This window comes from Thiomicrorhabdus sp. zzn3, from assembly GCF_029767755.1.
Lineage (GTDB): Bacteria > Pseudomonadota > Gammaproteobacteria > Thiomicrospirales > Thiomicrospiraceae > Thiomicrorhabdus.
On record NZ_JARUQS010000001.1, the window covers coordinates 230,024 to 345,366 of the forward strand.

The following is a 115,343-nucleotide window of genomic DNA, read 5'->3' on the forward strand; positions in this document are numbered from 1 at the left end:
ATTCAAATCGAATTCGTGCTCGGTTTTGGATCACAGGCGAGAAGCAAGGGTATGTCGGCATAGGCCGAATTGAACTGCTTGAGAAGATCAAACAGTTCGGTTCGATCAATAAGGCGGCTAAAGAGATGGGGATGTCGTACAAAAGAGCTTGGAAGCTGATTGAAGAGTTGAATCGGATGTCTGATTCTCCGCTTGTCGTTAAGGCGCAAGGAGGGAAATCAGGGGGAGGAACCTTTCTTACGGAAGAGGGGGAGAGGTTGATCGAGCAATTCAGAAAGCTTGAACAAGAGTTGATTCAATTCCTCGAAAAGGCATCGAAAGAAATGGAGTGATGTTATGGTGCAAATGCACCAAAATATTAATAATGAAAAGTGTGGATTAAGTGGGTTAAATTTTTATTACATGGTTTTAAAATTCTATGTGTTTGAAAAATAAGTTTTTTATGGTTTTTGGCATTTAGAGTGTTTTATCAGGATCGAGGTTTATGAATGAATCAAACTGGAGATAAACACATGAAAAAATCATTCCAACTAAAATCACTTGTTCTTTCTATGGCAGTTGCTGGTGCAGCTTCACTGGCTGTCGTTCCAGCAACTTCACAAGCAGGTGTTTCTGCAAACATCGGTGCGGTTTCTAACTATATTTTCCGTGGTGTTGAGCAAACTGAATCTGCTTCTGCTTCTGCTGGACTAGACTACGAAAACGATTCAGGTTTTTACTTGGGTACTTGGGTTGCTGATGTTGAAACTGGATTGGAATATGATCTTTACGGTGGATGGAGCGGTTCAATCGGTGAAGTTTCACTAGGTTTGGGGGCGACTACTTTCCGTTACACTGATACGGCATTTGATTACCCATATAACGAAGTAAACGCTTCTTTAGGGTATGGCATGTTTACTATCGGTTACGATAAGGGGGTTTATGAAGATCCAGCCGGTGACATCGATTACGACCACAAATATATCGGTGTTGAGTATGGTAGCTTCGGTGTTACTGTAGGTATGCTAGATGGCGACCTGGATGCTGATGATGATGCATTGACTTATGTAGATGTGGGTTACTCAACTGAGTTGTCTGCTGGTCTAGAAGGTTCTGTAACTTATACTTATGTATCACCTGAAGATTCTGATCTAGACTCTGATACATTCTTGGTATTCGGTGTATCTAAGTCTTTTGACATTATGTAAGATTCTTTGATAGTTAGTTAAATCCTTTTAAGGCCCATTTTTATGGGCCTTTTTTTATGGATGTTGTTGATTATTCTTAGGTATGTCATAAAACTGAAAAAAGTCATTAACAGTTGTTGACATATCGCTTAAAGAACTTATAATACGCCACATCTTTTTGGCTACATAGCTCAGCTGGTCAGAGCACATCACTCATAATGATGGGGTCCCAGGTTCAAATCCCGGTGTAGCCACCATATTCCTAGAAAGCTAGACAGAAATGTCTGGCTTTTTTCGTTTCTAGGCCCTGTGTTTACTGGTTTGTAGAGATTATTAAGAATTAGTCTCGACAATCAGTTCTGGCAAGTTCTACTCATACGAATGAGTAGGGTTTGAGTAGATTCACTATTCCAGAATGAGTAGACACCATGCTAACAATATCCAAAATCCAACGTCTAAAAAGACCACCTAAACTTGAACGTCATCTTGATGCTGACGGACTTTATCTTGAACTATCACCTTCAGGTTCTAAAAACTGGCGTTACCGCTACAAAAACTTCAATGGCAGTTGGACAATGAAGTCTTTAGGATCGCACCCTGAAACCAGCCTTGAAAGAGCCAGAGAGCTCCGTGATGACTTCAAATCTATCAAGGATTATCAAGAGGTCACTTTCGAACAAGCGGCTCTAGAATGGCTTGATTTTAAAGGCTATTCGAGTGAAAAGAATAAGCAGATTGTTCTGCGGAGAATTGAGAATTATCTACTCCCTGAACTACAGGGAATGATCCTCAGTCATATCCGTCCAAGAGATATTCTTCCTGTGCTCAAACAGCTAGAGGCAAGAGGTTATCTGGATCTAGCAAGAAGAGTCCAGAATATCGCCAGTCAGATATTCAAGTATGGTGTTCAGAATCTCTACTGTGAGTCCAATCCAGCTCAACCCTTACAAGGTTGTACCAAGAAGCCCAAAGTTAAACACATGCCAGCGATAGTTGATGAGAAAGGTTTTGCTGAACTAATCAAAAGCATTGAACTTGCTGAACATCTGATGCCGAGTGTGAAACTATGCCTGCAAATCGCTCCATATGTTTTTCTAAGAAGTGAATCTATCCGAATGGCAAAGCCTGAACACATCGACTTGCAAAATAAACTATGGGTGATACCCAAAGACAAAATGGGGAGGGAGCATTGGATGCCGTTAACTAATCCCATGATTGAAATATTAGAGCAAGCCATTCAACTATCGGATGGGGACTATCTATTCAATGGAGCAAGACCGAGAAAACCTTTGAGTGAGAACACTTTGAATGTTGCTCTGAGATCTATTGGGGTAGATAAAGAAGTCCATGTGTTTCATGGTTTTCGTTCTAGTTTTTCTACTTTAGCTAGGGAGCAATTACGGCTTGCTGACGACCTCATAGAGCTACAACTGGGTCACATTGAAGGTAATAAGGTAAAGGCTGCTTACGATCGCTCTCAGAGGCTTGAAGAGCGTCGAGAGATTATGCAGGTCTGGTCGGATTATCTTGGCAAGTTAAGTAATGGCTAAAAAAGCAAAAGGATTGTTTCAGTTTCTAATAAATAGTTTGGTATAAAGGAGGCTTTGAAACAATTCTTTGGGGTGGATGTGTTTGAACTAGATGAGTTACCAAATGAACCTGTCGATATTGAAGAATTTACAGGGTTTACAGTAGATGTTCTTAACAAGTTAGGGGTATTTGTATCAAATGATACCCCCAAAGTTCTTAAGCAACTTTGTGGTGTGTTAAATTTATCTGTTACCAATCCACGAACAGACAACTTGACTAATAAAAATGTATGGGCTTTTCCTGCTCAAACAGGAGTAGGGAAGTCTGTAGCTTTAACAATTTATGCTGCGATGCTTGGTGGTTCTAAGATGGCCAGTTTAATAGTCGTGTCCAAAGTTGAGGAAGCTAAAAAGTATACAGAAACTATAAATTCTATTAGAAACAGTGAAACTTACGCTTGTTGTCATTACGCCGCAAAGAACAAAGCAGACCAACACCCATACTGGGTCGAACTTGAATTAGAACTAGAAAATTACCCCTGTGCCATCATTACACATAAGCGATATGAAGAACTTGGTTATCGAAATGAAAAAGCACTTGATCATATTCGCAAATACAGAGCATTTGATGGCAGCCTAAAAGATAGAGAGTTGATTGTTATTGATGAAAAGCTCTCTTTTTTCAGTAATACATGTTACGCTAGATGAGTTTAAACGGTTATTAGAATTTTTAGAAAATGCTTTATTGAACTCTCCTGAATCAAAAAAGTTATGTGAGCCAGAACAGTTAAGTCTTCAGTTGCGACAATTGTATGAGTATTTAAAAAGCATTGATTTTAGTACTGACAAGCCTGTCCGTTACATTGATGAATCAACGGTATTTTCTTTTATTGAAAACAAAGATCTCATACCAGAAATTAAATCCGATGTCGTTAAGGAAATCATTGTATCCCGCTTTAACGAAATTTGTGATGAAGTCTCAAAAGTCAGTGGTTTAGGATTTGATAGTTTGCTTACAAAGAGAATACAACAGCGTCTAAATAGAGCATTAAGTATTGCTGACAGGCTAATTAGAATCGCCATAAATCCTAAAGCAGATATGTTTCCAAACTATCAACCCTTTGTGTTCTATAAAACGAATCGGGATTCATATTTATTCAAAGTTAAAAATAGATACAGTGGACTTGGTACTTGTGTTGTCCTAGATGCAACAGCGAGCGTCAATGAGTTTTATAAACTAGCGGATAGAAGTAGTTTTTCCAGAATCGCATTAGTCGATGTGCCTCAAATTCGTCAATACAAAAACCTATCAATATATAAAGCTAAAGGTTTTGGTCAGTCTAGATATGCAATTTTTAATGATGAAGATGTTAGGGACAAAAATATAGAACAATACCTGTCTTTTGCAAAATCGCTACTGGGAAAAGATGACAAGCTTCTAATTATTGGTCATAAAGAGTTCATAGAACACATTGAGCAACACACAAATGATGTGAGGATGTTTTTCACCCATTGGGGAAATCATATTGGTCGTAATGATTGGAATAAATGTAATAAGGTTATGGTAGTGGGATGGAACTACCTTCAACCAATTGAGGATGTATCTAGAATTTACGGAACTGGTACAGGTAGTTTGGATTTGTTTGTTACCAAAGCTATAGATTCAGAAAGAGTTAAACAGTTTAGAATTACTCAGATTGTAGATGATATTGTTCAAGCAGTTATGAGATCTAGGGCAAGAGTCATTTCGACACCTGATTCTGATTGCCAGTCAGCCTCAATATATTTGTTCTATCCTGATAATGAAGAGGGTAGAGAAATTATCCAACTAGTTGAAGAGCAGTTTCCACAAGCTCAGGTGCAAGATTGGACTCCTCAAGGGATAACGCATACTAAAAAGAAATCTAAACCAGAACAAAACGCAGATCTAATTCTAGAAATTCTGGAATCTAAAATCGAATATAAAGAAGAGTCTGGTGAGGAGTTTTGTAGTTGGAAAGATGTTAGGGAAGAATCTGGGTTAAGGACATCTGATTTTAGCAAAGCAGTAAATAGCGAATACTTCGAGGATGGTTTAGCTGCGCTTGGTTGTCGAGTTGAAATGATTAACGGAAAAGATAAAAAGTTCACTTTTTGATTGTTTCATTTTTATCGGTGGCTTTTTATTTATATGGAGTTTTGAAACAATTTTTAAGTCTGTGATCAGGTGTGAATCCACTAGATGTGGGGGCAAGAAATTAAAAATTAATTTTTACTAAACAGAATATGTTTGATATTCAAACTATCCAACATAGTTAACTTTTTCAACTTTCTTGACGTACACAAACATACACTTAAATCCATATGTGAAATTTCATGATTTGGTATTAGTTAATTACTTGATAGTTTTTGTTTAAGTTGGAAGGTGTCCCCCCGACAAGAATTCTTTTACCTATCTTTATTACAGCGTTCAGACTATGCCCGTTCCGTTGCTAGGACTTAATGAAGCAGCGTAGCTGATTCGTTAAGGGCTTAGGCATAAGGATAAGGGTGAAGGCTGAATTTGCCTCGTCAGAGGTGAATAGCTATTATTTTAGTATTATTTTTAAGTTTTAAATAACGATAGCTTTACGCAATACGTTTTCGCTTCTTCGAAGCTCATCATCCCTCACACTTAGCCTTATATCCAGTTCTCTCATACATCACTTCGAGCTACGCTCTACGTTCTGTATTCGTTCCTGTCTGACGTCACGTGATCGTGATGACCATTTTCTTTATGGTGCTGTGAGGGCTGGTTGTCTAATTTTTAGAGCAAGTTTAAAGAGAGGCGTACTGATGTATATTGAATCAATGTAGAGAAATGGGCAAATTCTATCTAAGTAGATTATTTGATGCTGTGTTGAGTATTCCCTTTAGGTGTTACCCAAAAGGAATACCTTTAGTTGAGGCGTAAAAATAAACCAAAACTATATAAAATTTACTTCACGGAGTCGCTGAACAGCTACCTCAATGTTTGAAAAGTTAAATCTTTCTAATTTTTCTGGTGACCATTTTTTTATGCAGTTGTAGATATTATCGGTATTTGTAGTGTTTATTTTTTTTGAACAGGAATGGACAGTTGAAATTAACTCCATTCCAAGAGGACTTTCAAATCCAACGATTAGTTTTTCAATTCTTTCTATAGTGTCGAAATATTTTGAAGGTTCTTCGGTAGAGTCTAAAAACTCGCTAGCTTCTGCGAAACTGTGAGCTGGGACCTCAATACTTCGAGTTGAGCCTTGTTCTCTCTCTGCATCAAAACCTTCTATGTATTTTCTTGAATTCAGAGTGAAAAAATGAGATTTGAGTTCTTTTGAAAATGGGCCAAACTTTTCTTCAGAAAAACTTACTTTATAATCTATTCCTGTTTCTTGTAAAAAATAGACAATTTTCTGCATGGATAGATGAGTTATTCTGCCGCCAAAATTTTCTTGGACTTGACCGAATAGTCTTATGAGAACGGCTCTAGGAATGGTCCAAATATTATCTTGTCCTAGGTGTTCAGGCTCAAAATAGTCTTTAGGTTCGTAAATATTAATAGTTACACCTTCAAGCGAAGAAAGCTTTGCAGTTACAACTTTTTTTACATCAGACCACTCTAGTCCGCCGTTACCACATCCAATAGCAGGCATGCTAACTGACTTAATATTCTGTTGTGTTATTACTGAGATGAAATCATTTAGGCCTTGCTCAACATATTCAATTTTAGATTTAGCTCGCCAATGATCTTTTGTCGGAAAATTTATGATAAATTGAGGTTTATTTCCAGCAAATAAATCTTCAGTTTTATACTCATAGACAAACATTTTTCCTGGCACAATGTTTTTTTGTGAACACTGTTTTTTATACTCAGTATAGTTCTCAGGAAATAGATTTTTATATTGTAAAGCAATGCCTTTACCCATGACACCAACACAATTGACAGTGTTTACAATTGCTTCATCATGAGATTCAAATAGATTGCCTTTTTTAAATATTAAAGTCATAACTTAATCTCAATAATAACAGTCGGGTTCAACGTAAACGGGGATCTGCAAGCCGTAATTGGCAAGTTTTTGTCTTAATGTGGCGCCTATTGTATCGTTTTTAACGATAAAAAAGTCAATATGATTCATATCCACTCGGTCTGCTATTAAAAATTCAGCCCCCCTTACAGCTCTTCTATTTTGGTAAGGTGCAGAGTCTCTGTCATGAAAATATCTACATGCCCCATCGTAGCCCTCATTATGAATGGATGCTTTGTATGGATCTTCATTAAATAAGTTCCAGTTAATGTTAGCTTGCTGAACAGTGTCATAAGTTGCAAAAGCAAAGTTGTTACACGCAGAGTTGCTTACTTGGTACTGGTAACCATGCCGATATACATTTTCTAAGTTTAGACCAATAAATACTATGTCATTATTGGTTACACGACCCATATTGGTATTATTAGGGGCTATTAATGATAGATTGCCTTGACTTATGGTAAATGCCATAGGAGTCAATGGTGAGAAATAAAAAGGAACATAATCGTGCAAAGCTCGACCGTTTCCTAAAGTCATATTTCCACGAAATTGATTTATTTGAGCATAACTGACACTGTACTGAGGCTGGTTCATGTAATTTGGTGCGTATAAGAATCCATCAGCTAAAAATGTGTCTAAATTATTTATATGTGTCATTCTGAATATATGACTAGGGTTCATTAATAGTTTGCCGCTCAGTTATTTTTTAGTAAATTGACCTATATTTAGGTTTAGTCTAACGAATCATTAGATTTTTACCAAGTGGTAATTGCTGACAAACAATAAGCCGACGTTGTTTACTTTTAGGGTCAAAAAATTTTATTTTTTGAAATTGAGTTTGGCTAAATTACCTGACAGTCTTTGTTCAAGTTTTGAACTTTTCAGGAGAGAGGTTATGAGTGAGAAAGGAATTGGAATGGGATTTTTTAGTAGGTTGGTAGAATGACTACCGTTGTAGCTTATTTATCAATGCAGGGAACACAGTATTCGGCGGTGAACTTGATAAGTGATAGTCAAGTCAGTTGGAAGGATGAATATGGAAACGTAGTGAAGTATAAATCTTCACAGAAAGTCTTTTCGCTACACCGATCACCAGTGATGTTTGCATATTGTGGAAAATCACTTTTTGGTCTTAATGTGCTTTCTCAGCTGACAACGGCACTTGATTATTCGTCTGATTTTGTCAACGCCCAGAGTATTGAAGAGCAGTCGCAATCTGTGCTGAGTGCATTAAATCTTGCTGCACTTGAATATTCAAAATTATCTGATCTTGAATATACACAAATTATTCATGTTGCCCGATTTGGCGTAGATTTTTTCATGTGTGAATATTCATACAATCCTACCAATAAAAACTTTGAACATAATCTTATTAATGTCGAACCTAAAGAATATGATGATAAAAAGCTTGATAAGGTAATAGAAGTCTGGGGTTCTGGAAAAAAAAGCTTTGATAAGGTTTATCGAGAGATGGTAAAAATGAATGGCAACTTTTCTCGAGTCTATTTCCGCTCTCTAGTGCTCCAGTTGAAGCATCAAGAAGATACTTTCAGTGGAGGAGTGCCCCAGATGATGGTTTTGAACCGAGAAGGGTTGGCTTCTCCAGTAGGCATTCGTTATGGTTCCAAAACATATCTTGCAGGTGCTCCCTATCTTTTCGGAGTTCCGCAGGATAACATCGAGTTTAGAGATGAGTATTATGGGTTTGTTGATTTGCGTGGGAAACCTTTTTCGGGATCTAGAATCTATTCGTTTAAGGATTGGAAGCCCAAGTGATTAAAATGCTGTTGAATTAACATAATAACAAAGATGGTTTTTATCTTTTTATAGAGATTTGAAACAATTCTGATAGGTTTCATGAGTAGAAAAATGAGTAGGGTGTTATAATCTACTCATTCACAGAGTTTAGCTCAGATGATGGTGAAACTGTTGGTTAGAGCATGTACCGCTAACTCGAAGAGTTAGTGGTCTAATGGCACTCATAATGATGGGGTCCCAAGTTCGAATCTCGGTGTAGCCACCACTATTCAAAATTAAGCCGTCTTATGACGGCTTTTTTTATGCCTGAAATAACGATTTCACAGGCTTTTTAGCCTTTTTCTTGTCTAGTAAGTCTTATTTAATCTATTGACAGATCGGCAAAGGTGGCGGTGCTGAAATTTGATTTTTATTCAATACCGTCAAAAATCACTATCTCCCTTTTCAATAAAGTAGCCTGGCTTTGCCTTTGCCCTTAACCAATGTTCAGGTAAAGAACCCGTAAGCTCAGGAAAAGCCAGTCTTATAAGGTTGCAGATAGGATGGTCTTTGTATTCCTGTTTTCTATGGCTGGGTTAAAGTCATGGAGATGTGATTGAACTGCATATGCTTCTCATGAGGCTGTTAATGCCTTATTCAATTCTAGAAACTCCCTTGATTGCGTCTTTTTATGTTTCTTGCTGTTGTCTTGCCTGAAACTTCCCGAATGAGTATTTGCGCCTACAAACTACATACACTCAAACAGATCGTCTTTACGTAAAAGAAAGCAACGTTCTGATCGTTTTTATGGCGAATTTTAAAACGTATCAACCGTGTTATTCGAATATAAAAACGATTGGCAAATTAATTTTTTGTCAATTTTTTTAAAAAAATAAACGGTTTTGAGTGAAAAAACCTCCTGTATTTCACTTGGTTGAAGGGTGTGTATAACCCCCGTTTTTTCGGTGTTTCTAGCCGTTTTTGTCAACTCTAGTTGTTTCCATCCATAGAGAATCTTCAATAAATTCTATCGCGTCTTTCAATTAGTCAATATGCCGTTAACTTTTCTAATATTGCACTCGAATTCAATTCAACTCCAAAAACAAGGAGAGCATAAATATGGCAAGTAAAACGTTTGACGCTGGTGTACAGGATTACCAGCTGACTTATTGGACACCGGACTACACTCCGTTGGATACAGATCTTTTGGCTTGTTTCAAAGTAATACCTCAGGAAGGTGTGCCTCGTGAAGAAGCGGCAGCAGCGGTAGCGGCTGAATCATCAACCGGTACCTGGACCACCGTATGGACTGACTTGTTGACAGACATGGAGTTCTACAAAGGTCGTGCTTACAGAATCGAAGATGTACCTGGTGACAAGAATGCATTCTACGCGTTTATCGCTTACCCGCTGGATCTATTCGAAGAAGGGTCAGTGGTTAACGTTCTGACCTCTTTGGTCGGTAACGTATTCGGATTTAAAGCAGTGCGCTCACTGCGTCTGGAAGATATCCGTTTCCCAATTGCGTTTATCAAGACCTGTGGCGGGCCACCATCTGGGATTCAGGTTGAGCGTGACAAGTTGAACAAATACGGTCGCCCGATGCTGGGTTGTACGATCAAACCAAAACTGGGTCTTTCGGCTAAGAACTACGGACGTGCGGTTTACGAGTGTCTGCGCGGTGGTCTGGATTTGACCAAGGATGACGAGAACATCAACTCGCAGCCATTCCAGCGTTGGCAGAACCGTTTTGAGTTTGTTGCAGAAGCGGTGGATAAAGCGACTGCAGAAACGGGTGAGCGTAAGGGGCACTACCTAAACGTTACCGCAGGTACGGTTGAAGAGATGTTGAAGCGTGCTGAGTTCGCGAAAGAATTGGGTCAGCCAATCATCATGCATGACTTCCTGACTGCTGGTTTCACTGCAAACACCACGCTTGCAAACTGGTGTCGTGACAACGGCATGTTGCTGCACATTCACCGTGCGATGCACGCGGTAATCGACCGTAACCCGCAACACGGTATTCACTTCCGCGTATTGGCCAAGTGTCTGCGTTTATCTGGTGGTGACCACCTGCATACCGGAACGGTTGTTGGTAAGTTGGAAGGTGACCGCGCGTCTACGCTAGGTTTTGTTGACCAGCTTCGCGAATCTTTTGTTCCTGAAGACCGTTCACGTGGTGTGTTCTTTGATCAGGATTGGGGTTCAATGCCTGGTGTTATGGCGGTTGCTTCTGGTGGTATCCATGTATGGCACATGCCTGCGTTGGTAAACATCTTCGGTGACGATTCTGTTCTTCAGTTTGGTGGTGGTACCCAAGGTCACCCTGGCGGTAACGCAGCCGGTGCGGCAGCAAACCGTGTGGCTCTTGAAGCTTGTGTTAAGGCGCGTAACGAAGGTCGTGACCTGGAACGTGAAGGTGGAGACATCTTGCGTGATGCAGCACGTAACAGTAAAGAATTGGCAGTCGCTCTGGATACTTGGAAAGAGATCAAGTTCGAGTTCGATACCGTTGACAAATTGGATGTGGGCTAAGCCTCACTGAATTTGAAAGAATCCTAAAAAATTAAGGAGTTAAAAATGTCAATGCAAACAGATGATTATCGTACACAGTACACGCTGGAAACGTTTTCTTTCCTGCCTGAGTTAAATGCCGATGAAGTTTACGACCAGATCGTTTACATCATCAACCAAGGTTGGACGCCAGCGCTTGAGCATGAAGATCCGGCAAACGCGGCAGCTCACTACTGGGGAATGTGGAAGCTTCCAATGTTTGGTACTCGTGATCCAAATGAAGTTCTGGCAGAGTTGGATGCCTGTCGTCAAGCTTATCCGAATCACTTGATCCGTTTGATTGGGTATGACAACTACACCCAGTGTCAAGGGCACAACTTCGTGGTTTACCGTCCACGCGGAATGTAATTTCGCTAGGTAACTAAACGAATAACGAGTGATTAACGAGTCATAAAGACGAAATAGGAGGCTTTAGCATGAGTGCAAACAATGCTCAAAGCGGTCGAGCCGCAGCTATTGCGCGACGCAAAGCGCAGGTTAACGGAAAGAGTGCTCAGGCAGCTGCTACTGCGGTAGCGCCACGCCGATCTGCACCTGCTCCTGAACCTGTAGCGGCTGTTACTCCTGCGCCTACCCAGCCGTCTCGTCCTCGTCGTCAAGTATCCGCTGCAGCCGCCCCGGTGGCTTCGGCAGCAGGTCGCGAAGCGGCAAAGCGCAAGAGACAGGAGCAGAAGAGCGGTAAGAGTGCAGCAAGTGCGGCAAAGCCAATGCCTCACCCTAAGGCAAAAGCAAAGCAGAAGTCTGAGGAGCTGATTATCGAGCCTCGTCAGGCAAAAGCGGAAAAGCCGGTTAAGCGTCAAGATCGTCGTACTGCGATTAAACCCGAAGCGACAGTTCAGTCTAGTGGACGCCTTCAATCGAAGGCATACCGTCAGGCGCAAGCTAAGGGGAAAGTAGGGCAGGAAGCGTTTAAATCTAAAGGGGGCAGTCAGTCGGGTGCTAAAGCGAAATTGGCCAACCCGGATGCGACTACGCGAGAGATTGCAAAGCAGGTTCGTGCGGAAAGATGTTCTCGTGGAAAAACCTGCTCAACCGGCGCTTCACGCCCAACCCGTCAGCCCAGAAATGGCCAGACTGTCCCACCAAAAGTGGAAGAGTCGCAAACCCTAAGTGGACAGACCGTTTCCGGAACGCAGGTGGGCCAAGGCAAGAAGAAAATGACAGGTGCCGAAACCGGTGCATGTCAATTGGTCAGCGGCTCGGAGTACTTAGGTGCCGAAGAGTTCAAAGGTAATTGTGATATTCAACCTTCCGCAAAGCCGGCGAAGGTCACGCAAACACATACTGCCCGTGGGCAAAGTGTGAGCGGAACCGAAGTGGGGCGTGCTGAAAAAATGACAGGCAACGAAACCGGAACCTGTTCTGCGATTACGGGTACCGAGTATCTGCCAGCGGATCAGAGTCAGATGTATTGTGGGGCCACTCCTGCAAAAGCGAAGGCGACCGGTTTTTCGGTGATGTCTCAGCCGGCACAGCGTAGCGGCAACAAAATCACCGGAGGGGATAATCGTAGCGTTCAATCCACCACGATTAAGCCGAAAACGCCAGCGAAAGCGCCGCAAAAGGTGATGCCGTCGAAAACGGCTCAGGGAAACACTACGACAGGGACTCAGGTGGGTCGCCTGGAAGCGGTGACCGGAGCTGAAAAAGGGGCCTGTAAATCGGTCACCGGAACAGGTTATCAAGGGGTGGAAGAAGTGCAGGCGTGTGATATGCCTGTACCGGAAACGCCTCGTAAGGTAACGGCTTCGGGCACCGGTGGCGGTCAGACTATTACCGGAGATCGCAGTGGCGCCTATTACGGGATGACCGGTGCGGAAACGGGCGATTGTCAGGCTGTTACGGGAACCCCTTATACAGGAATGGAGCAGGCTCAATTCTGTTCGAGTGAACAGCAGTCCGAGATCAAGGCTCGCCAGCGCCAAGGTGTCAATCCTTCAATTTCAGGTGTACAGCCTGGCCCACAAGGATTGACCGGTGCGCAGAAAGGGGCTTGTGAACTGGTGACGGGAACGCATTACCAGGGGGGCGATCAGACCGCTATGGTGTGTGATTCAACCAATGCCGCGGCTCCGGGTGAATCCGATTTTCCAGTGATGATCGGGCAGGTACAGGCTGCACCAGTGATGACGGCTGAGCCCGCTGAGCAAACTGGGTCGAGAATTACCGGGGACGGTTGGGACAGAGGTTCCAAAGTGACCGGGACGGATGGTCCATGGGCGGCACAGCGTAATGCGTCGGTTCGTGGAACAACGAGACAGTCGCCTATGGGGGCTGCCCAGTTTACTCCCGGCGCGATGGCAGAAGTCCCGATGAGCCCGATTACAGGTTCATCAGGAAATACCGATACCGGCGCGAAAGTGACGTTATCCGGTGGCGCGAGAGCGTAATTAAGAAACTGAATATTGGGTGTTTTGTTTGATGAATCGTACAAAAGTAAATCATCGTCAAAAGTCATTGTTTTGGAAGCCGATTGCGCCAAACCCGCAGTGGCAGCAACAGAGTCCGACTGCTCATGGAGTTCGTGCTGAAACGGAAGGATTGGTTCAAAACGGTGGAAGCCAGAGGGTTGAAAACGCTTTGGCCATGACGGGCACCCATCCTTTGGTGAATGAAAGACAAAACCAATGGCTGCGTGAATACGAAGTGGACATCAAATCTCGTTTTGATGAAATTGAAACAACCTTGAAAGAGATTTTGTCGCAGCGCAGCCGGTCAGGTTTTGTCAGCTGGGCAAACCAGCAGCTGTTTGCAAAGTTGGGTGTGACCTTGGCGGAACAGGATTGGCAATCCGGGATTGATTCACAGTCTCAGAAAGCGTTTCAGGTTTTGTATGCGAAGACCCTCTTTGCACAATTTATGAGAATGTCGGAAGACTTCTTTATTAAGGATCCGCTTGCGGGTCAGAAAAAACAAGAAGCAGAACGCATGTTTAGAGAGTCCGGTTTTCATGCTGTAGGGATTGCACCTTGTGCAGATGGACGCCTGGCACACATTCTAAGTTATGTACTCCGCTTACCTTATGCCCTGGTAAGACGTAAGGCGCACGCAGGCGTCATGTTTGATGTTAGCGAGAGCGTTAGAAACTGGGTATTTATAGAACATACGAGGTTTCGTGAAGGGAAGCCGAATTCGGCGGATGAGCCGACACGTTATCTAAAGATTGCGGTGTATCACTTTTCAAAAGCCGATCCGACCCATCAGGGATGTGCGGCACATGGAAGTGATGACCAAAAAGCGGCAGAAGCGGCTTTACAGAAATTAAACGATTTTAGACAGGCGATTGAAAACCGGTTCGGTTGCGGATCGACGGTTCAAACGCTGTTGCTAGGTTTGAATACCGACGACGACAGTTTGAAGATTCATGTGCCGAATGCCCAAGGTGAGGTGAGCTTAGAGCGATTCGTTGAAACAGACCAGCTTTATCAGGCGACAATGAATCTCTCTGTTGGTGAGGCCAATGAGGCATTAGAAACAGCGATTCAAACCGCCAATATGAATGCGCGGGCAACTGCGCCTCAGCCGGAACTGGTTAAATTGATGGCATGGTTGATGGCTAACAATTTTTCGCAGATTGCCTATGTCAACCAGTATGAAAACGGCTGTTACAGCGATCTTGGCCATGCGGAGAGATTCATCGGAGTTGGAAACGGTTTTGAAGAAGTGCAATTGCGTAACCTGAGTTACTACAGCTTTCTCGATACCGTTGAAGAAGGGGTTAATGATGTGGATGTTGGCATCAAGATTTTCAAAGGCTTGAACGTCAAAAGAGGCCTGCCAATCCCGATCATTATCCGCTGCGATTATGACGGCCGCGTTCCTGGATCGAGAGACCGTGCACAATCCAAGGCACTGCGCATCGAGAAGGCCTTGCATAATCGTTACCAGGAGTTGGCAGTATCCGGTTTGTTGCAAACCATGCCGACTCTAAGAGATTTTACCGGCTGCCAGCCAGCCGAAAGGTTACCAGGCCTGTTGGAAATGCCCACTCAGCGCAGAACCGTACAGTAAGGAGGTGAAACGTGAAAATTTATAAAGTCGATAAGACCCTCGTTTCAACAAACCGTATTGCCATGATGGAGCACAAACCGCTGCTGGTGGTGCGCGAAAAGGATGGCGGCACCCCTCAAGTGGCGGTGGATCCGGTGGGCTGTAAACCAGGTGACTGGGTGATTTGTTGTGGTAGTTCGGCGGCGCGAGACGCAACCGGTGTAAAGGGTTATCCGAGTGATCTGACGATTGTTGGCATTATCGACAAATGGGAAGTACCTCAGGATGCAAATACTACAAGTTAAACAACAGTTGGTGTTGACAAGTCGCTTAGAGGGGTTGGGACACTTACCTTTAAAAGCCTTGACAACAGAAACAGGAGAGCTGTTTGTGGCGATGGACCCGATTGGAACCAAAACGGGAGACTGGGTTTTTACTATCGCCAATTCTGCAGCAAGAGATGCCGCAGGCGACAAACGATTATTAACGGATTTAACGGTTGGTGGGATTATTGATAACTGGCAACCAGAACAGAAGTAAGTTTTAAAAGTGAGCAACTCAAAGGAGAAAGTTATGAGTGATTACGGAATTGCGTTGGGTATGATCGAGACCCGTGGTTTGGTGCCAGCGATCGAAGCGGCGGATGCGATGACTAAAGCAGCCGAAGTTCGTTTGGTTAGCCGTGAGTTCGTAGGCGGCGGTTACGTTACTGTAATGGTGCGTGGTGAAACCGGTGCGGTAAACGCAGCGGTACGTGCCGGGGCAGACGCTTGTGAGCGTGTAGGTGACGGTTTGGTAGCGGCGCACATCATTGCCCGTCCACACAAAGAAGTGGAACCGGTATTAACCGTTGAGAAGAAATAAGCTTTAACAGTATTAATTGCGATTTTGCTAGAAGGAGAAAGTTATGAGTGATTACGGAATTGCGTTGGGTATGATCGAGACCCGTGGTTTGGTGCCAGCGATCGAAGCGGCGGATGCGATGACTAAAGCAGCCGAAGTTCGTTTGGTTAGCCGTGAGTTCGTAGGCGGCGGTTACGTTACTGTAATGGTGCGTGGTGAAACCGGTGCGGTAAACGCAGCGGTACGTGCCGGAGCAGACGCTTGTGAGCGTGTAGGTGACGGTTTGGTAGCGGCGCACATCATTGCCCGTCCACACAAAGAAGTGGAACCCGTTTTAACGATTGAACAGAAGTAATTTTCGTCTTAAGGAGAATGTCATGAGTACAGAATACGGAATTGCGTTGGGTATGATCGAGACCCGTGGTTTGGTGCCAGCGATTGAAGCGGCGGATGCGATGACTAAAGCAGCCGAAGTTCGTTTGGTTAGCCGTGAGTTCGTAGGCGGCGGTTACGTTACTGTAATGGTGCGTGGTGAAACCGGTGCGGTAAACGCAGCGGTACGTGCCGGAGCAGACGCTTGTGAGCGTGTAGGTGACGGTTTGGTAGCGGCGCACATCATTGCCCGTCCACACAAAGAAGTGGAACCGGTATTGACCATCGGCAATAACTCTGCAGGCCGAAGCTAATATTTTCTATTGAATCCGAGGGTTAAAAACTTTAACCCTCAATCGGGATTAGGAGGGAGGCATGCATTATTCGTCTAGAATGCCGGGCAGTGTAATGCCGGGTGCAGGCGCTTATCCAAGAGTACCCCAAGCACAAACATCTGTCGCCAACAGCCAGATTTTAGGGTATTTAGGTCGAGCCTTAAGCCTGGAGTTTTCTGCAGGCCAGCATTATCTCGCACAAGCTTCGCTGGCAAAATTTCGCCAAGAAACATCTTATGCCGAAGGTTTCATTACTTTGGCAAACGAAGAATTTCAGCACGCGAATTTAATTACAGATCGTATGGTCGCTCAGGGGGCTTTGCCCGCAGGAAGCGTATTGCGTCCTGCCAGTACGGCCAACAATATTGCAGAAGCTTTGAGAACTTGTGAAGAGCGCGAAATCGCTCTGATTCAACTGTATTCAGAAGCGGTTCAATATTGCGCCAATTTTGGTGCCCAGGAAGACCATGCACTGTTTAGTCGACTGTTGGAAGAAGAACAGTCTCAGCTAATGAGAGTGCAGGCTTGGTTGGATGATTATTTCCGACTGATGTCACAGGCGCATCAGCCCAATAGGAGCTTTGTATGAACAAGCGATGGAAACTGAAAGAGAAACCTGCAAGTATGGAAGCCCGTTTCGAGTTTGACGACTTTGAAACGTTGAGAGCCTTTTTGGATGAGATGGCAGAACAGGCGGAATCCTTGGATCATCACCCCAATATCAGCTTTGGTCGAAATCACGCCTCAGTGATTATCTATGCCAAAACCGAAGCCTTGGGTGAGACCGATTTTGCGCTCGCAACAGGGATTGATGACGGTTTCCAACGCGTGACCAATCATTCTCAAGGAGAAGTAGCATGACGACTTCACAGGATTCGAGTAAGGCAACGACGGCAAGCGCTAATAAGTCGCCTTCAACAACGCAAAAAAAATCGTCGACTCGAGCAGTGGCGACAGCCGCGAGTAGTACGAAAAAAACAACGGCCAATAAAGCAATTGAGCAGTCAGCAAACGGTTCTTCTAAAAAAGAAACGGGTGCATCCGAACATATTGCTGATCAGGTTAAAGCCTTTCCTAGCCGAAGAGTTTGGCCTGATTAGTCGTATTGCGCCTGCTGCAGGCGTTTAACCGGAAGTCTTAGCCGATTGGGCAGTGCCGGTTCTGCCCATTTTACCTTCCCTAAGCCTCTTTTCATTCTGTCAGAATGCAGTCTGTTTTTATGTATACGAATCCATTGACTAAAGTCTATAGCATGAAGAGAAAACTCCAATTTCTCAAAATGACACGAATTCCCTAACATGGTGATTAATGTATGAACGGATGTGTATGACTGCACAAAAGTCATTCGATCGTTTGAGATAGCAGGATGTACGATTTTTTAGGCGCACTCGACTGTTTGATTCGAGATTATGCAATGCGGCAACTGTTAAAGGGAGATGTGTCATGCAATGGTGTGAAGAAGAATATGAAACAGAAACGTGGAGTTTAAGCACACAAACGCCGCAAAATAAACGCGGAGAGGGTGCAAAGCTATCTCAGGTTGGCGTGGAGGCCGGCAACAAGCTGCTGCAGATTATTCCACCGGACGTTTTGGAACAAGACATGATTGAAATCATGCAGATTCACGGTGTCGAGGATTATACCCTCTACGATGCCAGGAAATCCGCTCACGGCGATTCTGCATTGGCTGGGAATAATATTATGTTTATGGCTGAGGTGGATAGAAGTACGCTGGTGCTTCTTCTGGATGAGCTGAATCAATATATTCAAAAAGGTCATGATCTGATGGTGTTTTCTTCCGATGTGGAAGTCATGACGCGTTGTAATTAAGAGTTAAATGATGATGTCTCCAATTATTTTGGCTACAGCCAATCCGCATAAAGTCGCTGAGCTTGCACCACTTCTGGCTCGGGCCGGCTTTGCTTGCAAGCCGCAAACCGATTTTTTTGCGGAAGAAGCGGTAGAGGACGGTTTAAGCTTTGTGGAAAACGCCATTAAGAAAGCGCGTTTCGCTAGTGAAAGAACAGGCCTGCCCGCTTTGGCGGATGATTCGGGACTAGAGGTTGAGGCTTTGGGAGGCTTGCCCGGCATTTACTCCGCCAGATACACGGGGTCAACGGAAAACAGTGATGAGCGCAACTTGTCAAAGTTGTTGGATGATATGACACTGCTGCCTTACCCGCAGAGAAAAGCGCGTTATTCCTGCGCAGTTGTTTATGTTAAGCATGCACAGGACCCGATGCCGTTGATAGGCGTGGGGCACTGGTATGGAGAGATTTTAATGAAACCACGCACCGGCTACGGAATTGGCTATGATGATGTTATGTGGATTCCGGCATTGCTCAAATCGGTGTCGGAAATTCCGCTGGAAATAAAAAACCAAATCAGTCATCGGGCTCAGGCGGTTCAATCCGTCGTTAATCAGCTTAGAGGGGAAGTGGCTCCATGATTGAATTGCGTACTTATGTGTTTCTGGACTCGCTGCAGCCGCAACTGGCGTCTTATATGGGCACGGCCTCTATGGGGTTTTTACCTGTGCCTGGCGACTCTTGTCTGTGGATAGAGGTGGCTCCGGGTATGGCCGTTCATCGTTTATCCGATGTGGCTTTAAAAGCGTCGAATGTTAGATTGGGGCAGCAAATCGTTGAGCGGGCATACGGTTCAATGGTGATTCACCACCGAGATCAGAGTGATGTGCTGGAGGCGGGGGAAAGTATTTTACGACATCTTAATACGCACGAATATGATCGCCAGCAATGCGTTGTGATGTGGAGTGAAATCATTCGCGGAGTCACGCCGGATCATGCCACGTTGATTAACCGGGATAATCGAAAAGGTTCAATGATTCTGCCGGGCCAAAGCATGTTTATTATGGAAACGGAACCGGCCGGCTATATCGTCTATGCGGCAAATGAAGCCGAGAAGGCCGCCAATGTCACCTTGGTGGAGGCGCGCGCTGTTGGGGCCTACGGTCGTTTATTGATGTGCGGTAAAGAGTCGGATATTAATGAAGCGGCCAGGGCGGCAAACGAAGCGCTGGAGCGTCTTACTTGTCGTCCATCAACATAATTTTGATATTTGTCAAATATTTGTATAGAAAGTGAATTATTCTGTACAAGTTGCAATTTAACTTAATGAATAAAGACTTTGTTATGAGTGATCAACCAATTCAACAACCAAAAAATTTTTTGATACGCCATGCCTCGTTGCGGCAGATTCAGGTGTTTGAATCGGTTGCACGTAATCTTAGCTTTACTAAAGCCGCTGAAGAACTTCACTTAACTCAGCCAACAGTGTCTTCACAGGTTAAAAGTTTAGCCGAAGCGATAGGGATTCCCCTGTATGAGCAGGTCGGCAGAAAAATTTATCTCACTGAAGTGGGTGAGGAAGTGGCCTGTAGCTGTCGAGATGTCATCAACCATTTCTCAAACTTGGAAATGAAACTGGATGATTATCGCGGCATGACTCGCGGGCGTCTTCGGGTCGCGGTTATGACCACGGCGAAATATTTTATGCCTTTGGCATTAGGAAAGTTTTCCAAAAAATATCCCGATATCGATTTGGATTTGACGATTTCCAACCGGAATACGTTGCTCAAGAGGATTGCCCGAAATCTCGATGACATTTATATTTTGGGGCAGGTTCCTCCCAGTGATTTGGATCTTGAGGTGATTCCTTTTGCCCCGAATCCGTTGGTTATTATCGCCAATAGTCATCATGAATTGGTCGGTAAAAAAGTCACCCTTAAGCGGTTGTCCAAAGAACCTTTTATTATGCGAGAAGAGGGTTCGGGGATACGCTCGGCAGTCGAGAAGGTGTTTGCCGATAAAGACTTGAAAGTGAATGAGCGATTGACTTTAAAAAGCAATGAAGCCATCAAACACTGTGTGGCCGGCGATCTCGGGGTTGCCTGCGTGTCCAAGCATGCGCTGTATTTAGAAAAAGAACAGGGCCCGATTGTCGAGCTCGATGTAGAAGGCTTTCCTATTCACAAACAGTGGAATATTGTTTATCCAAGAGGTAAAGAGCTTTCGATCATTGCTCAAGAGTTTCTGGAATTTTTGAAGAAGTCGGGCGAAGAGTTTATTGAGCTCTAGAGCGACTTGCAGGCTCGGAATTTTTGCAGGGCTGGGTCGGTACAATCGCCATCCAACCGCCCTGCTTAAGTAGGCTTATCTTCGTATTTGGCCATTTTCTCGTGCGTCAAATTTAGTACGTCATTTCTCATTGATCAACAATCGCCAATGCTTAGTATTTCTCTGCTTGGAAAAAGGTGGCTTTGCAAAATAGCCCCTTTCGAAACGTGAGAACCCATGGTGTTTATACGCCGTCTTGTTTGCCTTTGATCTCCTGCGTTTCCTTTTTGCGCGTCGCGCTTCAGGCGGTTTTGTCTCCTTTGAGTCAACTATTCTCTTTAGTCTATAGGTCGCATTTGATTTACCAATTTTTCTTTCGCATCGCTATCTCCTAAGATTTAAAACACATTCAAATCGTCGAATCTTGTCAAGCAACAACGGCGTGCTGGCATTCGATAGGTGGTTAAGGAGTTTTCTATGAATATGCAATGGATTGGCGCTTCAATGATGTTGTTAATACCGACACTCTTTTTTATTGGGGCCTTGGCCAACGAAAGGCGAGCAAACTGGAAGCTGGCGACCCTGATCAGTTTAGCGGGGCTGGCTCTGACACTGTTCCTGGCACTGTCGGTTCTCTTGGGCTGGATTAACTTATCGGAGTCCGGTCAATGGGTTGGAGCTTCAGGAATGAGTTTGGTGATGTTGGGGTTGGTAAGCTTTATCGCTTTCGTCAATATTCGATATTCCAGTGCCTATATGGCAGGAAACATAGAGGAAGAAAAACGTTATTTGCGTTGGCTTCTGGTTACGCTTGGAAGCGTTGCCACCGTGATTGTCAGTAACCATATGTTGGTATTGATGGTCGCATGGATTGCGATCAGTTTGAGCTTACACAGGCTGCTGGTTTTCTTTCCACATAGACAGCGTGCGGTGTTGGCTGCACATAAAAAGTTTATCTTCGCGAGAGTGGCGGAGGCCTGCTTGTTAGGTGCGATTTTGATTTTGCACTATGAGCATGACACTTGGTTCATCAGCGAAGTTTATCAAAATGTCTCGCTGTCCGATGAGCTAAGTAATTGGGATCAGTTTGCGGCGGTGCTTTTGGCTATGGCCGCTTTGGTAAAGTGCGCCCAGTTGCCATTGCATGGTTGGTTGATTCAGGTGGTGGAGGCGCCGACGCCGGTGTCGGCATTATTGCATGCCGGAATCATTAATCTCGGCGGCTATCTGCTGATTATTTTTGCGCCGCTGATCATGCTGTCTGATGTTGCGCAATGGATCTTGCTGGTCGTCGGAGGGATCACGACGGTATTGGCCGCGTTGGTGATGATGACGCGGGCGTCGGTTAAGGTGCGTTTGGCCTGGTCAACCATGTCGCAAATGGGATTAATGCTCGTTGAGTGCGCTTTAGGACTGTTTGAATTGGCACTGCTGCACCTGGTCGCACACTCTTGCTATAAAGCTTACGCTTTCCTGAACTCGGGATCGGAAGTGGAATCGAGTCTGAAACGCAGACTTGCCAGACCCGTGCCTCCTTCGGTGAGTGAATGGTGGTTGGCTGGAACAGCCTCTTTGGCGTTGGTTGCCGGTCTGGTTTGGATCGCTGACTTGCCGGCTCCTTATAGTCCGTGGCTCCTTTTCGCTATTGCATTGACGCTTTTAATTGCTGAGAGAAGGGGGCGATTAACTGCCGCTTCAGCCACGGCAATGGTTGGTTTGGGTGCCGTTCTTCTGTTGGTTTACAGCCTGCAAAAAAATGGTGCCAGCTTGATTGTTCCGTCTATGCAGGCCAGCGTCGGATGGGAAGGCGATTTATGGATAGCGCTTCTGCTTGTTCTGTTCATGGCGGGTTACGTGTTGCTTCGTTATCACAGCGACAATGCGTGGATGAAAAAGGTTAGACGGGCTTTTTATGCCGGGTTTTACTTGGATGAATGGGTCACGCGTTTAAACCTGAGGATTTATCCGACAAGATTGCCGGTCAGATTTAAGCCCAAGAAATTACAGATTCCCAAAGAGGAGTTATATCAATGATTTTGCACAAAGATAAACATCCCGAACTCGGAGGTTTGAGTCAAGCAAAGCCTTTGACGCCGCGGCTTTCAGATAAGCAGAAGGCGGCATTGGCTGAAGCTTGCGGGCGCATCGCTCCAACTTGGCCACTGGATGAGCTTATTGCGGTCAATCCTTGGTGGGAAATGCGAAACCAGCATTTTGCCAAAGTTTCGGCCAAGTTGAGCGCTCTGAGTCAGGCGCAGTGCGTGATGCCGAAATCCTATTTTCAAGAAATTTGGATGGAAGACTTGCAGCCTCAGCATCTTCAGCAGGCCATAGAAGAAGCAGGAAAGGATTATTCCATTGAAAACCTTGAGCGTTATTTGCTTGAGGAGGATGAACATACGCACTGGCATAATGTCAGCGATTTTGTTGATAGCGGCCGGGACCGAAAATACAAGATGGCTTGGCGAGATGAAATAACCCATCAGATAAGTCAGTTTTGTGCGGACTATTTCCGTTTGAAAGACGACCAAGGTTCGTACTCAGACAGGTATAAGGGATTGTATGGCGAATGGTTGGCCACCACCCGTCAGGATAAGGGAATTGAAATCCTAATGGCGGAAGACGGGTTGACTGAACATTTCCTGGATTTGCCCGAAGAGACGGAAGATCTCTTGGCGCAAGCGATTGTCGGTTTGGGAGTGCCTGATAGCCAAGTGGCAGATTATGCGCATGCATTGCTTCTTGATGTAAACGGTTGGGCTTCTTGGGTGGCTTATTTACGTTGGCAAGACCGTCTTAATGGCCATGAAAATGACCTGATGATGGAGTTTCTTGCCATTCGTTTGGCGTGGGAGTGGGTGCTTTGGTGCCATCAGAAAGAGAGAGATCGTTCCGTATTCAATGAGCTCAAGGTGATGTGGAGACATCAAATGAGCATTTTGCCGGAATTGATCGAGATTCATGAAGCCGCGCAGGCCAAATCCTGGATCTGGCAAAGAGCGGCCGAGCTTGCTTATCAATCGGATCTGCATCAACAATTAAAACACGCCAGTAAATCGGGGAGTGAAAATAAGGAAGTGCCGGCTTTATTGCAGGCAGCGTTTTGTATCGACGTTCGCTCTGAGGTCATGCGACGTGCATTAGAGGCTCAAGACGCAAGAATTGAAACCATTGGGTTTGCAGGATTTTTCGGGTTGCCCATCGAGTACCAACCGATAGGAACCGATGTTTCTCGACCGCAACTGCCAGGATTATTGAAGTCGGGCATCAAGGTCACTCCGATTTTGTCAAAAACATCCAAAAAATCGACGGCCAGTTCGTTGAATCTAAAAGCTCGTTGGATAGAGTGGGGAAATGCGCCTCCGGCGACCTTTAGCATGGTTGAAGCGACAGGATTAATGTATGCGTTCAAGTTGCTGCGCAACAGCCTGTTTCCAGATGAGCATTTGCACCCTGTTAATCATTTGCCGACAACGGACGAGTTTGAAATGACGCAGCAAGATTCTCCGTTGTCGATTGAACAAAAAGTGGATTTGGCGGCAGGCATCTTGCATGCCATGGGGTTGGATCAAAACCTGGCGGAAACTGTGTTGTTGGTCGGTCACGGGAGTAGCAGCTGCAATAACCCGCACGCAGCCGGTTTGGACTGCGGGGCTTGCGGAGGACAGACCGGAGAAATCAACGTGCGCGTTCTTGCGTTTTTGTTGAACGATCAATGTGTACGCGACGGGTTGAAGGACAAAGGGATCGTTATTCCTGATGACACGCGTTTTGTTGCGGCCATGCATAATACGACGACGGATGAATTCACCTGCTATGGTTCTGACAGCCTCAATGAGCGGGTTAGCGTCTGGTTGTCTCGCGCCACTGAGCTGGCGCGCCAGGAACGAGCCGGAAGACTGGGTTTGAATCATTTGCAAGGGCCGAGTTTACATCAGTCGATTCAGCGGCGCGCCAAAGACTGGTCTCAGGTGAGACCGGAGTGGGGACTGTCAAACAATGCCGCGTTCATTGTGGCGCCGCGCTCAAGAACCAAAGGATTGGATCTTCAGGGACGGGCGTTCTTGCACGATTATGATTGGCAACAAGATTCCGATTTGTCGCTGTTGACCTTGATTATGACCGCGCCGATGGTCGTAACCAACTGGATCAATCTGCAGTACTATGCTTCGGTTTGCGATAATCATGTCTATGGCAGCGGCAACAAGGTGTTGCACAATGTTGTCGACGGCTGTATCGGTGTGTTTGAAGGCAATGGCGGTGACTTAAGAATCGGTTTACCGATGCAGTCGTTGCATAACGGAGAGCAATGGATGCACGAGCCGCTTAGGTTGAGCGTGTATATCGATGCTCCTTGGGAGGCGGTTGATCAAGTGGCGTCTGAAAATGAAGTGGTAAAACAGCTCATTGATAATGAATGGCTTTATTGCTTTATATGGGGGCGGGATGGAACCATCCAGCGTTATTTGAATAACCGCTAACAACAAGTCAAAATGATGCGTTCGTAGCGGCCTTTGAGGCCGTGCCGTACGCCGGCTTCATGGCGTGTCGTGGGCGATCCGAGTTTCATTCCTTCTTCGAATAGGCATTAATTGATTCATCGATAAAGCGCAGCTTGCCTTTTACAACATCTGAAACCTGGAATGGATACGGTTCTGAAACTCCCATGCTTCGATTTAATGCGTTCATCATTTGAGTTACCCGATCCCATTCGGCGAACCAGTGGTCAAAGTTGTGCTCTCTAGGATCGTATATACTCAGCCCATAAGTCTGTGCGGTCTGTAGCGTGTCTACAATGTGCATGTAATGGGCCCAGGTTTCCGCCCAGTCTTCATAGGGGTGGCTGCTGGCATAAGGGGTGATGAAACGACTGCGCCAATGGTTTTGTTTGCCTTGTCGGTAGTAGTGTTCCAAGGCGGCTTGATAGTCGGTACGTTCATCACCAAACACCTCTCGAAAACAGTGCTTTTGTTCAGGAGTAGCGATAAGTTTTGTCCAGAAATAATGCCCGATCTCATGGCGAAAATGCCCAAGAAGGGTGCGATAGCGTTCTTGCATTTGTTCTTTCATTGCATGTAAAAACCCCTCGTCTGCTTCAGCCGCGTTCAGGGTGATCAGCCCCTGGTTGTGTCCGGTCAGCACGTGCTCCAAGGTAACGTTTGGGTTGCTGCGCTGATCTTCGAGAAAATCAAATTGCAGGTCGGCAAACTTTTCCGGACATGAGGCATTGATAAGGTTTAAATCAATAAGTGTTTGGAAAAGCTGGCGCTTTGCCTGTTCCAGTTTTTGCCAGCGCAAAGGGTTTTTAGGCTGGCTCTGGTCTGGAATGGTGCGAGTGGTTCGGCAGCAGATACACTGGCATTGCGAGTCATTAGGTGGCAGCAACCAATTGCAGACCAGGGCGGTTTGGCGATGTTCGCAGGTTTTGTAGGGGTTGGACTTATCCCCCTTTTCATCATGCGATAAGAATTGATTGGTATCAATAAGTTCGCCAAAAAGCATGGAACCGCTATGGGGGTCATAAGCAATCGATCTTCCACATTTTCGGCAAAAATGATTGTGGAAGAAGCTCTCTTGTCCGCAGACACAATAAAATCGTCTCATTGCTTGCGGTCTGATCTTGAGAAGTTATGTCGAGTTGTTTTCTGTGCAGTGGCCGTCATCGCGTGCATTTAAGAGACTCTCCTTGGGTTGAACCAGATATCGTAAAGAAGATTGTTGATCATTGAAAGTTCCGATTGAATCCAGTCTAAGTGGTCATGCAGTTCGTGGCTGCCTAAGATTAATAATTTCTCGGCATTTATTTTTTGTTGTAATAATTGCAATGCAGTTTGGACGGCCGATGGATTCGGTAGGTCGTCCATAATCGTGTACATGGCTTTTAAACAGTAGCTAAGTGAGCGTGCAGAAGAAGGGTCTTGTGTTAAAAAACTAATGACTTCCTGGCCTGAGATTTCACTTTGATATTGTTGGCGGTACATAAAATAAGAGCTGATCGAACGGAGCAAGTGCGCCCACAATATGGCATCAAAGTGGGATTCCTCTTCATTCTCAAAGCACTCTTGGGCAATGTACAAACCGCCTTCATCCAAGAGTCGGGTCGTCATGTCGGCGCGTTCAATAAACATGCCGAGCTTTAGAAAACGATAGGTGTCGTTCTGACTCATTGTACCCGACAGCATCCCTGAGAAGGCTTGGCATGCACGAATAATGACCGACAGCAATGCGTTTCTTTTGGCGCGTGTTTCGAAGTCTTCCTGTTGGGATTTAACGAGCAAATACAATTCATTAACGTGGACCCAGGCTTCCCTTGGCAAAATGTCTCGGGTTGTGCGAATATTTTCTCGCGCCCAACGTAGAGAGGACATCAGCGAGCTCGGGTTGTTCGGGTCGCTCAACAGCATGGTCATGCAGTTTTTTTCGCTGCGACTGTCGTAATTGGCGGCGAAATAGGCTTCGTTGCTGGTGATTTGCACCAGGCTGTACCAGCTGAGTTTGACCGATTTCGGGAGGTCCAGCATCAGTTGAGAATGAACTTTGGCCAACCGTGCCGTATTTTCCACGCGTTCGATATAGCGCGCCAGCCAATATACCCGTTCAGCTACTCTTGAAAGCATGCGTCTTCCTCCGTTACTACAATCCAAGTGTCTTTTGATCCGCCCCCCTGGGAAGAGTTCACGACTAATGATCCCTTTTGTAATGCGACTCTCGTCAGTCCTCCGGCTGTTACATAAGATTTCTCTCCTTGAAGGATGAAAGGTCTCAGGTCAACGTGGCGAGGCTCTAGGCCTTCTTCGCATACCGTAGGAACGGTTGAGAGATTCAACGTAGGCTGTGCGATATAATTTCTGGGGTTATCTTGAATAAGTTTGGAAAAGGTCTCAATTTCCTCTTTTGAGGCTTTTGGGCCGATCAATAATCCGTATCCTCCCGACTCATTGGCCGGTTTGACGACAAGTTCCGAAAGGTGCCCCAGCACGTAATCGCGGTCTTGTTTACGGCTGCACAGGTAGGTGGGAACGTTTTCAATGATGGGCTCTTCATTTAAATAGAAGCGGATCATGTCGGGCACATAGGCATACACCACTTTGTCGTCGGCAACTCCGCATCCCGGTGCATTTGCGATAGCGACGTTGCCGGCTTTCCAAGCCCGCATTAAACCGGGAACACCTAGTGCAGAGTCTTTGCGAAAAACTTCCGGGTCAAGGAAGGCGTCGTCAATGCGGCGGTAAATCACATCCACTCGCTTTAGGCCCTCAATATTGCGCATATAAACGCAGTTGTCTTCAAGAACGACAAGATCTGATCCTTCAACAAGTTCAGCCCCCATCTCATGGGCGAGGTAGCTGTGTTCATAGTACGCGGAGTTGAAAATGCCCGGGGTCAACACCACGACTTCGGGATTGTCGCTCTCATGCGGGCATAGAGAGCGCAACATGGACAAGAGTTGCATGGGATATTGATCAATGGGAAGGATGTTCATGTCCTGAAACACTTCTGGCATGACCTGTTTCATCACCGCACGGTTTTCCAACATGTAGGAGACTCCGGATGGAACTCTTAAATTATCTTCAAGTACATAGACGGTGCCGCTGGCGTCTCTTACCAAGTCTGAACCGCAGATGCAGGCCCATGAGCTGTGCTTTAGGCGCATTCCTCGGCATTCGGGGCGGTAATCTTTTGAGGAAAGAATGACTTCCTTGGGGATGACTTTGGCTTTAAAGATTTGTTGATCGTTATAAACGTCTTCAATAAACAGGTTGAGTGCTTTTAAGCGCTGTTTCAGGCCTGTGCTTATGCTCTGCCATTCTTGACTGCAAATGGTTCGGGGAAAAACATCAAAGGGCCAAAGGCGATCGATATTTCCATTGTCACTGTAAACGGTGAAGGAAATTCCCATTTGTGCGATAGCGGCTTCAGAGCTCTTTTGCAGTTCTTGAAAGGAGTTGAAAAAGGTATCGTTAAGTTGAGAGAACAGTTGTTTGGCGGATTCTCTGGGTTGATCCGGGGCGGCGAGCGCCTCATCGTAAAAATTGTTTACCGGATAGTGGCGTAATGATGTGAGCATGGTCAACACCTTTGTTGTGGTTTTAAGTTAACTTAACAACAATTGTGCGATAGGTTTAAATTGTTTATTTTTCAATGTCTTAATTTTATTTGGGGCGGAGTAAAGGGCATGTGTTAACAAGCGTTTGAAACAAAATGGTGCGACGTGAGCATCCGTTTTATTTCAGTGATTCAAAGAGTTTGCCGTGTTGAAGCTTTTCTAAGCTGTAAAGAGAATGTTTTATTTTGGTGCAATTTTGTTTCTGTTTTTAGTTTATAGCAGAGTTGTTGTTTGTTAACTGTTTGAATATAAATTAAAAAATATATTTGGAACCGTTAATGTTATTACGAATTTCAATAATTGTAATAACGTGGTATCCAAAGATATGAGTTTGTTGCCTAAAACATGGTTTGTTCCTAGAGCCCCATTAGATGTCCGCTCTCGTTATTTTTTAATATTTTCCAGCTTTCTTCTGCCGTTGTTTATTTGGTCTTTAGTGAGTTATGTCCCTCAGTTATGGCACCCTAAGATCGAAATCACTGATTCCGGGGATGCCGGTTATTTAAGAGTGGGGATGCTGGTTGATAAAGAAATTTTCTACCGAGAGGTGGAGAAAAAAGAATCGGAAGGCAAAGTGGCTCCGGAAGGATTTCCGTCTAATCCGGTTTATCTTCCAGCCCCTCATGAGGTGGCTACCGCGCTCTATACCGCCTTTACCACGCCGCCCAAAAGATCGAACGAACCTTGGTTGCACGAGAGCCTCCTGCACAGTATTCAAGTCATTGCCTGGGGATTTTTTTGGGCCGTTTTGATCGGCGTGCCTTTGGGTATTTTGGCCGGTACCTATGAAGCGTTTGCAAAGTTGATCGAGCCGTTTACCGAATTTTTCAGATACCTTCCCGCTCCCGCGTTCGGGGCTTTAGCCGTGGCTATTTTGGGTATTTATGACGCCCCCAAGATCGCGATCATTTTTATAGGAACCGTCTTTCAAATGATCCTGATCGTTGCGAACACGACCAGGAAATTAAGTCCGGCCTTGGTTGAGGCAGCGCTGACGCTGGGATGTAACGGGGCTTCCCTGCTAAAACGCGTCATTGTTCCGGGTGTTCTGCCCGATTTGTATCGAGACATGCGAATTCTTTTGGGATGGGCATGGACCTATTTGATTGTCGCGGAATTGATTGGAACCAGCTCTGGAATTACCTGGTTCATTACGCAACAAGCCCGATATAAGAACTTCGACAATGTGTTTGCAGCCATTTTGATCATTGGCGTGATCGGACTGGTAACGGATCTGATCCTGGCTTGGTTGGGCAGAAGACTCTTTCCTTGGAACAACAGTAAATAAAGGTTGACCCCATGAATCACAATGAACATAACCCCAATCGTCATCCTCTTGCTGATTTATATACTCCTGAAATTACAGCGCGTTTTGAGCGCATTCGGAATCGTCCGGTAGCGATTGAAGTAAATCAGCTGCGAAAAACGTTTTACCACAAAAAACAGGAAAACCTGGTTCTTGGAGGGATCGATTTCAATGCGCACCAAAGAGAGTTTATGTGCGTTGTGGGGCCGTCCGGTTGCGGTAAGTCGACCTTGGCCAGAACGATTGCAGGCTTGGAAACGCATGACTCCGGAGACATGATAGTGGCTGGTTCTCATGTGAGTGGTCCTGGTCCGGATCGAGGCATGGTGTTTCAAAAATACACGCTTTTCCCGTGGATGTCCGTCAAGAAAAATGTCATGTTTGGTTTGGTGCAGTCCGGTCAAGACAAGGCGGATGCCGAGCGGGATGCACTGCAGTGGATCGATCTGGTGGGGCTGTCGAAGTATGCAGAATCTTATCCGCATCAATTGTCGGGCGGGATGCAGCAGCGTGTTGCCATAGCAAGGGCTCTGGCGGCACAACCTAAGGTATTGTTGATGGATGAACCCTTCTCGGCATTGGATCCGCAAAATCGCGCCAAGATGCAGCAGTATCTTCTGGAAATCTGGCAAAACATCGATATTACCATTTTGTTTATTACCCACGACTTGGACGAAGCGGTCTATCTTTCCGATCGTGTTTTGGTTTTGGATGCGCACCCGGGAAGGGTCAGGGAAATATTGGAGGTACCGCTGCCAAGGCCGAGACCGATTGAGCTGATGTTGAGTGATGAGTTTCAGGCGACCAAACGTTATTTGGAGAGTCTTGTGCATCCTCCTATTACCCATCTGGATGTCGAAGAGAAACTGAGTATGGTGCAAATGGTGCCGGTGGATTCTGAAGTCCCTAACATTTTTTAGAATCGGTGAAACTATGAATAAGTCAAACTTGGTCAGAGTAAGCGCTTCCATGCCGGCAAAAGTCCTAGAAGACTTAGATCGCTTGGTCAAGAGGCGAGGGTTTCAAAACCGTTCGGCTCTTCTGACGGAGATGATCCAAAAGGAAGTGGCGTTACAGAACCAAAAACACAGTGATGAGGTGATGGCCGGTACGGTGACGCTCTTTTATGACCATACCATTTTAGGGCTACAGCACAAACTTAACGAAATTAAACACAAGTATGTAGCGGAAATCATCTCCTCTACACAGATTCAATTGGTTGATCAACACACTTTGGAAGTCAATCTTCTGCAGGGATCAGCACAAACCCTGCAAATGATCAGTGACGAGATGATTGCCAATCGCGGTGTCAAAACCGGTAGCTTGTATTTGGTGAATTCGGTGATTCCACCGATTCAGAGTCAGAGCCATGCAAGTTGATTCATGTTTGATATGAGAAAAGAGGAATTTATGGAAAATTCAGTTTCTAAAATTTGGTCTGAAACGATCCAGGCCGGCGCGCATTGGTCGGGCGTGATTCGTCGAGGCACCACCTTGAGAGTCAAGGATTTGCAAGGCGGAGCGAATGTCTCCATGTTGATGTACAACTTGGAAGTGCCGAGTGAACGCTACAACATGCCTGACACTTTAAAAGGACAGAAAACCGCGTTTTTAACGGCGCCTAATGTCTGTTATTCGGATATGGGGCGAGTCATGTGTTCGATTGTTGAAGACACCTGCGGTTGGCACGACACCATTGGCGGTATATCAAACGCTAAATTGGTCGAAGAAAAATTCGGGCAGGCCTCCTATCAGGAAGTGCATAACGATTATTTTAAAAACGGTTACGACAGTTTAGTCAACGAGCTCGAAAAATGGAGTTTGCAAGCTAAGGATTTGGTGCCGAACATCAACTGGTTCAGCAAAATTCGAGTTGAAAATGACGGCGCCATGACGTTTGTGGAAGGCAACAGCCAGGCGGGCGATTACGTGGATCTGCGCTTTGAAATGGATTGTATCGTTGTGCTGTCAACCTGTCAGCATCCGCTTGATTCAGCCTCTAGTTATGCGCCAAAACCGATTGAACTGACGGTGTCTAAATCGGCTCCGATGCAAAGTGATGACGCTTGCCTGCGCCACAAGCCTGAAAACGAGCGCGCTTTCTATAACACCGCTATCTATTATGGAGAAAAGCCTTATGACTTTAGCCACTGAAGAAATTATGCCAAGCCAGATTGTCCATAGAGAGACCGTTAAAGCGGGCGATCCTTGGATGCATGTGGTCAAAGCGGGAGAGACGTTCCGTATTGTGGATCTGGAAGGAAACCAGGCGGTGGATACGCTGTTTTATAACGCCAACAACACCGAAGAGCGTTACAGCGCGACCGACACCATCAAGTCGCAAGGGAACATTTATTTAACGACAGGCTCGGTATTGCGTTCTAACTTGGGCAATCCCATGCTGACGATTACCGCAGACACTTGCGGGCGTCACGATACGTTAGGCGGCGCGTGCTCGGCGGAGAGCAATACGGTGCGTTACTCGATCGATAAACGTCATATGCACTCCTGTCGAGACAGTTTCCTGGTGGCGTTGGATAAGTGGGACCATGGCATGAGTAAGCGCGACCTGTCCAGCAACATCAACTTTTTTATGAACGTACCGGTTTCACCGGAGGGGCATTTGGATTTTGACGACGGCATTTCGGCGCCGGGACGTTTTGTGGAAATGAAGGCGGAAATGGATGTGCTGGTACTGGTTTCAAACTGCCCGCAACTCAATAATCCATGTAACGGATACAACCCGACTCCGGTAGAAATGCTGATCTGGCAGGAGTAACTCGGCCAGCCGCGGAGTTCAGGACGACCTGATAGCTTGATGAGCACTCCAAGAACAAATTAAAAGTGGGACGACTCACTCGGCGATCAAGAGCAAAGAGAGATAAGAATGTTTTCAAAAGTATTGGTGGCAAACCGTGGTGCGATTGCAACACGCATCATGCGCACGTTGAAAAAAATGAATATTCGTTCGGTGGCATTGGCATCCGAAGTGGATCAGGGATCGTTGCATGTCCAGATGGCGGATGAGGTCATTCTGCTGAAAGGCGCCACGGCGACTGAAACTTACCTGAATGTTCCTTTAATCCTTGAAGAAGCACTTGAATTAGGCGTGGAGGCGATTCATCCGGGGTACGGTTTTTTGAGCGAAAACGACTCTTTTGCCGAGATGTGTGAGGCGGCTGGGATTACGTTTATCGGGCCACGTCCGCAACATATTCGAGAATTCGGTTTAAAACACACGGCACGTGAGCTGGCGATTAAAAGCAGCGTGCCTCTGTTGCCGGGGTCGGATCTGCTGGATGATGTGGCGCATGCACTGCAAGAAGCGGAGCGGGTCGGTTATCCTGTAATGCTCAAGAGTACCGCCGGAGGAGGCGGAATCGGCATGCAGAAATGCCACTCTGCGGCAGAGTTGTCAGAAGCCTTTGAGCAGGTGGTGCGTCTGAGTCAGAATGCCTTCGCCCAAAACGGCGTGTTTATCGAGAAATTCGTCACCAATGCACGCCATATTGAAATCCAGATTTTCGGTGATGGCCAGGGCAATGTGGTGTCGTTTGGGGAGCGTGACTGTTCCTTGCAGCGCCGTAATCAGAAGGTGGTGGAAGAGACGCCGGTGGTCAATATCGATCGTGCGCTGGTAGACGCGATGGAAGCGGATGCTGTCCGTTTAGGCAAGCTGGTTTCTTATCAATCGGCGGGTACGGTTGAGTATGTTTATGATGCGGATACCAATGAATATTACTTCCTTGAAGTGAACACCCGTTTGCAGGTGGAGCACGGCATTACCGAGACGGTGCGTGATGTGGATCTGGTCGAGTGGATGCTGGAAGTGGCCTATCACCAGCGCTTCCCGGAAGCAGTCAAGCCGGCTAAAGGCCATTCGATTGAAGTGCGGGTGTATGCCGAAGATCCGGCCAAGAATTTCCAGCCCAGCAGCGGCAAGGTGACCCAGTGGCAAATGCCGGAAAATGCCCGCGTAGACACCTGGGTGTCGACCGGACAGGAGGTCAGTTCATTTTACGACCCGATGCTGTCAAAAATCATTGTCAGTGCCGAGAATCGCGAAGCGGCAATTCAGGAGCTGCAGAAAGCGCTCGAGTCGACCCGAATTTACGGTTTTGAAACCAATGTCCGTTACTTGACCTCGCTCTCCTACGATAACGGTTTTATCAAAGGAAGCGAGCTTTACACCCGTTATTTGGCGGACTTTGCACCGCAGCCTTCGACGGTAGAGGTCTTGAATCCGGGAACCCACTCTATGCTTGTCAGCTATCCCGGGCGCGTGGGACACTGGGATGTCGGGGTACCGCCATCCGGGCCGATGGATGCCTTGGCGCACCGGTTGGCAAACCGCTGTTTGCAGAATGTTCAAGAAGCCTCCACCATTGAAATGACGGTTTCCGGCGTCAGTCTCAAATTCAATCGAGATACGGTGATCTGTTTGACCGGGGCTGATATTCAGCCGACCCTGGATAAGCAGCCGATAGCCATGTGGCAACCGGTTGCCGTCAAAGCGGGTCAAGTACTGAAATCCAAAGTGATTAAAGAGGTGGGGCAGCGCGCGTATCTTGCGATCTCCGGCGGCTTTGACGTGCCGGAGTATATGGGCAGTGAAACCACCTTCTCTCTTGGTGGATTTGGCGGACATGGTGGCCGTTTATTGCGTGCCGGTGATGTTTTGCCGATCCATGAAATGAACCAGTCAAGCGGCGAGTTAGCGCCGATTCCTGAAGCGTTGATTCCGAGTTATGCCAATCAGTATGAGATTGCCGTGACCTACGGGCCGCAGGGGGCGCCGGATTTTTTCACCGACAAAGACATTGAAACCTTCTTTTCGGCCGAATGGAAAGTGCACTATAACTCGAGTCGAACCGGGATCCGTCTGATTGGTCCCAAGCCGGAGTGGGCGCGTGACGACGGTGGAGAAGCTGGATTGCACCCGTCGAATATCCACGACAATCCCTATGCGATCGGAGCGATCGACTTTACCGGCGACATGCCGGTGATTTTGGCCCAGGACGGCCCGAGTCTGGGCGGTTTTGTCTGCCCGGCCACCATCATTCAGGCCAACCAGTGGATCATGGGGCAGTTGCGTCCTGGCGATAAAGTGCGCTTTAAAGCGGTGTCGATTGAAACCGCTGAAGCGCAGATGAAGGCGTTTGAGCGTTGGGTGGAGAATTATGAACAGCCTGAGGATTTGAGGTTTCTGGCTAACCCGACGCAAGAGTCGTGCATCTTGCTGGAGTTGGATGAAACCCAGCACGAAGTGGGCATTCGTTATCGCCGCTCCGGCGACAGCAACCTGTTGATCGAATTTGGCAAAATGGAGCTGGACATCGCCCTTCGTTTCCGCGGCCAAGTGCTGTATGAAAAGCTTAAAGAGTTGAATTGGTCTTGTATTATCGATTTGACCCCGGGTATTCGCAGTCTTCAGGTGCATTACGATGCCAAACAGATCTCGCAGATGGATTTAGTCAACCGCATTCAGGAAGTGGAAGCCGAATTGTCCAGCGGTGGGGATATGGTGGTGAAAAGCCGCATTGTGCATTTGCCGTTGTCTTGGGACGACCCGAGCACGCAACTGGCGATTGACAAGTACACCCAGTCGGTGCGCCCGGACGCCCCATGGTGTCCGAGCAATATTGAATTCATTCGCCGCATTAACGGTTTGGACTCGATTGAAGAGGTCAAAAAAATCGTGTTCGATGCCAATTACCTGGTCATGGGCTTGGGGGATGTCTATCTCGGCGCGCCGGTGGCCACGCCATTGGATCCGCGTCACCGCCTGGTCACTACCAAATATAATCCGGCGCGTACCTGGACCCCGGAAAATGCAGTGGGGATCGGCGGCGCCTATATGTGTATTTACGGGATGGAAGGCCCGGGTGGCTACCAGTTTGTCGGGCGTACCATACAGATTTGGAACGCCTACCATCAAACCAAGGTATTCACCCAAGAAAAGCCTTGGCTGCTCGAGTTTTTTGATCAGATCAAGTTCTATCCGGTGTCGCATGAAGAGCTGGAACAGGCGCGTAAAGATTTTCCACTGGGCCGCTTTGACATCAAAATCGAAGAGACGGAATTGTCGTTGACGGAATACCAGGCCTTCCTGGAACGTGAACAGGAATCCATAGAGCGGTTCCAAGGCACGCAGCAAAAGGCGTTTGAAGAAGAGCGTCAGCGTTGGCAAGAGAGTGGGCAGGCGAACTTTGAATCGGACAGCGGTGAGGATGAAATTATCCAAGAACCGGAAGCGGAGGTGCCGGAAGGGTTCGAAGCGGCGCTGTCCCCGATTACCGGCAGTGTGTGGAAAATTCCGGTTCAGGTCGGCGATCAGGTTCAGGAAGGGGATGTCATTGCCAGTCTGGAGACCATGAAAATCGAAATCCACATTGAAGCCGAGGCCGATGGCGTCGTCACCGAAATTTTGGTGGGCGAGGGCGATCTGATTCAAAACGGACAACGTTTAATGATTCTGGAGCTGAACCATGCATCTTAATTCCAAAGCGCAAAACCGATATCACCTGGGCATTCAGACGCTGCACGCGCAGTATCAAAGCGGCGAGTTAACCCCGCAAATGTTGTTTGAGTTTTTGCACCATCAGGCTGAGGCGTTGCCGGAATACAACATCTGGATTCGCCTGCTTACCATGCAGGAAATACAGGGATATCTGGATCGTTTGGGCGAGTTTGATCCTGATGCCAAGCCCCTGTGGGGCATTCCGTTTGCGATTAAAGACAACATCGATTTGGCCGGCATTGAGACCACCGCGGCGTGTCCCTCTTTTGCGTATCACGCGCAGGAGGACGCCGAGGTCGTGCGCCTGTTGATCGAAGCCGGTGCAATTCCTTTAGGCAAAACCAATATGGACCAGTTTGCAACCGGCCTGGTCGGAACCCGTTCACCGTATGGGGTTTGCCATAACAGTTTTCATTTCGATTACATTTCCGGTGGCTCCAGTTCCGGTTCCGCGGTGGCGGTGGCCATGGGATTGTGCAGTTTCTCTTTGGGAACCGATACCGCCGGGTCAGGACGAGTGCCGGCGGCGTTTAATAATCTGATCGGTTTGAAACCCTCCAAGGGGCTGTTGAGTACGCGCGGTGTGGTGCCGGCGGTTCGTTCACAGGATGTGGTGTCCGTTTTTGCGCTTGACAGCGGGGATGCCAACACGGTGTTTGAGGTGGCTGCCAAGCAGGATTTGGCCGACGCTTACAGCCGTTCGGAAGGCGCATTGTCGGTGCCCGCGTGGGGCGACAAACCGGTCATTGGCATCCCGGATCAACCGAGCCGCTATTTTGCCGGCGATGAACTGGCGCAGGTGAATTTTGAAACGGCGGTGAATCGTATTAAATCGCTGGGGTATGAGGTTAAGGAGCTGGATTTCACGCCGTGGCTGGAAACCGCCAAATTACTGTACGGCGGCGCCTGGGTGGCCGAACGCTATGCGGCGATTAAGGCATTCATTCAAAGTGACCCGCAGGACATGGATCCTACGGTTGGCGGCATTATTCAATCGGCTTCCGAACTGGGTGCGGTTCAGGCGTTTGAAGGCATGTATCAGCTGCAAGAGGCGATCAGAGCCACCCAATCGGTTTGGCAGCAGGTTGACTGCATAGTGACGCCGACGGTGCCGTCAATCTTTACCATTGAAGAGTTGCAAGCCGAACCGGTTGCGCTTAATAGCGAGTTGGGCACCTATACCAACTTCATGAACCTGCTGGATTACAGTGCGGTGGCGATGCCGAGCGGGTTCCGTGAGGATAATCTGCCGGCCGGGATTACGGTGTTTGCTCCGGCGGGAAGTGATCGCAAACTCCTCGACTTAAGCCGTCAGTGGCATCCGCAGTTTGTGAAGTATGCCGCGGCCAACGGCAGCGTGCTCAAAGCCAATGATCCGATTGAAAGCCGGCAGGCCATTCCTCTGGCGGTCGTCGGCGCGCACTTGACCGGCTTTCCGTTGAACGGCCAATTGATTGAGCGTGGCGCCAAGTTGCTCAAAGTGACGAAAACCGCGCCGAAATACCAATTTTTTGAGCTGAGCAGTCGGCCGATTCTGAAGCCCGGATTGGTCAAGGTCGGCGCAGATCATGGCGGCGCTTCGATTGAACTGGAAGTCTGGTCGATGCCGAAAGAACATTTGGGCAGCTTTTTGGCGTTGATTCCTTCGCCGTTAGGCTTGGGGAAAGTGGAGCTGGAAGACGGTTCGGAAGTGATCGGCTTTATTTGCGAGCCGTCGGGGATTGAAGGCGCCAGAGAAATCACCGAACACGGCGGCTGGCGCAACTGGATGAAGGTCCGTCCTCAAGAGTAAGAGTACGGGAGGCCTGAAACGGACCAGGCCTGTTCAAAATTTTGAACAGGCCTCTTTGACATCAATCTTCGCTTAAGAGACGTTGCGATGAACTCTTTTTCCACTCTATTTCGTTATGAAGATGCTTTGAGGCCCAATGTGCTGGCGTTGGGTTACGTTCTGTTCACCTATGGTTTGGGGTTTGCAGGGCTGATGGCGGAATCGCTCTGGCTCAATCTTGGAGCAGTCTTGGTGCTGGCGCACTCGATGGTGATGGCCGCTTACTTCGTTCACGAATGCGCCCATGAAAGCGTCTTCAAGGAGCGGCGCTATAACCGCCGGCTAAGCGAAGTGCTGTTGTGGGTATGCGGTTCGAGTTACAGCGATTTTGATGACATCAAACGCAAACACAACCGTCACCACAGTGACCGGGCGGACATTGTCTCGTTTGATTATCGAACCCGGTTAGTGCGTTATCCACGTCTGCTCAAGCTGATTCAGTGGCTGGAATGGGCGTATATTCCGGCGCTGGAGGTGTTGATGCACGCTTTGGTGATCGTATTGCCGTTTGTGAAGCCGAGCCGCCAGTCCCGGCGCAAGCGTGTCGTTTTCTATCTGCTGTTTAGAGGCGGTTTTTTCGTTGCCATCGCCTGGGTCTCCCCAGCCGCCTTGTTGTGGTATGCCTTGGCGTATCTGCTGTTTCTGACGGTCATGCGCTTTATGGATGTTCATCAGCATACTTACGAACTGTACGAGACTCTGGAGCAGAAGCGCGGGCCGGAAGCGCGGCTGCGGGATGGCGATTTTGAGCACCGTAATACCTATTCCAATTTGCTTTCCACCCGTTATCCCTGGCTGAATCTGCTGGTTCTCAACTTCTGTTACCACAACGTGCATCATGACCAGCAGGCTCAGCCCTGGTATCGGTTGCCGGCATTGCATGCCCAGAAATACGGTAATAGGCATCAGCAGGTATTGAGCTTTAAAAACCTGTTGAGCAGTTACCACCGCTACCGCGTGCCGCGTATTCTCAACTCCGATCCGGTTGATCTGCCGGTGTATAAAGATCGGGGCAAGACCTTTATCGGTGTGGACGGCGTTTCATTTTTAACGGCTCATTAACGGTTGAAAGGAAGGTAGTGATGACTCAGGTGACGAAGTTTTGGCCGATTTTGACCGGCACCCACCGTTATGAAAAAACGCTGTCTACCCGCGGGCGGGGCGCCGGCGAGTATATCGATGCGCCGATTCTGGCGTATTTGATCGAGACCCGCAATGGCCGCATTCTGTTTGATGTGGGCTGTGACTACCACAAGATCGCGGATACACAGCTGCGCCAACACTACTATGAAAATGAAGCGTTTCCGTTTGGCCCGCCGCAAATGAGCGAAGAGCAGAGGTTGCCGAATAAATTGGAAATCTTGGGACTTTCGCCGTTGGATGTGGATGTCGTATTTTGCAGTCATCTGCATTTCGACCATGCAGGAGGCCTGTGCGAATTCTGTCATGCCGATGTCCATGTGCATCAACGCGAATTGCAAGCCGCTCAGGAACCGGCGGATGAAGCCTATTTTGCATCGGACGTTGCCTTGCCGTTGAACTGGAAAGTTCAGACCGGCGAGTATGATCTGGTTGAGGGGGTACGCGCGATTGAGAGCCCCGGGCATACCGCGGGGCATATGTCGATGTTGATTGAACTGCCAAAAGGCCGGCCGATTCTGTTGGCCGGCGATGCCGCAGATTTGCAGGAGAACATCGATCAGGAAGTGGCGCCGGGACTCTGCTGGCAGGACAAGGAGGTGCTGGCGGTCGCCAGTATCCGCAAGCTCAAGCAGTTGAGCCGTGAACACCGGGCGCAACTCTGGCCGAACCATGATCAAACGTTCTTTGAGCGCCACAATCCTTTTCCGAATTTTTACGAGTAACCCATGCAATTAAAACTGTTTAAAACGCTGTGGGGAAACCGCTTGCCGATTGAGAGCGTGATTAAGAAAGCGTTGAATCAAGGGTTCGACGGCCTGGAGGGTCAGGCGCCACAATCAAAAGGTGAGGCGTCGCGGTGGCACGGTATTTTGCATGACGCCAAACTCGACTATATTGCCGAAGTGGTGACGGGCGGCGATTATGTACCAAATGCCAGCGCCTCGCCGCAAAATCATCTTGAGGATTTGCGCCAGGGAATCGAACGCAGTTTGGAGCTGAATCCACTGTTTATTACCTGCATTACCGGCTATGACGCCTGGCCGGAACCCGAGAGCATCGCCTACTTTGAAGCGGCAATGAAATTGGCGCAGGAGTACGACGTTTCAGTTTGCTTTGAAACTCATCGCAGCCGCAGTCTGTTCAACCCCTGGGTGACGCAGCGTATTACTGAGGCGTTGCCGGAGATGCGTTTGACGTTGGACATCAGTCACTGGTGCGCGGTCTGTGAACGTTTAATGGATTCGGAAGAGGGCGTTATCCGCCGTTTCCTGCCGCAAGTTGCTCATATTCATGGCCGAGTAGGCTATGACCAGGGGCCTCAAGTCCCCCATCCGGCCGCTCCGGAGTATGAATCGGCTCTGAAATCGCATCAGACCTTTTGGGAGCAGGTATGGCATCATCATCGCTCCTCCGGTTTGGCATTGACGACCCTGACGCCCGAATTCGGTCCGGACGGTTATCTGCATACCCTTCCTTTCACGCAAATGCCAGTGGCGGATCTGGATGAGGTCAATCATTGGATGGCCGGCTGTGAGCGCCAGCATTTTGAGCGTTTTTGCCACTGCTTATAACCTCTCTTAATTTCTCTTAAATTTTCAGGTTTGTTATGGAAACTCGAGCGATTTCGGCATTGTTTGCAACCTCTATTTTATGGGGGTTCAGTTGGTTGCCTTTAAAGTACTTCCATCAAATGGGGTTTGATGGACTTTCATTGACGCTATTTGTTTATGCCCTGATGTTTGTGTTTATCGCACCTTTTTTAGTGAAAAGACGACAGGAATGGCAAGGTGCTTGGAAACCTTTGTTTGGCATCGCTCTGTTGGGGGGAGGGGCTCAACTCGCGTTTAACAGCGCGTTGATTTACGGGGATGTGATTCGTGTGATGGTGCTGTTTTATTTGTTGCCGCTATGGGGTGTTTTGGGCGGGAAACTGTTTTTGAATGAGACCATTGATCGCTGGCGTTGGTTGGGGATGGGATTGGCGATCAGTGGCGCCTTTTTGGTGATTGGTGGCATGCATGCTTTGATTGATCCTCCGACCCTGGTTGATTTGCTTGCGCTCTTGGCTGGGTTTTTCTTTGCCATGAATAATATCGTATTCCGTGTGGCGCAAGAGGTGTCCATCCGATCGAAGCTGGGGGCAATGTTTCTGGGGGCGTGGGTTCTGTCTGCGGTAACCGTATTGGTTGTCGGCCAACCGTTGGAAGTCAATGTCGGTATGGAGGCATGGATGGCATTAGTGCTCTATGCCCTGGTGTGGATGATGGTCGCCAATTTGGGCACGCAATGGGCGGTAACCCATCTTGAAGCAAGCCGCTCTTCGGTGATTATTATTGTGGAACTGGTTACCGCGGTGCTTTCCGCAAGCCTGATTTTGGGGGATAGCATGACGTCTTGGGAAAAAATCGGGGCGGGGATGATTTTGATTTCAGCGTTTTTGGAAGCTAGAAAAGCAAAATAGTGCACCTTTATGGTGCTTGTGCTTGAATTTGTTTGTCTTTATTTCGATCAAGACGCGACGAATAATGTTTTATATTGATTAACTTATTGAAATTTAAGGTTTATTATATTTTTTGGCACGTGGAGTGATTATATATTATTACCATTTAGGTAAATCGTAATAATCAGGAGGTGCGATGATGTTTGGTAGTAAGAAGGTGTTGGGTGCACTGGCTGGGCTGTTTTTATCTGCTCAGGCCATGTCTGTTAGCGCAGAACCTTTAAAGATTGGTTACAGTGATTGGCCAGGCTGGGTAGCGTGGGAAGTGGCTGTTGAGAAAAACATGTTTGAAAAAGAAGGGGTGGATGTTCAGTTTGAGTGGTTCGACTACGTCGCCTCAATGGATGCTTTTGCGGCCGGCCAAATCGATGCGGTCAGTATGACGAACGGTGATGCGTTAGTGACTGGGGCAACGGGTGCGAAGAGCGTGATGGTCATTATCAATGACTACAGTAATGGTAATGACATGGTGATCGGTGCTCCAGGAATCAGTTCCGTGAAAGATCTTAAAGGGAAGAAAATCGGGGTCGAAGTTGGTTTTGTTGGCCATCTGTTGCTGTTGAATGCGTTGGAAAAAAACGGTTTGAGCGAAGCGGATGTTGAGCTGGTGAACGTGCCGACCAACGAAACACCTCAAGTGTTGGCTTCTGGCCAGGTGGATGCGATTGTGGCATGGCAGCCTAACTCTGGTGCGGCGTTGCAATTGGTGCCAGGTTCATCGGCCATTTATACGAGTGCGAACGAACCGGGTCTGATTTACGACGTGTTGGCAGTTTCTCCAAGTAGCTTAGCGGCACACCGCGCTGAATGGGAAAAGGTCGCTAAGGTTTGGTATAAAGCGGTAGATTTTATTAAAGATCCGGCGACGGCGGATGAAGCGATTGCGATTATGGCGTCACGTGTGGGTCTTCCTCCCGAGGAGTATAAAACCTTCGTAAAAGGCACCAAGATCCTGACGTTAGAAGAGGCCAAGGCTCATTATAAAAAAGCAGATGGATTTGAATCATTGTTTGGTTCATCGAAAATTTCTGATGACTTCAATGTGAACAACAAGGTGTATGACGCGCCACAGGATATTGATTCTTATATCGATCCTTCCATTACGATGGGAATGTAAGGTTTAACCTGCTGATTTCTAACGTATTCCATAAGGCGGTCAATCTATGGGTTGGCTGCCTCTGATCTAAATTTCTTACGGCAGTGCTTTTGCATTTTTATTCCTAAGTTAACAGGAAGGAGAGAGTGCTGCCCTAAGAAAATAATTTACAAGGGTAAGACAGATGAAAGTATGGCACGCCATGACCTGGGATGAGGTGGCTGATGCGGTTGCTCAAGGAGTGGATTCCGCGCTGTTGCCCGTGGGCGCCACTGAACAGCATGGTCCGCATTTAGGGTGTGGTATGGATACGGAGTTGGCCGATCAGCTGGCTAAAGCCGTGGCAAGTAAAAATGAAGTGCTTTTGTTGCCAACGCTTCCTTACGGTTGCTCAATTGGTCATTCGCATCGTTGGCCGGGCACCATTGCTCTTCAGCCTAAAACCCTAATTGATGTGGTAAAGGAAATCGGCGACTGGGTTGCGAACGCGGGCGTCAAAAGGTTGTTTATTCTGAATTCGCACGTGTCTAATTTTGCGCCCTTGCGCTGTGCCTTGGAGATGCTTAGAGCAGAACACGACGGGTTTATGGTGGGGATTGTTCATTCGGCCACTTTAAGTCCGCGGGTAAAAGATCGCCATTTTGAAGATGCGGACGACTGGCATGCGAATGAGGCGGAAACGTCTTTGATGATGGCGGTTGCCCCTGATTTAGTGCGTGAAGAGAAGCTGGCTGAGAGTGATGACCCGGATAGAACCGTAGATTGTGTTTTCTCTCATCCGGTAAATCGTACCAGTGTGAATGGTGTGACTGGTAACCCCAGTTTGGCAACCAGGCAAAAGGGTGAAGAGCTTTTTGCCTGGATGGTGGAAGATTTAAGTGACATTGTTGAGCGTGGCCTTAAGGAGGAGCCTCCTTTGGCGCACGGTTATTTTGAAAAGGCCTCCGGCAGTATAGATAAGTAAAGGACAGATTAATGAAAGGTGGAAAGGAAATTGAAGATTTTAAGCGTAAGCTTGAAGCGGCAGGTGTGAAATACTGCATTGGTGCTTACGTTGATATTCATGGTATTCCAAAAGGAAAAGTCGTGCCGATTGAGCATTTGGATCGTATGGTCGAAGGGTCCGAGCTCTATACGGGGTACGCTTTGGACGGCTTGGGGCAGATGCCTAATGACGATGAGATTGCCTCGGTTCCGGATCTGGACAGTATGATTCAGTTGCCATGGCAGCCCGAAGTGGCCTGGATGGCCGCGGATAATACCTTGCACGGCGAACCCTATGAAATCAATACTCGCGTTGCCTTGAAAAAAGTGCTTAAAGAAGCTGAGGAAATGGGCTTCGGCTTTAACCTGGGAATTGAGTGTGAGCTGTATGTTCTGAAGGAAGAGGAAGACGGTTCTTTGTCGGTTCCTGATCCTGATGACCGGTTGGTTAAGCCGTGTTACGACATTCGCAGCTTTATGAACCGTTTCACCTGGCTGGATAAGATGGCGACCACGATCAATGAATTGGGTTGGGATCTTTACTCGTTCGACCATGAAGATGCCAACGGTCAGTTCGAGTTTGATTTCCAATACAGCGATGCCTTAACCATGTCCGACCGATTCATCTTCTTCCGTTATATGGCGAAGCATTATGCGCAGGAAGAAGGGCTGTTGGCGACTTTTATGCCTAAGCCGTTTGCGGATAAAACGGGGAATGGTGCCCATTTTAATATGTCTTTGTATGATAAAGAGACTGGTAAAAACCTGTTTGCCTGCGACCCTAAAGACGATCCGCGTGGTTTAGGCTTGACGGAGCTAGGGTATCACTTTATTGCCGGCGTCTTAAAGCATGGTCGCGCGTTGTGTGCTGTGTTCTCGCCGACGGTCAATAGTTACAAACGTTTGATTCGACAAGGGGGGATGGCGACGTTCTCTTGGGCGCCGGTATTCAACTCGTTCGGTTCCAATAACCGTACCAATTCGGTGCGTGTGCCGATGGGCGGCGGACGCTTTGAATCGAGAAATGCGGATGGGGCAGTCAATCCGTATCTGGCCTCTGCTTTGGTGCTGGCTGCGGGCCTGGAAGGGATTCGTGAAAAGCTGGATCCGGGACTGCCACAGGAAGATAACCTGTATGAACTGTCGGATGAAGAGCGTGCCGCGAGAGGGATTGAATTCCTGCCGCAAAACCTGGGTGAAGCGGTTCAAGCGTTTGCTGACGATCCGTTTGTGGAAAAAGCCTTAGGCAAAGAGTTGAGAGACGAGTTTGTGAAGTACAAGTCTTTGGAGTGGGAAGAGTACCATCAAACCATTTCGGCTTGGGAAACAAGACGTTATAGCCACCTGTTCTAAGTCTGTTCGTTGGCCTCTTCTGATAAAAAGCCGCATGGAGATTACATTCATGCGGCTTTTTCATTTGCAGATCATTTTTTATGTCATAAAACTATAAATATCTTATGGGTGAGGTTTTTAAGCTTCTGGTTTACAATGGGCGAATTACATTATTAGAAAAAGTCAGTAGTCTGTAGTTATGCCCGCGTGGTCTTCATCACTTTATCAAGTTGTTCATTCTTCTTCCTTGCCTAAGATATTAAGCTTCGTGTTTTTACTGTGGTGTGCCTGGCTGATCGGCGACTTGATAAGTTCCCAACTTCAAACGATAGAGCGGCCGGAGTTGCCGACTGTTCAAGTGCTGCCGGAGAAAAAAGTATCCACTGAGGGGGAGCCCTCTTATCTGTTTGGCAAGCCGGATGTCGAACAAACCGCTCTGGCAACGGATCGTTCGGTTTCTCCCGATGAACTTGATCAAACTCGCCTTAAGCTCAAACTGATCGGCGTGATTGTCAGTCAAGACAAAGGTGTTGCGATTATCGAAGCGTCTGGAACGACCAAGGTCGTGTCCGAAGGCGAAGAGATTTTAAGCGGGGTCGAGTTGTTGAAAGTACTGCCGGATCAGGTGGTGATCTTGCATCGCGGCAAACAGGAAAAGCTGATGATGGAGCGTTCCGAAGCGGCTTTGATGCAGACACTAAGTGCGCAATCGTCGCCAACTGCAGAAGCTTCCGACCTCTCTTACGATCAAAAACAGACGCTGCGCAATATCGGTGAAGAGTTGCGGCAGCAGCCGGTGAGTATTTCCAAATACATCCGCTTTCAGCCGATAAATGAAGATGGAAAGTGGGTGGCGGTAAAGATTTGGCCGAGAGCAGAAAAAGAAGTGTTTGAAAGCATTGGCTTTAAGGCAGGGGATTTGCTTAAGAGCATTAATGGGCGTTCCATTCATGAAATGTCTCAAGAACCGGCTTTGTGGCAGGCGTTTTTAAATGACAGCCGTTTTGAACTGGGTGTGGAACGAAAAGGCCAGTTAGTCACACTGTCAGTGGATTTAAATTAATTTTAATAGTGAAAAGTAATCTCTCAATCAGTAATGGAAGTGGAATGAGAAAGTTAAGCGCATTATTTCGATCACTCAGTTTGGCCGGCCTGTTGGCTGTGTCTTCGCCGTTAATTTATAGTTCGGTTGTCATGGCGGATGAAGGATTGCAGCAAAGCTTCAAGCAGGCTGAGATCAGCACGGTGATCGAGGCCGTGGCCAAGATCACCGGTCATAACTTCGTGATCGATCCCCGGGTTAAAGGCAAGGTGACCTTGATTGCTCCGGAGCCGATGAGTCCGGATGCGCTTTATCAGACGTTGTTGACGATCCTGAATGTCCACGGCTATACCGCGGTGCCGAGTGAGAATGTGATCAAAATCGTGCCGGCCAATCTGGCGCGAGATCAACTGCCATACCGTCATAAGCATGAAGAGAGCGAGGCTTGGGTTTCCGAAGTGATTTCGGTCAAAAACGTCTCTGCGTCCAAGCTGGTGGCCGTATTGCGTCCTTTGGTCGCTCGAGAAGGGCATCTAGTCGCGCTGGCTGAGAGCAATAAGCTGATTGTGACCGATACCGTCGCCAATATTCAACGTATTAAAAAGGTTTTGCAGCGCGTTGATGTGGATACGCAAAGCGGCTATGAAATTCTGGAACTGAAACATGCGTCTGCCGAAGAGGTCGCGAAAACCTTGCGCAACGTATTGCCTAAAGGGGTGGCGGCGGCTACCAATGTTAAGGTCAGTTACGACGAGCGCTCCAATCGGGTGATTTTGGTAGGGGATGAGGCTAAGCGAATGATGTTGAGAGCGCTGGTTGCCGAACTGGATGTGCAGGTGCCGACCCAGGGCCGGGTGCAGGTGATCTATTTACGCTACGCTAAAGCTAAAGAGTTGGTGCCGGTGCTGCAAGCTCTGGCGAGCAACCGTTCGCTTCTGATCAGTGAAGAATCCCAGCCGGAGGGAGCGGTGCAAGTACCGGTCGCTGCGGAAGGCGAGGCTGCACCTGCGATGATGACAGCTTCTGTCGGGTCGCAAGATACTAAAACGTTGCAAGAGCGGATCAGTATTGAAGCAGACGAGCGTATGAATGCTTTGGTCATCAGTGCGCCACCGGCGATGGTGGCGGCTTTGAAAGATGTGATCAAGCAATTGGATATCCGCCGAGCTCAGGTGCTGATTGAGGCGATTTTCGTGGAAATTTCCGAAACCAAGGCCGCCGAACTCGGGGTCGAATGGGGGGCCAACGGCCCGAACGGAGGGGGGTTGATCAACTTCTCAGGAACCATTCCGGCGCTTCTTAGCGGTGATCCGGCCACGCAAATTTCAGCGCTGGGTCGAGGGGTGACCACCGGACTGGGTGAAGTCGAGTCGAACGGCTACGGTTGGGGGGCGTTGATTCGCGCACTTAACAGCGACTCCAACTCCAACGTATTGGCAACGCCTTCGCTGTTAACGCTGGACAATGAAGAAGCGGAAATCGTGGTTGGGCGCGAGGTGCCCTTCCAGACCGGTAGCTATACCAGTACCACCACCAGTGTTACCAGTCCCTTTACCACGGTCGAGCGCAAGAATGTCGGTCTCAAGCTCAAGGTGAAGCCGCAGATCAACGAGGGGGATGAAATCTATCTGGACATCGATCAAGAGGTGTCGGACGTATTGCCTAAAGACGAAGCGGTGGATATTCAAACCACCAAACGCCAGATTAAAACCCGTGTGATTGTCGGTGACGGCAATGTCATCGTGTTGGGCGGTTTAATTAATGAACGTGAGACGGAAGTCGTTTCCAAAGTCCCGGGGCTTGGAGATATTCCGGGCTTGGGAGCGCTGTTCCGTTCTAAGCAGAATGAGCGTGAAAAAGTGAACCTGATGATTTTCCTGCGTCCGGTGATTGTGCGTGACCAGGCGACGAGCGACTATTACAGCCAGAAGAAATACAGCCTGATCCAGGGGCATCAAGAGCATATGCTGCATAAATATGATTCCGAACTGCTTGACGGTTTGCGTCCGCGTATGCCGACCATCGAACAGTGGCAGAAGAATGAACCGGCGACGCCGTTTGGCGAAGAAGTGGACAGGCCTGCTCAGAAGGCGGAAGAGACCAAGTCAGGCAAGCCAGTCTTAAAGTCAAATGAAGCAGATCAACCGGACTTCTCCGGGGTTGAAGAACTTCTGGATATTGATCTATGAATCTAGAGCTGGCTTTCTCTTTTGCGCGGGGGAATGAGGTGGTGATCGCCCCGCTCGATGACGGCAAGTTGGGGGTCTTTTTTACCGCCAAAACCCCTGCAAGCGCCTTGCTGGAACTGCAGCGAAAAATGGATCAACTTGATCCGGCTGATCAGGCCGAGGTGGTGTTTGAGGAGCTGGACGAAGCGGCATTCGAACGTAAAATCCAAACCGTTTATTCCGGCAGCGGCCAGAGCTCGATGGCGGCGATTGACGAATTTGAGAATGAAGACCTGGCCAGTGTGGCGGCCGAAATCGGCGAACCTGAAGATCTGCTGGAGAGTGCCGACGATGCACCGGTCATTAAATTGCTAAATGCGATTTTGGCCGAAGCGATCCGAGCCAATGCGTCTGACGTGCATATCGAACCCTTCGAAAATCAGCTGCGTATCCGTTTTCGTGTCGACGGCCGTTTATCGACCGTGTTAACCCCGAAGCCAGGGATCGGCAGCATGCTGGTGTCGCGTATCAAGGTCATGGCGCGCCTCGATATTGCCGAAAAACGTCTGCCCCAAGATGGGCGAATCGCTTTGAAACTGGGGGGGCGTGCAGTGGATCTGCGTGTCTCCACGATTCCGTCCAGTTTCGGCGAACGTGTGGTCATGCGCCTGTTGGACAAAAGTGCGGGACGCCTGCATTTAAGCCAGCTCGGTTTGTCTGATGCGACCTATGCCGGGATTCAAACACTGCTGGATAGACCGCACGGCATCTTTTTGGTCACCGGACCGACCGGTTCCGGTAAGACGACCACGCTTTATGCCGGCTTGAGCCGTTTGAACGACACTCAGCGTAACATCATGACGGTTGAAGATCCGGTGGAATATCACATCGACGGCATCAGTCAGACTCAGGTTAATACCAAGGCCAATATGACGTTTGCCAAAGGCCTGCGTGCGATTCTGCGTCAGGACCCGGATGTGGTCATGATCGGTGAGATTCGAGATCGGGAGACGGCCGAAATTGCGGTTCAAGCCTCTCTAACAGGGCACTTGGTGCTGTCTACTTTGCACACCAATACCGCCGTCGGCGCCATCACCCGTTTGCGCGATATGGGGATCGAACCCTTTTTGTTATCATCAAGTTTAATCGGCGTACTCGCCCAGCGCCTGGTGCGCAAGCTGTGTCCGCACTGCAAACAGCCGCATCAGGCGGACGAAAAGGAGTGTGCGACGCTGGGGGTCAATGAAGCGACGATCTATCTTCCACAAGGGTGCGATCACTGCCAGCAAAGCGGTTATCAGGGGCGCATGGGATTGTATGACTTGGTGGTCGTGGACGACAAGGTGCGTCATATGATTCATGCCGATGCCTCAGAGTTAGACATCGAAGACTATGTGCGCAGTGAACAAAACAGTAAATCACTGCTTCAGCATGGGCTACAGAAAGTCTTGGAAGGCGAAACCAGCTTGGAAGAAGTGCTGCGAGTCACTCAGAATGGTTAGTGGTGGCAGAAACAGGGTAAATTAAGCGAAACATGGCAGCTTACGAGTACAGGGCCTTAACCTCAAATGGCCAAATGAAAAAAGGACTGATCGAAGGCGATTCGGAAAGGCAGGTGCGTCAGCTGTTGCGAGAACAGCAGTTGACACCGGTTGAGCTGAGATCAATCGAGCAGAAGAAAGGGCGTAGCGCAAGCCAAGGCAAAACTCTGTTTGCCCCTAAAGTGCAAACCGCCGACTTGGCTTTGGCGACCCGCCAGTTATTTACTTTGTTAGATGCCGGTACGCCATTAACCCAAGCGCTGCAGTCGATTTCGCAACAGGCGGAATCCAAGCTGATGCAGCGTTTCCTGGCCAATCTTCATACCCGCGTTTCCGAGGGCTATTCCTTGGCGCATGCGTTGGAGCGCTCAGATTATCGAGTCGGTCAGGATTACATCGCCACCATTCGCGCCGGTGAAGAGAGCGGTCATCTGGATAAGGTGCTGGCGCGTCTGGCGGATGCGATCGAGCAGCGTGATCAATTGAACAAGAAGATGAAAACCGCGCTGATTTACCCGATATTGATGGTGATTGTGGCGATTATCATTGTCTTTTTTCTGATGGTTTATGTCGTCCCCAAGGTGGTCGGGGTATTTGACAACATGAACCAGGAATTGCCGCCGCTGACCCAAGGATTGCTGACGTTGAGCGAATTCATCCAAAACCAGTGGGGCTGGATTGTGGTGCTGCTGTTGCTGAGTTGGCTTGGCTTTAAAGGCATTATGCGCCAGCCGAAGTGGCGTTATCGGGTGCATCAGGCGTTGATGAAAACCCCTGCGGTGAGGCGTTTTGTGATCTACGCGGCGGCGGCGCGTTGGGCGCGTACCGTGGGGGTGTTGTTGTCCAGCGGGGTGACCGCGACGGATGCGCTGAAAATTTCCGCCGAGGTGATGACGTTGGACCCAATGAAGCAGGCGGTCGAAAAAATGGTGGCTCAGGTGAAAGAAGGTAAAAGAATCAGTGCTGCCATGCAGCAAGCCGGATTTTTCCCTCCGCTGTTGCTGAACCTGGTGCAGACCGGTGAAGGCGGGGGCGAACTGGACAATATGATGCTGAAGGGCGCGGCTCACTACGAGCAGTCGGTGGAAAACGCCGCCACGACCCTGGTGAGCATCTTGGAACCCGCTTTGATTATTGTCATGGGAGGCGTGGTGCTGACCATCGTGTTGGCGATTATGATGCCGATCTTTGAAATGAATCAAATGGTCGGCGGTTAGATCGAAGCTTAAATGCCCATAGAATAGACATTTTGATAGACAACGCTTTAGGAGAAACGATATGCAATTAGACAGAGCGTCTTTCAGAGCATCCGCGCATTTAAACGCGCATAAAGTCGCCGCAAAGGCAAAACAACGCGGTTTTACCCTGATCGAACTGATGGTGGTGGTCGTGATTTTGGCAGTATTAGCGGCGTTCGTTGCCCCTAAACTGATGGACCGTCCGGATGAAGCGCGGATTGTGAAGGCCAAGCAGGATATCGGTGCGATCGGTTCAGCCTTAAAGCTGTATAAGTTGGACAATTTTGTCTATCCAACCACCGACCAGGGATTGGAAGCCTTGGTATCGGAGCCGACCGAAGATCCACAACCTAAAAACTGGAAGCAGTACTTGGAACAGATGCCGACAGATCCATGGGGCAATCCTTATCTGTACGTGAGTCCGGGCGAACATGGTGATTTCGACCTCTATACTTTGGGCGCCGACGGTCAGGAAGGCGGTGAAGGGATCAACGCCACCATCGGCAATTGGAATTTGAACTGACCGGCGATTGTCGAGTTCATGGCTTCTTACAGAACCATCATAGACCAGCGGGGTTTCACTCTGATTGAGTTGATGGTCGTGGTGGTGATCATCTCGGTGGTGGTGTCGATCGGGGTGGTCTCCCTCGGCTCCAGCGAGCAGGCCACACTGCGCAGCCAGGAACGCTCGGTTAAAGCACTGCTGCTGTATGTGCGTGACCAAGCCGCGTTTAATCAGCAGCTCTATCTGCTCGAGGTCGATGCAAACGGCTTAAGTGCCTATCGTTTGCGACACAACCGCTGGCAGGCGGATGACAGCATTAAGCCGCTTAAGTGGGACGAAGCGTTGAATGTGGACTGGGCGATCGGTTCGTTTCAGACTCAAGATGGCCTATTGAATCAGACCGGGCAGGATGTGGACGGTCGAGAGGGCTGGCTGTTTTGGCCGAGCGGAGAGGTGATGCCGGGCGAAATCCGCTTCACGCCGATACAAGAGGGTTTACGCCGCCAGGGCGGAGTCGGCAACCAATCGAGTGGCTTGCGTTGGAACGAGTTGCTGCAGTTTAAAGCGCTGGATGAAGAAAAGTGAAAATGGTCGTATCAGCATGAATCCATGTCAACGCGGTGTTTTAAAACGGAACCGTCCCGGTCGAACGACGTACCTGGCGCAAACCGGGTTTACCCTGATTGAGGTGTTGGTGGCGTTGGCGATCGTCTCCGTGGCTTTGGCGGCTTTGTCGCGCGCGATGGGACTCACGGTCGGCAATCAGGCGGCGCTTGAAGAAAGGGTGTTTGCGACCTGGGTGGCCGAAGACGAATTGGTGAAATTGCATATTCAGGCCAGCAGCCGTGAAGAGGCCAAACAGCAGGTGACGCAGTTGCAGCGTACCTGGGTGACAGAAATGCAAACCGAAGATACCTTGATTCCTAATATCAAAAAGGTGACGATGCAGGTGATCGCAGAGGGTGAGAAAACGCCTTCAGCGACCTTAGTGACGGTGGTTGGTCCTTGATGTGATGAGTATGAATAAGGGCAAGCATTTAGACCATCGACAACGTGGCTTCACCTTGATTGAATTGTTGATTGCGTTGAGTGTTTCCGCGGTGATCGCAGTCATCGCTTATCAGGCGGTCAGCAGTGTCGTGACCTTGCAAACCCGCACCGAAGCGCATGCCGATGACATGGATCAATTGCAACGTGCCATGTGGTGGATGGAGCAGGACTTTATTCAATTGGCGCCGCGTACGGTGCAGGATGGTCTGGGAGGGACACTTCCGGCCTTTCAGTACCGGGAAGATCTAGGCGTTGAGTTCAGCCGTCTCGCCGAGTTTGTCACGCCTTACGGGCGTGGCGGCGTGATCCGGGTTGCTTACCAGTGGCAAGACGACATCTTGTATCGTTTGGTTTGGCCGGTTCTGGATCGTGCCCCGGACACTCAGCCGACACGCTTACCTATTCTGCAAGGGGTGGAAGAGTTTGAGTTGCGGTTGATGAATATCCAAAATGTCTACGTGGAGAGCTGGCCGGGCGAACAACAATTGTTGACGGCGCTGCCCAAGTTAACCGAAGTGCGTCTCAAACTGAAAGGCTTAGGAGAGATCACGCGCTTGTTTATGGGGGTGGATACGGAAGGGTTTGCATCGCAAAGCGGTGCGTCCACAGAAAGCGCGGTGACCGAAACCGCAGCGGATGCCGCGTCGGAGACGACACCATGAACGGTCGAGCATTAGTTCACTCGGAACAAGAGAATGTGACTTCCCCGCAGGCCTGTTCGGAATTGAATAAGGAGCAGGGCGGATTTGCTTTGCTCACGGTGTTATTGATTGTGGCGCTGGTGGCGATCCTTTCAGGCCAGCTGATTTACCAGCAGCATCTGACATTGAACCGCAGCACCCATATGTTGCATCAGGCGCAATCACTGGCGGTGGCCTGGGGGCTGGAAGGTTGGGTCAAGGAAGGCTTGAAGCTGGATGCGCAAAATAACCGCTACGATCACTTGCAGGAGATGTGGGCGCAACCGTTGGTCAGCATCCCGTTTGAAGGCGGAGAGATTTCCGGCCAATTGACGGATCTGCAAGGGCGTTTAAATCTGAATAATGTTCAGGTCAGTGATCAGGCGCAACGTCAGCGCTGGCAGGAGGTGATTAACCGCTGGGCTGAACTGATCGGCTTGGAATCGCCGCCGGCAGAAGTGCTGACGGATTGGGTTGATGCCGATGAAGAGCGTCTTCCTGGGGGCGCGGAAAGTGATTCCTATTTGCTGATGCAGCCGCCTTACCGCGCGGCTAATCAGCCGCTGGTGATGCTTGAAGAGCTGAAAAACCTGCAAGGGTTGCAGCAGATTGAATACGACGTTTGGCTGGCGTTGAAGCAGACGGCCGCCACCTTGCCGACCGTGACCGCAGTGAATGTAAATACGGCCGACAAAACCGTGTTGATGAGCTTGATCGAATGGATGAATGAGTCGATCGCCCAGGCCTGGATAGAGTGGCGCAAGCAGCAGCCGGCGGAAAGTATCGAGACGTTCAGAACGTTTGTTCAACAGCAGACGGGGATGGAAGCAGAAGCGGTTGCCGAAGCGTTCCCTGACTGGTTGATCAGCATCAGCAGTGAATATTTTTTACTCTCCGGACGGATTGATTTCGGAGAATCGAAACAAGGTGTCTCGGCGATTTTTTATCGCCCGGACCAAAAAACGGTTCAGTTAGTACAAAGGTGGTTAAGTGTTGCAGAAACACCCTGAACAAAAACCAAATAGCGCGCAGGTATCGTCGGAAAAGGCGGAAATGGCCGAATTCGATGTGCAGCATGTCTGCTTTGATTTGAGCGGCAACTTGTTGTTTGCAGACCGAGAGGGGCAACTGCAAGAGGCGGCTTTATGGCAGCAGAATGAGGGGCAAAAGCAAGCATTGCAAAAAGCGTTTGCCGGCGTGGCCATAGTTTGGGTACCGAGCGAGCAGATGAATCTTCTGCATGGGTTGGTGCCAGGCAAGCGACGTGCCGACTGGATGGCCGCACTGCCATACGCATTTGAAGAGTCATTGTCCGATCCGGTAGAGACGCTGCATTTTGCCGTGTTAAATCGTACGGTTGAGGGCGAAACCGACGTCGCCGTGATCAGTAGAGACAGAATGCAATTGTGGGTGGAGCAGTTGCAACAGAGCGGCTTGGATCATGCCTTGTTGGTTCCGGACTGTTTCCGGCTTCCATGGACGGTGCCGCAGACAGATACTCTGTCCAGCGAAAGCGTTGCCAAAGCGGGTGTGGAAGCTGAAAGCCAGGCAAAGAAAACGCAGCAGGCCTGGTCGGTCTATCGACAGAGCGCCCAGAGATGGGTGGTACGCACGGGGCCGTTCAGCGGCTTTGCGGCCACACCGCAATGGTTTGAACAGCTGAAGAACTTGCAGGTTCATCAACATCAGCCGGTTTCCGTGCAGTTTTACGAATCCACTCAATTGCTGCAAAGTTGCGACGCCAGCCGCAAAGGCCAAGATAGAAAAGTCTGTGGGCAATTTAATTTGCGCAGCGGCCCGTTTGCACCGCGCCAGCGCCAGTCGGGCGAGTGGCGCCGTTGGCGGTGGCCATTGGTGTCAGTGGCGGCACTTGTGGTTGTTTATCTGCTGGGATTGACGCTGCAGGCGCAACACGACCGGCAGCAGGCTGAGGCGTATCAGATGCAAACGCAAGCTTTGTTTAAGCAGCGCTTTCCTGAGGTGAAGCGAATTGTGAATCTACGGGCCCAGGCCAAATCCGGGTTTGCTGGCGGAAACGCTGCTCAAGTCAGCGCGATCGGTCCGGCGGAGATGGTGCATAAGATCGAAGGGCTTTTTGCCAATTACTCTCAAGTAAAAATTAAACGTTTGGACTGGAAAGCGACTTCGCAAGAATTGAGTTTTCAGCTTGAAGCGCCGCAAGTCAGTCAACTGCAAAGTCTGGCACAAGGGGTTCAAAAGCTGTATTCACGCAGCGAGTTGAAAGTGAAAAATGTCTCGCAAACATTGGCGGAAGGAGTGTTGTATGTGGTCGCAGATTGAACAGGCCTGGTCACAACTGGCCGAACGCGAACGCAAAATGGTGCTGGGTTTGGCGGTTTTTTTGTTGGTGACGCTTTTTTACGTTCTGGTTTGGCAGCCTTTGCATGAGCGCGCTCACTCGGCCCAGCAATCGGTTCAACGTGCCCAGGGTGAATGGCAGTGGCTGCGGGAAGAGGTCATCAAGCATCCGCGCCAGCACAGTAGCGGTGCGGTGTTACAGTTTGAAACTCAGTCTCAGCTGATGGCGACCATTCAAAGAACCTTGCGCGATGAAAACTTGCAAGGTTTTATGGAAAGTATTACTCCAAGCAAGCGGGCGATTAGGGTCTCGTTCAAATCGGTTCCTGCGCCACGTTTGTTTCGCTGGCTGTCCGGTATGGAGAAACGGGGCTTAATCAGCCAGCAGCTGCAAATCGTCCCTGTGGGAACGGGGATGGTGGAAGTGATGGTGAGTTTTGAGGCGCAGCAGTGAAATGACGGCAAGGGGAAATAAGAAAAGCCTGGTCGGGTGGAGTGTTTCGTTTTTTGCGGTATTGCTGATCTCATTGCTCTATCACTTACCCGCTCAATGGGTTGTAAAACAGACGCAATTGCTAGACCACTTGCCGAAGAATGTGGTGGTCTCGGAAATCGAAGGTCGAGTTTGGCAGGGGACATTGCATTTAAGCGTGAAGCAACATAATCAGGATCTGGGACGTTTGCATTGGGGATTAAGTCCAGGGTCGCTTTTAGGTTTGAAGCTCAAAGCGCAGATGCGCCTGGAACAGGCCCAGGGTGGTGCGCGTTGGGCGCTCTCCACGTCCCTGTTGAATCCGCAAAGTATGCATCTTGAAGCGCTGGAAGGGCAATGGCCTTTGCAGGAGCTGATGCCATTGATGCCGCCATCAATCAGTGTTCTGGCCGGCCGTTCCGGCGCGCAAGGACAGCTTTCATTGGATCAGATCGATGTGCAGTGGGCGATGGATAAAAATTGGCCGACGTCGGTTCAGGGAAATGTTCATTTAAGCGGTGTTGACCTGATGGGGGTGCAGATTCCCAAGTTAAAGATCGAACCTGAGCTGATCGATCAAACCTTGAGCTTAAAATTGAACGGCGGTGGAGATGGCTGGCAAATTGGTGGGACTAGTAAGTTGACGCCTAAGAGCTTTAATCATCAAGTCACCATTCGTGCCGATCAGGCGGCTAAAATGCCAAGTTGGGTGGAATTGTTTATGCGCCGCAACAGCCCGGTATTGGCGACTTTGAATCAAAAAGGCCGTTGGTAACCGATATCAAGATCCCGTCTCAGAAAGGGGGTGTAACATGGTGAAGCGTTCAGTGATAAAAAAAGAGCGGCTTAAACAGGCATGGCTTGTGGCTTTGCTGGCGCTGAATGGTTGCGGTGGTGGCGGCTCTTCCAGTACCGCTGACCCGGTCCCCGCTCCGGAACCCGTTCCGGATGTCTTGATTGAAAGCATCAACGACCCCTTGATTGAACATCAATGGTATCTATACAACTATGGTCAAAGCGCCTTGACGGTTTCCGGTGACGGCGGAACGCTTAACAGTGAAGGTACCTATGCCGACATCCGTGTTTTCGATACGTTGGCCGACTCGCCCACAGCCTATGCTCAAGGCTATAGTGGCAATGGCGTGCGTTTGGCGATTATCGATAACAGCCTCGAAATCGCGCATGAAGATCTGGCTGCCAATGTGCTCGAAAACGCTTCCTATAATTTTTATGCCGACAGCAATGGCAAGCCTCTGCATGATCCCACTCCTCCGCTTACCGTAGAGAACCCAGATGGACACCACGGCACCGCCGTCAGCGGTTTAGCCGCTGCGCGTGGCGGTAACGAGTTGGGTATTTGGGGGGTGGCGCCCAGCGCGGAGTTGATGGGGTTCAACTTGCTCTATGCGAATTTTGATTTGACCATGGAGCTGGCGGCGTTGGGGTACGGTGATGTGATCAATAATACAGACTTTCCTGAACTGTATAGCGAAAGCGTCGATGTCTTCAATATGAGTTACGGGCGCAATCCTTACCAGGGCACCAATGAAAACCCGCTTTATTCCCCGGAAATCATTGCGGGCCTTAAAGCGGGCACACAAACCTTGCGTGACGGCAAGGGCGCGATTTATGTCAAAGCCGGCGGCAATGAGTATGATGGCGGTGTCGTGTTTGACGCCAATTGGTGTGCCCAGGCCATCGAGCATCAGGTGACCTGCTACAACGTCAATATGGAAAATGAAAACGTCACTCCGTATCAGATGGTGGTAGGGGCGTTTAATGCCGATGATCAGCGTTCCAGTTACTCCAATACCGGTTCGGCCTTATGGTTGGTTGGACCGGGAGGCGAATACGGTCTCGATTCACCCGCCCTGATGACCACGGATATGAGCGGTTGCGGGTACGGTTTCAGTCAGGATCAGGTCGATTATGGCTTGCCTCTCAGCAGCGATTTCAATAGCGGCGTTGACGGGTTGGGAAATGAAAGCTGTCACTATTTTTCTGCGTTTAACGGCAGTTCGTCGTCGGCACCGGTGATCAGCGGGATTGCAGCTTTGCTATTGGAAGCCAATCCCAATCTGACTTGGCGTGATCTCAAGCATATTTTGGCGACGACCGCGCGCCAGCTGGATCCGGAACTGGCGGAGAACAGCATGACGATAGACGGTCAGAGTGTGCTACTGGAACCGGGTTGGGTGAGCAATGCGGCAGGGTATCACTACAGCAATCATTATGGATTTGGGGCCCCGAATACCCTGGAGGCCTTGCGGATGGCGGAGGAATGGAAAAGCAACGGGGAAACGCTACCGGCGTTTAAAGAAAGTGATGTAGTGGTGGGAAGCGTGCCGGCCGATGCCGCCATTCCGGATAACAGCACTGCTGGTTTAACTGCAATATTGACGTTTGCCGAGTCGTTGAGCGTTGAAAGTGTGGAGCTGGTTTTGAGTATTGAAGATCTCGTCGGAGTGCCTGAGGACGGTACGGCAAATAAGATTGATATGAGCGATTATCAAGTGATTTTGCGTTCGCCCAGCGGTACCGAAAGCGTATTATTGACGCCATTCAACGCTTATCAGTCCGGTTACGATATGCGGGATTTGAAACTGATTTCCCATGCGTTTTATGGTGAGTCGAGTCAAGGTGACTGGCAGTTGGTTGTGCGCGATGTGGACGGATCAACCTCTAACCGCATCAATCATGCCGGGGAAGGCAAGCTGACCGCTTGGTCATTAAAAATCTACGGTCATTAACGGGTAAGCCATATTTTGGCATCTTAACAAAGTGAGAGCGCGATGAAAAAATCAATTTGTTCAGGCCTGCTGGCTTGTTTGAGTCTGTTTATGCTGCCTTCGGCAAACGCTTTTAACGAAGCGTGCCAGTTGGTCGCCAAAATGGCGGGTCCGGCTTATGTGATTCAGGAAAATCGGGTGGCGAGTTTTACCCCGCCGGATAAGATGCCGGAAGAGTTCGAGTTGACCTTGCTGGAGCAAAACGGAGGGTGGTTTGTTTATCAAACCCAGCAGGCCTGGTTCGATAAAGAGACCTGCGCCCTGTTGCACAAACCTTCCGATCAAGGTCGGTTTGATTTTGCCCCGGTTTTGTTGAATCAATCGACGGGAAGCCATGCGGTCGTCACCAGCAGCTTTATGATCAAAACCTACCGCAAGCAAGACATTGAAAAAATGGCTGAACGATATCATTTTCGTTTGTTGACTCTGCTGCCAAGCGGCAGCGCAGCGATTTTCGACGTCGGCGAGGTAGCCTCCTACGATCGGATGCTCGAAACCTTGGATCGCGATAAAGATGTTCAAGTGGCGGCGCCACTGTTGTCCGAGCCTCGTTATCGCCTACGCTAATGTATTGATATCTATGCGTAAAGCGTTGGGTTATTCCTGGTTTTCCCCGTTTTTTCCTATTTTGCACTAGCGAACGACACAATAAATTTGGTGCAAAGCCTCTTTTTTTTCCTGTTTTTGGTGCTGTATTGATGCGTTTTTCCTTCTTTCGTGAGAGAGAATTTCATCGTTTCGCGTTAATTGTTTATTTTGAAAGGTAAAAGGTATCTTGGCATGTAATGTGTTATATATTTAAACAAACATCAACAATTGTTAACAAAGTTAATCAATATCGAGCAAACGAGTGGCCATGCATCAGAATCAATCGGAATCACTTAAGGATTATATTCAGTACCTGCCAGAGGTGAAAAAGTATGTAGAAGAGTTGCAGCATCAGGATCTGTGGTGGACCACGGTTGCGATGGTCGGGAAGATCAATAATGAAAACATGGATTCCCAGTTGCTCGACTCGATCGTCGATACCCAGCAGGAATTTCAGGGGCTGCGTGATCGCATGATCTCCGAATTGATCGGACGCTATCTGAACCAGGCTAACAGTGAAATCATCCTTAAAGCCCAGGCTGCGATTGATATTTTGATTCGTAACCTGTTCGAACGGACCGCTGACGTCGGTTTCTTGGCGACAGATGACGATTTGGTCGAGTTTATGGCAAAGTCGTCGGTGTCTGACGAAGAGCAGGATTTCATCTATCGCCGTATCCAGGAGTATGTAGCCAAGTACAGTGTCTATGACGATGTCTTGCTCGTGTCGACATCCGGCGATGTCCGTGCCAAATTGAATCCCCAGAACCCGACGACTCACAGTGTTGATCCGCTGATTCGCGAAACCGCGAATACGGATGAAGAGTATGTTGAGGTTTACCGATATTCCGACTTGTTTGCCAATAAAGAGAAAAGCCTGATTTACGCCAAGAAAATCCTCGCTGAAATTGATGGGCAGTCGCAGGTTGTGGGGGTGTTGTGTTTAAGCTTCAATATTGAAGACGAATTGGAGCGACTTTTTAACACGCTGAACAACGGTCAGGACGGCTATTCGATCATGTTGTTGGATGACCAAGGCAAAACTCTGGCATCCAACGATCCGCAACAGCACCCGCTGGGCAAGCAGCAAATTCGCCCTAAATCGTATGAAGTGCCGGAACGAATCGGCGCTAATTTGCACTTCACAACCAAGACCACCGGGTATCAAGGCTTCTACGGCTTGCCTTGGTATGGTTATGTGACCGTGCCCAATCAAACCGCCTTTGCCGATCGTAAAAACCTCAAAGAGATGGATGTGACCATTCCTAAAAATTCACCGCTCTACCTTTCGCAGTTGGAAGAGATGAATTTGAAGGTGAGCACGTTGCTCTTGATCGTGATCCTGAACGGCAAGATCACTTCATTAAAACGCGATGTGAAAGCTTTTTTACCCGTTTTGGATAACTTCCAAAACATCAGTATCGATATACAGGAAATTTTTACCCGGTTTATTCATCACATTCATAATGTTCTGGTCAGGACCATTCAAGGCAAGGTGGCCTTCAGTGCGACCCTGGCGGTCGAAATCATGGATCGCAACCTGTATGAGCGCGCCAATGACTGCCGATGGTGGGCGTTGAACAGCACCTTCCGCCAGATTTTGACCCGTTATAACAATGAAAAAACGATTTCTGAAGTCGAATCCGATAAGCTGACGGAAATACTGATGTACATTAACAAACTGTATACGGTATACACCAATATCATGCTTTACGACCGCAATGGACGGGTGATGGCGGTGTCCAATCCGCGCGAAAGTCATTTGGTGGGCACGGTGTTGCCCAGACCGCATGATTCTTCACGCTGTATGTCGCTTAATGATACGCAAGCTTATGTGGTTTCGGACTTCCATAAAACCGAGCTGTACGACGATCGTTACACTTATCTCTATCATGCCGCCGTCAAAGACTGGGAAAACCCGCAAAGAAATGTGGGGGGGATCGCTCTGGTGTTCGATAGCGAGCCTGAATTCGATGCGATGTTACGCGATTCGGAACCCAAATACACCAATCAGGCGCTCAATGAGGCGACTTGCAGCGCATTTATCGACCGTGAAGGGAACGTGATTGCGACCACGTCGCCAACGATTAAAATCGGGGAGCGCATCGACGTGCCAAAAGAGGTTCTTAACGCTGAAAACGGTGAAACGGATACCGTGTTCTGGGAGTGGAACGGTCAGCCCGCTCTGATCGGTTACAAGGTTTCAGAAGGGTATCGCGAATACAAAAATGGCGATGGCTACGACAATGATGTGATCGCGCTGGTCTTTACCGGAATGTAACGACGATTCGCGCGTGCATGGTTGCGGCGACTTCAAAGCTGAACAGGCCTGTTCAGCTTTGAAGCTTTGATGGGTTAACGTCCGTCGCTTTCTTCAACCAGTTGGTATAGATCCAGGCGTTTAGGGTTGCCCAGCTTTTCCAGCGCCTGATTGATGCGTTTTTCCAAATTGCCCGGGTAATGTTCTTCCAGGGTTAAACCGATAATCGGCTCCGCAATCTGCTCGCCTTGGGCGTTAAACACCAGTGTGGTCGGCGCGACTTGAACCCCCAGTTTAGGCGCGAACGTTTTCATTTCCAGATCACGGCCGTCAAAATCTTTCATCATCCAGTGCGCCTTGTCCATGACGACTTGAGTGAACTGAGCATAACGTTCGATGTCGGTGGTTTCCAGCAACGGGTTAATGATATTTTCTTCCAGCTTTTTGCAGTAGTTGCACCAGGTGGCGGTGAAGAAGATCACTACCGGCACATTGTGCTTGGCCGCAACCTTCCCGGTTTTCTGCAGGTCGACTGCCAGCGGCAGAATTTCCCCACTAAAGGCGGGAGCGCTAAAAAGCAGCGTTAAGGTAACTAAAATTGTGCGTATGAATTTCATAAAGGGCTCCTGACCGGGTTAGCGGTGTCTGCGATAACACTGCGATCCCTGTTCTTCAATATAGATGCGAAGATGGTTGAGTGCTTCGTATTTAGAGAATTGGAAGCCACTCTTATGTTGGCTGCCGCAGATCCAGTCGGCATTGCGCAACAGGGTGATGCGATCATGGTTGTAGTCGCTGGGATAAGAGAGGTAGAGGTAAATCCCGGTTCCTTGCGGATTGTATTGCAGCCAAGCACGTTCAGTACGCGTGTACTGTTTGTTGTCACGCATAACGAGCTCAATTTCTTTGGTTTCACCGCGAGCGATCAGTGTCGTGTAGGGTTGCAGTTGATAGCTTTTTTTATGGGATCGATATTCACCGCTCAAAAGATTGACCATCAATACATTGCCGTTTCCGGGGTTGGAATAGAGACGATTCAGACGTTCTTGTTCTTTGAGTTTGAGCGCCATTTGCTGTTCGTCGCGTTTGGCGTTGGCCTTAATGCGTTCCAGGCGCTGTTGCTCTTGATATTCTTGCTGTTTAAGGAGCAGTGTTTTACGTTCGTCCGGAGTCAGTTTGTTCCACTGTTCCTCGGTCATGTTGAGCGGATAGGGATTGCTTGCGCAAGCGCTGAGCAATAAAGCGGAACACAACGCTAAACTCAAGGTTATCCAGTTTTTATTCACGGTTTCTCCTTTCAACCGACAGGGATTGGAACGAATGCTATTTTTTGATCAGTAGATAACCGCCGGCAACCAGCAGTCCGCTTTGCACCCAGAACAAGTAGGCGATTTCATAAGGCATAAACAGCCCGAGTAACAGGATGGCAAACCCCAGAGCGCGTTGACGCTGTTGGCGGTTTTGCGTTTGAATTTCCTGTTGCAGTAACTGCACCTGTTCCGACTGCACCTGTAATCCATTATGCGCGATTTTATTCAGCGAATGATGGAGTAACCCTGGAATTTGTGGGGCCTGTTCAATCCAGTAAGGCAGGTTGGCTTTGATGTTCTTGATCAAGCTCTTTGGCCCGACCCGTTCCTGCATCCACTCTTCCAGGAAAGGCTTGGCGGTATCCCAAAGATCCAATTCATCGTCCAATTGACGACCTAAGCCTTCAATGTTGAGTAAGGTTTTTTGCAAAAGCACCAGTTGTGGCTGCACTTCCATGCCAAAGCGCCGTGCCGTTTGGAACAAGCGCATCAGGAACAAACCGAAAGAGATCTCTTTAAGCGGGCGATCCCAGATCGGTTCGCACACCGAGCGGATCGCGGATTCCAGCTCATTGACACGGGTATCGCGCGGCACCCATTCCGATTCGATGTGCAGCTCGGAAACGCGCAGGTAGTCACGGTTAAAGAAAGCGAGGAAGTTTTCCGCCAGGTAGCGCTGATCCTCAGGGGTGAGGGTTCCCATAATGCCGAAGTCGATTGCGGCATAACGGCCGTCCGGCAAGACAAAGATATTGCCCGGATGCATGTCGGCGTGGAAGAAATTGTGCTTGAATACCTGAGTGAAGAAGATCACTACCCCCTTGGCGGACAGGTCTTTCAAATCGACGCCGACTTCCACCAGCTTTTCGGTTTCGGAAATGCGGATGCCATAAATGCGTTCCATGGTCATGACGTTATCGTTGGTGTGCGACCAGAAGATTTCCGGGACATAGAGCAGCTCCGAGTCCTCAAAGTTGCGGCGCAGCTGGGCGGCATTGGCGGCTTCGCGCATCATGTCGAGTTCGTCGAGAATGGTTTTTTCGAATTCGGCGACCACTTCAACCGGATGCAGGCGTCGTGATTCCTTAACCGCCGCTTCCAGCAGTTTGGCCAACGAGAACATGATGGCGACATCTTGCTCGATGACCGGTTTGATGTCCGGGCGCACCACCTTGACCACCACGTCGGTGCCGCTGTGCAGGGTGGCGGCGTGAACTTGGGCGATCGAAGCCGAGGCCATCGGGACCGGGTCGAAGCTGGCAAACGCCTCTTCTACCGGCTGTTTTAGCGCCTGTTCAATAATCTGTTTGGAGTGGGCTTCGTCAAACGGCGGGCAGTCATCTTGCAGTTTGGTCAGTTCCACCGAGATGTCTTGCGGGAGCAAGTCCTTACGAGTGGAAAGCGCCTGCCCGAGCTTGATAAAGATCGGTCCGAGTTCTTCCAGGGCGAGGCGGATGCGTTCGCCGCGTTCCGCTTGGGATTTGCTGCGCCAGTTCCAGGGTAGAAGTTGGTTGAGCAGCAGCAGCCAGGCGTATTTGGTGTGTGCCAGTACCAGTTGGTCGATACGGTAGTAGGTGAGTACGCGGTTAATTTTGATGATGCGGAGCAGTGGTTTGAGAAGTGTCATTCGCGTCGTTCTGTTTTAAAAATTCAATTTAGGCATCCGCTTTGTGCGGGCGCTTGTTTAAGAGTTGCTCAATGCGTTCGGCAATCGCGTCCGTCTGTTCCTGCAACCGGTTCACCTCGTCCGTAAAGCGCATAACCTGGTCTTTGGTCGGCAGAGCGTTCAATTCAAACTGCAGATACTCTTTGAGGGTGTCTGCCGCTTGCTGTTTGGCCGTTTCTTTGGCGTGAGCGAAGGAGCGCGCCGCCTGGCCGACTTTAAATGCGATGAGGTCTCCCGTGTAGTGGGAAAGATGCTCTTCCCAGTCAATGTCCAAATTGGCGAGCGCCTGGATAAATTGTGTTGCCAGTGCGTCATCGCCGGAAAGCTGGGCATTGTTCAGTTGCCCCGTACGGTGCAGAGCGACCAGTTCCGCCAGTTCGGTTTGAATGCAGGCGTCCGCTTCGCCCTTGAGGGCGTTTTGCACGCTGATACCGTAATCGGTGCACACTAGGTAAAAATTCACTTGTACGTCTTTCAGGTGCAGTTGAATCGCGCATTCCGGCAGCGCCTTAAAGGCTGCGCCGTGCTGTGCATCCAGGCGGATCGCTTCGTTCAGCAGAGTTTCCAGCAGTTTGGCTGCGGTTAAACTCATCAGGCCTGTTGCGTGTTGTGAATTGGCATTCTGTGGGTTTGGCATGACCATCCTCGCAGGCTTTGTTGCTGGCTGTTTAGTATTTCCAGCCACGGTGCAGGGCGACAATGCCCTCACTCATATTGAGATATTCGGCCTTGTCAAAACCGGCATCGAGCATCATCTGTTTCAAGGTTTCCTGATCCGGGTGCATACGGATCGATTCCGCCAGGTACTGATAACTGGCTTCATCGTCAGCGATCAGCTTGCCCATTTTGGGCAGTATATTGAAGGAGTAGAAGTCGTAAGCTTTGGAAAGCAGAGGTTGGGTGACTTTAGAAAATTCCAGCACCATCAGTTGCCCACCCGGTTTCAGCACTCGATAGAGTTCTTCCAGCGCTTTATCTTTGTTAGTGACGTTACGCAGGCCGAAGGCAATGGTCGCCAAATCAAAGGTGTTGTCCGGAAACGCCAGCGCTTCGGCATTGGTGATGGTGTAGTCGACATTGCCGGCGATCCCTTGATTAATCAAGCGGTCGCGGCCAACGCGGACCATGCTTTCGTTAATGTCGGCCAACACCACTCTGCCCGACTGGCCGACGCGCTTGGCGAAGGCCTTGGTCAGGTCTCCGGTCCCGCCCGCCAGATCCAGTACACTTTGTCCCGGGCGGATGCCGCTCAATTCGATGGTGTGACGTTTCCATAAACGGTGGATGCCCATCGACATGACGTCGTTCATAATGTCGTATTTGTCGGCGACGGAATCAAAGACGCCTTTGACTTTTTTGACTTTTTCTTCCAGAGGCACTTCGCTGAAACCGAAGTCGATGGTGCGCTTATTTTGACTCATAACGGGGTTCTCTTGTGTTGAGTGGCGGCCAGCTTAAGATTCGCCACGGCTGTGCGCTTTGAGGCGCTGTAAATCTGGGTGGTCATGTCCGGCACGCATTAAACGACGCAGGTAATCGGTCCAGTATTTGTCCTGGTGTTTACCCAAGGCGTAAAGCCGTTCCCAAGTATAAATGCCGGTGTCGTGACCGTCGTCAAAATGCAGTTTAACGGCGTAATTACCCACCGGGGTGATGTCGTCTATATTGACGGCTTCTTTGCCTATCTGCAACACCTCTTGCCCAGGCATATGGCCGGTTACCTCGGCCGATTGCGAATAGACTCGCAGGTATTCGCACGGCAGTTCAAAGGTCTCACCGCTGTCGAAAGCGATTTCCAGTTTGCGCGATCCGCGGTGCAGTTTGATGTCGGTTGGGTGCGGCATAACCTTTTCTTGGACTCTCTATTACAGAATGTATTGCGACAGGTCTTGGTCTTGAGCCAGTTCGCCGAGACGTTCTTCAACAAATTCCGGCGTAATCTCAATGCGCGCACCATGCATATTGGGCGCCTCGAACGAGATGTCTTCCAGCAGACGTTCCAGTACCGTGTGCAGACGGCGAGCCCCAATATTTTCTGTGGTTTCGTTTACCTGGTAAGCGATTTCTGCGATGCGTTGAATGCCGCCATTGGTGAAAGAAAGCGCTACGCCTTCGGTTTTCATCAATTCGATTGCTTGTGTGGTCAGGGCCGCTTTCGGTTCGGTGAGAATGCGCACGAAATCGTCCACTTTCAATGATTGCAATTCGACGCGAATCGGCAGGCGTCCTTGAAGCTCAGGAATCAGATCGGATGGTTTGGCCAGATGGAAGGCGCCCGAAGCGATAAACAGAATGTGATCGGTTTTGATCATGCCGTATTTGGTAGAGACCGTGCTTCCCTCAATCAGAGGCAATAGATCACGTTGCACGCCTTCTCGGGAAACATCGCCGCCGCCGGCTTCTTGGCGTTTGGCCACCTTATCGATCTCATCAATAAAGACAATGCCGTTTTGTTCGACCGCTTCAACCGCTTGGGTTTTAATGTCTTCTTCGTTGATCAGGCGCTGGGCCTCTTCTTCGACTAAAGCTTTTAAAGCCTTTTTAATCGGCAGTTTGCGTTTCTCTTTCTTGCCCTGGTGCATGCCCTCGAACATGCCTTGCAGTTGCTGGGTCATCTCTTCGAGGCCGGGGGCGCCGAGAATTTCGACCTGTGCCGGCGGCGCGCTGAGATTGATTTCGATCTCTTTGTTATCGAGCTCGCCTTCACGGAGGCGTTTGCGGAATTTCTGGCGGGTTTCCGCCATGCTGTCGTAACTGTCTTCTTCACGACCGCGAGCAGGAGGCAATAAGATATCCAGAATGCGCTCTTCCGCGGCATCTTCCGCTTGGCGCTGTACCTTTTGCATCGCCTGTTCGCGCACCATCTTGATCGCGTTTTCCATCAGGTCGCGTACGATGGAATCCACATCGCGGCCAACATAGCCTACTTCCGTGAATTTGGTGGCTTCGATTTTCAGAAAAGGAGCGTTCGCCAATTTGGCCAGACGGCGTGCAATTTCGGTTTTACCGACACCGGTCGGTCCGATCATAAGGATGTTTTTCGGTGTGACTTCCGGACGCAATTCTTCCGGCAGTTGTGAGCGTCGCCAACGGTTACGCAGGGCGATGGCGACAGCGCGTTTGGCTTCACTTTGTCCAACAATATGCGTATCAAGTGCATGCACAATCTCTTTGGGCGTCATCATTTGAAAATCTGTCCTAAACGTTACTTTAAAAGAATGGCCTCATTATAAAGGAAAACGTGAGTGTTTGCGTATTGCGGGTGTGCGTGATAGATTTTCCGTATTTACCGATATTTAAAGTAGGGCTTTTATCAAAATGGGATTGAAATTTACCAAAATGCACGGCTTGGGTAACGACTTTATGGTGATCGATGCGATTCATCAAACCGTGGACTTGACCCCGCAACAGGTTAAGGGCTGGGCGGACCGTCATTTTGGCATCGGATTTGATCAGCTTTTGTTGGTAGAAGCCACAGAGACGCCGAATGTGGATTTTCGCTACCGCATTTTCAACGCCGATGGTTCAGAAGTGCAACAGTGCGGCAACGGCGCACGTTGTTTTGCCAAGTTCGTCTACGACAAGGGTTTGACCGACAAAACCGAAATTACCGTAGAAACCGCCTCGGGCGTCATCGTGCTGTATGTGGAGGACAACGGTTGGATTCGCGTCAATATGGGGGCTCCGAATTTCCGACCGCAAAGCCTGCCCATGGAAAGCTCGGTTGAAAAAGCCGTGTATGAGCTGCAAGTGGATGGCGAAGTGTTTGAAGTGGGTGCGGTATCCATGGGCAACCCCCACGCGGTATTGCGGGTGACCGATATTAGTCGAGCACCCGTGGAAAAGGTCGGGCCTTTGTTGGAAGCGCACCGGGCCTTTCCGGAACGAGTCAATGTCGGCTTTGCCGAGCGGGTCGATGATACCCATATTAAATTGCGGGTGTACGAGCGCGGAGCGGCGGAGACGCTGGCTTGTGGAACCGGAGCTTGCGCGGCCATGGTGGTGTACCGCAATTGGGGTGAGGTGGCCGATGAGGTGACGGTTTCGCTGCCGGGCGGTGATTTGAAAGTGGCGTGGAACGGGGATCGCAATGCGCCTGTGTGGATGACCGGGCCGGCGGAAACGGTGTTTGAGGGGGAAGTAGAAGGTGTCTAGTCTGTTAAACGACATTCATGAAGAGGATGTTGCGAACTTTTTAAATCAGAACCGTGAGTTCTTTCACGTTTTTCCCAACCTGCTCAATGAGTTGAGTATTCCGCATCCTGAAACCGGCAAGGCGGTTTCTCTGCTGGAAAGGCAGATCTACCAGTTGCGCAAGCAGCGCGATGACTTGCAGGTCGAGGTGGATACGCTGATTAATATCGCCGGCGAAAACGGCCAGCTGTTCCACAAGGTCAAAGATTTTACTCGAGCCTTGATGAAGGCGCGCAGCGAGCAAGCCGCGGTGGACTGCATCTATCAGCAGATGCAACAGTATTTCGACGTCGAAGCGGTGTCGTTGGTGTCCTGGGAGGTGCCGAGCGTCAGTCTGCAAGGTCTGGCTCAGTTAGGCATCAGCCAAAATTGGTCGGAAACCTTAAAGGCAACGCTGCGTCCTGACGAACCGGCCTGCGGGCTGTTGGAGGATAGCTGGCAGAAAGGGTTGTTTCACAGTGATGAGGCCATGCATTCGGTCTGTCTGCTGCCACTGGGTGAAGATCGCGTGTGGGGCGTGCTGGCGCTTGGAAGTACAACGGATCGTTTTCACCCCAGTTTGGGCACCTATTTCTTAAAAATTATGGCGGAGATGATTACCGCACGCCTTGAGCACCTGTTTGATCCTGCTCAAGGATAGGGAGAGGTTATGGTCGCCAGCTATCCGGCAGTGAATGCCTATCTGCTCAGTTTGCAACGACAGAACCTGTCTTCGCATACGGTTTCCAATTACCGGCGGGATTTGCAGGCGTTTTTGGATTTTTATCTGTTGGGTGAGGCTGATGAGGAACAAGCCGTACGCGAGTTCAGTGATTGGGAATTGGTCGACGCGCATGCGGTACGTGCTTTTTTAGGTGCGAGATCTCAGGCCGGTGTCGGCAGCCGGACCTTGGCACGTCAACTGTCGGCAATTCGCAGTTTTTTTGACTATTTGATGGTCGAAGGACTGACGCGGAAAAATCCTGCCAAAGGGGTTAAGGCTCCTAAACAACCTAAGCCGTTACCGAAAAGTCTGGATGTGGATTGGACGCGCAAGTTGTTGGAACAGCCGTTAAAAAGTTGGCAGGATATTCGCGACCAAGCAATTTTTGAACTCCTTTATTCAGCAGGGTTGCGTGTCTCTGAATGTGCCGAGATGGACTTGTCTCCGGGATTGGATCCGCTCGATTCGGGCTGGGTGGAAGTGCTGGGTAAGGGCCAGAAAACCCGGCGGGCTCCTGTAGGTTCTATGGCAAATAAAGCGCTGCGGCAATGGCTTTCTATCCGGGCGGACTATGCTAAGGCTGACGAACAGGCGGTTTTTGTCAATCAGCGAGGCGGCAGGCTAAGCGTGCGCAGCATTCAATTACGTTTGGATCGGCGTGCGATGCAGGCCGGCCTGCCCACCAAGATGTCACCTCACCGATTGCGTCATGCGTGCGCTACCCATGTTCTCGAATCCAGTGGTGATTTGAGAGCGGTTCAGGAGATGTTGGGGCACGCCAATCTTTCAACGACGCAAATTTATACTAAGCTCGATATGCAGCATCTGGCTCAAGTCTATGATCAGGCACACCCGCGTGCTCGCAAACGTAACAAGTAATTGACGTTTCCGTTTGATTATTCCTGTTGGTAACCCCTTTTCTTTATTTCTTTATTTATTAATAACTTGTGCGTTAATATACGTAATGCATTAATAAGTAATTGTTTTTACTTATTTGGTGAAAATGTTTTGCGGAGGTGCATCATGGCACGCTACAGCACGATTGAAATGCGCCAGAAGGGATTTACTCTGCTTGAAGTGATAACGGTTTTGCTGATTGTGGGGCTATTGGTAACCGGAATATTCAAGGCGATGGCTTTGATTGATAATGTGAAACTGCAGCGCGATATTAAATTTATGAAAGGTCTGCATGCAGCTTATTTTCTGTATAAGGACCGCTATGGGCGTATGCCGGGAGAAGATTTGCAGCGTCCGGGACGTTTAAAGACCATTCTTTCCACACAGGACGCACCCAGTGAAGGGTTGTTTTATGATCTGTATCAAGCGGGGTTTACTAAAGAGTTGGTGTTTCAGCCTAATATCGGTCAAGCCTTCAAGGCAACATGGGGTGGGAGCAGCGGTGCGAACTACGGTTTGATCGCAGGCCAAAATCAGCTCTGTATTACCGAAGTCGAGGTGGATTTAGCGCAATGGATGGAGGCGAAAATGGACGATTCAAATCGATCTCAAGGAGACGTTGAGTACACTCTGAATGGCTCTCAATTATGCATGTTGCTTTCTTAAGGCTTGTGTATCCGCTGTAGTTGTTCTCGTTTATTATGACGTTTTCAGATAGAATAGCCGCCATGTTTTTCTAACCAAACATAGCCAAAGGAATGAAAATGTCATTTCACGGAACAACGATTTTGTGTGCCAAGCGCAATGGCGAAATGGTCATTGGTGGTGACGGTCAAGTCACATTAGGTCATGTGGTCATGAAGGGCAATGCCCGTAAGGTTCGCCGACTCTATAACGGTCAGGTGTTGGCGGGGTTTGCCGGTGCCACGGCCGATGCCTTTACTTTGTTTGAACGCTTTGAAGGGCGTTTGCAGACGCATAACGGTCAGCTTATGCGCGCCGCAGTAGAAATGGCCAAAGATTGGCGGACGGATCGTGCCTTACGTAAGTTGGAGGCAATGATGTTGGTCGCTGATAAAGAGAACATGCTGCTGATTTCCGGTACCGGGGATGTGATTGAGCCGCAGGATGATTTTATTGCCATCGGTTCCGGCGGCAACTATGCGCATTCGGCCGCTTGGGCACTGATGGAGAATACCGATCTTTCCGCACGTGAAGTGGTGGAGAAATCGCTGAATATCGCGGCGGATCTTTGTATCTACACCAACCATAACCTGACGATCGAGTCGCTTTCCGCCGATGAGTGAGAACGCGACCCTGACGCCCGTTTTTTAGTTTAATTGAGAGGAAAGGCGATGCAGACTGAAAATAGTGACACGTGTGATGTTCCGGTACAGCGCTCCAAGGCGGAGGCGATGCTGGAAAGCTTTTTGTGGAACAGCCGTTTTGTGGTTCTGGTGGCGGTTGTTGCCAGCCTGTTGACCGCATTTGCGGTGTTTTATCTGACCATGGTGGATGTGTTTTACACCATTGCTCACCTGACCCATTATCACGAACTCGATGATGCTGGGCGCGCGATGCTTAAGGCGCAGACGGTGGCGCATGTGGTCGGTTCGGTCGACGGCTTTCTGCTCGGGGCGATTATGTTGATCTTTTCACTCGGTCTGTATGAACTGTTTATCTCCAAGATTGACGATACGAGCGGCAGCTGTTCCAGCAAGATTCTGATCATCAATTCGCTTGATGACCTGAAGGATAAACTGGCCAAAGTGATTCTGATGATTCTGATCGTGATGTTTTTTGAACAGGCGATCTTCCTGAAACCGACGGCGCCGCTGGAACTGCTTTACTATTCTCTGGCCATTATGTTGGTGGCGTTGGCGCTGTATCTGTCTCATAAAGCGTACAGTCACTGATTGCGATGTAAGCCGACGTATAAAAAAGCCCCCTAACGGGGCTTTTTTTATTGTAGTCAGATGCGCGTCTCAACGTTTGTCTGAAAGCAGGGGGGCGATCTCGTGCATCAGTCTCTGCAAAGCGCCGCTCTGTTGTGCAAAAGCCCGATAGGCGCGTTCGCCCAATTCGGCTTGGCGTTGCGGTTTTTGCGCTAATTCCGCTAAATGATGCGCCAGATCGTTCGGGCTGTCGATCAAGCCCAGAGCCGCTTGCTCGATAAAGGTGTCGAACAGCGCTTTGAGATTGGCGTAATGCGGTCCGGAAAAAACGGGCTTAGACAAGGCGGCCGGTTCGAGAATGTTGTGCCCGCCGAATGGAACCAGGCTGCCGCCGATAAAGGCGGCGTGTGACGCGGCGAACCACAGCATCAGTTCACCGACAGTATCGGCCAGATACACCTGAGTGTCTGCGCTGATTGGTTGCTGCCGGCTGCGTTGCGTCCAATTCAGCCCGCTCTTCGCCAGCAAGTCGGCGACCTCTTCAAAGCGGTCCGCATGACGCGGCACCAGAATCAGCAGCGCATCGGGTTGGGTTTGCAACAGTTCGCGATGTGTTTCGAGCATTTTCGTCTCTTCGCTTTCACCGTGTTCGGGGTCCGCATGGGTGCTGGCGGCCACCCAAATGAAACGCGTTTGCAGGCCATGTTGCGTTTTCCAGCTTTCGGCGTTTTTCAACAGGCCTGTTGGGATTTCCAGGTCGAATTTGAGGTTGCCGAGCGTTTTGATGCGGTCCGGTCGGGCTCCCAGCTGTTCGAAATGCTCAGCATCAGTCGCAAACTGCGCGCCGATAAAGCGGGTTTGGTTGAGCGCGTCTTTGAGCATCTTGCCGCCCCATTTTTGGTAGGCAGCGAAGGATTTTTCTTTCAGGCGAGCATTGGCGAGCACAAGCGGAATGTTCCGGTTCGAACAGGCCTGGTAGAGATTCGGCCAGATCTCAGTTTCGATCATAATCACCAGTTTCGGCTGGATTTGATCGAGAAAGCGGTTTACGGCGAACGGGAAATCGTAGGGGATCATCTGGTGCTGAATGTCGACCGGTGCAAACCTCAATGCCTGGATCGCACCTTGAGTCGATCCGTTGGTGACGGTCAGGGGGAGCTCGGGATAATCGGCCTTCAAGGCGCGGAGCAGTGGGAAAATGGAACGGGTTTCCCCGACCGAGACGGCATGAATCCAAATCCCGCCGGTTCGAAAGGGGGTCGGGTTGCGGCCAAATCGTGAGGCAAAGCAATGCGGAATGGCTGGCAGCTCCGGACGAGTCGCCCTTTGTTGCTGGTGTTTTTTGCAACGTTTCCAGCCCGACCACGCGATCAGCGGTAGAGCCACAGTGGTCAGCAGTTTATAGCAGCCTAAACGCATCACATCGTCTCGTAGCGTCGGTTATATGTTCAAATCGTAAATTTGAATGACGCCAGCCAGTCTGCCGTTTTCGGTTACCAGCAACGAAGTGATTTTGTGTTCGTTCATCAGTTCCTCGGCTTGACTGAGCGTGGCTTCGCTGTCGATGGTTTTCGGTGCGGTGCCCATAATGTCGGCCGCCGTTTTACTCATCAGCCCCGCTGCATCGTTTTCCATATGGCGGCGCAGATCGCCGTCGGTAATGATGCCGCGACCTTCGTCGACGATACACAGCCCCAGGCGGCCCTCATTCATAGTGTGAATGACTTCGGTCATAGGGGCGTCAGAGCGGATCAGCGGCAAGTTGCCGGACTTCATCTCGTGTTTGACGCGAGTCAACAGTTTGCGACCCAAGCTTCCACCCGGGTGGAAACGAGCGAAGTCGTGCGGTTGAAAATCACGCGCTTCCATTAAGGCGACGGCCAGGGCGTCTCCCATGACTAAGGTTGCGGTGGTGGACGAGGTCGGCGCGAGCTGGTGCGGACAGGCCTCTTGAGGAACAGAGATGTTCAAATGGAAGTCCGAGTTTTGTGCCAACGTTGACTGCGGACGACCGGTCATGGAAATCAGCACATTGCCATTGTCTTTTAGAAACGGCAGCAGGCGAATGACTTCATCGGTTTCGCCTGAATTGGACAGGGCCAGAAACACATCGTCCGGCGCCACCATGCCCAAATCGCCGTGGAACGCTTCTCCCGGGTGCATAAAAAAACAAGGCGTACCGGTACTGGCCAAAGTCGCCATGATTTTTTTGCCGATCAGTCCGGATTTACCCATGCCGCAGATGACGACGCGCCCGTTGGTTTTAAGAATGGCGTCGACACTGCCGTTAAAGTCATCGTCGAGCAGGGTTTTCAGGTGTAGAACCGCTTCGGCTTCGATGTCGAATACACGTTTGGCAATGGCTTGATAATCTTGTGACATGAGTGTTTCCGTAATTGATGATTTTCTAAAGATCTAAATAAGTGGAATGAAATTAAAAACGATATCCAAGATGAAGGTTGTGAAAATCGGTCCCCGGGTTCGGCATTTCGATACCGGCATTAGAAATGTGCAGATAACGGTAGCCTAGCTCAAATTGTTTGACCTTGACGCCCAGGCCGAAAACGTCGCCGAACTGGAATTGGGTGGATTTGAATTCATTTTCTATCGTCGGGTCATCCAGAAGATACAGTCCAGCACCGGTCTCGGCATAGAGCTTAAAATTTGAAAAGGCGTAGTTGTATTGAAACAGCGGATGCACGCCGATGATGTAGCCCTGTTTATTTTCCGGATTGGCGCGCGTGGAATGCCAGTGGTTAGCGTTGACCTCCCAGCGACCGTTGATCTCAAAAGGACCAGACTGGTAAAAGCTTTCCTTCCAATCCGCGCCCAGTGCCAGACGCAGGTGATCAATCGTGTCGTCACTGCCCATGTCAAAGCTGGCGATGGTTTTGTCGGTATCGATGCCCGGAGAGAGCGAACACGGCGCTTTACCCTGATAGCAAGCCATGCCGAATGAAAGCAGAGAGCCGGCAATGGCAAAGGTCATGGGTGAATTGTTGCTCTCGGCACGTGCCGAAGTGGTATGAGTCAGCGTCGCCAGAGCGATCATAAGGGAAAACAGTAAAGAAAAATGGGGTTTGTGTCTGTGCATTTAAGGCTTTCCTGATAAACTAATGGCCTTATTGTAATCGATTTTCAATCAAATTTTGGGGGCGGGCTAAGGATTTTAAGAAGTTCTTTATGCCGGTTCCCCAAGCCCTTAGACGCGGTAACTAATCAACGGATATGATGCACGATTTTTCGCAAGCAAAAATTCTCGTGGTCGGCGATGTGATGCTGGACCAGTATTGGACCGGCCGAGCCGGCCGTATCTCGCCGGAAGCTCCGGTGCCGGTGGTGAAAGTGGCGGAGGAAGAGGTCCGAGCGGGTGGCGCGGCGAATGTGGCGTTGAATATTGCCGCCTTGGGCGCTCGGGCGCATTTGATGGGCGTGGTTGGAGAGGACGAACACGCGCGTCAGCTGCAGGGATTGCTCGACCAATCGGGCGTGGCGTTTGATTGGGCCTATTCCGAAAGCGGAACCATCTGCAAGTTGCGGGTTTTAAGCCATCATCAGCAGTTGATTCGGATGGATTTTGAGAATCCGGTTCCGAGCGAACCTGCAGAAAAACTGGCAGGCCTGGTAGCGGAGCGTGTCGCTGAGTTCGATGTGCTTGTGATTTCCGACTACGCCAAAGGGGCATTGCAGTTCGTCGAGAAGATGATTGCGGCGGCGCGTGACGCGCAAGTGCCGGTACTCATCGATCCTAAGGGGAAGGATTTCGGGCGTTATCGCGGTGCGACCCTGGTTAAACCGAATCAAGGCGAGTTTGAAGCCATTGTCGGGGCTTGTCCGGACAGTGAGACGGTGGTGGCCAAAGCGCAGGATTTGGTGGCTGAACTGGATTTAACGGCGTTGTTGGTGACGCGCAGCGAGCATGGAATGGCACTGGTGTCCGGTCAAGACAAGCCTTATCTGTTGAAATCCCAGGCTCAGGAAGTGTTTGATGTGACCGGTGCGGGGGATACGGTGATGGCGGCTCTGGCCACCGGCTTTGCCAGCGGCATGAGTCTGCAAAATGCGGTGCATTTGGCGAATCAAGCGGCCAGTATTGTCGTGCGCAAAGTGGGTACCTCCACTGTTTCCAAAGCCGAATTGGACGAGGCGATCAAGGCGTCGATGCGCCATCAAGGCTATGTGGCGATGAATGAGGATGAATTGCTGGAATTGGTACAGATGGCCCAGAGTAATGGTGAGCGCGTGGTGATCACCAACGGCTGTTTCGATCTGTTACACAGCGGCCATGTACGTTATTTGAATGAGGCGGCTAAGCTGGGAGAGCGTCTGATCGTGGCGGTGAATTCCGATGAATCCGTACAGATGCTCAAAGGGCCGAGCCGCCCGATTGTGCCTCTGGAAGGGCGGATGGAGTTATTGTCCGCGCTGAGCTGTGTGGATTGGGTGGTGCCGTTTAATGAACAAACTCCGGAACGCCTCATTTGTAAGCTTAAACCGGATGTGCTGGTAAAAGGTGGCGATTATCGTCCAGAAGAGATTGCCGGTTCGCAATGTGTTTGGCAAAATGGGGGGCAGGTTGAAGTGCTCTCGTTTTGGGATGGCTACTCGACGACCAATATCGTTGAGCGCATTCATGAGTCCGACAGAGTGATGCAGAAACTGGATGAGCTCGATGAACAGGGCGTATAAGGCCAAATACCGTTTGTAAACCCGCTGCGATCCTTGGCGATGATTTCTTTCATTTGCCTGTAGATTAACGCTACTTTATCTTTTAGAATTCCAAGTAAATCCCAATAAAATGATGCAGATACACTTTACCCATGCATTGGCCGAACATCGTCGTGCGATCGATTCGGTCATTCAACAATCCGCTCAAATCGAACAGTTGGTTTCACGCATTGTGACGTGTGTTGATGCCGGGGGCAAAGTAATCTGGTTGGGTAACGGCGGCAGTGCGGCGGATGCTCAGCATATGGCGGCGGAATTGATGGTGCGCTATGTCAAAAATCGTCGCCCAATTGCGTCGTTAGCGTTAACCACCGACAGTTCGATCTTAACGGCGCACAGCAATGATTACAGTTTCGACACGGTGTTTTCGCGCCAGATAGAAGGGATTGCTGGAAAAGAGGATGTGGTGATTGCGATGTCCACTTCCGGACACAGTGCGAATGTGGTTGAAGCGTTGAAGGCCGCGCAAGCCAAAGGCTGCTATACGGTTGCGATGACCGGCGCCAAAAAAAGTCCGTTGGAGAATCTGGCGGATCTCTGTTTTAAAGTGGATACGTTGGAAACTGCGCGTGCGCAAGAGGCGCACAGCTTTATCAGTCATTTACTTTGCGAAGGGTTGGACTCTGTTTATGCCAATGATTAGACGGCTTCTCCAGCGTTGTTCAGCACGGCCATTATGTCAGAGGCATGATGGCGGCCGAGTGCGCTTGCCCGGAAGTGTTTGCGGTCAAGCGCCCGTAGATCAGCAAAGTGGATTGCTCTTGTACGATTTTTGTTTACGGCAGGAGCGATAGATGAGAATCCTGGCTGGCGACATCGGGGGCACAAAAGCCCAGCTTCAATTGATTGAATGTCGGCGGCCAGGTTTGGAATGTGCCCGGCATTTCAATTCCTTAACCCAGCTTTATTCGGCTAATCCGCCAGCCAATCTGAAGGTGATCGGCGAACAGCGTTTTGTCTGCGCTGAATTCGAATCCTTAGAATCGATTGTCAACGCCTTTCTAGACTCTCTTGAACTCAACCAAACAACGGTAGACGTCGCCTGTTTTGGCTTGCCAGGGCCGGTTGATGGTGACCGGGTCGAACTGACCAATTTGCCCTGGATTCTAGAGTCACATCAAATTCAACAGGCCTGTTCAATTTCCAAGGTGTTGTTCATTAATGATTTTCACGCAGCGGCGTTAGGCGTTCAGCTTCTGCGATCGGATCAATTGACTTCGCTTTATCCCTCTGTTTCCACCCCCAACTCCGCAATTTCAGGGCACCATTTGGTGATTGGCGCCGGCACTGGTTTAGGAGTGGCACCGGTGTATTTTGATGGCAAGCAGTCTCGGCCGGTGGCGCATGAAGGCGGGCATTTCGATTTTGCTCCGATCTCGGACACTCAGGTGCACTTGTTAAGTTGGTTGTGGCAGCAGTATGAGCATGTTTCTTATGAACGCATTCTCTCCGGTCCAGGGTTGGAAGCGCTCTATCACTTTTTTTCCCTCTACGACGATTGTCCTACCTCTTATCAGATCGATGCGTCACAAAACCTTAAAAAAAACCGGGTGAAAACGGTACAAAATAATTCAATGGGTTCGGTTATTGCTGAGGAGTTAAGTAATGATGGTCGTTCAAAGTCGTTTCAGCCGCTCAGTGCCGAGCAAATCTACGTGAGTGCGGAGCTTGGGGATCCTGTCGCCGAAAAGGCCATGATTGAATTTGTTACCGTATATGGTGCTTTTGTTGGTGCAGCTGCCCTTTTTTGGAATGCATTTCAGGGTGTCTATCTTGCCGGCGGAATTGCGAGCAAGATCAGTAAATGGATGCAAATGCCCTACTTTCGACAGGCCTACCTGGAAAAAGGGCGCATGACTAAGGTGGTCGCGTCCCGTCCGGTTTTTATTGTCAATGACCCTGGTTTGGGTGTGAAAGGTGCTGCCCTGTTTGCTGTGCAGGCCTTGGCGGATGGATCTTAATCGTGCACAGCTCTCAAGTTTTTATAAAAGTTGGTTGTTTACCTGTTTTGAATCGTCTGAGTGGTCAGGAGGAGGGCTGCGAATGAAGTATTATTGCGAGACCAAAAGTGCGACTGATCTGACACGAAAAACACTGGCGCTGGTTTTGGCCGGTGGGGAAGGTAGTCGTTTGAAAGAGTTGACGCGTTGGCGGGCTAAACCGGCGGTGCCGTTTGGGGGGAAATATCGCATTGTCGATTTCGTGTTATCCAATTGCGTCAATTCAGGGATTCGCAAAATTGGGGTGTTGACTCAATATAAATCGCACTCTTTAATTCGTCATATTCAGCGCGCCTGGAGTTTTATGCGCTATGAAGTGGGTGAATTTGTTGAATTGCTTCCCGCGCAGCAGCGTGTCGATAAGGACTGGTATAAAGGTACCGCCGACGCACTCTATCAAAACTTGGACATTATGCGTCGCCATACCCCGGAATATGTGTTGGTGTTGGGCGGTGATCATATCTATTCGATGGACTACAGCAAAATGTTGGTCGAGCATGCCAATTCGGGGGCGGATGTTACCATCGGTTGTATTGAAGTGCCGCGAGAAGAGGCCAAAGGGTTCGGGGTGATGTCGGTCGATGAGAACTTTCGCATCACCAAATTTACCGAAAAACCGGCGGATCCGGATTCCATGCCGGGCAAGCCGGATGTGGCGTTGGCTTCGATGGGAATTTATGTTTTTTCGACTGAATTTCTGTTTCAGAAGTTGATAGAAGACCGTGACAACCCGGACTCCTCGCGTGATTTCGGTAAGGACATTATTCCTTCGATTATCGAGGACTGGATTGCCCGTGCTTATCCGTTTGTCGATGAAGAAAAAGGAGAGCCGCTTTACTGGCGAGACGTAGGCACTATTGAGTCGTTCTGGAAAGCTAATCTGGATTTGTGTTCGATTGAACCCGAGTTGAATCTATATGATCGCGATTGGCCGATTTGGACCTACCAGGCGCAAATGCCACCTGCCAAATTTACCTTCGATGATGAGGGGCGACGCGGTGAAGCGATCGATTCATTGGTTGCGGGCGGATGTATTATTTCCGGGGCGCGTATCAAGCGTTCGGTGATCTCCAGCGGCAACCGTATCCACAGTTATTCTTTGATCAAAGATTCCGTGCTGCTGCCGCGTGTGGAAGTGGGACGCAACTGTCGAATTCAGAACGCGGTGATCGATAAAGGGACTTTTATTCCGGAAGGAACCGTCATCGGTGAAGATCCGGTCGCCGATGCAGAGCGTTTTTATGTGGAAGAGGCTTCAGGAATCGTATTGGTGACGCCGGATATGTTTGGTCAGCGACTGCACATGATTCGTTAATAGATTCGTCTCTTACGTTCGATTATCCGAATTGAGGCGTGCTGGAACTTAGACGCTTCGGGGGTGGTTTAAGATGGGAAGCAAAAAAATTAAAGTGGTGCTGTGTTGGCATATGCACCAGCCACACTATCGAGACGGCTTGGACGGCACTTATCGTTTGCCGTGGGTGTACCTGCATGCCATTAAAGACTATACCGACATGGTATGGCATTTGGAAAACTGCCCTCGCGCCAAAGTGGTGGTGAATTTTGCACCGGTATTGCTGGAACAGTTACAGGATTACGACCAGCAGATGCGTCGCTGGTTGCAAGACGGTTCTGCCATGCAGGATCCGCTGCTTAATCTGCTGGCTGGTGTGTCCCCGATTCCGCAAACGCCTGATGCTCGCGTTGAACTGGTCAGTGCCTGTCAACGTGCCTATGCACCCACCATGATCAATAGTCTGCCGCATTTTCGCGAGTTGGTCGACCTGTTGCAGTGCAGCGGGGCTCCGCAAGAACTCAATGAAGTCTGCCTGCACTATCTGAATGATCAGTTTTATATTGATCTTCTGGTTTGGTATCACCTGGCGTGGATGGGTATCAGTCTGCGTTCCGACCCGCGCGTCGTCCAGTTGATGGATAAAAAGCGTCGGTTTGATGCGAAGGATCGCAGGCAGCTTGTCGAGATCATGCGTGATGCGATCGCAGGGATTATCCCTCGCTATCGTAAACTCATGGAAAAGCGGCAGATCGAGATTTCCATGACGCCTTACGGTCATCCGATCGTGCCTTTGTTGATCGATTTTGCCAGTATGAAAGAGGCGATGCCCGATGCGCCGGTGCCGATCTATCCGAGCTATCCTGACGGTTATGAGCGCGCCAAGTGGCATATGGAACACGGTTTTGACGTTTTTAGTCGGAATTTCGGGTGCAGGCCCAGCGGGATTTGGCTTTCTGAAGGGGCTGTGAGTAGCGAAGCGGTCGGTTTGCTGGATGAGTATGGCATTCGCTGGACCGCTTCCGGCGAAGGCGTTTGGCGGCACTCTTGTGAGGCCTCACATATTGATCAACATGATTTGCATAGTAAAAGGGCGTTATATCAGCCGTTACAGCATGCTTCGCAAGACTGTGCGCTGTTTTTCCGTGACGACGGTTTATCCGACCTGATCGGGTTTCAATATAAAGACTGGCATCCGGGAGATGCGGCGAATGATTTTGTGCAACACCTGGAGAATATCGCCAACTTTCTTGGCGATAGGGTGAACGAGCATGTGGTATCGGTGATTTTGGACGGAGAAAACGCCTGGGAGTATTATCAGGATAACGCCAGTCATTTTCTTGAGGCGCTTTACGATCGACTCAGCGACCACCCGAAAATAGAGATGACCACCTTCAGCGAGGCTCTCGATAATGGAGCAAAACCCCGCCACCTTCCGGTTTTGAAGGCCGGCAGCTGGGTGTATGGTTCCTTTTCAACCTGGATTGGCGATGAAGATAAAAATAAAGCGTGGGATCTGCTGGTCGAGGCCAAACAGTGTTTTGACAAAGTAATCGCTTCCGGAAAACTGTCATCCAAAGACCAGGAAGCGGCCATTCAGCAGTTGGCGGTTTGCGAGGGGTCGGATTGGTTCTGGTGGTTTGGTGATTACAATCCGTCCGACAGTGTGCGGGATTTTGACCAACTCTATCGGCGTCATTTGAGAAGGCTTTACGAGATGTTGCAAGAACCGGTGCCCGAATCCCTGGATATTCCCATTTCTCAAGGTGGCGGGGATATGGAAAACTCGGGCACCATGCGACGCAATTGACAGGCACCCTAGCGTAAGGCACAGAGGAGAAAGGCGATGAAACGGAACAGACAGGCAGGCGTATTGCTTCATCCCACCTCTTTGCCGAACAGCGATAAGCGCCCCGGCCAACTCAATGACCAGGCCTGGCGGTTTTTAGAGTGGATGCAGCAGGCCGGGCTCTCGATTTGGCAGATGCTGCCGTTGACCGAGCCGCATGAGGACCGCTCGCCTTATCAGGCGGTGTCCGCCTTTGCTCTGAACCCGGCCTTATTGCCGGAGGGTTGGCAGCAGATGGTCGACGAAGGGGCGTTTGAACGCTATGTGCAGCATCCCCCGCACTGGCTGGAAGATTATGCCTTGTTTATGGCGATTCGCCATCAGCAGAATTCGGCTTCCTGGCGCGAATGGCCGCATGCCCTCAAAAAACGCGATGCAGAAGCGTTGGAGACGTTTAAAGAGACGCATCGTTCTGCGATTACCCAGCTTAAGCGTCAGCAGTTTGCTTTGCATACTTTGTGGCAACGATTTAAGGCGGATGCCAATGCCAAAGGGATCGAACTGTTCGGGGATATGCCGATTTTTGTTGCTTTCGACAGTGCGGATGTATGGGCCAATCCCGATCAGTTCAAACTGGATGATCAGTTGAACCCGACGGTGGTCACGGGGGTGCCCCCGGATTATTTTTCCGAAACCGGTCAACGCTGGGGAAACCCGCATTATGATTGGGAAAGGATGCAGGAAACCGGTTTTGACTGGTGGGTAAAGCGCGTCGAATCGGCGTTGGCGCAGTTTGATCTGTTGCGCATCGATCACTTTCGAGGCCTGGAGGCCTGTTGGGAAATCGATGCCGCCGAAGAAACGGCAATCAACGGCCGCTGGGTGAAGGTGCCGGGGGAAGCGTTATTGGCGAAGCTGCAGCAAGAGTTTCCAGATCTGCCTTTGGTTGCGGAAGATTTAGGAATTATTACCCCGGAAGTGGTCGCATTAAAAGAGCGCTTCGACCTGCCCGGCATGTCGGTGCTGCAGTTCGGCTTCAACGGTTTGCCGGACAATCCGCATTCTTTGGCCGAGCAGGTGGAGCATTCGATAACCTATACGGGTACCCATGATAATGATACGACATTGGGTTGGTTCAACTCTTTGGATCAAGGCGCTCAAGCATGGGTTTGGGAACAGTTGTTCGAAACGGCCAAGAACGATCTTGAGCAGGCGGGCTTGCCGCTGAAAATGCCCTGGCCGTTGATCTCCGCCGCTTTGGACAGCGTCGCCGAGACGGTGATCGTGCCGATGCAGGATTGGCTGATGCTGGACGGCGAACATCGCATGAACATTCCGGGTACCACCGAGGGTAACTGGTGCTGGCAGTTTGAATGGCAAGCCCTGCCAGACGAATTAGCCGGCCGAATCCATCGATTGTTGGAACAGACACGGCGCTTGAAATCGTCGGAACCGGGCCAGCATGCAAACCATGAACAGACAATTGAATTAGATTAATTAGCAAAGCTCAGACAGATTATGCCAACACAAACCACCCAACGCCCATCCCTTAATGAAGCCATCCAGCGTTTGCAGCAAGGGCGGCATCATGATCCGTTTACCTATTTGGGGTGTCACAAGGTCAGCGTAGAGCGCGGTTCAAATAAAACCGAACAGGCCTGGGTAGTTCGCGAATGGCTGCCTACGGCGGAAACGGCGGCTATTTTGGATCTGGAGCAACGAGCCATTGCATTGACGCGAGTGGAGGGCAGTGACCTGTTCGAAGTGCATCTAACCGCGCAACAGAAAACGAATTTACCGCAGCATTATGAAGTTCAATGGTCGGAAGCGGACGGTTCGCAACATCAAACGGTATCGCCCTACACATTTTTACCGCAAATCGGGGAGTTGGACCTGCATCTGTTTGCCGAAGGGCGTCACTGGCATTTGTATGATGTACTCGGCGCTCATCCGCTCACGGTAGATGGGGTTGCGGGAGTACGTTTTGCGGTATGGGCTCCGGCTGCGGAACGGGTGTCGGTGGTCGGCGACTTCAACGGCTGGCACGGTTTGCGTCATCCGATGCGCGTGCTGGGCGGTTCCGGGGTGTGGGAGCTGTTCATTCCTGGACTGCAGTCGGGTGATCTCTACAAGTTTGAAATTCGTAATCGCCATAGCGGGCATTGCCTGGTGAAAACCGACCCTTACGCCCAAGCGATGGAAGTTCGCCCATCTACCGGGTGCCATGTTTATCAGTCGGATTATCAGTGGCAAGACCAGGTCTGGCAGGAATCGCGGAAACAGTTTGATTGGCAGAGGGCACCGATTAATATCTATGAAGTGCACTTGGGTTCTTGGCAGCGAGCCGACGACGGCGGCTTTTTGAGCTACCGAGAGATCGCCCATCGATTGGTGGAATATGTTAAATGGATGGGCTACACCCATATTGAACTGCTGCCCGTCTCCGAGCACCCGTTGGATCAATCGTGGGGCTACCAAACGACCGGGTATTTTGCGCCGACCAGCCGATTCGGGTCGCCGGACGATTTTCGTTATTTCGTTGACCATTGTCACCAAAACGGCATCGGCGTGTTTTTGGATTGGGTTCCGGCCCATTTCCCCAAGGATGAATTCGCCTTGGGACGCTTTGACGGCAGTGCCTTGTATGAACATGAAGATCCCATGAAAGGGGAACATCAGGACTGGGGAACCTATATTTTCAATTTTGGTCGCAACGAGGTGCGCAATTTTCTGATCAGCAATGCGCTTTACTGGATCAAGGAATTGCATATCGACGGTCTGCGGGTGGATGCGGTGGCCTCCATGCTCTATCTCGATTATTCGCGGGAAGCCGGTCAGTGGGTGCCGAATGAGTATGGCGGACGCGAAAACCTGGAGGCGATCGATTTTTTGCGAGTGCTGAATGAAGAGGTGCATGCCCAGTGTCCGGGCGCCGTGGTCATGGCCGAAGAGTCGACGTCCTGGCCGATGGTGTCGCGTCCGACCTGGATGGGGGGGCTGGGTTTTTCCATGAAGTGGAATATGGGCTGGATGAACGATACCTTGAGCTATTTTGAAAAAGAGCCGGTGTATCGAGCTTATCACCATAACGAACTGACCTTCAGTCAGATGTACGCCTATAGCGAAAACTTCATCCTGCCTTTATCGCATGACGAAGTGGTGCATATGAAAGGGTCGTTGATCGGCAAAATGCCGGGAGACGACTGGCAAAAAGCCGCAAACCTAAGATTGCTGCTGGCTTATCAGATGCTGAATCCGGGCAAGAAACTGTTGTTTATGGGCGGCGAATTCGCGCAGTGGAGCGAATGGAACGAATCTCGGGCGCTGGATTGGCATTTGTGCGATGTGCCTTTGAATCGCGGCATTCAGTTGATGGCGCAAGCTTTGAATCATCTGTATCGTCAGCACCCTTCTCTGTATACTCGGGATTTTGAAAGCCACGGTTTTGAGTGGATCGACTGTCATGATTATCAGCAATCGGTACTGAGTTTTATGCGTTGTAGTGAAGAGGAAACTCTGATTTGCCTGTTTAATTTTACCCCGGTGCCGCGTACCCATTACCGCGTTGGTTTGCCGCAAAGCGGCCGCTATCAAGAGCTGCTTAATTCGGATGCGGAAATCTTCGGTGGCGGCAATATGGGCAATGAAGGCGGGGTGCACAGCGATCCTATCGTGTGGATGAATCAGCCCTGTTCGGCTGAGCTGACACTGCCTCCACTGGGTGTGTTGGTGTTGAAGCGGGTGAGTGATTAAAAGCCTTGTCATTCTGGGCAGGTTTGTATTTTTATGGGCTTGTAAGCCGGAATGAGGAATCGATAACGCCTTTGCACGGCATGAGCTTTGACCAGGCCTGATGCTTTTTGTGGTCGGAAAAATGTTTTTAAACCAAGATAACGAAATAATAAAAACCGGGATTGCGGAACCATAATGAAGATTTTGTTTGCCACTTCTGAAGCTCATCCACTGATTAAGACCGGAGGGCTGGGCGATGTCAGCGGCAGTTTGCCCAACGCGTTGGCGGCGCTTAAACATAAAGTGCGCCTGGTATTGCCTGCTTATCAGGCCGTGATGAAAAAGTTGCCCGAGAAAAGCCTTAAAAAGGTGGCGGCATTCAGTGTCAGCGGCTGTGGGCGAAGCTTCAATGCACGGGTACTGCAACTCAAAGCCGGGGCGTTTGACGATATTCAGGTGCCGGTGTGGCTGATTGATATTCCCGAGCTGTTTGATCGACCGGGCAACCCTTATCTGGCCGAAGACGGTCATGACTGGTGGGACAACGGCGAACGCTTCGGCGTGTTTTCCAAAGTGGTGGCGGAATTGGCGATGGATCGATGCGGGCTCAAGTGGCAGCCCGATGTGGTGCATGTCAACGATTGGCAGACCGGGCTGGTGAGTGCGCTGTTGAGTGTTGAACCACAACGGCCTAAAACCGTATTTACCGTGCACAACATGGCGTATCCAGGACAGTTTCCGAAGTCGCTGTTTGATCTGTTGGAGTTGCCTGCATCGCTGTGGCATATGGACGGTGTCGAGTTTTGGGGGCATTTCTCCATGTTGAAAGCCGGTTTGATCAAGTCGGACTGGGTGACCACGGTGAGCCCGACCTATGCCAAAGAGATCTGTTTTCCGGAGTTTGCCTACGGATTTGAAGGTGTGTTGCAGATGCGTAAAGAGCAAGGACGGCTCGTGGGGATTCTTAATGGCATTGACGAACATGTTTGGAGTCCGCAACACGATGAATTAATCGTCCAAAACTACTCGGTCAAAAAGGGACGCGTCAGCGGCAAGCTTAAAAATAAACGCCATTTGCTCGAGGAACTTTCCTTGGTCAAAGGGTTGCCGGAAAGCGAAATCGAACAGCACATTTCGAGTTGGATGAAAGCGCCGCTGATCGGACTGGTTGGGCGCTTGGTCGAGCAAAAAGGCATCGATTTGGTATTGCAAGTGTTGCCTGAGCTGCTCGATCAGACGGACGCTAATTTTGTGTTTGTAGGATCCGGAAACCGGCTTTACGAGGACGCTTTAAAGCAGTTTTCTCAAAACTATCCATATCGAGTTTGGACTTATGTGGGCTATTCGGAAAGCTTGGCCCACCAAGTGGAAGCGGGAGCAGATCTATTTTTGATGCCTTCGCGATTTGAACCTTGCGGCTTGAATCAAATGTACAGTTTGGCGTATGGCACGCCTCCGATTGTTCACCATACGGGTGGGCTGGCTGACACCGTTGTCAATGCCACGGATGAAAACCTTAAACAGAGCCTGGCGACCGGATTCGTCTTCTACGATCCCAGTCGCCATGCCTTGAAATCGACCTTGTTACACGCGTTACATCTGTTTGCAAAGCCGCGAACCTGGCAGAAGATTCAGAAGACCGGGATGCAGCAGGAATTCGGCTGGAAAGCCAGCGCAAAGCGTTATGTAAAACTTTATTCGGAGGAGTGTTGAAATGCCCAGTCAACTCGAAGCTAAACGACTCGAAGTCATGACCGAAATGCTGCAGCATGTAGGAATGAGCAGAGAGGATATTGAAACGGATTTCCTGAAGTACCTTTGCCATACGTTGGGGCGCAGTATTACCTCCGAAGACTATTATCTGTTCAAGGCGCTTTCCTATGCGACCCGTGACCGTCTAATGACGCACTGGAAAAAAACCTGGGAGCGCTACAATGCGGAAAAGGGCAAGCGCGCTTACTACCTGTCGATGGAGTTTCTGATCGGACGTTCGCTGACGAACAATTTACTGAATTTGGGGGTAGAAAACGAAACGGAGCAGGCACTGTACGATTTGGGACTCAGTCTCGAAGAGATCGAAGAAGCGGAGCGTGATGCCGGTTTAGGAAATGGTGGCCTGGGGCGTTTGGCGGCCTGCTTTATGGACAGCTGCGCTACGTTGAAATTGCCGGTGATGGGCTACGGTTTACGCTACGAATACGGCATGTTCCGCCAAATCATTCAGAACGGGTTTCAGGTGGAAGAGCCCGATCACTGGCTGGGATTAGGGCCTTATCCATGGGAGATTCAGCGAGCCGAATACACCCAGGTGGTGAAGTTCGGTGGCGAATCCAGGCAGTATGTCGATCCGGTCACCGGTGAGATGACGGTGCACTGGGAGCATGCCGAAGTGGTGTTGGCCGTGCCGTTTGATGTGCCGATTCCGGGATTCAAAAACGAAACCGTCAATACCTTGCGGTTATGGTCGGCGATGGCTCAGGAAGGGTTTGACCTGTCCGAGTTTAATGCGGGGTCATACCATGAAGCGGTGGCCAAAAAGGCCGAAGCGGAAAACATCACCATGGTGTTGTATCCGAACGATGCCAGTGAAAATGGTAAGGAGTTGCGTCTTAAACAGCAGTACTTCTTGGTCTCGGCAAGTTTGCAGGATGTGATGGGGCAGTGGAAGGCGCGTTATGGCGATTTCACCGATTTTGCCGAAAATAACGCGTTTCAATTGAATGACACTCATCCAAGTTTGGCGGTGGCTGAGCTGATGCGGCTGTTGGTGGATAAGGAAAAAATGGGCTGGGAAGCCGCTTGGGAGATTACCACTCAAACGATGGCTTATACCAATCATACGTTGTTGCCGGAGGCCCTGGAAAAATGGCCGGTTTCATTGTTCGGACGTTTGTTGCCACGCCCACTGGAAATTATTTTTGAGATCAACCGACGCTTTTTGAGTCAGGTGGCGATGCATTGGCCGGGTGATGTGGCGCGTCAGCGACGTATGTCGTTGATTGATGAGCATAATAATGTCTGTATGGCTTATCTGGCGATTGTCGGTTCTCACTCGGTCAACGGGGTGGCTGAGCTGCATTCCAATTTGTTGAAGAATGGCTTGTTCAACGATTTCTATGAGCTATGGCCGGAAAAGTTCAATAACAAAACCAACGGCGTGACCCAGCGCCGCTGGTTGGCGGGGTGCAATCCGAAATTGCGCGCCTTATTGAAGGCGCATATCGGTGAGGAGTGGATTACCGATTTGAACCAGTTAAAGCGGATCGAACCTTTGGCCGAGGATGCACGTTTTCAGCAGGCCTGGCATGACGTCAAGCAGTCCAACAAACAGCATTTAGCAGATCTGGTTAAAAAAGAAACCGGCGTCGAGCTGAACGTCAATTCGATGTTTGATGTCCAGGTTAAGCGAATCCATGAATACAAGCGCCAGTTGTTGAACGTGCTGCATGTGATTCATCTGTATTCACGTATCAAGCGTGGCGATGCCGAAAACTGGACCAACCGCAGTGTGATTTTCGGCGGCAAGGCGGCTCCCGGGTATGCGATGGCCAAAAAAATCATCAAATTGATCAATAACGTGGCGCAGGTGGTCAATTCGGATCCAGATGTGGGGGATAAGCTGAAAGTGGTCTTTTTCCCTAATTATCGGGTCTCGGCCATGGAGGTCATTTGCCCGGGAACGGATCTGTCCGAGCAGATTTCTACAGCAGGTAAAGAGGCGTCTGGAACCGGTAATATGAAGTTCATGATGAATGGCGCTTTGACCATCGGCACTTTGGATGGGGCGAATGTAGAGATTCATGAAGCGGTAGGGGATGAGAATTTCTTTCTATTTGGTCTGCATACTCAGGATGTGGAGGCGCTGCGCAGAGATTACCATCCTCAGAGCTATATCGATCAAAGCTACGATCTGCAAGCAGTGATGGGATTGTTGGAATCAGGTCATTTCAGTCAATTTGAACCGGGGATTTTCGACGACATTATCCGCTCGATGAAAAGTCCAAGTGATCCGTGGATGACATTGGCCGATTTCCAGAGTTATATCAATGTTCAGCAGGATGCCGCACAGGCCTACCAAAACCGTGAAGCCTGGGTGAAGAAAAGTATTATCAACAGCGCGCGCAGCGGTATTTTTTCTACTGATCGTACGATGGCTGAATACAACCGGGATATCTGGAAACTGACGCCTTTAAACTGAAAAGCGTTTTTCAAGGTTGATTCCTGTGTGCTTACCAAGCAGTTGTCTTGTGAATGAGTGTGCTCTTTTGTTATTCCTACAGCCCACAAGTTCATTGTGGGCGATCGTTCTGATATTTTGGCTTCTCTTTGATGCGCAGTAGCCAACTATGTTTTCTTCATCATCTATAACGCGGGAATTCTCAGCAGTATGTTTTAGCTGTCATTGGCTATAGGCTCCTTATCGCACTTGGAATGACGTGTGCTAATCTTCGTGCGCAAATCTTTAAGTGTTGTGTAATAAAAAGTTCATAATTCCATTTGTACGCATAAGGTTTTTTAAACCCTTAAGTTAGTGGTTTCTGTTATAATTTTTCCCGTTTTTTCACTTTTATTGTTGGGTAAGTGTTGATTTATGTGCGGAATTGTTGGTGGCATCGCTGAACGAAATATTATTCCGATTTTGTTAGAGGGGCTTAAGCGTCTTGAGTACCGAGGGTATGATTCTTCCGGGGTGGCGGTTGTTAATGCTAACAATGAAATCGAACGAGTACGAGCACTTGGTAAGATTAAAAATCTGCGCGAGAAAATCGAATTAGAGCGTGCTCAAGGTGGTGAAGTCAGTGGGCAGGTTGGCATTGCTCACACCCGTTGGGCGACTCATGGTGTTCCGGCAGAAAATAATGCTCATCCTCATGTCTGTAACAATGCCGTTGCCGTGGTGCATAACGGCATTATCGAAAACTATCAAGCACTCAAAACGCAGCAAGTTGAGCAAGGCTATCGTTTTACCTCGGAAACTGATACCGAAGTTGTTGCTCATGCTGTTCATCATTACTTTCAGACTTCTGAAAATTTGTTGTCTGCGGTTCAAAAAGCCGTTTCAGAATTTGAAGGTGCTTATGCATTAGGTGTGATCGCCAAAGACGACCCAAATACGCTGATTGCGGCCCGCAAAGGCAGTCCGTTGGTTATCGGGATCGGGATTGGTGAGCACTTTATCGCGTCCGATGTCTCTGCACTGCTTCCGGTTACCCAGCAGTTTATTTTTCTTGAAGAAGGTGATATTGCTCACATCACCAGAGAAAATGTTGAGATTTACGATGCGAACGGCCAAATTGTTGAGCGCCCTGTTAAGATATCGAATCTTTCCGCACATTCTGTTGAGCTGGGTGAGCACCGTCACTACATGCACAAAGAGATCTTTGAGCAGCCACAAGCGGTCATTGATACCTTGGAAGGTCGCATTACCCAGGATCATGTACTCATCTCCGCCTTTGGTCATCAGGCAGAAGCAATTTTCAAAACGATTAACCAGGTGCAGATTATCGCCTGTGGAACTAGCTATCACGCAGGTTTAGTGGCTAAGTATTGGTTTGAGGATATTATTGGTCTGCCTTGTCAGGTCGAAGTCGCCAGCGAATACCGCTACCGTAATCCGGTAGTGCAGGATAATACTCTGTTTGTCACTATTAGTCAGTCGGGTGAGACTGCCGATACGTTAGCCGCCTTGCAACAGGTTAAGGTCCTTAAACGAGAAAAAAATCTTCCAACCCTAACCATCTGTAATGTCCCAGAATCGAGTCTCACTCGTGAGTCTGATCTCACCTTCTTAACGCATGCCGGTCCAGAGATTGGCGTGGCATCGACTAAAGCGTTTACGACTCAACTGGTTGCTTTATCGCTGTTATTAACGGCAGTTGGTAAGTCCTTGCAGCTGATGTCAGAAGAGCAAGAACGTAAAATCGTGCATGGCCTGCAAAAATTACCAGGCCTGATTAAAAAGGCATTGGAGCACGAAGATAAAATTATTGAAATAGCGCAATGTTTTGCAGATCGGGAAAGTGCACTCTTCTTAGGACGTGGGACTATGTACCCGATTGCTTTGGAGGGGGCTTTGAAACTTAAAGAAATCAGTTATATTCATGCCGAAGCCTATCCTGCAGGCGAGCTGAAACACGGCCCGTTGGCATTGATTGATGAACATATTCCGGTTGTCACTATTGCGCCGCATGATGATTTGCTGGAAAAGCTCAAATCTAATCTTCAGGAAGTGAAAGCGCGAGGAGGACAGATGATTGTGTTTGAAGATGAGCAGTCAGGCGTCAGTTCCGAAGCTGGATTTAAAGTCATTAAAGCCACAACCAATGTTGGTCGAATTACCGCACCGATTACCTTTAATATTCCTTTGCAGCTACTCAGTTATCACGTGGCCTTAATAAAGGGAACGGATGTAGACCAACCTAGAAACTTGGCTAAATCGGTAACTGTTGAATAAGAGATTTAAGATGGAATTAAACCAAAAAAGATTGACCCACCTAAAGAAGCTTGAGGCGGAATCGGTTCACATTATTCGTGAAGTCATCGCCGAATTTGAAAACCCTGCCATGCTCTACAGCATCGGTAAGGATTCATCGGTGATGTTGCACTTGGCGCAAAAAGCGTTTTATCCTGCGCCGCCGCCGTTTCCTTTGGTGCATGTAGATACGACCTGGAAGTTTCAGGAAATGATCCAATTTCGTGATCGCCGTGCTCAAGAGGTAGGGATGGATTTGTTGGTGCATATTAATCCTAAAGGGCCTGAAATGAATATCTCTCCCTTTGAGCACGGTTCCGCTATGCATACAGATATTATGAAAACGGAAGGGTTGCGTCAGGCTTTGGATAAGTATCAGTTTGATGCGGTTTTTGGTGGTGCGCGTCGTGATGAAGAAAAATCACGTGCTAAAGAGCGCATATACTCTTTCCGCGACAAGAACCATCGCTGGGATCCTAAAAATCAGCGTCCGGAATTGTGGGATGTGTACAACGGAAAACACAAAAAAGGCGAATCCATTCGCGTGTTCCCGCTTTCGAACTGGACCGAGCTGGATATTTGGCAGTACATCTACCTCGAAAATATTGAGATTCCAAGCCTGTATTTTGCAAAAGAACGCCCGGTTGTGGAGTATGGCGGCACCAAGATTATGGTGGACGATGAGCGCATGCCTCAAGAGTTGCGTGACACGGCCAAGATGGAGAGGGTGCGCTTCCGTACTTTGGGTTGTTATCCTTTGACCGGTGCGGTTGAATCGAGTGCGTCGACGTTACCTGAAATTATTCAAGAAATGCTTCTCACCAAAGTGTCGGAGCGTCAAGGTCGATTAATTGACCATGACGAAGCGGGCTCTATGGAGAAGAAAAAAATTGAAGGGTATTTCTAATGGCACATCAGTCGGACTTAATTGCAACGAATATTGAAGAGTATTTGCATCAGCATGAGAATAAAGAGCTGTTGCGTTTCATTACCTGCGGTAGCGTGGATGATGGTAAAAGCACGCTGATCGGTCGATTGCTGCATGACAGTAAAATGATTTTTGAAGATCAGCTGGCAGCCATCAATAAGGACTCAAAAAAGCACGGTACGACCGGTGATGAAATTGACTTGGCGCTGTTGGTAGACGGCTTGCAGTCTGAGCGGGAGCAGGGGATTACCATTGATGTAGCCTACCGCTTTTTCTCGACCGACAAACGCAAATTCATCATTGCAGACACTCCGGGCCACGAACAGTATACGCGCAATATGGCAACCGGGGCTTCGACAGCGGATTTGGCAATCATTTTGATTGACGCTCGACACGGTGTTCAAACGCAAACACGCCGTCACTCGTTTATTACCAAACTATTGGGTCTTAAGCATATTGTCGTCGCCATTAATAAGATGGACTTGGTCGAGTACAGTGAAGACCGCTTTAATGAAATTAAGGCAGAGTACACCGAATTTGCCAAAGGGCTGGAGATCGAGAATCCAATCTTCGTTCCAATTTCAGCTTTGAAAGGTGACAACGTTGTGAATCCAAGTGAATCAATGGACTGGTATCAAGGCCAGCCTTTGATGAGCCTGCTGGACGATATTGAAATTGGCGATAACACGAATTTGGACAATTTCCGCTTCCCGGTTCAGTATGTCAATCGTCCGCACCTGAATTTCAGGGGCTATTGCGGTACGATTGCGGCGGGAACGGTTTCTGTCGGTGATGCCGTGACGGTGTTGCCGTCGATGAAAACGTCAACAGTGAAGCAAATTCTTCAGCCGGCGATTTCGGAAGAGAATATGGCGGTTGGAGAAGGTTTTGCACCGATGGCGGTCACTTTGACGCTGGAAGATGAGATTGATATCAGCCGAGGCGATATGTTGGTTAAATCGAATGATCTTCCAGAAATGTCGGACAGCTTGAAAGTGCATTTGGTGTGGATGAATGAACAAGCGATGGTGCCTGGTTCCGATTTTCTGATTAAGCGCGCTACCTCTTTGGTTTCCGGGCGTTTTGTCAGTATCGACCACCAGATTGATGTGAATACATTGGAGAAGCACTATCCGGAAAAATTGGAACTCAACCAGATTGCGCAGTGTCAGTTGCAGCTTTCTCAAGTGATTGCATTTGACGATTACGAAACGGTTAAAGGATCGGGTAGTTTTATCGTGATCGATAAATACACCCATGCGACCTTGGCGGCCGGCATGATTATCGGCAAAGGTCAGCAAGTTGATTCTGTACAAGGGCAGCGCGAGTATTCTGATTTCGAGAAGGACCTGAATGCGTTGATCCGTAAGCACTATCCTGAATGGGGATGTAAGTCGATTTCTGATCTTTTGGGATAACCCATGCTTGTATATGGCGTATTGGCTTCGATTATTGCTCTGCTGGCTTTGTTGGTATGGGGAAGAGTCCAACCATTTAAACTTTTCGCCGCGCTGCTGCTGATCTATTACACCTTTGACCTCATCCCTTTGCAGGTAATGTTGGGCAATTTTGTTAATCCGGCACTGATTACCTTGGTTTTTTTGCTGTTGGTAAGCAGTGTCTTGGAGAAAACGAATTTGTTTCAAGCGCTTGCGCGTTGGTTAGTCGCCTCAAGTGAGAGGGGAACCATGACGAGAATGGGGTCGATCGTAGGTTTTGGGTCGGCTTTTCTAAACAACACCGCAGTGGTGGCATCGCTGATGTCGCTGATTGGCAAAACAAAGCGTTTCCCTTCTTCTAAACTGCTGATCCCTTTGTCTTATATCGCCATCTTTGGTGGGACTTTGACGCTGGTGGGAACTTCGACACACTTAATCATCAATAGCTTTGCGGTTCAGGCAGGCCTGCCCGAATTGGGCATTTTTGATTTTTTGTATGTGGGGTTTTTCATTCTGTTGTTCGGAACGCTTACCCTAATTGTTTTAGCGCCAAAGTTGTTGCCGAGTATCCAAACTGAAACAGAGCAGCGTTCTGAGTATTTGATTGAAACGAAGCTGGCGGCCGATTCGGAGTTAGTCGGGTTGTCAATCGAACAGGCCGGTTTGCGTCAATTAGAAGACTTGTATTTGGCGCAAGTGGTGTCTGGAAAAAATAAGATTGGGCCGGTTTCTCCGCAATATGTGCTTCAGGCTGGAGACCATCTGTTATTTGCGGGAGATATTAAAGCAGCGCCTAAGCTTTTACTGTTTTCGGGCTTGAGTTTTTTGGATGAAGCCCAGGGAACCAAACATAACCAGTTAGTCGAAGTGGTGGTTTCCCATCAGTCTCCAATGATCGGTTCGACGATTAAAAAAGCCAATTTTCGCAATAAATTCGATGCAGCAGTGGTGGCCATTCGTCGTGGCGGTCAAGAGTTGGAAGGGCGGTTGGCCCAAGTTATCTTGCAAGCCGGTGATGCGTTGGTTTTGGTGACTGGACCGGATTTTGAGAAGCGTGAAAACTTGGATAAGAATTTTTATTTCTACACGCCGCTTGAAACCCAGCAGCATTTAAACGTTAAACAGAGCACGTGGGCGGTGTTAGGTTTTGTTTCCGTCATCGGTCTGGCCGCTTTTGGGGTAATTCCTTTAATTAAAGGGCTTATGTTGCTGCTGGTGGCGTATCTGCTGTTCGGTTTGACCTCCATTCGGGAGTTGCGCCGCAAAGTGCCTTTTGAAATCGCCATGATTGTGGGCGCGGCACTCGGCATTGCCAAAGTGATGACCGATTCCGGAGCGGCGGATATGATTGCCGATTCCGTATTGTCCACATTCGGTTACTGGGGCGTTTTTGGCAGTTTTATCGGAGTCTATTTGCTGACTGTGCTGTTGACCGAACTAGTGACCAATAATGCGGCGGCGGCTTTGGGGTTTCCTATCGCCTTGGTGACCGCCGAGGCGCTGGGGGTCAGCCCTTGGCCATTTGTTATGGCGGTTGCCTACGGGGCGAGTGCCAGCTTCTTAACCCCTTATGGTTACCAAACCAACCTGATGGTGTACTCTCCTGGCGGTTACCGATTTTTAGATTATGTCAAAATGGGAATGCCCGTCAGTCTGGTCTATGGACTGACTGTACTGTCGTTGGTTCCCGTTTTTTTCCCTTTTTAGGATAGTCGTTTGATGAGCAAGAATGAGAATATCGTTTGGCATGAACACCATGTCAAAAAAGAAGATCGAGCCAAACTCAAACAGCAAGCGCCCTGCATACTTTGGTTTACAGGTTTAAGTGGCAGCGGTAAATCGACTGTCGCCAATGCCGTAGAGAGTTTGCTCTTTAAGATGGGAAAACATACGTTTCTATTGGATGGCGATAACGTTCGTCATGGATTGAATAAAGGGTTGTCTTTCTCGGAGGAAGACCGTATTGAAAACATCCGTCGTGTAGGTGAGGTTGCCAAGTTGTTTACGGATTCGGGATTGATCGTATTAACGGCGTTTATTTCTCCGTTTCTGAAAGATCGGGAAATGGTTCGTCAGATGGGAGAGTCGGGTGAATTTATCGAGGTGTTTATCGATACGCCTTTGAATGTCTGCGAGCAGAGAGATCCAAAGGGGCTCTATAAAAAGGCTCGAGCAGGTGAAATAAAAGATTTTACGGGTATCGATTCACCATATGAGGCTCCAGTCAATCCTGAAATACACATTGTCAACGACGGGATTACGGTTGAGGAAGCCGCCGGTCAGGTAGTGGAGTACCTGAAGCGAAACAATTACATATAGTTTTTTATGGGGCTGATTTACAGTTCCTATATCAAGAATGAAAAATTTAATCAAAAATCAAGACTGAGACATGATCGAAAAAATTGATATCCAAGATGTTGTGCAGCTGGCTAAAAAAGCCGGTGAAGCTGTTATGGACATTTATAGAAAAGACTTTGAGGTCGAGTACAAGGCCGATGAGTCGCCATTGACCTTAGCGGATAAAACGGCACATAACATTATTGAGGAAGGTTTGCGGGAGTTGGATCGTAAGAACAGTACCGAAATTCCGTTGCTTTCAGAAGAAGGTAAAAACATTCGTTATGAGGAACGTAAAAACTGGGAATATTTCTGGTTGGTTGATCCGTTGGACGGAACCAAGGAGTTCGTCAAGAAGAACGATGAATTTACCGTCAATATAGCACTGGTTTACAAAGATACTCCCATCTTGGGAGTAGTGTATGCACCAGCTTTGGATGTCTGTTACTGGGCTAAAAAAGGAGCAGGTGCTTTCAAAGACGGGTTGAAACTACCATTGAAAACGACTGAAGATAGACAGACTTATAAGATTGTTGCAAGCCGTTCGCATATGTCTGAAGAAACCAAAGCGTTTATTGATTCGATTGAAACGGATATGCACAAAGAATTGATCTCTATCGGCAGTTCAATGAAGATTTGTCTCGTTGCTGAAGGGGAGGCGGATATTTATCCTAGATTAGGCCCAACTATGGAATGGGATACAGCTGCTGCGCATGCGATTGTAAATGAGTCCGGCCACAGTTTGAGGAAATATGAGCAAGGCGAATATTTCACCCATAAATATAATAAAGAAAATTTGTTGAATGATTGGTTTGTTGTTGTATGAAAGTTAATTTAAATGAAAAAAGAAAAATATTAGTGACTGGTGGTGCCGGTTTTATAGGTTCTGCGGTCATTCGTCATTTGATCAATGATACCGATTGTTCAGTTGTGAATCTTGATAAATTGACTTATGCCGGTAATCTTGAATCCCTTGCAACTGTCAGTGACAGTCCAAGGTATGCGTTTGAGCAGGTAGATATTTGCGATGCCGAAGAGTTGAAGCGAGTGTTTAGTATTCATAAACCCGATATAGTAATGCATCTGGCAGCCGAGTCCCATGTCGACCGTTCAATTGATGGCCCTAATGAATTTATTCAAACCAATATTGTTGGTACTTATACCCTATTGGAGCAGGTTAGATCCTATTGGAACAGCCTTGAGGGCGAGAAACAAACAAGTTTTAGGTTCCATCATATTTCAACGGATGAAGTTTATGGCGATTTGCCTCATCCGGATGAGGTGTCCGGCAAACTTCCTTTGTTTACTGAGACGACCCCCTATGCACCAAGCTCACCCTATAGTGCGAGTAAGGCAGGTTCCGATCACTTGGTTAGAGCGTGGCAGAAAACATATGGTCTGCCTACCTTAGTTACTAATTGCTCAAACAATTATGGGCCTTACCATTTTCCCGAGAAACTTATCCCCTTGGTGATTTTAAATGCACTTGAAGGAAAGCCATTACCGGTTTATGGGAAAGGCAATCAGATTCGTGATTGGCTTTATGTAGAAGATCATGCTAGAGCCCTGGTATTGGTCGCAACTCAGGGAAGTATTGGGGAAACTTATAACATCGGTGGACACAACGAAAAACAAAATATCGAAGTTGTGAAAACAATTTGTTCAATTCTTGATGAAGTAAAGCCTAAAGGAACTTCATATGCTGAGCAGATTACATTTGTAGCGGATCGTCCAGGACATGATATGCGTTACGCTATAGATGCGGCTAAGATTCAACGGGATTTGAATTGGTCACCTAGGGAGACCTTTGAAAGTGGTATTAAAAAGACAGTTCAGTGGTATCTGGATAATCAAGATTGGTGTCAGCATGTGCAGGACGGCAGTTATAAAAGAGAAAGATTAGGAAGTAAAATATGAAGGGAATTATATTAGCTGGCGGTTCGGGAACACGACTTTATCCAATAACAAAAGGGGTGTCTAAACAGTTATTGCCTGTGTATGACAAACCGATGATTTATTATCCGCTGTCAGTTCTTATGTTGGCTGGGATTAAAGATGTCTTAATCATTACTACACCAGAAGACCAAGCCGGCTTTCAAAGAGTGTTGGGCGATGGTTCTGAGTTTGGAGTTAACCTGAGCTATGCCATTCAGCCTAGTCCAGATGGTCTCGCACAAGCATTTATTATCGGCGAAGAATTTATTGGTGATGATAGTGTGTGTTTGGTTTTGGGGGACAATATTTTCTGGGGGCAGGGCTTTACTCCTATTTTGAAACGAGCTGCTAGTCGTGAAACAGGAGCTTCCGTATTTGGTTACCAGGTTAAAGATCCTGAGCGCTTCGGTGTGGTGGCATTTGATGAGAATCAGAAGGCTGTCAGTATTGAAGAAAAACCGGAAGAGCCAAAATCGAATTATGCGGTAACAGGTTTATATTTTTATGATAACGATGTTGTTGAAATGGCTAAACAGGTTAAGCCATCTCATCGTGGAGAGCTTGAAATTACGACAATCAATCAAATGTACCTGGAGCGAGGAAGTTTGAATGTTGAACTGCTTGGACGTGGTTTTGCATGGCTTGATACTGGTACGCATGAGAGTTTGTTGGAAGCGGCAATGTTTGTCGAAACTATTGAAAAAAGACAAGGGTATAAAATTGCTTGTTTAGAGGAGATTGCTTGGCGTAATAAATGGCTAAGTAATGAACAGGTTATGCAGGTTGGCCAGGCACTATCTAAAAATAGTTACGGGCAATACTTGTTGGAATTGATAAAAGATTAACTAAATCAGTTGGTTGTATGTATTTTAAAGTAGCGCTTGTTGTAACGGGGTTGCTTTAAAAAGTAGGTGGGTAAGTGAAGTTATCTGTTGTTGGTACATTGTATTATTCAGAAAAATATATTGAAGAGTTTTGTTCTAGAGTATCTCGTGAATCACGCAGTTTATTTGGTGATGATTACGAGATTATTCTGGTAAACGATGGGTCACCAGATAATAGTTTGAATATTGCTAAAGAAGCGGCGAAAAAAGATTGTCATATTAAAGTGGTCGACTTAAGCAAGAACTTTGGCCACTATAAGGCAATTATGACAGGTTTGGAGTTTGCTGAGGGTGACCTTGTTTTTCTTCTTGATACTGATCTTGAAGAGCAACCCGAGTGGCTAAGTGTCTTTTATGAAAGGATGCGTGAAACGGCTTCTGATGTCATTTATGGTGTCCAAGGAGAAAGAAAGGGCGGGCTCTTTGAGAAAGTTAGCGGTAAATTTTTCTATAAACTGTTTAACTTTTTATCTAAGGTCAAAATTCCAGAAAATTCTGTCACTGCAAGGTTAATGACAAGTTCATACAAAAAGTCATTGTTACAATTCAAGGAGCAGGAGCTTTTTTTGTTTGGGGTATTTGAACTTGCCGGTTTTAAACAGCTTCCCTATACGGTTAAGAAATTACAGGCTTCACCTACAACCTATAGTTTATCCCGTAAATTCAGTATTTTTTTTAACGGATTAACGTCATTTAGCGCTTACCCATTGAAGATGATCTTTTTGTTCGGGTTTTCGATTTCACTGATCTCTTTTTTATATTTTTTGTTTATTTTGTTTAATTGGTTTATGTATGAAAAACCAATTCAAGGATGGACATCGATAATTTTATCAATATGGTTTTTTGGCGGCATAATTACTCTATCGATAGGCGTGATTGGTATTTATTTGAGTAAGATTTTTATTGAAGTAAAAAATAGGCCTTACACGATTGTAAAAAGTTTTTATCGTGTTGATGAAAAATAAAAGAAATTTATGAAATATTGTCATTCTTGCCAAACGTCCTATACCGCCAAAGATTTTATTTGCCCTAGTTGTGAAAAAGAAACCAATGTGCTGGATGGTGTTTATGTTCATTCCCCGCAATTAGCTCAAGAAAATGACGGATTTGATTCAAGTTTATTTGAAAAGTTAATAATAGAAGAGAGTAACAATTTCTGGTTCAAGGCAAGAAATGAAATCATTGTCTGGTTCTTAAATCATTATGTTGGCGAAGGCAAAAAAAACTCAGGCTCTCTTGGCAAATATTTAGAGGTAGGCTGTGGTTCCGGATTTGTTCTTCAAGCAGTAATTGATAACTTTAAAAACAGTGAACTTTATGGTTCGGAAATATTTTTAAACGGACTTCTTTTCGCCAGAGCTAGAACTCAGGATGCAGTTTTTATGCAGATGGATGCTAGAGAAATTCCGTATGTAAAAGAGTTTAATGTCATTGGTGCTTACGATGTATTAGAGCATATTGAGGAAGATAGTAGAGTTATTAAAGAAATATACAATGCCTTACAAGACAATGGCATTTTTATTAGTACAGTGCCACAGCATAAGCGCTTATGGAGTTTTGCTGATGATATTGCTTGCCATAAAAGAAGGTATGAACCAGGAGAATTAGAAGCTAAATTGCGGGAAAGTGGCTTCAAAATTGTGAGATCTACATCTTTTGTGACTTTACTGTTACCTTTTATGTACATCTCCAGGATTAAGAGAAATAAAGACCAGTCTATAAAATCCAAAGATTTTTTACGAATTCCTAAGATATTAAATAAGATATTTTCTACTGTTATGAAAATCGAACTTTTATTTATAAAGCTTGGATTCAATTTTCCTTTCGGAGGTTCTAGACTAGTTATTGCGATAAAAATGAGCGACAAAAATGAAGTTTCATAGAATGGGAAATGTTGCCCGTGTTTATTCTTTTGATAGGCTAATCAAATCTATATTAATATTTCTGGTTTCTTTTATATTTGTTGCTTTTTTGCTCAATTATAGCTTTGTATATTGGGATGGATGGGTTGTTCATGATCACGACTACAATTCAATTCTGTTTCTATTTAAACAGTTAGGTGGAGTGGCCGGATATTATTATGCATCCATCCATTCAGTGCTGGGAAATATTGGTAATGGAGTTTTTTCATACCGGTTGTTGATGGTTTTATTGTTAATAACGACGAGTTTCTTTATATATAAGATTTGTTATTTGTCTTCTATATTTAACAAAAATGAATCGCTATATATCTCTACTTTATTCTTATTTTTTCCGTTCTTAAACTCAAAAATATCAATAATTGTCGTTCCGTATTATTTATCGACTTTTCTTTTTTTTCTGGGTTTCTATCTTGTTGTTAACTCAAGTTATGAAAAGTCCTTGATTAGAAGGATATTAGTCAATTTAATTTTCTTCTTAAGTTTTTTCACGAACTCTTATATCAGTTTTTATTTATTGGTATTGATTTATCTTTTTTTCCAAAACCTTAGGATACGTTCAAACGAAAACATCCTTTTTACTATCAGAGATTTTATTTTCAGGTACTTCGACTTTTTAAGCCTGCCAATACTGTTCATTCTTTTCAAGTTTACTATGATGGTCCCTTCGGGGTTTTATGAAGGCTATAATGATTTGGGCCATATGCAGATAGGTTCAGGTATTAATGCTCTGATTCAGTCAATGGAAGCTTTGTATCTTGGCATTATTCATTTGGATGGATTTGAATTTTATATTTACGCGCTATCGTTACTGTTGGCAATCAATCTAATTCTTTCTGCACGAGAAATCTATTTATCACGTCAAATTAAGGTCAGTGCTTTTTTTAGGAATTCGGGTTTGATTCTGTTGGGTGCCGGCTTAATTGCATTGGCACTTTTTCCCTATGCTTTTGTTGGGAAAATTCCCGTTGTAAGTGGCTGGAATGATCGGCACTTTTTATTAGTTCCTCTCGGCTTTGCTATTGTTATTCTTTTTATGGCAAAAGTGATCTACTGGGGGCGGGAAACAATCGTTTCATTGGCAATTTTAGGGATTGTTGGTCTCTTTTCGTATAATATTCTTTTGTCGATATATTCATGTTTGCGGGACGGTATATATCAGGAATCTATAATGGAAGAATTTAAATCAAATAAAGTTTTTTCCGCGAACAATACTTTTCTTATTTTAAATAAGTCTGATACCCGGATTTTTTGTCACGATCGTCATGTTCACTATTATGAATGGAATGCCTTATTAAGACAGGTATATCCTGAGGCAAATAAATCAATAAATAGTTTCGAAACCCAATTTAAAAAAACAATGGAAACTCGGTTTCTGGAAACATTCAATGCAAAAAACTATGTTTATAGCGAGCCTACACGACTCTGTTTTAATACTAGAAAAATCGGCCTTAATGATATTTTTTCAATGTATTTTGATCAAAATTTTAATTACAACTATGTTCAGTTTTCTCTCCCTGAGATAGGTGCTGGTAATCAAGAAGTCTGTAAATAATTTCAATGCAATCGAGAGCAGGTGCTCTTGGTTGTTGTGCGCATGTTGCTGCGGTTGTTCCCAGCGAATGTATTGGTTTTTTATCTAAGGTTGGAACGAATATTGTCTTATTTGAATGAAAACGAATTGAGTGAAATGCGGTTTAAATCTTTAGGTGCTAATGTGAAGATTAGTTCTCGAGCATCTATTTATAATCCTGAATTGATCGAAATAGGCGATAATTCAAGGATAGATGACTTTTGTGTCATCTCCGGGAATTTAAGAATAGGTCGTAATGTTCATATTACGCCGCAATGTTTAGTAGCCGGTGGAGAACCTGGGTTGGAAATCGAAGATTTTGTCGCATTGGCATACGGTGTGAAAGTATTTACTCATTCTGACGACTACTCTGGCAGAACGATGACAAACTCCACTGTGCCTAAAGAGTATAAGCAAGAAATAAAAATGAGCGTTGTTATCGGCAGGCATTCAATTGTCGGTGCAGGCTCGATTATTATGCCTGGTGTTAATCTGGGTGAGGGCACTTCAGTTGGTGCAAACAGCTTAGTCTTAAAGTCAACAGAACGATGGTCTGTTGTTGTTGGTTCTCCCGCAAAAAAAATTAAAGATCGTGAGCGTGGATTGCTCGAGCTGGAAAAGCAATATCTATCTAATGAGTAAAATACAGTGATTCAATTTAATATCCCACCTGTAACAGGGAACGAACAACAGTATGTTCTAAAGACACTTCAAAGTACAAAAATGTCTGGAGATGGTTTTTATGGCAGGATGTGTCAGGAATGGTTTGAAGACGCCTTAAGTACCTCCAAGACTCTATTGACGCCATCTTGTACAGCCGCTCTTGAAATGGCAGCTTTGTTAATTGATATCCAACCTGGCGACGAAGTCATAATGCCGAGCTACACCTTTGTGAGTACTGCAAATGCTTTTGCCTTGCGGGGCGCTAAGATTGTTTTTGTTGATATCCGGCCTGATACGATGAATATAGATGAAAATCTGATTGAAGCAGCAATTACTTCAAAGACCAAGGCTATCGTTCCGGTGCATTATGCTGGTGTGGGGTGCGAGATGGATGTCATTATGGAGATTGCCGATCGTCATAATCTAGTTGTTGTGGAAGATGCGGCGCAGGGCATGATGAGCCAATATAAAGGCAAGCCTTTAGGCTCAATTGGTCACTTGGGAGCTTTTAGTTTTCATGAGACAAAAAACTATACTAGCGGCGGTGAAGGCGGATTGTTGATTGTTAATGATAAACGCTTTTCTGAAAGGGCTGAAATCATTCGTGAGAAAGGGACAAACCGCAGTCAATTTATCCGTGGTCAGGTGGATAAATATACATGGGTAGATATAGGAAGCAGTTATTTGCCTAGCGAATTTCAGGCTGCATTTTTATGGGGGCAGTTAGAGAAAGCTGAAGAGATTAATGCTAATCGTTTAAATACGTGGGGGAAATACAGCGAAGCATTTAAGAACCTGGAAGAACAGGGCTTGGTCGATTTGCCTGTTGTGCCCAAATATTGTGACCATAATGCTCATATGTTTTATCTGAAATTGAAAAGTATTGAGGAGAGGACGGACTTTATTGAGCATTTAAAGGCAAAGGATATCTCTTCTGTTTTTCACTACATTCCTTTGCATTCCTCTCCTGCAGGAAAAAAATACAGCTGTTTTTTTGGACAAGATATTTATACAACACGTGAAAGCGAACGTTTGGTTAGGCTTCCAATGTTTTACGGAATGTCTGAAGAGATTGTGGGGAAAGTGATTGACGGGGTTGTTGGATATTTCAAATGAAGGTCTTAACTTCTGCGTTATTGATTGGGATGGCCCAATTTTCAAAGATTGCTTTGGGATTGTTTCTGATAAAGATCGTCGCTTATTTTTTAGGGCCGGAAGGCTTGGGGCGATTGGGACACTTAATAAGTCTAGTTGCGTTTTTAACAATTATCTCTGGTGGTGGTATTCAAAATGCTATTGTTAAATATGTCTCTGAGTATAGAGCTAAGCCTATTTTCCTGGTCAGTTTTATTAATGCCTCTGCCGGCTATTCGTTGATTGTTTCTTTATTTTTCCTATTTGTATTTAGTGTTTTTTCAAAGGAAATAGCTCAATTTTTATTTTCCGATCCAAGCTTATATTGGACTATTGTTGCAGTTAGCTTTTTTCAGATATTGATGGCCTTTAACAAGTTGGTAGCAAGCGTAGCCAATGGTTTTAAAAATACTAAGGTTTATGCAGTATCGCAGGTGTCAGGGAATTTACTCGCGATCCCCTTAATTTGGTGGTTGGTCTATGCTTATGGATTCGTAGGTGGGATATTTGCCGTTTTTATAAGTTACCTTACTATGTTTTTACCTTCGCTCTATTTTTATAAGAAATCTTTTTTATGGAAAATCAGGAAAAGCAGGCGAAAGTTCTTTAAAAAATACGATAGATTATATGGCTTTAGCTTAATGGCGTTGGTTTCGGCCGTGACCTTTCCTCTTGTCGAGATCTATATTCGTCAGATGATAATCGGTTATTCAGGATATGAAGAAGCGGGTATTTGGCAGGCAGCAATCAAAATATCTTCAGTGTATGTTGGTTTTTTTGGGTTATTTCTAGCGTATTATTTCGTGCCTAGTATTTCCCCTGAAGAGAATATTCAAAAAATTAAAAGTATGGTGTGGAAATACCTTATTGTTGTAGGTGGTTTATTCAGCTTGGGGGCGGCCATATTTTACTTAGGGAGAGGGTATTTTATTCCCTTATTACTGTCAGATGAATTTTTGAGTTTGTCTGATGTGATTCAGCTTCAATTGATCGGTGATTTCTTCAAGATTCTTGCTTTTGTAATCGGCTTTGTTTTTGTCGCTAAAGCTATTGTTTGGATTTATATCGCCATGGAAGTACTGCAAGGCGTATTATTAGTCCTGTTTACATCATTTTTATACGGGGCTGATCCGCAGATTCAAAGCGTGTTCGAAGGCTATATTTTGACAAATGTATCGTTTTTGATTGTATTGGCCTCCATTTATTACTGGTATTTAAAATCTTCTAAATTTAAAGGCGGTTGTTGATGCTTATTATTGCAAATTCCTTTACGTTTAATGGAGGGAGTACATTTGTTATAAGGCTTGCTCGAGAGTACGCACGCAGAGGTAAAAAAATTGGCGTATTAGTTCTTGTAAATAAAATCGAACCGAACCTTAAAAGTCAGTTAGAGAAAGTGGCTGATGTTTATTTACTAAAAGATTATATTCGAAAGCCTTTTAAATGGACCGACAAATCCCAGCTAGGAATTTTTTCTCCAATCATGTTCGCCAGGTTACAAGAAATAATAGGCAATTATGGTGGCCATATTCATGTGATGGGGATTTTCGGTTTGTTGTTTGCGGCAAGGTTGGCTAAGAGAAGCGGCAACCGGTACGGTGTTTCAGCCGGGATTTACCATCAATACGAGTATATGTTTGACTCGTCAAGTCTCTTGGCCCTCTATGCGCAGAGACTTTTTAAGTCTTTAGGTTCTGGAGGTGCAGTCTTTCTTAATGAAGCCAATAAAAAATCGTATTCAAAGTTTTTTGATGTGGATTATTCAGAAGCACCACTGGTTCCAGTGGGAATAGAAATTCCCCAGGAAACAGGTGTTGGGGATGCAGAGTCCTATAGGATTGTTTCTGTTGGTAATTTATATCCGTTTAAAACATATAATTTACACGTTATTAAGCTAATGCCGGAGTTGTTGAAAATAAATGAAAAATTCACTTACGAAATTTATGGTGAAGGCGAGCTTGAGTCGGCAGCTGATTCCTTAATTCAACAGTTAGGGCTGGAAGGTAAGGTTTTTTTAAAAGCAAGGATTCCTTATAGCCAATTTCCAGAAGTATTGAATGGTGCTTTTTTGTTTGTGGGAAGTGGGACTGCAATTGTAGAGGCTGCTGCTTTAGGAATTCCGTCTATTGTTGGAATTGAATCGAGTCAAGAAGCTGTAACATTTGGATATTTATCAGATATTCCTGGTTTCTCATATAATGAGTTTAACGAGTCTCAGAAGGTAGTTCAGATGAGTGAAACCATTGAGAAAATTGCTCTAGATGCGACTTTGTGGGAAAAGATTTCACTGGATTGTAGAAGCAAGGCAGGTCAGTTTTCAATTACTCACACAGTTGATGGATTCGAAAAAATAGAAGGCGGGAAAACTTATCTAGGTAATAGTGAATTAGGCCAGTATGGAGGTCTGAAATTGTGTTTTTCGTTTCTATTGTTAGGACTAAAACAATTTTTTAGATTGGATAACAGTTTTTCCCAACGGCGTCATAGAGTAACGGAGTGAAAATGGTAAATGCTTCAAGCCATTTGTTGGTTTCAAAGAAAAAAGCGGTTGTGCTCTTATTTTCGCTATATGCGTTTATTCTGAGCTTAATTGTTCTTCCGTTTGCTATTCATGGTGACCAAGAGCACTACATTGCCTTCTATAATGCATTGCCGGGACTCTCGTTTTTCGAGGGGTACATCGCGCAGAAGAATATGTTGGGCTCAAGTGAGCCAGGTTATTTTATATTTTCGTATCTTTCTTCAGTAGTGTTGAATGTGGATAGGGTGTTGGTATTTGCTGCATTGAATACTATTTTGGCAGCCTTAATTATTAACTGGATTGCTAATAATAGAGTTTCGATTTTAGTTATTTGTTTAATTTCTATCAATTTTTATTTATTGGTCCTTTTCTTTTCGGCTGAACGATTAAAGTTAGCGTTTGTTTTTTTTGTCTTGTATCTAACTTATTTAAGTAGGTTTAGAGTACTGTTTTTGGTTGGTTCAATTTTTACCCATGTTCAATTGGTTGTTTTCTTGATTTCAAAAGCAATTTTAGACTCTATTTCGAGTCTAAAAATTCTTGCTAATCTTAAGCTTAATAGAAAAGTCGTTTCAGTTTTGTTTATGGCGTTGTTGGGCATGTCTTTACTGGTGCTTTTGCAAGAGCATCTGATGAGTAAAATGGAGCACTATATTTCCCATTCCGGCGTGTTGGGTCTTTTTAAAGTTCTCCTGTTTATGTTGATGTCGCTATATTATGCTTGGCCTAAAAGACTAGAGATTCTTGCTCTGTTTATACCAATACTTGTTTTTACAGCATTTTTTGGAGGAGAGAGATTTGCGATACTTGGATATTTTGTTTTTATGTTTTATGGGTTGCAGGTAAGCCGTGGATTAAATTTGGGTGTTATTGCAACATCTTCTTATTTTGCTGTGAAGGGTATTCTATTTTTGGATAATGTATTTGTTTATGGTGATGGCTTTTATCGTTAAAGATCATAATTTATTAATGTAGTGGGGCAAGGTTTGATTATGGGATGTTATTTAGTTACCGGTGGTACGGGTTCTTTTGGTAAAACAGTCACAGAATTTTTACTGTCAAAGCAGAATGTTTCTGAAGTGAGAATTTTTAGTCGAGATGAGGCTAAACAGGATTTGATGCGTACAAAGTACATGGATGATCCGAGGATAAAATTTTATATTGGAGATATCCGAGATTTTCAAAGTATTAAGGCGGCTTTAAAAGGCGTGGATTATGTTTTCCATGCGGCGGCTCTAAAACAAGTCCCTTCTTGTGAATTTTTTCCGATGCAGGCAGTTCAGACAAATGTGCAGGGAAGCGATAATGTCTTACGTGCTTCGATCGAACAGAGTGTAAAACGCGTTGTTTGTTTAAGTACAGATAAGGCGGTTTATCCGATCAACGCAATGGGAATCAGTAAAGCCATGATGGAAAAAGTGGCTCAGTCTTATGCCCGTCAGCAGTCAGAAGAAGAAACGGTTATTTCTTGCGTACGTTATGGAAACGTAATGTATTCTCGAGGATCGGTTATCCCGCGTTTTATTGAGCAGATCAAGGAGCAAAAGCCAATCACGATTACAGAACCTACCATGACCCGTTTCTTAATGGCGCTCCCTGAGGCGGTTGATTTGGTTGACTATGCTTTCAATCATGCAAAGCAAGGCGATATTTTCATTAAAAAAGCGCCCGCTTCAACAGTGGCAGATTTGGCTCAAGCTCTGAAAGAGTTGTTCAATTCAAACGTCGAAACCAAGATTATCGGAATGCGTCATGGAGAGAAGTTGTACGAGACTCTCGCTTCCAAGGAAGAATTGACCACTGCTCAAGATATGGGGGATTACTTCCGTGTCCAGATGGATAATCGTGATTTGAATTATGAGAAGTATTTCACGGATGGAAATCAGGATGAAATCAATTTTGATGATTATCACTCCCACAATACTGAAAGATTGGACGTTGAACAGGTTAAAGTGTTGCTTATGACGCTTCCTGAGGTGAAGGCCGAAGTTGAGGCGTGGCGAAAATGAAGGTTTTGATTACGGGAGCAAATGGATTTGTAGCTAAAAACCTTCTAGTCCATCTTGCGGAGAGAATGGATATTGAAGTTGTCCCTTTTACTCGCCAGAATGATTTGGACGATCTCGATAATCTTGTTGATGAAGTAGATTTTGTTTTTCATCTTGCAGGCGTGAATCGCCCGAAGACAGAAGCCGAGTTTGCAGAAGGGAATGCCGATTTAACTAAAATGCTTTGTGAAGCTTGCTCAAAAACTGGAAGAAGTATCCCAATTCTTTTTTCTTCCTCCATTCAGGCGACATTGGATAACCCGTACGGGAAAAGTAAATTGGAGGCTGAAAAGGTAATTAGATCTTATTCGGAACAGAATAATGTCCCTGTTTATATCTTTAGGCTTCCCAATGTTTTTGGAAAATGGAGTAAGCCTAATTACAACTCCGTCGTTGCTACGTTTTGCCACAATATAGGGCAGGAGCTTCCCATCCAGATTAATGACCCAAGTCACCTTGTTCGTTTGGTATATGTGGATGATGTGGTCAAACATTTTATTTCCGTTATGGAGGGCACAGTTCAGCAAAATGGTTTTTGCGAAGTAGCGCCCGTTTATGAGATTACGGTCGGAGAGTTGGCGGATAAGATCTTGTCTTATAAAGGCAGCAGGGAAAGTTTAGTGACTGAACCTGTCGGTACAGGGCTGGATCGCGCATTACATTCGACCTATTTAAGTTATTTGAAGCCTGAGCAATTTTCCTATCCGTTGATCAAGCACGGAGACGAGAGAGGCGTGTTTGTCGAAATGCTTAAAACCAAAGACAGTGGCCAATTTTCATTTTTTACAGCACATCCAGGCATTACCCGGGGCGGACATTACCATCATACGAAAACCGAAAAGTTTTTAGTGTTGAAAGGAAATGCTCTATTTAAATTCCGAAATGTAGTAACGGATGAATATTACGAGCTGGAAACGAACGGTGATGAACCGGTGGTTGTGGAAACTGTGCCGGGATGGACTCATGACATTACCAATGTCGGCGATGAAGAAATGATTGTTATGCTGTGGGCTAACGAGATTTTTGACAGAGATAACCCTGATACTTATGCAAAACCGCTTTAAGGATTGAAATGAAGAAATTAAAAGTAATGACCGTGGTAGGCACGCGACCTGAAATTATCCGTTTGGCTTGTGTGATGAAAAAACTGGATGAGTATTGTGAGCATGTTTTGGTTCATACTGGTCAAAACTACGACTATGAGTTGAATGAAATTTTTTTTAACGATTTGGGAATTCGCAAACCGGATTATTTTTTGGGTGCTGCGGGTGCATCAGGTGCAGAAACCATTGGTAATGTGATTATCGCGGTCGATAAGGTTTTGGCGGAGGTGCAGCCAGAGGCTTTACTGGTGTTGGGCGATACTAACAGCTGTATGGCGGTGTTGCCGGCCAAGCGTCGTAAGATTCCGACTTTTCACATGGAAGCAGGCAATCGTTGTTTTGATCAGCGTGTACCAGAAGAGATTAACCGCCGTTTAGTGGACCACATGGCGGATATTAATTTAACCTACAGCTCAATTGCACGGGATTACTTGTTAAGTGAGGGATTACCTGCAGATATGGTGATTAAAACCGGTAGTCCGATGTTTGAGGTATTAGATACCTATCGTGAAGGTATTGAGCAGTCGGATGTGCTGGAGCGTTTAGAGCTTAAAAAACATCAATTTTTTGTTGTGAGTGCTCATCGCGAAGAGAACGTCGATTCTGATAAAAACTTTTTAAATTTGGTTGAATCGCTGAATACGATTGCGGAAACCTATCAAATGACAGTCATTGTTTCGACTCACCCAAGAACGCAAAAACGTGTCGATGCTATGGGTGTGACATTTAATCCGTTGGTGCGTTTGTTAAAGCCGCTAGGGTTTAAAGATTACAACAAATTGCAGTTGTGTGCCAAAGCAGTGTTGTCTGATAGTGGCACGATTAACGAAGAGTCCTCAATCATGAACTTTCCGGCATTAAATTTACGTGAATCTCATGAGCGTCCAGAAGGGATGGAGGAAGCCGCCGTAATTATGACGGGGTTACATAAAGACCGCATTATGCAAAGCCTGGCGGTAATCGAAGATCAACCGAGAGATAGTGAACGTTTAATTCGCCAGGTGTATGATTACTCAATGCCGAATGTTTCCGACAAAGTGGTGCGCATTATCCATAGTTATACCGATTATGTTAATCGCGTGGTTTGGAAGAAATATTAATAATGGACGCCTTGCTAATACACCGGTTTTATTCACCTGACTCTCCACCATACGCATCAATTCTTGAAGATATGCGAGGGATGTTATCTTCTCAGGTTGAGTGTGTGGATATTCTCGCTTCACAACCTTCGTATAAATCTGTAGATAAGTCAAAAGCTTTCGATTGGAAAGTTAAAGATGGATTGGGCGTTGTTTATCGTTTGCCGGTTTTTAAATTCAATAATCAAAAGGTAAATAAAGCGCTAAATTTCTTCTGGTTCCCATTCGTTGCTTTCTGGTTTGTATTGTTTGGTAAAAAATACAAGGTTGTAACGGTCTCGACCTCGCCACCTGTATTACTGGCATTTAGCGTTGCATTGGCCTGTAAAATCAGGGGAATGAAGCTGGTATACCATTGCATGGATATTCATCCTGAAATAGGACAGATATCTGGAGAGTTTAAGAAGAAGTGGGTGTTTAATTTTCTTAAAAGATTGGATCAGTTTACATGCCGAGTTGCGAGTCGGATTATTGTGCTGTCTAAGGATATGCTGCAGAGCTTGTTGCAAAGAGATCCAAGCCTACAAGATAAGATTCAGATTATAAATAATTATAATTTGGGCGGCGAACAGTTGGGCGAACAGGCGTTTTTCGATCCAAACGACGGCAGGTTTCGAGTTGTTTTTGCAGGTAATATTGGGCGTTTTCAAAACTTGGATTTTTTAGTTAAGGCTTTGGCTCAAGCCGACAAAGTCAGTAGTGTTCAGCTCGTTTTTGTTGGAGAGGGAGCCGCTCTAAAGCAATTGAAAAGTCAGGTAAAGGAATTAAATTTAGAGGAACAGGTTCAGTTTATTCCGCACCAAACAATAGATGTTGCAAAAAGAATTATTAAAGATTCTCAGGTTGCGGTAGTGAGTTTGCAGGACAAGGTCATCCGTTATGCCTATCCAAGTAAAACTATGACCTATCTTTCTTTAGGTGTTCCAGTACTGGCTCTGGTTGAAGAAGACTCTGAGTTGGCGGAAACGTTAATTAAACATCAGCTTGGTTGGGTGTGTTCTCCAGAGAATTTATCAAAAATGTCTGATCTGTTTTTAGAAATAAGTCAATCAGCCCATGAATTCGATGAAAAGACTATTCAAAGCTTTTTTGATAGTAACCTATCTAAGGAAAGCTTTGAATCAAAATTTTTATGTTTGATGAAAGCTGTTATTTGAGGAAATAATGAATTATCAACCTATAGTGATTATTGGGGCGCCGCGTTCTGGTACGAATATGTTGCGCGATGTCCTATGTGAATTCCAGGGAGTGGGAACTTGGCCCTGTGATGAAATTAATTATATCTGGCGACACGGTAATATTCGTTCAGAAACGGACGAGTATACAATAGAAATGGCTCGGCCAGACGTTAAGAAGTTTATACGTAAAGAATTCGATCAGTTTGCTAAACAAGAAAATTTAAACTTTTTAATTGAAAAAACGTGTGCGAACTCATTACGTGTACCTTTTGTGGATCAAGTTGTTCCTGAAGCGAAATATATTTTCATTGTCCGAGATGGTGTCGATGCAGTCGGTTCCGCAACTCTTCGTTGGAAAGCTAAACTGGATATACCCTATATTTTGAAGAAGGTTCGTTATGTACCGTGGTCAGATCTGCCATATTATGGGTTTCGTTATATTGGAAGTCGGATTTATAAGTTCTTTTCTAAGGAGCAACGCTTATCTTTTTGGGGACCTCAGTTTAATGGTTTGAATGAAGCGCTAGATAAATATTCGCTTGAAGAGGTTTGCGCTTTGCAGTGGCAGCGATGCGTAGATCTTTCGGAAGACGCTTTTCAAAAAATGTCTGACGACAAGATCGTGCGCGTTAAGTATGAAGATTTTGTTTCTAACCCGGTTGATGAGCTTACTCGAATTCTTCAAGAGTTACATATTCCTTTTGAGACTATTCGGGCTAAAGAAGCGGTAAAATCTGTCACTAGCCGAAGTATTGGAAAAGGACGAAAGGCTTTGAATGATGGGCAGTTAAAGGCGGTTTCTGGATTGTTATCAGAAACCCTTCAGAGATATGGTTATGATAGCTAAAGGGTTGTCTTTTCAATCTGCTTTAACTAAAAGAGCATTTGATTTTTTTGTGTCTTTATTTGGCTTATTGACGACTTCTCCAATTGTTTTATTGGCTTGGTTCGTTGCTTCCGTCGAAACAAAGTCTAATGGTTTTTTTATTCAACAACGTGTGGGTAAAAATGGAAAACTCTTTAAAGTAGTTAAAATAAAAACCATGAAACAAGTTGAAGGTGTTGATACGAGTATTACTGCTTCTAATGATGTGCGGATTACTAAAAGCGGTGCATTTTTTAGAAAAACAAAAATCGATGAGTTGCCCCAATTGTGGAATGTATTGCTTGGACAGATGAGTTTTGTGGGGCCGAGGCCCGATGTGCCAGGGTATGCAGATCAGTTAGAAGGTGAGGATCGAATTGTTTTGTCTATTCGTCCAGGCATTACGGGACCAGCTTCATTGAAGTACAAGGATGAGGAGTCATTGCTTGCGGTACAGCCTGATCCAAAGAAATACAATGATGAAGTGATTTGGCCGGACAAAGTAAAGATTAACAGAGACTATATTAAAAATTATTCTTTTGCCAAAGACATTTATTATATTTGGAAAACCATTGTAGGTTGATATGTTGAATACAAAATTTTCTCCATGGCCTTCTTTTACGCAGGAAGAAGTGGATGCGGTTTCGAACGTTTTATTGTCTAATAGGGTGAATTATTGGACAGGCCAAGAAGGGCGTGAATTTGAGAAGGAATTTGCGGTTTGGTGTGGTACAAAATATGCCATTGCAGTGGCAAATGGTACCCTAGCGCTGGATGTAACGTTGAAAGCTATGGGCATTAGCGAGGGGGATGAAGTGATAGTGACTTCACGCACCTTTTTGGCATCAGTTTCTTCAATTGTAAATGCTGGGGCCAAGCCTG

106 protein-coding genes and 1 tRNA gene (2 of these 107 running past the window's edge) are annotated in these 115,343 nt (G+C 47.5%); 92 read left to right on the forward strand and 15 right to left on the reverse strand.

The annotated features are described in order from the left end of the window. From QCB44_RS00990 to QCB44_RS01015, 6 genes are all read left to right on the forward strand, one after another. Window positions 1-332: the 3' portion of a winged helix-turn-helix domain-containing protein gene (locus QCB44_RS00990; RefSeq protein WP_279407388.1), read on the forward strand. 49 nt of this gene lie to the left of the window's left edge; only the last 332 of its 381 coding nucleotides appear in the window; its start codon lies beyond the left edge, outside the window; it ends in the stop codon at window positions 330-332. A gap of 156 nt (window positions 333-488) precedes the next feature. Further along, window positions 489-1,187: a TorF family putative porin gene (locus QCB44_RS00995; RefSeq protein ID WP_279407390.1), complete on the forward strand. Its 699-nt coding sequence runs from the start codon at window positions 489-491 to the stop codon at window positions 1,185-1,187. A gap of 159 nt (window positions 1,188-1,346) precedes the next feature. Continuing rightward, window positions 1,347-1,423, forward strand: a tRNA-Met gene (locus tag QCB44_RS01000). A gap of 171 nt (window positions 1,424-1,594) precedes the next feature. Then, window positions 1,595-2,716 (forward strand): integrase arm-type DNA-binding domain-containing protein, encoded by a 1,122-nt coding sequence (locus tag QCB44_RS01005; protein WP_279407392.1) that lies wholly within the window; start codon window positions 1,595-1,597, stop codon window positions 2,714-2,716. Window positions 2,717-2,794: 78 nt separating this feature from the next. Next, window positions 2,795-3,403: a hypothetical protein gene (locus QCB44_RS01010; protein ID WP_279407394.1), complete on the forward strand. Its 609-nt coding sequence runs from the start codon at window positions 2,795-2,797 to the stop codon at window positions 3,401-3,403. Continuing rightward, on the forward strand, window positions 3,360-4,832 hold the full coding sequence (locus QCB44_RS01015) for a hypothetical protein (RefSeq protein WP_279407396.1): 1,473 nt from the start codon (window positions 3,360-3,362) through the stop codon (window positions 4,830-4,832). Before QCB44_RS01010 ends, QCB44_RS01015 begins: the two co-directional genes overlap by 44 nt. An 808-nt stretch (window positions 4,833-5,640) precedes the next feature. Here the strand turns inward: QCB44_RS01015 and QCB44_RS01020 are convergent. Together QCB44_RS01020 and QCB44_RS01025 are read right to left on the reverse strand one after the other, a co-directional pair. Next, the gene (locus tag QCB44_RS01020; RefSeq protein ID WP_279407398.1) at window positions 5,641-6,699 is read right to left on the reverse strand and encodes a macro domain-containing protein; all 1,059 of its coding nucleotides are present in this window, start codon (window positions 6,697-6,699) and stop codon (window positions 5,641-5,643) included. Window positions 6,700-6,708: 9 nt separating this feature from the next. Beyond that, the gene (locus QCB44_RS01025; RefSeq protein WP_347710079.1) at window positions 6,709-7,398 is read right to left on the reverse strand and encodes a DarT ssDNA thymidine ADP-ribosyltransferase family protein; all 690 of its coding nucleotides are present in this window, start codon (window positions 7,396-7,398) and stop codon (window positions 6,709-6,711) included. Between the two features lie 261 nt (window positions 7,399-7,659). On the opposite strand from QCB44_RS01025, the gene QCB44_RS01030 reads away from it, so the two are divergent. The 19 genes from QCB44_RS01030 (at window position 7,660) to QCB44_RS01120 (ending at window position 25,125) form a co-directional block, all read left to right on the forward strand. Then, a complete protein-coding gene (locus QCB44_RS01030) occupies window positions 7,660-8,493 on the forward strand; it encodes a hypothetical protein (RefSeq protein WP_279407399.1) in 834 nt (277 codons plus the stop codon). Between the two features lie 1,080 nt (window positions 8,494-9,573). After that, window positions 9,574-10,989: a form I ribulose bisphosphate carboxylase large subunit gene (locus QCB44_RS01035; protein WP_279407400.1), complete on the forward strand. Its 1,416-nt coding sequence runs from the start codon at window positions 9,574-9,576 to the stop codon at window positions 10,987-10,989. Window positions 10,990-11,034: 45 nt separating this feature from the next. Further along, complete coding sequence (locus QCB44_RS01040) at window positions 11,035-11,376, forward strand: ribulose bisphosphate carboxylase small subunit (RefSeq protein ID WP_279407401.1); 342 nt, start codon at window positions 11,035-11,037, stop codon at window positions 11,374-11,376. A gap of 68 nt (window positions 11,377-11,444) precedes the next feature. Next, complete coding sequence (locus QCB44_RS01045) at window positions 11,445-13,418, forward strand: CsoS2 family carboxysome shell protein (RefSeq protein WP_279407403.1); 1,974 nt, start codon at window positions 11,445-11,447, stop codon at window positions 13,416-13,418. A 31-nt stretch (window positions 13,419-13,449) separates the two neighbouring features. After that, on the forward strand, window positions 13,450-15,039 hold the full coding sequence (locus QCB44_RS01050) for a carboxysome shell carbonic anhydrase (protein ID WP_279407405.1): 1,590 nt from the start codon (window positions 13,450-13,452) through the stop codon (window positions 15,037-15,039). Window positions 15,040-15,050: 11 nt separating this feature from the next. Then, a complete protein-coding gene (locus QCB44_RS01055) occupies window positions 15,051-15,323 on the forward strand; it encodes a carboxysome peptide A (protein ID WP_279407407.1) in 273 nt (90 codons plus the stop codon). Then, the gene (locus QCB44_RS01060; protein ID WP_279407409.1) at window positions 15,304-15,558 is read left to right on the forward strand and encodes a carboxysome peptide B; all 255 of its coding nucleotides are present in this window, start codon (window positions 15,304-15,306) and stop codon (window positions 15,556-15,558) included. The genes QCB44_RS01055 and QCB44_RS01060 overlap by 20 nt, the downstream gene beginning before the upstream one ends. Before the next feature lie 33 nt (window positions 15,559-15,591). Continuing rightward, window positions 15,592-15,882: a BMC domain-containing protein gene (locus QCB44_RS01065; RefSeq protein ID WP_279407411.1), complete on the forward strand. Its 291-nt coding sequence runs from the start codon at window positions 15,592-15,594 to the stop codon at window positions 15,880-15,882. Window positions 15,883-15,925: 43 nt separating this feature from the next. Further along, window positions 15,926-16,216: a BMC domain-containing protein gene (locus tag QCB44_RS01070; protein ID WP_185979143.1), complete on the forward strand. Its 291-nt coding sequence runs from the start codon at window positions 15,926-15,928 to the stop codon at window positions 16,214-16,216. A gap of 22 nt (window positions 16,217-16,238) precedes the next feature. Further along, complete coding sequence (locus QCB44_RS01075) at window positions 16,239-16,547, forward strand: BMC domain-containing protein (RefSeq protein ID WP_279407415.1); 309 nt, start codon at window positions 16,239-16,241, stop codon at window positions 16,545-16,547. Window positions 16,548-16,608: 61 nt separating this feature from the next. Further along, complete coding sequence (locus QCB44_RS01080) at window positions 16,609-17,157, forward strand: ferritin-like domain-containing protein (RefSeq protein WP_279407417.1); 549 nt, start codon at window positions 16,609-16,611, stop codon at window positions 17,155-17,157. Further along, the gene (locus tag QCB44_RS01085; protein WP_279407419.1) at window positions 17,154-17,429 is read left to right on the forward strand and encodes a 4a-hydroxytetrahydrobiopterin dehydratase; all 276 of its coding nucleotides are present in this window, start codon (window positions 17,154-17,156) and stop codon (window positions 17,427-17,429) included. The genes QCB44_RS01080 and QCB44_RS01085 overlap by 4 nt, the downstream gene beginning before the upstream one ends. Beyond that, entirely contained in the window at window positions 17,426-17,668 is a 243-nt protein-coding gene (locus QCB44_RS01090; protein ID WP_279407421.1) for a hypothetical protein, read from the forward strand. Before QCB44_RS01085 ends, QCB44_RS01090 begins: the two co-directional genes overlap by 4 nt. Window positions 17,669-18,011: 343 nt before the next feature. After that, a complete protein-coding gene (locus tag QCB44_RS01095; RefSeq protein ID WP_279407422.1) occupies window positions 18,012-18,398 on the forward strand; it encodes a hypothetical protein in 387 nt (128 codons plus the stop codon). A gap of 7 nt (window positions 18,399-18,405) precedes the next feature. Continuing rightward, on the forward strand, window positions 18,406-19,017 hold the full coding sequence (gene rdgB, locus QCB44_RS01100) for an RdgB/HAM1 family non-canonical purine NTP pyrophosphatase (RefSeq protein WP_347710080.1): 612 nt from the start codon (window positions 18,406-18,408) through the stop codon (window positions 19,015-19,017). Then, the gene (locus QCB44_RS01105; protein WP_279407424.1) at window positions 19,014-19,637 is read left to right on the forward strand and encodes a BMC domain-containing protein; all 624 of its coding nucleotides are present in this window, start codon (window positions 19,014-19,016) and stop codon (window positions 19,635-19,637) included. The genes rdgB and QCB44_RS01105 overlap by 4 nt, the downstream gene beginning before the upstream one ends. An 83-nt stretch (window positions 19,638-19,720) precedes the next feature. Next, the gene (locus QCB44_RS01110; RefSeq protein ID WP_279407426.1) at window positions 19,721-20,665 is read left to right on the forward strand and encodes a LysR family transcriptional regulator; all 945 of its coding nucleotides are present in this window, start codon (window positions 19,721-19,723) and stop codon (window positions 20,663-20,665) included. A gap of 456 nt (window positions 20,666-21,121) precedes the next feature. Beyond that, window positions 21,122-22,678, forward strand: a complete 1,557-nt coding sequence (locus QCB44_RS01115) for an NADH-quinone oxidoreductase subunit L (protein WP_279407427.1) — start codon at window positions 21,122-21,124, stop codon at window positions 22,676-22,678. Beyond that, a complete protein-coding gene (locus tag QCB44_RS01120) occupies window positions 22,675-25,125 on the forward strand; it encodes a DUF2309 domain-containing protein (RefSeq protein ID WP_279407429.1) in 2,451 nt (816 codons plus the stop codon). The genes QCB44_RS01115 and QCB44_RS01120 overlap by 4 nt, the downstream gene beginning before the upstream one ends. A gap of 85 nt (window positions 25,126-25,210) precedes the next feature. Here the strand turns inward: QCB44_RS01120 and QCB44_RS01125 are convergent, their stop codons facing one another. From QCB44_RS01125 to QCB44_RS01135, 3 genes are all read right to left on the reverse strand, one after another. Further along, complete coding sequence (locus QCB44_RS01125; protein WP_279407430.1) at window positions 25,211-26,248, reverse strand: putative zinc-binding metallopeptidase; 1,038 nt, start codon at window positions 26,246-26,248, stop codon at window positions 25,211-25,213. A gap of 68 nt (window positions 26,249-26,316) precedes the next feature. Next, window positions 26,317-27,261, reverse strand: coding sequence for an alpha-E domain-containing protein (locus QCB44_RS01130; RefSeq protein ID WP_279407431.1), 945 nt, complete (start codon window positions 27,259-27,261; stop codon window positions 26,317-26,319). Continuing rightward, window positions 27,246-28,712 carry a circularly permuted type 2 ATP-grasp protein gene (locus QCB44_RS01135; RefSeq protein ID WP_279407432.1) on the reverse strand — a complete coding sequence of 489 codons (1,467 nt, stop codon included), beginning with the start codon at window positions 28,710-28,712 and terminating at the stop codon, window positions 27,246-27,248. Before QCB44_RS01135 ends, QCB44_RS01130 begins: the two co-directional genes overlap by 16 nt. Window positions 28,713-29,187: 475 nt before the next feature. Between QCB44_RS01135 and QCB44_RS01140 the strand changes: the two genes are divergently transcribed. The 29 genes from QCB44_RS01140 to QCB44_RS01280 all read left to right on the forward strand — a co-directional run bounded on the left by QCB44_RS01140 (window position 29,188) and on the right by QCB44_RS01280 (window position 62,136). After that, complete coding sequence (locus QCB44_RS01140; protein ID WP_279407434.1) at window positions 29,188-30,039, forward strand: ABC transporter permease; 852 nt, start codon at window positions 29,188-29,190, stop codon at window positions 30,037-30,039. Window positions 30,040-30,050: 11 nt separating this feature from the next. Then, window positions 30,051-30,977 (forward strand): ABC transporter ATP-binding protein, encoded by a 927-nt coding sequence (locus QCB44_RS01145; RefSeq protein WP_279407436.1) that lies wholly within the window; start codon window positions 30,051-30,053, stop codon window positions 30,975-30,977. Between the two features lie 13 nt (window positions 30,978-30,990). After that, complete coding sequence (locus QCB44_RS01150; protein WP_279407438.1) at window positions 30,991-31,437, forward strand: ribbon-helix-helix protein, CopG family; 447 nt, start codon at window positions 30,991-30,993, stop codon at window positions 31,435-31,437. Between the two features lie 30 nt (window positions 31,438-31,467). Next, entirely contained in the window at window positions 31,468-32,211 is a 744-nt protein-coding gene (locus QCB44_RS01155; RefSeq protein ID WP_279407439.1) for an urea amidolyase associated protein UAAP1, read from the forward strand. Further along, complete coding sequence (locus tag QCB44_RS01160; protein WP_279407440.1) at window positions 32,195-32,836, forward strand: urea amidolyase associated protein UAAP2; 642 nt, start codon at window positions 32,195-32,197, stop codon at window positions 32,834-32,836. The genes QCB44_RS01155 and QCB44_RS01160 overlap by 17 nt, the downstream gene beginning before the upstream one ends. Before the next feature lie 108 nt (window positions 32,837-32,944). After that, window positions 32,945-36,556, forward strand: a complete 3,612-nt coding sequence (uca, locus tag QCB44_RS01165) for an urea carboxylase (RefSeq protein WP_279407442.1) — start codon at window positions 32,945-32,947, stop codon at window positions 36,554-36,556. After that, window positions 36,546-38,369 carry an allophanate hydrolase gene (gene atzF, locus QCB44_RS01170; protein WP_279407444.1) on the forward strand — a complete coding sequence of 608 codons (1,824 nt, stop codon included), beginning with the start codon at window positions 36,546-36,548 and terminating at the stop codon, window positions 38,367-38,369. The genes uca and atzF overlap by 11 nt, the downstream gene beginning before the upstream one ends. 87 nt (window positions 38,370-38,456) lie before the next feature. Further along, complete coding sequence (locus tag QCB44_RS01175) at window positions 38,457-39,470, forward strand: fatty acid desaturase (RefSeq protein ID WP_279407445.1); 1,014 nt, start codon at window positions 38,457-38,459, stop codon at window positions 39,468-39,470. A gap of 20 nt (window positions 39,471-39,490) precedes the next feature. Next, entirely contained in the window at window positions 39,491-40,273 is a 783-nt protein-coding gene (locus QCB44_RS01180; RefSeq protein WP_279407447.1) for an N-acyl homoserine lactonase family protein, read from the forward strand. Window positions 40,274-40,276: 3 nt separating this feature from the next. After that, complete coding sequence (locus QCB44_RS01185) at window positions 40,277-41,122, forward strand: TIM barrel protein (RefSeq protein ID WP_279407448.1); 846 nt, start codon at window positions 40,277-40,279, stop codon at window positions 41,120-41,122. 35 nt (window positions 41,123-41,157) lie between these two features. After that, the gene (locus QCB44_RS01190; RefSeq protein WP_279407449.1) at window positions 41,158-42,012 is read left to right on the forward strand and encodes a DMT family transporter; all 855 of its coding nucleotides are present in this window, start codon (window positions 41,158-41,160) and stop codon (window positions 42,010-42,012) included. Window positions 42,013-42,187: 175 nt separating this feature from the next. Beyond that, window positions 42,188-43,168: an ABC transporter substrate-binding protein gene (locus QCB44_RS01195; RefSeq protein ID WP_279407451.1), complete on the forward strand. Its 981-nt coding sequence runs from the start codon at window positions 42,188-42,190 to the stop codon at window positions 43,166-43,168. 163 nt (window positions 43,169-43,331) lie between these two features. Next, window positions 43,332-44,111: a creatininase family protein gene (locus tag QCB44_RS01200; protein WP_279407452.1), complete on the forward strand. Its 780-nt coding sequence runs from the start codon at window positions 43,332-43,334 to the stop codon at window positions 44,109-44,111. Window positions 44,112-44,122: 11 nt separating this feature from the next. After that, window positions 44,123-45,484, forward strand: coding sequence for a type III glutamate--ammonia ligase (gene glnT, locus QCB44_RS01205; RefSeq protein WP_279407454.1), 1,362 nt, complete (start codon window positions 44,123-44,125; stop codon window positions 45,482-45,484). A gap of 247 nt (window positions 45,485-45,731) precedes the next feature. After that, window positions 45,732-46,526 carry a type II secretion system protein GspC gene (gene gspC / locus QCB44_RS01210; RefSeq protein ID WP_279407455.1) on the forward strand — a complete coding sequence of 265 codons (795 nt, stop codon included), beginning with the start codon at window positions 45,732-45,734 and terminating at the stop codon, window positions 46,524-46,526. A gap of 44 nt (window positions 46,527-46,570) precedes the next feature. Beyond that, window positions 46,571-48,694 carry a type II secretion system secretin GspD gene (gspD, locus tag QCB44_RS01215; protein WP_279407457.1) on the forward strand — a complete coding sequence of 708 codons (2,124 nt, stop codon included), beginning with the start codon at window positions 46,571-46,573 and terminating at the stop codon, window positions 48,692-48,694. Further along, on the forward strand, window positions 48,691-50,175 hold the full coding sequence (gene gspE / locus QCB44_RS01220; protein WP_279407459.1) for a type II secretion system ATPase GspE: 1,485 nt from the start codon (window positions 48,691-48,693) through the stop codon (window positions 50,173-50,175). The genes gspD and gspE overlap by 4 nt, the downstream gene beginning before the upstream one ends. A 32-nt stretch (window positions 50,176-50,207) precedes the next feature. Further along, on the forward strand, window positions 50,208-51,431 hold the full coding sequence (gene gspF, locus QCB44_RS01225; RefSeq protein WP_279407460.1) for a type II secretion system inner membrane protein GspF: 1,224 nt from the start codon (window positions 50,208-50,210) through the stop codon (window positions 51,429-51,431). A 61-nt stretch (window positions 51,432-51,492) separates the two neighbouring features. After that, window positions 51,493-51,975, forward strand: a complete 483-nt coding sequence (gene gspG / locus QCB44_RS01230) for a type II secretion system major pseudopilin GspG (RefSeq protein ID WP_279407461.1) — start codon at window positions 51,493-51,495, stop codon at window positions 51,973-51,975. Between the two features lie 18 nt (window positions 51,976-51,993). Further along, window positions 51,994-52,542: a prepilin-type N-terminal cleavage/methylation domain-containing protein gene (locus QCB44_RS01235; RefSeq protein WP_279407463.1), complete on the forward strand. Its 549-nt coding sequence runs from the start codon at window positions 51,994-51,996 to the stop codon at window positions 52,540-52,542. Beyond that, entirely contained in the window at window positions 52,529-52,966 is a 438-nt protein-coding gene (gene gspI, locus QCB44_RS01240; protein WP_279407464.1) for a type II secretion system minor pseudopilin GspI, read from the forward strand. Before QCB44_RS01235 ends, gspI begins: the two co-directional genes overlap by 14 nt. A gap of 4 nt (window positions 52,967-52,970) precedes the next feature. Further along, complete coding sequence (gene gspJ, locus QCB44_RS01245) at window positions 52,971-53,669, forward strand: type II secretion system minor pseudopilin GspJ (protein WP_279407466.1); 699 nt, start codon at window positions 52,971-52,973, stop codon at window positions 53,667-53,669. Beyond that, window positions 53,666-54,697 carry a type II secretion system minor pseudopilin GspK gene (gspK, locus tag QCB44_RS01250; protein ID WP_279407468.1) on the forward strand — a complete coding sequence of 344 codons (1,032 nt, stop codon included), beginning with the start codon at window positions 53,666-53,668 and terminating at the stop codon, window positions 54,695-54,697. Before gspJ ends, gspK begins: the two co-directional genes overlap by 4 nt. Then, a complete protein-coding gene (gspL, locus tag QCB44_RS01255) occupies window positions 54,678-55,988 on the forward strand; it encodes a type II secretion system protein GspL (protein WP_279407469.1) in 1,311 nt (436 codons plus the stop codon). Before gspK ends, gspL begins: the two co-directional genes overlap by 20 nt. After that, a complete protein-coding gene (gspM, locus tag QCB44_RS01260; RefSeq protein ID WP_279407471.1) occupies window positions 55,972-56,460 on the forward strand; it encodes a type II secretion system protein GspM in 489 nt (162 codons plus the stop codon). The genes gspL and gspM overlap by 17 nt, the downstream gene beginning before the upstream one ends. A gap of 1 nt (window position 56,461) precedes the next feature. Beyond that, entirely contained in the window at window positions 56,462-57,253 is a 792-nt protein-coding gene (gspN, locus tag QCB44_RS01265) for a type II secretion system protein N (protein WP_279407472.1), read from the forward strand. 37 nt (window positions 57,254-57,290) lie between these two features. Then, window positions 57,291-59,228, forward strand: coding sequence for a S8 family serine peptidase (locus QCB44_RS01270; protein WP_279407474.1), 1,938 nt, complete (start codon window positions 57,291-57,293; stop codon window positions 59,226-59,228). A 42-nt stretch (window positions 59,229-59,270) separates the two neighbouring features. After that, complete coding sequence (locus QCB44_RS01275; protein ID WP_279407475.1) at window positions 59,271-59,834, forward strand: hypothetical protein; 564 nt, start codon at window positions 59,271-59,273, stop codon at window positions 59,832-59,834. 289 nt (window positions 59,835-60,123) lie between these two features. Then, complete coding sequence (locus QCB44_RS01280; protein WP_279407476.1) at window positions 60,124-62,136, forward strand: cache domain-containing protein; 2,013 nt, start codon at window positions 60,124-60,126, stop codon at window positions 62,134-62,136. Window positions 62,137-62,210: 74 nt separating this feature from the next. Here QCB44_RS01280 and QCB44_RS01285 read toward each other — a convergent pair whose 3' ends face one another. The 7 genes from QCB44_RS01285 to hslU are packed head-to-tail and all read right to left on the reverse strand — an operon-like array spanning window position 62,211 to window position 68,276. Next, the gene (locus QCB44_RS01285; protein WP_279407477.1) at window positions 62,211-62,732 is read right to left on the reverse strand and encodes a thioredoxin fold domain-containing protein; all 522 of its coding nucleotides are present in this window, start codon (window positions 62,730-62,732) and stop codon (window positions 62,211-62,213) included. 18 nt (window positions 62,733-62,750) lie between these two features. Then, window positions 62,751-63,401, reverse strand: a complete 651-nt coding sequence (locus tag QCB44_RS01290; protein ID WP_279407479.1) for a hypothetical protein — start codon at window positions 63,399-63,401, stop codon at window positions 62,751-62,753. A 37-nt stretch (window positions 63,402-63,438) separates the two neighbouring features. Further along, window positions 63,439-65,052 (reverse strand): ubiquinone biosynthesis regulatory protein kinase UbiB, encoded by a 1,614-nt coding sequence (gene ubiB / locus QCB44_RS01295; protein WP_279407480.1) that lies wholly within the window; start codon window positions 65,050-65,052, stop codon window positions 63,439-63,441. 28 nt (window positions 65,053-65,080) lie between these two features. After that, the gene (locus QCB44_RS01300; protein WP_279407481.1) at window positions 65,081-65,728 is read right to left on the reverse strand and encodes an SCP2 sterol-binding domain-containing protein; all 648 of its coding nucleotides are present in this window, start codon (window positions 65,726-65,728) and stop codon (window positions 65,081-65,083) included. Window positions 65,729-65,759: 31 nt separating this feature from the next. Next, on the reverse strand, window positions 65,760-66,512 hold the full coding sequence (gene ubiE, locus QCB44_RS01305) for a bifunctional demethylmenaquinone methyltransferase/2-methoxy-6-polyprenyl-1,4-benzoquinol methylase UbiE (RefSeq protein WP_279407482.1): 753 nt from the start codon (window positions 66,510-66,512) through the stop codon (window positions 65,760-65,762). 33 nt (window positions 66,513-66,545) lie between these two features. Then, the gene (locus tag QCB44_RS01310; RefSeq protein WP_279407483.1) at window positions 66,546-66,935 is read right to left on the reverse strand and encodes a DUF971 domain-containing protein; all 390 of its coding nucleotides are present in this window, start codon (window positions 66,933-66,935) and stop codon (window positions 66,546-66,548) included. Between the two features lie 21 nt (window positions 66,936-66,956). Continuing rightward, on the reverse strand, window positions 66,957-68,276 hold the full coding sequence (gene hslU / locus QCB44_RS01315; protein ID WP_279407485.1) for an ATP-dependent protease ATPase subunit HslU: 1,320 nt from the start codon (window positions 68,274-68,276) through the stop codon (window positions 66,957-66,959). A 133-nt stretch (window positions 68,277-68,409) separates the two neighbouring features. Between hslU and dapF the strand changes: the two genes are divergently transcribed. The 6 genes from dapF to QCB44_RS01345 all read left to right on the forward strand — a co-directional run bounded on the left by dapF (window position 68,410) and on the right by QCB44_RS01345 (window position 72,801). After that, window positions 68,410-69,246, forward strand: coding sequence for a diaminopimelate epimerase (gene dapF, locus QCB44_RS01320; RefSeq protein ID WP_347710081.1), 837 nt, complete (start codon window positions 68,410-68,412; stop codon window positions 69,244-69,246). Then, a complete protein-coding gene (locus QCB44_RS01325) occupies window positions 69,239-69,925 on the forward strand; it encodes a DUF484 family protein (RefSeq protein WP_279407486.1) in 687 nt (228 codons plus the stop codon). Before dapF ends, QCB44_RS01325 begins: the two co-directional genes overlap by 8 nt. A gap of 9 nt (window positions 69,926-69,934) precedes the next feature. After that, complete coding sequence (xerC, locus tag QCB44_RS01330) at window positions 69,935-70,867, forward strand: tyrosine recombinase XerC (RefSeq protein ID WP_279407488.1); 933 nt, start codon at window positions 69,935-69,937, stop codon at window positions 70,865-70,867. 144 nt (window positions 70,868-71,011) lie between these two features. Further along, complete coding sequence (locus QCB44_RS01335; protein ID WP_279407490.1) at window positions 71,012-71,551, forward strand: prepilin-type N-terminal cleavage/methylation domain-containing protein; 540 nt, start codon at window positions 71,012-71,014, stop codon at window positions 71,549-71,551. Between the two features lie 98 nt (window positions 71,552-71,649). Next, window positions 71,650-72,192: an ATP-dependent protease subunit HslV gene (gene hslV / locus QCB44_RS01340; RefSeq protein ID WP_279407492.1), complete on the forward strand. Its 543-nt coding sequence runs from the start codon at window positions 71,650-71,652 to the stop codon at window positions 72,190-72,192. A gap of 48 nt (window positions 72,193-72,240) precedes the next feature. After that, window positions 72,241-72,801 (forward strand): YqhA family protein, encoded by a 561-nt coding sequence (locus tag QCB44_RS01345; RefSeq protein WP_279407493.1) that lies wholly within the window; start codon window positions 72,241-72,243, stop codon window positions 72,799-72,801. Window positions 72,802-72,870: 69 nt separating this feature from the next. On the opposite strand, the gene QCB44_RS01350 is transcribed toward QCB44_RS01345, so the two are convergent. The 3 genes from QCB44_RS01350 to QCB44_RS01360 are packed head-to-tail and all read right to left on the reverse strand — an operon-like array spanning window position 72,871 to window position 75,874. Further along, window positions 72,871-74,199, reverse strand: coding sequence for a 3-deoxy-D-manno-octulosonic acid transferase (locus tag QCB44_RS01350; protein ID WP_279409168.1), 1,329 nt, complete (start codon window positions 74,197-74,199; stop codon window positions 72,871-72,873). Between the two features lie 21 nt (window positions 74,200-74,220). After that, entirely contained in the window at window positions 74,221-75,162 is a 942-nt protein-coding gene (locus QCB44_RS01355) for a KpsF/GutQ family sugar-phosphate isomerase (RefSeq protein WP_279407495.1), read from the reverse strand. A 52-nt stretch (window positions 75,163-75,214) separates the two neighbouring features. Continuing rightward, window positions 75,215-75,874 (reverse strand): acyloxyacyl hydrolase, encoded by a 660-nt coding sequence (locus tag QCB44_RS01360; RefSeq protein ID WP_279407497.1) that lies wholly within the window; start codon window positions 75,872-75,874, stop codon window positions 75,215-75,217. Between the two features lie 134 nt (window positions 75,875-76,008). On the opposite strand from QCB44_RS01360, the gene hldE reads away from it, so the two are divergent. From hldE to QCB44_RS01520, 32 genes are all read left to right on the forward strand, one after another. Then, complete coding sequence (gene hldE, locus QCB44_RS01365) at window positions 76,009-77,469, forward strand: bifunctional D-glycero-beta-D-manno-heptose-7-phosphate kinase/D-glycero-beta-D-manno-heptose 1-phosphate adenylyltransferase HldE (RefSeq protein WP_279407499.1); 1,461 nt, start codon at window positions 76,009-76,011, stop codon at window positions 77,467-77,469. 109 nt (window positions 77,470-77,578) lie between these two features. Then, window positions 77,579-78,151, forward strand: a complete 573-nt coding sequence (locus tag QCB44_RS01370) for an SIS domain-containing protein (RefSeq protein WP_347710082.1) — start codon at window positions 77,579-77,581, stop codon at window positions 78,149-78,151. Between the two features lie 151 nt (window positions 78,152-78,302). Continuing rightward, window positions 78,303-79,469 (forward strand): glucokinase, encoded by a 1,167-nt coding sequence (locus QCB44_RS01375; protein WP_279407500.1) that lies wholly within the window; start codon window positions 78,303-78,305, stop codon window positions 79,467-79,469. 82 nt (window positions 79,470-79,551) lie between these two features. Next, window positions 79,552-80,823, forward strand: a complete 1,272-nt coding sequence (gene glgC / locus QCB44_RS01380) for a glucose-1-phosphate adenylyltransferase (RefSeq protein WP_279407501.1) — start codon at window positions 79,552-79,554, stop codon at window positions 80,821-80,823. A 73-nt stretch (window positions 80,824-80,896) separates the two neighbouring features. Continuing rightward, a complete protein-coding gene (locus QCB44_RS01385) occupies window positions 80,897-82,612 on the forward strand; it encodes a glycoside hydrolase family 57 protein (RefSeq protein ID WP_279407502.1) in 1,716 nt (571 codons plus the stop codon). Between the two features lie 36 nt (window positions 82,613-82,648). Continuing rightward, window positions 82,649-84,088 carry a 4-alpha-glucanotransferase gene (gene malQ, locus QCB44_RS01390; RefSeq protein WP_279407504.1) on the forward strand — a complete coding sequence of 480 codons (1,440 nt, stop codon included), beginning with the start codon at window positions 82,649-82,651 and terminating at the stop codon, window positions 84,086-84,088. 21 nt (window positions 84,089-84,109) lie between these two features. Beyond that, complete coding sequence (glgB, locus tag QCB44_RS01395) at window positions 84,110-86,344, forward strand: 1,4-alpha-glucan branching protein GlgB (RefSeq protein ID WP_279407506.1); 2,235 nt, start codon at window positions 84,110-84,112, stop codon at window positions 86,342-86,344. A gap of 174 nt (window positions 86,345-86,518) precedes the next feature. Then, the gene (gene glgA, locus QCB44_RS01400; protein WP_279407507.1) at window positions 86,519-88,036 is read left to right on the forward strand and encodes a glycogen synthase GlgA; all 1,518 of its coding nucleotides are present in this window, start codon (window positions 86,519-86,521) and stop codon (window positions 88,034-88,036) included. 1 nt (window position 88,037) lies between these two features. After that, window positions 88,038-90,521, forward strand: a complete 2,484-nt coding sequence (locus tag QCB44_RS01405; RefSeq protein ID WP_279407509.1) for a glycogen/starch/alpha-glucan phosphorylase — start codon at window positions 88,038-88,040, stop codon at window positions 90,519-90,521. Between the two features lie 393 nt (window positions 90,522-90,914). After that, window positions 90,915-92,777, forward strand: coding sequence for a glutamine--fructose-6-phosphate transaminase (isomerizing) (glmS, locus tag QCB44_RS01410; protein WP_279407511.1), 1,863 nt, complete (start codon window positions 90,915-90,917; stop codon window positions 92,775-92,777). Window positions 92,778-92,787: 10 nt separating this feature from the next. Beyond that, a complete protein-coding gene (gene cysD / locus QCB44_RS01415) occupies window positions 92,788-93,702 on the forward strand; it encodes a sulfate adenylyltransferase subunit CysD (protein WP_279407512.1) in 915 nt (304 codons plus the stop codon). Then, complete coding sequence (gene cysN / locus QCB44_RS01420; RefSeq protein ID WP_279407513.1) at window positions 93,702-95,141, forward strand: sulfate adenylyltransferase subunit CysN; 1,440 nt, start codon at window positions 93,702-93,704, stop codon at window positions 95,139-95,141. The genes cysD and cysN overlap by 1 nt, the downstream gene beginning before the upstream one ends. A gap of 3 nt (window positions 95,142-95,144) precedes the next feature. After that, window positions 95,145-96,869, forward strand: a complete 1,725-nt coding sequence (locus QCB44_RS01425; protein ID WP_279407514.1) for an SLC13 family permease — start codon at window positions 95,145-95,147, stop codon at window positions 96,867-96,869. A gap of 12 nt (window positions 96,870-96,881) precedes the next feature. Next, window positions 96,882-97,481, forward strand: a complete 600-nt coding sequence (gene cysC, locus QCB44_RS01430) for an adenylyl-sulfate kinase (protein ID WP_279407516.1) — start codon at window positions 96,882-96,884, stop codon at window positions 97,479-97,481. Between the two features lie 70 nt (window positions 97,482-97,551). After that, the gene (gene cysQ / locus QCB44_RS01435) at window positions 97,552-98,325 is read left to right on the forward strand and encodes a 3'(2'),5'-bisphosphate nucleotidase CysQ (RefSeq protein WP_279407517.1); all 774 of its coding nucleotides are present in this window, start codon (window positions 97,552-97,554) and stop codon (window positions 98,323-98,325) included. After that, entirely contained in the window at window positions 98,322-99,416 is a 1,095-nt protein-coding gene (gene rfbB / locus QCB44_RS01440; RefSeq protein WP_279407519.1) for a dTDP-glucose 4,6-dehydratase, read from the forward strand. The genes cysQ and rfbB overlap by 4 nt, the downstream gene beginning before the upstream one ends. Then, on the forward strand, window positions 99,413-100,279 hold the full coding sequence (rfbA, locus tag QCB44_RS01445; protein ID WP_279407521.1) for a glucose-1-phosphate thymidylyltransferase RfbA: 867 nt from the start codon (window positions 99,413-99,415) through the stop codon (window positions 100,277-100,279). The genes rfbB and rfbA overlap by 4 nt, the downstream gene beginning before the upstream one ends. Window positions 100,280-100,353: 74 nt before the next feature. Continuing rightward, a complete protein-coding gene (locus QCB44_RS01450; protein WP_279407522.1) occupies window positions 100,354-101,283 on the forward strand; it encodes a glycosyltransferase family 2 protein in 930 nt (309 codons plus the stop codon). Window positions 101,284-101,292: 9 nt separating this feature from the next. Next, window positions 101,293-102,201, forward strand: coding sequence for a class I SAM-dependent methyltransferase (locus QCB44_RS01455; RefSeq protein WP_279407525.1), 909 nt, complete (start codon window positions 101,293-101,295; stop codon window positions 102,199-102,201). A gap of 691 nt (window positions 102,202-102,892) precedes the next feature. Further along, entirely contained in the window at window positions 102,893-103,792 is a 900-nt protein-coding gene (locus QCB44_RS01460) for a hypothetical protein (RefSeq protein WP_279407526.1), read from the forward strand. Between the two features lie 42 nt (window positions 103,793-103,834). Continuing rightward, entirely contained in the window at window positions 103,835-104,452 is a 618-nt protein-coding gene (locus tag QCB44_RS01465) for an acyltransferase (RefSeq protein ID WP_279409172.1), read from the forward strand. 6 nt (window positions 104,453-104,458) lie between these two features. Continuing rightward, window positions 104,459-105,589 carry a dTDP-4-amino-4,6-dideoxygalactose transaminase gene (rffA, locus tag QCB44_RS01470; RefSeq protein ID WP_279407528.1) on the forward strand — a complete coding sequence of 377 codons (1,131 nt, stop codon included), beginning with the start codon at window positions 104,459-104,461 and terminating at the stop codon, window positions 105,587-105,589. Beyond that, the gene (locus QCB44_RS01475; protein ID WP_279407529.1) at window positions 105,586-106,854 is read left to right on the forward strand and encodes an O-antigen translocase; all 1,269 of its coding nucleotides are present in this window, start codon (window positions 105,586-105,588) and stop codon (window positions 106,852-106,854) included. The genes rffA and QCB44_RS01475 overlap by 4 nt, the downstream gene beginning before the upstream one ends. Continuing rightward, window positions 106,854-108,107, forward strand: a complete 1,254-nt coding sequence (locus tag QCB44_RS01480) for a glycosyltransferase family 4 protein (RefSeq protein WP_279407531.1) — start codon at window positions 106,854-106,856, stop codon at window positions 108,105-108,107. The genes QCB44_RS01475 and QCB44_RS01480 overlap by 1 nt, the downstream gene beginning before the upstream one ends. Then, window positions 108,104-109,081, forward strand: a complete 978-nt coding sequence (locus tag QCB44_RS01485; protein ID WP_279407533.1) for a hypothetical protein — start codon at window positions 108,104-108,106, stop codon at window positions 109,079-109,081. The genes QCB44_RS01480 and QCB44_RS01485 overlap by 4 nt, the downstream gene beginning before the upstream one ends. Window positions 109,082-109,120: 39 nt before the next feature. Next, complete coding sequence (locus QCB44_RS01490; RefSeq protein WP_279407535.1) at window positions 109,121-110,137, forward strand: polysaccharide biosynthesis protein; 1,017 nt, start codon at window positions 109,121-109,123, stop codon at window positions 110,135-110,137. Then, window positions 110,134-111,240: a capsular polysaccharide biosynthesis protein CapF gene (locus QCB44_RS01495; protein ID WP_279407537.1), complete on the forward strand. Its 1,107-nt coding sequence runs from the start codon at window positions 110,134-110,136 to the stop codon at window positions 111,238-111,240. The genes QCB44_RS01490 and QCB44_RS01495 overlap by 4 nt, the downstream gene beginning before the upstream one ends. An 8-nt stretch (window positions 111,241-111,248) precedes the next feature. Further along, complete coding sequence (gene wecB / locus QCB44_RS01500; RefSeq protein ID WP_279407539.1) at window positions 111,249-112,379, forward strand: UDP-N-acetylglucosamine 2-epimerase (non-hydrolyzing); 1,131 nt, start codon at window positions 111,249-111,251, stop codon at window positions 112,377-112,379. A gap of 104 nt (window positions 112,380-112,483) precedes the next feature. Next, window positions 112,484-113,575, forward strand: coding sequence for a glycosyltransferase family 4 protein (locus QCB44_RS01505; protein WP_279407541.1), 1,092 nt, complete (start codon window positions 112,484-112,486; stop codon window positions 113,573-113,575). Window positions 113,576-113,582: 7 nt separating this feature from the next. Beyond that, a complete protein-coding gene (locus tag QCB44_RS01510) occupies window positions 113,583-114,443 on the forward strand; it encodes a sulfotransferase (RefSeq protein WP_279407543.1) in 861 nt (286 codons plus the stop codon). Continuing rightward, entirely contained in the window at window positions 114,433-115,044 is a 612-nt protein-coding gene (locus tag QCB44_RS01515; protein WP_279407545.1) for a sugar transferase, read from the forward strand. Before QCB44_RS01510 ends, QCB44_RS01515 begins: the two co-directional genes overlap by 11 nt. A gap of 1 nt (window position 115,045) precedes the next feature. Continuing rightward, window positions 115,046-115,343, forward strand: the beginning of a protein-coding gene (locus QCB44_RS01520) for a DegT/DnrJ/EryC1/StrS aminotransferase family protein (protein ID WP_279407547.1). Its footprint extends 878 nt past the window's final position; the window shows 298 of its 1,176 coding nt (coding positions 1-298); it begins with the start codon at window positions 115,046-115,048; the stop codon falls past the right edge of the window.

Coding starts and splice junctions, on each gene's coding strand:
- QCB44_RS00995 (WP_279407390.1), top strand. CDS start 489: ATGAATCAAACTGGAGATAAACACATGAAAAAATCATTCCAACTAAAA.
- QCB44_RS01005 (WP_279407392.1), top strand. CDS start 1,595: ATGCTAACAATATCCAAAATCCAACGTCTAAAAAGACCACCTAAACTT.
- QCB44_RS01015 (WP_279407396.1), top strand. CDS start 3,360: ATGAAAAGCTCTCTTTTTTCAGTAATACATGTTACGCTAGATGAGTTT.
- QCB44_RS01020 (WP_279407398.1), bottom strand. CDS start 6,699: ATGACTTTAATATTTAAAAAAGGCAATCTATTTGAATCTCATGATGAA.
- QCB44_RS01025 (WP_347710079.1), bottom strand. CDS start 7,398: ATGAACCCTAGTCATATATTCAGAATGACACATATAAATAATTTAGAC.
- QCB44_RS01030 (WP_279407399.1), top strand. CDS start 7,660: ATGACTACCGTTGTAGCTTATTTATCAATGCAGGGAACACAGTATTCG.
- QCB44_RS01035 (WP_279407400.1), top strand. CDS start 9,574: ATGGCAAGTAAAACGTTTGACGCTGGTGTACAGGATTACCAGCTGACT.
- QCB44_RS01040 (WP_279407401.1), top strand. CDS start 11,035: ATGTCAATGCAAACAGATGATTATCGTACACAGTACACGCTGGAAACG.
- QCB44_RS01045 (WP_279407403.1), top strand. CDS start 11,445: ATGAGTGCAAACAATGCTCAAAGCGGTCGAGCCGCAGCTATTGCGCGA.
- QCB44_RS01050 (WP_279407405.1), top strand. CDS start 13,450: ATGAATCGTACAAAAGTAAATCATCGTCAAAAGTCATTGTTTTGGAAG.
- QCB44_RS01060 (WP_279407409.1), top strand. CDS start 15,304: ATGCAAATACTACAAGTTAAACAACAGTTGGTGTTGACAAGTCGCTTA.
- QCB44_RS01065 (WP_279407411.1), top strand. CDS start 15,592: ATGAGTGATTACGGAATTGCGTTGGGTATGATCGAGACCCGTGGTTTG.
- QCB44_RS01070 (WP_185979143.1), top strand. CDS start 15,926: ATGAGTGATTACGGAATTGCGTTGGGTATGATCGAGACCCGTGGTTTG.
- QCB44_RS01075 (WP_279407415.1), top strand. CDS start 16,239: ATGAGTACAGAATACGGAATTGCGTTGGGTATGATCGAGACCCGTGGT.
- QCB44_RS01080 (WP_279407417.1), top strand. CDS start 16,609: ATGCATTATTCGTCTAGAATGCCGGGCAGTGTAATGCCGGGTGCAGGC.
- QCB44_RS01085 (WP_279407419.1), top strand. CDS start 17,154: ATGAACAAGCGATGGAAACTGAAAGAGAAACCTGCAAGTATGGAAGCC.
- QCB44_RS01090 (WP_279407421.1), top strand. CDS start 17,426: ATGACGACTTCACAGGATTCGAGTAAGGCAACGACGGCAAGCGCTAAT.
- QCB44_RS01095 (WP_279407422.1), top strand. CDS start 18,012: ATGCAATGGTGTGAAGAAGAATATGAAACAGAAACGTGGAGTTTAAGC.
- rdgB (WP_347710080.1), top strand. CDS start 18,406: ATGATGATGTCTCCAATTATTTTGGCTACAGCCAATCCGCATAAAGTC.
- QCB44_RS01105 (WP_279407424.1), top strand. CDS start 19,014: ATGATTGAATTGCGTACTTATGTGTTTCTGGACTCGCTGCAGCCGCAA.
- QCB44_RS01110 (WP_279407426.1), top strand. CDS start 19,721: ATGAGTGATCAACCAATTCAACAACCAAAAAATTTTTTGATACGCCAT.
- QCB44_RS01115 (WP_279407427.1), top strand. CDS start 21,122: ATGAATATGCAATGGATTGGCGCTTCAATGATGTTGTTAATACCGACA.
- QCB44_RS01120 (WP_279407429.1), top strand. CDS start 22,675: ATGATTTTGCACAAAGATAAACATCCCGAACTCGGAGGTTTGAGTCAA.
- QCB44_RS01125 (WP_279407430.1), bottom strand. CDS start 26,248: ATGAGACGATTTTATTGTGTCTGCGGACAAGAGAGCTTCTTCCACAAT.
- QCB44_RS01130 (WP_279407431.1), bottom strand. CDS start 27,261: ATGCTTTCAAGAGTAGCTGAACGGGTATATTGGCTGGCGCGCTATATC.
- QCB44_RS01135 (WP_279407432.1), bottom strand. CDS start 28,712: ATGCTCACATCATTACGCCACTATCCGGTAAACAATTTTTACGATGAG.
- QCB44_RS01145 (WP_279407436.1), top strand. CDS start 30,051: ATGAATCACAATGAACATAACCCCAATCGTCATCCTCTTGCTGATTTA.
- QCB44_RS01150 (WP_279407438.1), top strand. CDS start 30,991: ATGAATAAGTCAAACTTGGTCAGAGTAAGCGCTTCCATGCCGGCAAAA.
- QCB44_RS01155 (WP_279407439.1), top strand. CDS start 31,468: ATGGAAAATTCAGTTTCTAAAATTTGGTCTGAAACGATCCAGGCCGGC.
- QCB44_RS01160 (WP_279407440.1), top strand. CDS start 32,195: ATGACTTTAGCCACTGAAGAAATTATGCCAAGCCAGATTGTCCATAGA.
- uca (WP_279407442.1), top strand. CDS start 32,945: ATGTTTTCAAAAGTATTGGTGGCAAACCGTGGTGCGATTGCAACACGC.
- atzF (WP_279407444.1), top strand. CDS start 36,546: ATGCATCTTAATTCCAAAGCGCAAAACCGATATCACCTGGGCATTCAG.
- QCB44_RS01175 (WP_279407445.1), top strand. CDS start 38,457: ATGAACTCTTTTTCCACTCTATTTCGTTATGAAGATGCTTTGAGGCCC.
- QCB44_RS01180 (WP_279407447.1), top strand. CDS start 39,491: ATGACTCAGGTGACGAAGTTTTGGCCGATTTTGACCGGCACCCACCGT.
- QCB44_RS01185 (WP_279407448.1), top strand. CDS start 40,277: ATGCAATTAAAACTGTTTAAAACGCTGTGGGGAAACCGCTTGCCGATT.
- QCB44_RS01190 (WP_279407449.1), top strand. CDS start 41,158: ATGGAAACTCGAGCGATTTCGGCATTGTTTGCAACCTCTATTTTATGG.
- QCB44_RS01195 (WP_279407451.1), top strand. CDS start 42,188: ATGATGTTTGGTAGTAAGAAGGTGTTGGGTGCACTGGCTGGGCTGTTT.
- QCB44_RS01200 (WP_279407452.1), top strand. CDS start 43,332: ATGAAAGTATGGCACGCCATGACCTGGGATGAGGTGGCTGATGCGGTT.
- glnT (WP_279407454.1), top strand. CDS start 44,123: ATGAAAGGTGGAAAGGAAATTGAAGATTTTAAGCGTAAGCTTGAAGCG.
- gspD (WP_279407457.1), top strand. CDS start 46,571: ATGAGAAAGTTAAGCGCATTATTTCGATCACTCAGTTTGGCCGGCCTG.
- gspE (WP_279407459.1), top strand. CDS start 48,691: ATGAATCTAGAGCTGGCTTTCTCTTTTGCGCGGGGGAATGAGGTGGTG.
- gspF (WP_279407460.1), top strand. CDS start 50,208: ATGGCAGCTTACGAGTACAGGGCCTTAACCTCAAATGGCCAAATGAAA.
- gspG (WP_279407461.1), top strand. CDS start 51,493: ATGCAATTAGACAGAGCGTCTTTCAGAGCATCCGCGCATTTAAACGCG.
- QCB44_RS01235 (WP_279407463.1), top strand. CDS start 51,994: ATGGCTTCTTACAGAACCATCATAGACCAGCGGGGTTTCACTCTGATT.
- gspI (WP_279407464.1), top strand. CDS start 52,529: ATGAAGAAAAGTGAAAATGGTCGTATCAGCATGAATCCATGTCAACGC.
- gspJ (WP_279407466.1), top strand. CDS start 52,971: ATGAGTATGAATAAGGGCAAGCATTTAGACCATCGACAACGTGGCTTC.
- gspK (WP_279407468.1), top strand. CDS start 53,666: ATGAACGGTCGAGCATTAGTTCACTCGGAACAAGAGAATGTGACTTCC.
- gspM (WP_279407471.1), top strand. CDS start 55,972: ATGTGGTCGCAGATTGAACAGGCCTGGTCACAACTGGCCGAACGCGAA.
- gspN (WP_279407472.1), top strand. CDS start 56,462: ATGACGGCAAGGGGAAATAAGAAAAGCCTGGTCGGGTGGAGTGTTTCG.
- QCB44_RS01270 (WP_279407474.1), top strand. CDS start 57,291: ATGGTGAAGCGTTCAGTGATAAAAAAAGAGCGGCTTAAACAGGCATGG.
- QCB44_RS01275 (WP_279407475.1), top strand. CDS start 59,271: ATGAAAAAATCAATTTGTTCAGGCCTGCTGGCTTGTTTGAGTCTGTTT.
- QCB44_RS01280 (WP_279407476.1), top strand. CDS start 60,124: ATGCATCAGAATCAATCGGAATCACTTAAGGATTATATTCAGTACCTG.
- QCB44_RS01285 (WP_279407477.1), bottom strand. CDS start 62,732: ATGAAATTCATACGCACAATTTTAGTTACCTTAACGCTGCTTTTTAGC.
- ubiB (WP_279407480.1), bottom strand. CDS start 65,052: ATGACACTTCTCAAACCACTGCTCCGCATCATCAAAATTAACCGCGTA.
- QCB44_RS01300 (WP_279407481.1), bottom strand. CDS start 65,728: ATGCCAAACCCACAGAATGCCAATTCACAACACGCAACAGGCCTGATG.
- ubiE (WP_279407482.1), bottom strand. CDS start 66,512: ATGAGTCAAAATAAGCGCACCATCGACTTCGGTTTCAGCGAAGTGCCT.
- QCB44_RS01310 (WP_279407483.1), bottom strand. CDS start 66,935: ATGCCGCACCCAACCGACATCAAACTGCACCGCGGATCGCGCAAACTG.
- hslU (WP_279407485.1), bottom strand. CDS start 68,276: ATGATGACGCCCAAAGAGATTGTGCATGCACTTGATACGCATATTGTT.
- dapF (WP_347710081.1), top strand. CDS start 68,410: ATGGGATTGAAATTTACCAAAATGCACGGCTTGGGTAACGACTTTATG.
- xerC (WP_279407488.1), top strand. CDS start 69,935: ATGGTCGCCAGCTATCCGGCAGTGAATGCCTATCTGCTCAGTTTGCAA.
- QCB44_RS01335 (WP_279407490.1), top strand. CDS start 71,012: ATGGCACGCTACAGCACGATTGAAATGCGCCAGAAGGGATTTACTCTG.
- hslV (WP_279407492.1), top strand. CDS start 71,650: ATGTCATTTCACGGAACAACGATTTTGTGTGCCAAGCGCAATGGCGAA.
- QCB44_RS01345 (WP_279407493.1), top strand. CDS start 72,241: ATGCAGACTGAAAATAGTGACACGTGTGATGTTCCGGTACAGCGCTCC.
- QCB44_RS01350 (WP_279409168.1), bottom strand. CDS start 74,199: ATGCGTTTAGGCTGCTATAAACTGCTGACCACTGTGGCTCTACCGCTG.
- QCB44_RS01355 (WP_279407495.1), bottom strand. CDS start 75,162: ATGTCACAAGATTATCAAGCCATTGCCAAACGTGTATTCGACATCGAA.
- QCB44_RS01360 (WP_279407497.1), bottom strand. CDS start 75,874: ATGCACAGACACAAACCCCATTTTTCTTTACTGTTTTCCCTTATGATC.
- hldE (WP_279407499.1), top strand. CDS start 76,009: ATGATGCACGATTTTTCGCAAGCAAAAATTCTCGTGGTCGGCGATGTG.
- QCB44_RS01370 (WP_347710082.1), top strand. CDS start 77,579: ATGATGCAGATACACTTTACCCATGCATTGGCCGAACATCGTCGTGCG.
- QCB44_RS01375 (WP_279407500.1), top strand. CDS start 78,303: ATGAGAATCCTGGCTGGCGACATCGGGGGCACAAAAGCCCAGCTTCAA.
- glgC (WP_279407501.1), top strand. CDS start 79,552: ATGAAGTATTATTGCGAGACCAAAAGTGCGACTGATCTGACACGAAAA.
- QCB44_RS01385 (WP_279407502.1), top strand. CDS start 80,897: ATGGGAAGCAAAAAAATTAAAGTGGTGCTGTGTTGGCATATGCACCAG.
- malQ (WP_279407504.1), top strand. CDS start 82,649: ATGAAACGGAACAGACAGGCAGGCGTATTGCTTCATCCCACCTCTTTG.
- glgB (WP_279407506.1), top strand. CDS start 84,110: ATGCCAACACAAACCACCCAACGCCCATCCCTTAATGAAGCCATCCAG.
- glgA (WP_279407507.1), top strand. CDS start 86,519: ATGAAGATTTTGTTTGCCACTTCTGAAGCTCATCCACTGATTAAGACC.
- QCB44_RS01405 (WP_279407509.1), top strand. CDS start 88,038: ATGCCCAGTCAACTCGAAGCTAAACGACTCGAAGTCATGACCGAAATG.
- glmS (WP_279407511.1), top strand. CDS start 90,915: ATGTGCGGAATTGTTGGTGGCATCGCTGAACGAAATATTATTCCGATT.
- cysD (WP_279407512.1), top strand. CDS start 92,788: ATGGAATTAAACCAAAAAAGATTGACCCACCTAAAGAAGCTTGAGGCG.
- cysN (WP_279407513.1), top strand. CDS start 93,702: ATGGCACATCAGTCGGACTTAATTGCAACGAATATTGAAGAGTATTTG.
- QCB44_RS01425 (WP_279407514.1), top strand. CDS start 95,145: ATGCTTGTATATGGCGTATTGGCTTCGATTATTGCTCTGCTGGCTTTG.
- cysC (WP_279407516.1), top strand. CDS start 96,882: ATGAGCAAGAATGAGAATATCGTTTGGCATGAACACCATGTCAAAAAA.
- cysQ (WP_279407517.1), top strand. CDS start 97,552: ATGATCGAAAAAATTGATATCCAAGATGTTGTGCAGCTGGCTAAAAAA.
- rfbB (WP_279407519.1), top strand. CDS start 98,322: ATGAAAGTTAATTTAAATGAAAAAAGAAAAATATTAGTGACTGGTGGT.
- rfbA (WP_279407521.1), top strand. CDS start 99,413: ATGAAGGGAATTATATTAGCTGGCGGTTCGGGAACACGACTTTATCCA.
- QCB44_RS01455 (WP_279407525.1), top strand. CDS start 101,293: ATGAAATATTGTCATTCTTGCCAAACGTCCTATACCGCCAAAGATTTT.
- QCB44_RS01460 (WP_279407526.1), top strand. CDS start 102,893: ATGATGGTCCCTTCGGGGTTTTATGAAGGCTATAATGATTTGGGCCAT.
- QCB44_RS01465 (WP_279409172.1), top strand. CDS start 103,835: ATGTTGCTGCGGTTGTTCCCAGCGAATGTATTGGTTTTTTATCTAAGG.
- QCB44_RS01475 (WP_279407529.1), top strand. CDS start 105,586: ATGAAGGTCTTAACTTCTGCGTTATTGATTGGGATGGCCCAATTTTCA.
- QCB44_RS01480 (WP_279407531.1), top strand. CDS start 106,854: ATGCTTATTATTGCAAATTCCTTTACGTTTAATGGAGGGAGTACATTT.
- QCB44_RS01490 (WP_279407535.1), top strand. CDS start 109,121: ATGGGATGTTATTTAGTTACCGGTGGTACGGGTTCTTTTGGTAAAACA.
- QCB44_RS01495 (WP_279407537.1), top strand. CDS start 110,134: ATGAAGGTTTTGATTACGGGAGCAAATGGATTTGTAGCTAAAAACCTT.
- wecB (WP_279407539.1), top strand. CDS start 111,249: ATGAAGAAATTAAAAGTAATGACCGTGGTAGGCACGCGACCTGAAATT.
- QCB44_RS01510 (WP_279407543.1), top strand. CDS start 113,583: ATGAATTATCAACCTATAGTGATTATTGGGGCGCCGCGTTCTGGTACG.
- QCB44_RS01515 (WP_279407545.1), top strand. CDS start 114,433: ATGATAGCTAAAGGGTTGTCTTTTCAATCTGCTTTAACTAAAAGAGCA.